Annotated in this window: 97 protein-coding genes and 7 pseudogenes (1 of these 104 running past the window's edge); 43 read left to right on the top strand and 61 right to left on the bottom strand. The window is 63.4% G+C overall.

Annotation, left to right across the window (positions count from 1 at the left end):
- Both M3I56_RS20090 and M3I56_RS20085 read right to left on the bottom strand, forming a co-directional pair.
- Nucleotides 1–2,031 carry the 5' portion of a glucosidase gene (locus M3I56_RS20090; protein ID WP_254355492.1) on the bottom strand. It extends 699 nt beyond the left edge of the window, so the window shows 2,031 of its 2,730 coding nt (coding positions 1–2,031); it begins with the start codon at nucleotides 2,029–2,031; its stop codon lies off the left edge, out of view.
- Between the two features lie 91 nt (nucleotides 2,032–2,122).
- Entirely contained in the window at nucleotides 2,123–4,084 is a 1,962-nt protein-coding gene (locus tag M3I56_RS20085; RefSeq protein WP_254355491.1) for an amylo-alpha-1,6-glucosidase, read from the bottom strand.
- A 309-nt stretch (nucleotides 4,085–4,393) separates the two neighbouring features.
- Here M3I56_RS20085 and M3I56_RS20080 point away from each other — a divergent pair, with 309 nt between their 5' ends.
- Nucleotides 4,394–6,157, top strand: coding sequence for a tannase/feruloyl esterase family alpha/beta hydrolase (locus M3I56_RS20080; protein WP_254355490.1), 1,764 nt, complete (start codon nucleotides 4,394–4,396; stop codon nucleotides 6,155–6,157).
- Here the strand turns inward: M3I56_RS20080 and M3I56_RS20075 are convergent.
- From M3I56_RS20075 to rbsK, 6 genes are all read right to left on the bottom strand, one after another.
- Nucleotides 6,154–7,185, bottom strand: coding sequence for a substrate-binding domain-containing protein (locus tag M3I56_RS20075; protein WP_254355489.1), 1,032 nt, complete (start codon nucleotides 7,183–7,185; stop codon nucleotides 6,154–6,156). The two genes, M3I56_RS20080 and M3I56_RS20075, sit on opposite strands and share 4 nt — an antisense overlap.
- A 197-nt stretch (nucleotides 7,186–7,382) precedes the next feature.
- On the bottom strand, nucleotides 7,383–8,348 hold the full coding sequence (gene rbsB / locus M3I56_RS20070; RefSeq protein WP_254355488.1) for a ribose ABC transporter substrate-binding protein RbsB: 966 nt from the start codon (nucleotides 8,346–8,348) through the stop codon (nucleotides 7,383–7,385).
- Between the two features lie 107 nt (nucleotides 8,349–8,455).
- Entirely contained in the window at nucleotides 8,456–9,415 is a 960-nt protein-coding gene (locus tag M3I56_RS20065; protein ID WP_254355487.1) for an ABC transporter permease, read from the bottom strand.
- Nucleotides 9,416–9,458: 43 nt separating this feature from the next.
- A complete protein-coding gene (locus M3I56_RS20060) occupies nucleotides 9,459–10,973 on the bottom strand; it encodes a sugar ABC transporter ATP-binding protein (protein WP_254355486.1) in 1,515 nt (504 codons plus the stop codon).
- A 10-nt stretch (nucleotides 10,974–10,983) separates the two neighbouring features.
- Complete coding sequence (rbsD, locus tag M3I56_RS20055; RefSeq protein ID WP_254355485.1) at nucleotides 10,984–11,382, bottom strand: D-ribose pyranase; 399 nt, start codon at nucleotides 11,380–11,382, stop codon at nucleotides 10,984–10,986.
- Nucleotides 11,383–11,390: 8 nt separating this feature from the next.
- The gene (gene rbsK / locus M3I56_RS20050) at nucleotides 11,391–12,290 is read right to left on the bottom strand and encodes a ribokinase (protein WP_254355484.1); all 900 of its coding nucleotides are present in this window, start codon (nucleotides 12,288–12,290) and stop codon (nucleotides 11,391–11,393) included.
- Nucleotides 12,291–12,525: 235 nt separating this feature from the next.
- On the opposite strand from rbsK, the pseudogene M3I56_RS20045 reads away from it, so the two are divergent.
- Nucleotides 12,526–12,666, top strand: a pseudogene (locus M3I56_RS20045) (3-hydroxyacyl-CoA dehydrogenase family protein); the annotation flags it as partial.
- A gap of 18 nt (nucleotides 12,667–12,684) precedes the next feature.
- On the opposite strand, the gene M3I56_RS20040 reads toward M3I56_RS20045, so the two are convergent.
- A complete protein-coding gene (locus tag M3I56_RS20040) occupies nucleotides 12,685–14,142 on the bottom strand; it encodes a sigma-54-dependent Fis family transcriptional regulator (protein WP_254355483.1) in 1,458 nt (485 codons plus the stop codon).
- A gap of 356 nt (nucleotides 14,143–14,498) precedes the next feature.
- Between M3I56_RS20040 and M3I56_RS20035 the strand changes: the two genes are divergently transcribed.
- Together M3I56_RS20035 and M3I56_RS20030 are read left to right on the top strand one after the other, a co-directional pair.
- The gene (locus M3I56_RS20035; protein ID WP_254355482.1) at nucleotides 14,499–15,899 is read left to right on the top strand and encodes a GntP family permease; all 1,401 of its coding nucleotides are present in this window, start codon (nucleotides 14,499–14,501) and stop codon (nucleotides 15,897–15,899) included.
- Nucleotides 15,900–15,923: 24 nt separating this feature from the next.
- A complete protein-coding gene (locus M3I56_RS20030; protein ID WP_254355481.1) occupies nucleotides 15,924–16,715 on the top strand; it encodes a 3-hydroxybutyrate dehydrogenase in 792 nt (263 codons plus the stop codon).
- Between the two features lie 49 nt (nucleotides 16,716–16,764).
- On the opposite strand, the gene M3I56_RS20025 is transcribed toward M3I56_RS20030, so the two are convergent.
- From M3I56_RS20025 to M3I56_RS20000, 6 genes are all read right to left on the bottom strand, one after another.
- Complete coding sequence (locus M3I56_RS20025; protein WP_254335088.1) at nucleotides 16,765–17,544, bottom strand: hypothetical protein; 780 nt, start codon at nucleotides 17,542–17,544, stop codon at nucleotides 16,765–16,767.
- A 187-nt stretch (nucleotides 17,545–17,731) separates the two neighbouring features.
- Nucleotides 17,732–20,692 carry an EAL domain-containing protein gene (locus M3I56_RS20020; RefSeq protein WP_254355480.1) on the bottom strand — a complete coding sequence of 987 codons (2,961 nt, stop codon included), beginning with the start codon at nucleotides 20,690–20,692 and terminating at the stop codon, nucleotides 17,732–17,734.
- A complete protein-coding gene (locus M3I56_RS20015) occupies nucleotides 20,689–21,933 on the bottom strand; it encodes an ABC transporter substrate-binding protein (protein WP_254355508.1) in 1,245 nt (414 codons plus the stop codon). The genes M3I56_RS20020 and M3I56_RS20015 overlap by 4 nt, the downstream gene beginning before the upstream one ends.
- Nucleotides 21,934–22,278: 345 nt before the next feature.
- The gene (locus tag M3I56_RS20010; RefSeq protein WP_254355479.1) at nucleotides 22,279–23,514 is read right to left on the bottom strand and encodes an MFS transporter; all 1,236 of its coding nucleotides are present in this window, start codon (nucleotides 23,512–23,514) and stop codon (nucleotides 22,279–22,281) included.
- A 403-nt stretch (nucleotides 23,515–23,917) separates the two neighbouring features.
- Entirely contained in the window at nucleotides 23,918–25,030 is a 1,113-nt protein-coding gene (locus M3I56_RS20005) for a porin (RefSeq protein ID WP_254355478.1), read from the bottom strand.
- 118 nt (nucleotides 25,031–25,148) lie between these two features.
- Nucleotides 25,149–26,426 carry an MFS transporter gene (locus M3I56_RS20000; protein ID WP_254355477.1) on the bottom strand — a complete coding sequence of 426 codons (1,278 nt, stop codon included), beginning with the start codon at nucleotides 26,424–26,426 and terminating at the stop codon, nucleotides 25,149–25,151.
- A 285-nt stretch (nucleotides 26,427–26,711) separates the two neighbouring features.
- Between M3I56_RS20000 and M3I56_RS19995 the strand changes: the two genes are divergently transcribed.
- The 3 genes from M3I56_RS19995 to M3I56_RS19985 all read left to right on the top strand — a co-directional run bounded on the left by M3I56_RS19995 (nucleotide 26,712) and on the right by M3I56_RS19985 (nucleotide 29,655).
- The gene (locus tag M3I56_RS19995) at nucleotides 26,712–27,482 is read left to right on the top strand and encodes a GntR family transcriptional regulator (RefSeq protein WP_254355476.1); all 771 of its coding nucleotides are present in this window, start codon (nucleotides 26,712–26,714) and stop codon (nucleotides 27,480–27,482) included.
- A gap of 105 nt (nucleotides 27,483–27,587) precedes the next feature.
- Nucleotides 27,588–28,640 (top strand): aromatic ring-hydroxylating dioxygenase subunit alpha, encoded by a 1,053-nt coding sequence (locus M3I56_RS19990; RefSeq protein WP_254355475.1) that lies wholly within the window; start codon nucleotides 27,588–27,590, stop codon nucleotides 28,638–28,640.
- 64 nt (nucleotides 28,641–28,704) lie between these two features.
- Nucleotides 28,705–29,655 (top strand): PDR/VanB family oxidoreductase, encoded by a 951-nt coding sequence (locus M3I56_RS19985; RefSeq protein ID WP_254355474.1) that lies wholly within the window; start codon nucleotides 28,705–28,707, stop codon nucleotides 29,653–29,655.
- A gap of 22 nt (nucleotides 29,656–29,677) precedes the next feature.
- On the opposite strand, the gene mhpT is transcribed toward M3I56_RS19985, so the two are convergent.
- The 5 genes from mhpT to M3I56_RS19960 form a co-directional block, all read right to left on the bottom strand.
- Entirely contained in the window at nucleotides 29,678–30,907 is a 1,230-nt protein-coding gene (gene mhpT / locus M3I56_RS19980) for a 3-(3-hydroxy-phenyl)propionate transporter MhpT (RefSeq protein WP_254355473.1), read from the bottom strand.
- 87 nt (nucleotides 30,908–30,994) lie between these two features.
- Nucleotides 30,995–32,782: an acyl-CoA dehydrogenase family protein gene (locus M3I56_RS19975; protein ID WP_254355472.1), complete on the bottom strand. Its 1,788-nt coding sequence runs from the start codon at nucleotides 32,780–32,782 to the stop codon at nucleotides 30,995–30,997.
- Nucleotides 32,783–32,794: 12 nt separating this feature from the next.
- Nucleotides 32,795–34,699 carry a feruloyl-CoA synthase gene (locus M3I56_RS19970; protein ID WP_254355471.1) on the bottom strand — a complete coding sequence of 635 codons (1,905 nt, stop codon included), beginning with the start codon at nucleotides 34,697–34,699 and terminating at the stop codon, nucleotides 32,795–32,797.
- Nucleotides 34,700–34,784: 85 nt separating this feature from the next.
- Nucleotides 34,785–36,236 carry an aldehyde dehydrogenase gene (locus M3I56_RS19965; RefSeq protein ID WP_254355470.1) on the bottom strand — a complete coding sequence of 484 codons (1,452 nt, stop codon included), beginning with the start codon at nucleotides 36,234–36,236 and terminating at the stop codon, nucleotides 34,785–34,787.
- Nucleotides 36,237–36,271: 35 nt separating this feature from the next.
- Entirely contained in the window at nucleotides 36,272–37,099 is an 828-nt protein-coding gene (locus M3I56_RS19960) for a p-hydroxycinnamoyl CoA hydratase/lyase (RefSeq protein ID WP_254355469.1), read from the bottom strand.
- 111 nt (nucleotides 37,100–37,210) lie between these two features.
- Between M3I56_RS19960 and M3I56_RS19955 the strand changes: the two genes are divergently transcribed.
- Both M3I56_RS19955 and M3I56_RS19950 read left to right on the top strand, forming a co-directional pair.
- A complete protein-coding gene (locus M3I56_RS19955; RefSeq protein ID WP_254355468.1) occupies nucleotides 37,211–37,708 on the top strand; it encodes a MarR family winged helix-turn-helix transcriptional regulator in 498 nt (165 codons plus the stop codon).
- 38 nt (nucleotides 37,709–37,746) lie between these two features.
- Nucleotides 37,747–38,631, top strand: a complete 885-nt coding sequence (locus M3I56_RS19950; RefSeq protein ID WP_254355467.1) for an amidohydrolase family protein — start codon at nucleotides 37,747–37,749, stop codon at nucleotides 38,629–38,631.
- 30 nt (nucleotides 38,632–38,661) lie between these two features.
- On the opposite strand, the gene M3I56_RS19945 is transcribed toward M3I56_RS19950, so the two are convergent.
- The 10 genes from M3I56_RS19945 to M3I56_RS19900 form a co-directional block, all read right to left on the bottom strand.
- The gene (locus M3I56_RS19945; RefSeq protein ID WP_254355466.1) at nucleotides 38,662–38,940 is read right to left on the bottom strand and encodes a hypothetical protein; all 279 of its coding nucleotides are present in this window, start codon (nucleotides 38,938–38,940) and stop codon (nucleotides 38,662–38,664) included.
- Between the two features lie 8 nt (nucleotides 38,941–38,948).
- Nucleotides 38,949–39,152: an SDR family NAD(P)-dependent oxidoreductase gene (locus tag M3I56_RS19940; RefSeq protein ID WP_254355465.1), complete on the bottom strand. Its 204-nt coding sequence runs from the start codon at nucleotides 39,150–39,152 to the stop codon at nucleotides 38,949–38,951.
- A 158-nt stretch (nucleotides 39,153–39,310) separates the two neighbouring features.
- Nucleotides 39,311–39,937 carry a hypothetical protein gene (locus tag M3I56_RS19935; RefSeq protein ID WP_254355464.1) on the bottom strand — a complete coding sequence of 209 codons (627 nt, stop codon included), beginning with the start codon at nucleotides 39,935–39,937 and terminating at the stop codon, nucleotides 39,311–39,313.
- Nucleotides 39,938–40,090: 153 nt separating this feature from the next.
- Entirely contained in the window at nucleotides 40,091–40,975 is an 885-nt protein-coding gene (locus M3I56_RS19930; RefSeq protein WP_254355463.1) for an SMP-30/gluconolactonase/LRE family protein, read from the bottom strand.
- Nucleotides 40,972–41,739, bottom strand: coding sequence for an SDR family NAD(P)-dependent oxidoreductase (locus M3I56_RS19925; protein ID WP_254355462.1), 768 nt, complete (start codon nucleotides 41,737–41,739; stop codon nucleotides 40,972–40,974). Before M3I56_RS19925 ends, M3I56_RS19930 begins: the two co-directional genes overlap by 4 nt.
- 87 nt (nucleotides 41,740–41,826) lie before the next feature.
- Nucleotides 41,827–44,235, bottom strand: a complete 2,409-nt coding sequence (locus M3I56_RS19920; RefSeq protein ID WP_254355461.1) for a glycoside hydrolase family 3 N-terminal domain-containing protein — start codon at nucleotides 44,233–44,235, stop codon at nucleotides 41,827–41,829.
- Between the two features lie 108 nt (nucleotides 44,236–44,343).
- Entirely contained in the window at nucleotides 44,344–45,474 is a 1,131-nt protein-coding gene (locus tag M3I56_RS19915; RefSeq protein WP_254355460.1) for an ABC transporter ATP-binding protein, read from the bottom strand.
- Between the two features lie 45 nt (nucleotides 45,475–45,519).
- Nucleotides 45,520–46,350 carry a carbohydrate ABC transporter permease gene (locus M3I56_RS19910; protein WP_254355459.1) on the bottom strand — a complete coding sequence of 277 codons (831 nt, stop codon included), beginning with the start codon at nucleotides 46,348–46,350 and terminating at the stop codon, nucleotides 45,520–45,522.
- Nucleotides 46,351–46,353: 3 nt separating this feature from the next.
- Nucleotides 46,354–47,271, bottom strand: a complete 918-nt coding sequence (locus tag M3I56_RS19905) for a carbohydrate ABC transporter permease (protein ID WP_254355458.1) — start codon at nucleotides 47,269–47,271, stop codon at nucleotides 46,354–46,356.
- A 60-nt stretch (nucleotides 47,272–47,331) separates the two neighbouring features.
- Nucleotides 47,332–48,627: an extracellular solute-binding protein gene (locus tag M3I56_RS19900; RefSeq protein WP_254355457.1), complete on the bottom strand. Its 1,296-nt coding sequence runs from the start codon at nucleotides 48,625–48,627 to the stop codon at nucleotides 47,332–47,334.
- Nucleotides 48,628–48,940: 313 nt separating this feature from the next.
- Between M3I56_RS19900 and M3I56_RS19895 the strand changes: the two genes are divergently transcribed.
- The gene (locus tag M3I56_RS19895) at nucleotides 48,941–49,990 is read left to right on the top strand and encodes a LacI family DNA-binding transcriptional regulator (protein WP_254355456.1); all 1,050 of its coding nucleotides are present in this window, start codon (nucleotides 48,941–48,943) and stop codon (nucleotides 49,988–49,990) included.
- Here M3I56_RS19895 and M3I56_RS19890 read toward each other — a convergent pair.
- The 10 genes from M3I56_RS19890 to M3I56_RS19845 all read right to left on the bottom strand — a co-directional run bounded on the left by M3I56_RS19890 (nucleotide 49,969) and on the right by M3I56_RS19845 (nucleotide 60,011).
- Nucleotides 49,969–50,358, bottom strand: a complete 390-nt coding sequence (locus M3I56_RS19890; RefSeq protein ID WP_028204693.1) for a type II toxin-antitoxin system VapC family toxin — start codon at nucleotides 50,356–50,358, stop codon at nucleotides 49,969–49,971. The two genes, M3I56_RS19895 and M3I56_RS19890, sit on opposite strands and share 22 nt — an antisense overlap.
- The gene (locus M3I56_RS19885; protein ID WP_069262207.1) at nucleotides 50,358–50,588 is read right to left on the bottom strand and encodes a type II toxin-antitoxin system Phd/YefM family antitoxin; all 231 of its coding nucleotides are present in this window, start codon (nucleotides 50,586–50,588) and stop codon (nucleotides 50,358–50,360) included. Before M3I56_RS19885 ends, M3I56_RS19890 begins: the two co-directional genes overlap by 1 nt.
- A gap of 709 nt (nucleotides 50,589–51,297) precedes the next feature.
- Complete coding sequence (locus M3I56_RS19880) at nucleotides 51,298–51,507, bottom strand: hypothetical protein (protein ID WP_254355455.1); 210 nt, start codon at nucleotides 51,505–51,507, stop codon at nucleotides 51,298–51,300.
- Nucleotides 51,508–51,537: 30 nt separating this feature from the next.
- On the bottom strand, nucleotides 51,538–52,668 hold the full coding sequence (locus tag M3I56_RS19875; RefSeq protein ID WP_254355454.1) for an ABC transporter ATP-binding protein: 1,131 nt from the start codon (nucleotides 52,666–52,668) through the stop codon (nucleotides 51,538–51,540).
- 96 nt (nucleotides 52,669–52,764) lie between these two features.
- Nucleotides 52,765–54,102, bottom strand: a complete 1,338-nt coding sequence (locus M3I56_RS19870; protein WP_254355453.1) for a GH1 family beta-glucosidase — start codon at nucleotides 54,100–54,102, stop codon at nucleotides 52,765–52,767.
- 68 nt (nucleotides 54,103–54,170) lie between these two features.
- On the bottom strand, nucleotides 54,171–55,001 hold the full coding sequence (locus tag M3I56_RS19865) for a carbohydrate ABC transporter permease (protein WP_254355452.1): 831 nt from the start codon (nucleotides 54,999–55,001) through the stop codon (nucleotides 54,171–54,173).
- Nucleotides 54,998–56,023 (bottom strand): carbohydrate ABC transporter permease, encoded by a 1,026-nt coding sequence (locus M3I56_RS19860; protein WP_254355451.1) that lies wholly within the window; start codon nucleotides 56,021–56,023, stop codon nucleotides 54,998–55,000. The genes M3I56_RS19865 and M3I56_RS19860 overlap by 4 nt, the downstream gene beginning before the upstream one ends.
- A gap of 106 nt (nucleotides 56,024–56,129) precedes the next feature.
- Entirely contained in the window at nucleotides 56,130–57,377 is a 1,248-nt protein-coding gene (locus M3I56_RS19855) for an ABC transporter substrate-binding protein (RefSeq protein WP_254355450.1), read from the bottom strand.
- Nucleotides 57,378–57,552: 175 nt separating this feature from the next.
- Nucleotides 57,553–58,644 (bottom strand): LacI family DNA-binding transcriptional regulator, encoded by a 1,092-nt coding sequence (locus tag M3I56_RS19850; protein ID WP_254355449.1) that lies wholly within the window; start codon nucleotides 58,642–58,644, stop codon nucleotides 57,553–57,555.
- A gap of 212 nt (nucleotides 58,645–58,856) precedes the next feature.
- Nucleotides 58,857–60,011, bottom strand: a complete 1,155-nt coding sequence (locus tag M3I56_RS19845) for a porin (protein ID WP_254355448.1) — start codon at nucleotides 60,009–60,011, stop codon at nucleotides 58,857–58,859.
- 857 nt (nucleotides 60,012–60,868) lie between these two features.
- On the opposite strand from M3I56_RS19845, the gene M3I56_RS19840 reads away from it, so the two are divergent.
- Nucleotides 60,869–61,159: a BON domain-containing protein gene (locus M3I56_RS19840; protein ID WP_254355447.1), complete on the top strand. Its 291-nt coding sequence runs from the start codon at nucleotides 60,869–60,871 to the stop codon at nucleotides 61,157–61,159.
- A 76-nt stretch (nucleotides 61,160–61,235) separates the two neighbouring features.
- Here the strand turns inward: M3I56_RS19840 and M3I56_RS19835 are convergent, their stop codons facing one another.
- From M3I56_RS19835 to M3I56_RS19815, 5 genes are all read right to left on the bottom strand, one after another.
- The gene (locus M3I56_RS19835; protein WP_254355446.1) at nucleotides 61,236–62,501 is read right to left on the bottom strand and encodes an ABC transporter permease; all 1,266 of its coding nucleotides are present in this window, start codon (nucleotides 62,499–62,501) and stop codon (nucleotides 61,236–61,238) included.
- 24 nt (nucleotides 62,502–62,525) lie between these two features.
- Complete coding sequence (locus M3I56_RS19830) at nucleotides 62,526–64,046, bottom strand: sugar ABC transporter ATP-binding protein (protein ID WP_254355445.1); 1,521 nt, start codon at nucleotides 64,044–64,046, stop codon at nucleotides 62,526–62,528.
- Nucleotides 64,047–65,021, bottom strand: a complete 975-nt coding sequence (locus M3I56_RS19825; protein WP_254355444.1) for a substrate-binding domain-containing protein — start codon at nucleotides 65,019–65,021, stop codon at nucleotides 64,047–64,049.
- Between the two features lie 72 nt (nucleotides 65,022–65,093).
- The gene (locus tag M3I56_RS19820; RefSeq protein WP_254355443.1) at nucleotides 65,094–66,161 is read right to left on the bottom strand and encodes a LacI family DNA-binding transcriptional regulator; all 1,068 of its coding nucleotides are present in this window, start codon (nucleotides 66,159–66,161) and stop codon (nucleotides 65,094–65,096) included.
- Between the two features lie 128 nt (nucleotides 66,162–66,289).
- Nucleotides 66,290–66,526, bottom strand: coding sequence for a hypothetical protein (locus M3I56_RS19815; RefSeq protein WP_254355442.1), 237 nt, complete (start codon nucleotides 66,524–66,526; stop codon nucleotides 66,290–66,292).
- 340 nt (nucleotides 66,527–66,866) lie between these two features.
- Between M3I56_RS19815 and M3I56_RS19810 the strand changes: the two genes are divergently transcribed.
- Nucleotides 66,867–67,340 (top strand): YMGG-like glycine zipper-containing protein, encoded by a 474-nt coding sequence (locus M3I56_RS19810; RefSeq protein WP_254355507.1) that lies wholly within the window; start codon nucleotides 66,867–66,869, stop codon nucleotides 67,338–67,340.
- 114 nt (nucleotides 67,341–67,454) lie between these two features.
- Here the strand turns inward: M3I56_RS19810 and M3I56_RS19805 are convergent, their stop codons facing one another.
- The 4 genes from M3I56_RS19805 to M3I56_RS19790 all read right to left on the bottom strand — a co-directional run bounded on the left by M3I56_RS19805 (nucleotide 67,455) and on the right by M3I56_RS19790 (nucleotide 71,192).
- A complete protein-coding gene (locus M3I56_RS19805; protein ID WP_254355441.1) occupies nucleotides 67,455–68,027 on the bottom strand; it encodes a hypothetical protein in 573 nt (190 codons plus the stop codon).
- 206 nt (nucleotides 68,028–68,233) lie between these two features.
- Nucleotides 68,234–68,893 carry a hypothetical protein gene (locus M3I56_RS19800; RefSeq protein WP_254355440.1) on the bottom strand — a complete coding sequence of 220 codons (660 nt, stop codon included), beginning with the start codon at nucleotides 68,891–68,893 and terminating at the stop codon, nucleotides 68,234–68,236.
- On the bottom strand, nucleotides 68,890–69,249 hold the full coding sequence (locus M3I56_RS19795; RefSeq protein WP_375541759.1) for a 2-oxoglutarate dehydrogenase: 360 nt from the start codon (nucleotides 69,247–69,249) through the stop codon (nucleotides 68,890–68,892). Before M3I56_RS19795 ends, M3I56_RS19800 begins: the two co-directional genes overlap by 4 nt.
- A 122-nt stretch (nucleotides 69,250–69,371) precedes the next feature.
- Nucleotides 69,372–71,192: a peptidase S10 gene (locus tag M3I56_RS19790; RefSeq protein ID WP_375541755.1), complete on the bottom strand. Its 1,821-nt coding sequence runs from the start codon at nucleotides 71,190–71,192 to the stop codon at nucleotides 69,372–69,374.
- Nucleotides 71,193–72,025: 833 nt separating this feature from the next.
- Here M3I56_RS19790 and M3I56_RS19785 point away from each other — a divergent pair.
- From M3I56_RS19785 to M3I56_RS19775, 3 genes are all read left to right on the top strand, one after another.
- Entirely contained in the window at nucleotides 72,026–73,180 is a 1,155-nt protein-coding gene (locus tag M3I56_RS19785; protein ID WP_254355438.1) for a zinc ribbon domain-containing protein, read from the top strand.
- Nucleotides 73,181–73,240: 60 nt separating this feature from the next.
- Nucleotides 73,241–74,341 carry a TAXI family TRAP transporter solute-binding subunit gene (locus M3I56_RS19780; RefSeq protein ID WP_254355437.1) on the top strand — a complete coding sequence of 367 codons (1,101 nt, stop codon included), beginning with the start codon at nucleotides 73,241–73,243 and terminating at the stop codon, nucleotides 74,339–74,341.
- A gap of 234 nt (nucleotides 74,342–74,575) precedes the next feature.
- Nucleotides 74,576–76,702: a D-(-)-3-hydroxybutyrate oligomer hydrolase gene (locus M3I56_RS19775; RefSeq protein WP_254355436.1), complete on the top strand. Its 2,127-nt coding sequence runs from the start codon at nucleotides 74,576–74,578 to the stop codon at nucleotides 76,700–76,702.
- Between the two features lie 30 nt (nucleotides 76,703–76,732).
- On the opposite strand, the gene M3I56_RS19770 is transcribed toward M3I56_RS19775, so the two are convergent.
- Nucleotides 76,733–77,611, bottom strand: coding sequence for a LysR family transcriptional regulator (locus M3I56_RS19770; RefSeq protein ID WP_254355435.1), 879 nt, complete (start codon nucleotides 77,609–77,611; stop codon nucleotides 76,733–76,735).
- 160 nt (nucleotides 77,612–77,771) lie between these two features.
- On the opposite strand from M3I56_RS19770, the gene M3I56_RS19765 reads away from it, so the two are divergent.
- Entirely contained in the window at nucleotides 77,772–79,241 is a 1,470-nt protein-coding gene (locus tag M3I56_RS19765; protein ID WP_254355434.1) for an MFS transporter, read from the top strand.
- A gap of 509 nt (nucleotides 79,242–79,750) precedes the next feature.
- Here M3I56_RS19765 and M3I56_RS19760 read toward each other — a convergent pair.
- Nucleotides 79,751–79,972: a hypothetical protein gene (locus M3I56_RS19760; RefSeq protein WP_028204722.1), complete on the bottom strand. Its 222-nt coding sequence runs from the start codon at nucleotides 79,970–79,972 to the stop codon at nucleotides 79,751–79,753.
- 510 nt (nucleotides 79,973–80,482) lie between these two features.
- The gene (locus tag M3I56_RS19755; protein ID WP_254355433.1) at nucleotides 80,483–81,757 is read right to left on the bottom strand and encodes an NRAMP family divalent metal transporter; all 1,275 of its coding nucleotides are present in this window, start codon (nucleotides 81,755–81,757) and stop codon (nucleotides 80,483–80,485) included.
- Nucleotides 81,758–82,102: 345 nt separating this feature from the next.
- Between M3I56_RS19755 and M3I56_RS19750 the strand changes: the two genes are divergently transcribed.
- The 4 genes from M3I56_RS19750 (at nucleotide 82,103) to M3I56_RS19735 (ending at nucleotide 86,981) form a co-directional block, all read left to right on the top strand.
- Nucleotides 82,103–84,001, top strand: a complete 1,899-nt coding sequence (locus M3I56_RS19750) for a potassium transporter Kup (protein ID WP_254355432.1) — start codon at nucleotides 82,103–82,105, stop codon at nucleotides 83,999–84,001.
- Nucleotides 84,002–84,037: 36 nt separating this feature from the next.
- Nucleotides 84,038–84,595 (top strand): sugar O-acetyltransferase, encoded by a 558-nt coding sequence (locus M3I56_RS19745; protein ID WP_254355431.1) that lies wholly within the window; start codon nucleotides 84,038–84,040, stop codon nucleotides 84,593–84,595.
- Between the two features lie 148 nt (nucleotides 84,596–84,743).
- Nucleotides 84,744–85,556: a class I SAM-dependent methyltransferase gene (locus tag M3I56_RS19740; RefSeq protein ID WP_254355430.1), complete on the top strand. Its 813-nt coding sequence runs from the start codon at nucleotides 84,744–84,746 to the stop codon at nucleotides 85,554–85,556.
- A 51-nt stretch (nucleotides 85,557–85,607) separates the two neighbouring features.
- Nucleotides 85,608–86,981, top strand: a complete 1,374-nt coding sequence (locus M3I56_RS19735) for an LLM class flavin-dependent oxidoreductase (RefSeq protein ID WP_254355429.1) — start codon at nucleotides 85,608–85,610, stop codon at nucleotides 86,979–86,981.
- Between the two features lie 93 nt (nucleotides 86,982–87,074).
- Here the strand turns inward: M3I56_RS19735 and M3I56_RS19730 are convergent.
- A pseudogene (locus M3I56_RS19730) lies at nucleotides 87,075–87,764 on the bottom strand (alpha/beta fold hydrolase); the annotation flags it as partial.
- 95 nt (nucleotides 87,765–87,859) lie between these two features.
- Here M3I56_RS19730 and M3I56_RS19725 point away from each other — a divergent pair.
- Together M3I56_RS19725 and M3I56_RS19720 are read left to right on the top strand one after the other, a co-directional pair.
- Nucleotides 87,860–88,780 (top strand): LysR substrate-binding domain-containing protein, encoded by a 921-nt coding sequence (locus M3I56_RS19725; protein ID WP_254355428.1) that lies wholly within the window; start codon nucleotides 87,860–87,862, stop codon nucleotides 88,778–88,780.
- Nucleotides 88,781–88,892: 112 nt separating this feature from the next.
- On the top strand, nucleotides 88,893–90,122 hold the full coding sequence (locus M3I56_RS19720) for an MFS transporter (protein WP_254355427.1): 1,230 nt from the start codon (nucleotides 88,893–88,895) through the stop codon (nucleotides 90,120–90,122).
- Nucleotides 90,123–90,289: 167 nt separating this feature from the next.
- Here the strand turns inward: M3I56_RS19720 and M3I56_RS19715 are convergent, their stop codons facing one another.
- A complete protein-coding gene (locus M3I56_RS19715; RefSeq protein ID WP_254355426.1) occupies nucleotides 90,290–90,820 on the bottom strand; it encodes an isochorismatase family protein in 531 nt (176 codons plus the stop codon).
- 122 nt (nucleotides 90,821–90,942) lie between these two features.
- Between M3I56_RS19715 and M3I56_RS19710 the strand changes: the two genes are divergently transcribed.
- A complete protein-coding gene (locus M3I56_RS19710) occupies nucleotides 90,943–91,209 on the top strand; it encodes a hypothetical protein (RefSeq protein WP_254335190.1) in 267 nt (88 codons plus the stop codon).
- Nucleotides 91,210–91,309: 100 nt separating this feature from the next.
- Here M3I56_RS19710 and M3I56_RS41105 read toward each other — a convergent pair.
- Together M3I56_RS41105 and M3I56_RS19705 are read right to left on the bottom strand one after the other, a co-directional pair.
- Nucleotides 91,310–91,399: pseudogene (locus M3I56_RS41105) on the bottom strand (potassium-transporting ATPase subunit C); the annotation flags it as partial.
- Between the two features lie 93 nt (nucleotides 91,400–91,492).
- Nucleotides 91,493–91,768, bottom strand: a complete 276-nt coding sequence (locus tag M3I56_RS19705; RefSeq protein WP_375541758.1) for a potassium-transporting ATPase subunit KdpA — start codon at nucleotides 91,766–91,768, stop codon at nucleotides 91,493–91,495.
- A gap of 38 nt (nucleotides 91,769–91,806) precedes the next feature.
- On the opposite strand from M3I56_RS19705, the pseudogene M3I56_RS19700 reads away from it, so the two are divergent.
- Nucleotides 91,807–92,073 (top strand): annotated as a pseudogene (locus tag M3I56_RS19700) (potassium-transporting ATPase subunit KdpA); the annotation flags it as partial.
- 6 nt (nucleotides 92,074–92,079) lie between these two features.
- On the opposite strand, the pseudogene M3I56_RS19695 reads toward M3I56_RS19700, so the two are convergent.
- A pseudogene (locus tag M3I56_RS19695) lies at nucleotides 92,080–92,535 on the bottom strand (potassium-transporting ATPase subunit KdpA); the annotation flags it as partial.
- 153 nt (nucleotides 92,536–92,688) lie between these two features.
- Here M3I56_RS19695 and M3I56_RS19690 point away from each other — a divergent pair.
- Nucleotides 92,689–92,862 carry a hypothetical protein gene (locus M3I56_RS19690; RefSeq protein ID WP_169739108.1) on the top strand — a complete coding sequence of 58 codons (174 nt, stop codon included), beginning with the start codon at nucleotides 92,689–92,691 and terminating at the stop codon, nucleotides 92,860–92,862.
- Here M3I56_RS19690 and M3I56_RS19685 read toward each other — a convergent pair.
- Entirely contained in the window at nucleotides 92,819–93,685 is an 867-nt protein-coding gene (locus tag M3I56_RS19685) for an ABC transporter ATP-binding protein (RefSeq protein WP_309249173.1), read from the bottom strand. The two genes, M3I56_RS19690 and M3I56_RS19685, sit on opposite strands and share 44 nt — an antisense overlap.
- A 258-nt stretch (nucleotides 93,686–93,943) precedes the next feature.
- Here M3I56_RS19685 and M3I56_RS19680 point away from each other — a divergent pair, with 258 nt between their 5' ends.
- The 11 genes and pseudogenes from M3I56_RS19680 (at nucleotide 93,944) to M3I56_RS19630 (ending at nucleotide 104,516) form a co-directional block, all read left to right on the top strand.
- Nucleotides 93,944–96,295, top strand: coding sequence for a TonB-dependent receptor (locus M3I56_RS19680; protein WP_254355425.1), 2,352 nt, complete (start codon nucleotides 93,944–93,946; stop codon nucleotides 96,293–96,295).
- 25 nt (nucleotides 96,296–96,320) lie between these two features.
- Nucleotides 96,321–96,959: a MotA/TolQ/ExbB proton channel family protein gene (locus M3I56_RS19675; protein WP_254355424.1), complete on the top strand. Its 639-nt coding sequence runs from the start codon at nucleotides 96,321–96,323 to the stop codon at nucleotides 96,957–96,959.
- Nucleotides 96,956–97,360: a biopolymer transporter ExbD gene (locus M3I56_RS19670; RefSeq protein ID WP_254355423.1), complete on the top strand. Its 405-nt coding sequence runs from the start codon at nucleotides 96,956–96,958 to the stop codon at nucleotides 97,358–97,360. Before M3I56_RS19675 ends, M3I56_RS19670 begins: the two co-directional genes overlap by 4 nt.
- A gap of 61 nt (nucleotides 97,361–97,421) precedes the next feature.
- On the top strand, nucleotides 97,422–98,054 hold the full coding sequence (locus tag M3I56_RS19665) for an energy transducer TonB (protein WP_254355422.1): 633 nt from the start codon (nucleotides 97,422–97,424) through the stop codon (nucleotides 98,052–98,054).
- Nucleotides 98,055–98,178: 124 nt separating this feature from the next.
- Complete coding sequence (locus M3I56_RS19660; RefSeq protein WP_254355421.1) at nucleotides 98,179–98,994, top strand: AraC family transcriptional regulator; 816 nt, start codon at nucleotides 98,179–98,181, stop codon at nucleotides 98,992–98,994.
- Nucleotides 98,995–99,116: 122 nt separating this feature from the next.
- A complete protein-coding gene (locus tag M3I56_RS19655) occupies nucleotides 99,117–100,043 on the top strand; it encodes a pyridoxal-phosphate dependent enzyme (protein WP_254355420.1) in 927 nt (308 codons plus the stop codon).
- Between the two features lie 112 nt (nucleotides 100,044–100,155).
- Nucleotides 100,156–100,563 (top strand): pentapeptide repeat-containing protein, encoded by a 408-nt coding sequence (locus M3I56_RS19650; RefSeq protein WP_254355419.1) that lies wholly within the window; start codon nucleotides 100,156–100,158, stop codon nucleotides 100,561–100,563.
- Nucleotides 100,564–100,669: 106 nt separating this feature from the next.
- Nucleotides 100,670–101,994, top strand: a pseudogene (locus M3I56_RS19645) (phospholipase C); the annotation flags it as partial.
- Nucleotides 101,995–102,514: 520 nt separating this feature from the next.
- The gene (locus tag M3I56_RS19640; RefSeq protein WP_254355418.1) at nucleotides 102,515–103,012 is read left to right on the top strand and encodes a hypothetical protein; all 498 of its coding nucleotides are present in this window, start codon (nucleotides 102,515–102,517) and stop codon (nucleotides 103,010–103,012) included.
- A 149-nt stretch (nucleotides 103,013–103,161) separates the two neighbouring features.
- Nucleotides 103,162–103,563 carry a DUF1488 domain-containing protein gene (locus M3I56_RS19635; protein ID WP_254355417.1) on the top strand — a complete coding sequence of 134 codons (402 nt, stop codon included), beginning with the start codon at nucleotides 103,162–103,164 and terminating at the stop codon, nucleotides 103,561–103,563.
- Between the two features lie 257 nt (nucleotides 103,564–103,820).
- A complete protein-coding gene (locus M3I56_RS19630; protein ID WP_254355416.1) occupies nucleotides 103,821–104,516 on the top strand; it encodes a phosphatase PAP2 family protein in 696 nt (231 codons plus the stop codon).
- Nucleotides 104,517–104,556: 40 nt separating this feature from the next.
- On the opposite strand, the gene M3I56_RS19625 is transcribed toward M3I56_RS19630, so the two are convergent.
- Nucleotides 104,557–106,656 (bottom strand): serine/threonine protein kinase, encoded by a 2,100-nt coding sequence (locus tag M3I56_RS19625; RefSeq protein WP_254355415.1) that lies wholly within the window; start codon nucleotides 106,654–106,656, stop codon nucleotides 104,557–104,559.
- Nucleotides 106,657–107,186: 530 nt separating this feature from the next.
- Here M3I56_RS19625 and M3I56_RS19620 point away from each other — a divergent pair.
- The 3 genes from M3I56_RS19620 (at nucleotide 107,187) to M3I56_RS19610 (ending at nucleotide 108,171) form a co-directional block, all read left to right on the top strand.
- A complete protein-coding gene (locus M3I56_RS19620) occupies nucleotides 107,187–107,459 on the top strand; it encodes a hypothetical protein (RefSeq protein WP_028204749.1) in 273 nt (90 codons plus the stop codon).
- Between the two features lie 96 nt (nucleotides 107,460–107,555).
- On the top strand, nucleotides 107,556–107,828 hold the full coding sequence (locus M3I56_RS19615) for a hypothetical protein (protein WP_254355414.1): 273 nt from the start codon (nucleotides 107,556–107,558) through the stop codon (nucleotides 107,826–107,828).
- A 127-nt stretch (nucleotides 107,829–107,955) separates the two neighbouring features.
- Nucleotides 107,956–108,171, top strand: a complete 216-nt coding sequence (locus tag M3I56_RS19610) for a hypothetical protein (RefSeq protein ID WP_051481539.1) — start codon at nucleotides 107,956–107,958, stop codon at nucleotides 108,169–108,171.
- 2 nt (nucleotides 108,172–108,173) lie between these two features.
- Here the strand turns inward: M3I56_RS19610 and M3I56_RS19605 are convergent, their stop codons facing one another.
- Together M3I56_RS19605 and M3I56_RS19600 are read right to left on the bottom strand one after the other, a co-directional pair.
- Nucleotides 108,174–108,416, bottom strand: coding sequence for a hypothetical protein (locus M3I56_RS19605; RefSeq protein WP_254355413.1), 243 nt, complete (start codon nucleotides 108,414–108,416; stop codon nucleotides 108,174–108,176).
- A 58-nt stretch (nucleotides 108,417–108,474) separates the two neighbouring features.
- Complete coding sequence (locus M3I56_RS19600) at nucleotides 108,475–108,942, bottom strand: lecithin retinol acyltransferase family protein (protein WP_254355412.1); 468 nt, start codon at nucleotides 108,940–108,942, stop codon at nucleotides 108,475–108,477.
- A 477-nt stretch (nucleotides 108,943–109,419) separates the two neighbouring features.
- On the opposite strand from M3I56_RS19600, the gene M3I56_RS19595 reads away from it, so the two are divergent.
- The 4 genes and pseudogenes from M3I56_RS19595 to M3I56_RS19575 form a co-directional block, all read left to right on the top strand.
- Nucleotides 109,420–109,713 carry a hypothetical protein gene (locus tag M3I56_RS19595; protein ID WP_028204753.1) on the top strand — a complete coding sequence of 98 codons (294 nt, stop codon included), beginning with the start codon at nucleotides 109,420–109,422 and terminating at the stop codon, nucleotides 109,711–109,713.
- Nucleotides 109,714–109,727: 14 nt separating this feature from the next.
- Entirely contained in the window at nucleotides 109,728–110,501 is a 774-nt protein-coding gene (locus M3I56_RS19590) for a PP2C family protein-serine/threonine phosphatase (protein ID WP_375541757.1), read from the top strand.
- Between the two features lie 963 nt (nucleotides 110,502–111,464).
- Nucleotides 111,465–113,942 (top strand): type VI secretion system Vgr family protein, encoded by a 2,478-nt coding sequence (locus M3I56_RS19580; RefSeq protein WP_254355410.1) that lies wholly within the window; start codon nucleotides 111,465–111,467, stop codon nucleotides 113,940–113,942.
- 60 nt (nucleotides 113,943–114,002) lie between these two features.
- A pseudogene (locus tag M3I56_RS19575) lies at nucleotides 114,003–114,518 on the top strand (hypothetical protein); the annotation flags it as partial.

The raw sequence follows: 114,518 nt of genomic DNA, 5'->3' as shown, positions 1-114,518 counted from the left end.
GACCAGCCGCTCGCGCAGCCCCGGCAGGCCGCCGTGCACCCGCTCCTCCAGCACGCGCACCGCGAAGAAGGGAATCAGCCCGACGATCGAACGCATGCGCAGCGGCACGCTGCTGCCGTCCGGCAGCCTCAGCTTGTCGTAGAAGAACTCGTCCACGCTGTCCCACAGGCCTGTCTCGCAGCCGTCGTCGCAGCTCACGGCACCTGCGATATACAGGAAGTGCTCGAAGAACTTCACGCCGATATCGACGAACACATGGTTCGCGAACGCGAGTTCGAGTGCGATGCGCATCAGGTCGAGCGCGTAAGCCGCCATCCACGCAGTGCCGTCCGCCTGGTCGAGGTGTCCGCCTGTCGGCAGCGGCGACGAACGGTCGAAGATGCCGACGTTGTCGAGCCCCAGAAAGCCGCCCTGGAAAATGTTGTGGCCGTCGGCATCCTTGCGGTTCACCCACCACGAAAAATTCAGCAGCAGCTTGTGGAAGATGAGTTCGAGAAAATCCCGGTCCGCCTTGCCGGTGATCGCGCGATCGATTTCATACACGCGCCACGCCGCCCATGCGTGCACGGGCGGATTCGCGTCGCCGAACGCCCATTCGTAGGCAGGCAACTGGCCGTTCGGATGCTGATAGCGGTCCTTCACGAGCAGCAGCATCTGCTTCTTTGCAAACATCGGATCGACCAGCGCGAACGCGACCGCCTGAAACGCGAGGTCCCACGATGCGTACCACGGGTACTCCCATTTGTCCGGCATCGAGAGGATGTCCGCGTTGCACAGATGCCGCCAGTCCGCGTTGCGCCCGCGCTGGCGCGCGGCGGGCGGTGTCGGCTGCAGCGGATCGCCTGCCATCCAGCGGTTCACGTCGTACTGGTAGTACTGCTTCGACCACAGCATGCCCGCCAGCGCCTGGCGCTGCACGAGCCTCGCGTCGGCGCTCTCGATGTCGCGCTGCAGCGCGTCGTAGAACGCGTCTGCTTCGGCAATGCGCTGCGCGAACAGGCCGTCGATGTCGAGCGCCCCTTCCTCCTTCGGCGCGGACAGCGGACGCCAGCGGAACGTGACGACCGCGCGGCCGTGCGCGGCGATCTCGAGATGCACGCGCGCGGCAGCCTTCGTGCCCGCGTCGCGCCGGATCGCGTCGTTCTCGCCATGCACGACATAGTCGTCGAAACCGTCCTTGAATGGGCCCGCGCCATCCATGCCGAAGAGACGCTTCACGTTGGTGTCATTCTCGCAAAACAGCCACTCGACGCGCTCGCCTCCCTGCGCGGCCGCCGTCACGACGAGCGGCTCGTGCGTGCCACAGTGCGCGACGACGTGCTCGCCGCCGGCCGACGAGACGAGCGTGAGCGAAGGCTTGCTGCCCGCGGCCTTCCACGACCACGTGTTGCGCGCCCAGATCTGCGGCAACACGTCGATCGAAGCGTGCTGCCCGGCGCGGTTCTCGACTGTCACGCGCATGACGATGTCTTCCGGCGTGTGCTTTGCATATTCGATCTGCACATCGAAGTAACATTGATCGTCGAATGCGCCCGTATCGAGAATTTCGTATTCGGGCAAACTGGCGCCGCGCCGCGCGTTTTCGTCGACCAGGTCCTGGTAGGGAAACGCCGCTTGCGGGTACTTGTAGAGCATGCGCATATACGAATGCGTCGGCGTGCTGTCGAGGTAGAAGTACAGCTCCTTCACGTCCTCGCCATGATTGCCTTCCTGATTCGTAAGACCGAACAGACGCTCCTTCAAAATCGGGTCGAGGCCGTTCCACAGCGCGAGCGAACAACACCAGTCCAGCCGCTCGTCGGCGAAACCGGCCAGGCCGTCCTCGCCCCAGCGATAGGCGCGCATGCGCGCGTGGTCGTGCGGGAAGTAATCCCACGCGGTGCCGTGCTCGCTGTAATCCTCGCGCACCGTGCCCCATTGGCGCTCACTGAGGTACGGTCCCCAGCGCTGCCAGCGAGCGTAGTCGGCCGAGTACAGGCGTTGGCCTTCAACCGTGTGGATGAGGCCGGCGGCGCGCTGCAGCATGGGCATCTCCTTGAATTGGGGCGCGGCGCGCGCGCCGCGAGTCTCCCATGCTAGCGCGGTTGCCCGCCGGGCGTGCGCGCGGCGCTACGGATGCGGGCTAGCCGGCGTCGCCGAGCCGTTTGAGAACACGCAGCAATTCGCCGAGCGACCATGCCTGGAACGGCGCGCCGCCGCTCTGGTGCGGCGCATCGCCATCGGCAACCTCGGAAACATGGTCGAGCCCGGCGCGGTCGAGATGCGCGAGCAGCGGCACGACGAACCGCTCGCGCGCGAGCGCGCGCTGCGCCGCAGTATCGCCGTTCACATGCAGCCAGGCATCCACGAAGGGGCCGAGCAACCAGGGCCAGACGGTGCCCTGATGATAGGCGCCGTCGCGCTCCAGCACGCCGCCACGGTACTGCCCGCGATACGCGCGGTCCGACGGCGCGAGCGTGCGCAGCCCCATGGGCGTAAGCAGATCGGCTTCGACCTGCGCGACGACCGGGCGCGCCGCATCGCCTTCGAGCAGCGCAAACGGCAGACCGCCTGCCGCGAAGATCTGGTTCGGCCGAATCGAGCGATCGGCCGTGCCATCCACGTGATCGACATCGACCACGTCGAACAGCGCGCCCGTCGACGGATCGACAAAGCGCCCGGCAAACGAGGCGCTGGCGCGCACTTCGAGCTCGCGCCAACGCGTATCCCATGCCGCAGCGACGCGCAGCGCGTTGATCCACAGCGCCTGAATTTCGACCGGCTTGCCGATGCGCGGCGTGACGACCCAGTCGCCCGCCTTCGCATCCATCCAGGTGAGCTGCACGCCCGGCACGCCGGCTCGCAGCAGGCCATCACGCGGATCGGCTGCGATCCGGTAGCGCGTGCCGCGCGCATAGCCTTCGAGGATGGCGTCGACGGCGCCTTGCAGCGCATGCCGCGCTTCGTGCGGCACGTTCCCGGCCGCGAAGTAGTCGTGCACCGCCACGATGAACCACAGCGAGGCGTCGACGGAGTTGTACTCGGGCGCGCCACCCGCATCGGCAAAGCGGTTCGGCAGCATGCCCTCTGAGACGGTCGCCGCCCATTCGAGCAGGATCGCGCCCGCCTCCTCGTAGCGCTCGTTCGCGAGCAACAAACCACGCATGGCGATGAACGTGTCGCGGCCCCAGTCGGTGAACCACGGATAGCCCGCGACGATCGTGCGGCCGTCGCCGCGCGCGACGACATAGGCGTTGGCCGAACGCTGCAGGCGCGAGCCGAGCGACACCCGGCGCACTTCCTCGAAGCCGGCGAGCAGTCGCGCGCGGCTCGCCGCGCTTTCATTGCTGTCGAGCGAGGTATCCAGCGCGCCAGACGATGATTGCGCGCGCAACAGTATCACGGCATCGCCCTTGTCGAGAGCGAACGTGAAGACGCCTGGCGTCGCGAGATCCTCGATGCAGTCGAGACCGCGTTCGCGTTCGCGCGTGTAGCAGAAGTTGCGGTACCAATCCGGCGCATGCGTATAGGCGCCGTTCGAGCGCGCGACGACGGCGGGCAGATCGCCGTACGGTTGCCAGCGCACGTATTCGCCGTCGATCTGGGCGTGGAAGTCGAACGCGGGGTTCTCGTGGTGCAGCCCGTGATAGTCGCGACCCGAGATCAGCGGGCGGACTTTCAGCACGGCGCCGCCAGCCCCGGACGATGCTTCGAGCCGCCAGCGCAGCACGGTCTCGCGGCTCGCCTTCGCCACGAACACTTCTGCCGTGAGCACGGCGCCGCCGTCCAGCCGGTAGCGCCACGTGGGCCACGGCGACGTGTTGAAGCTAGCGATGCGCTCCGAGGTATCGGGATAGAGCAGATCGGGCGCATAGCGCTGCATCGTGAGCGCGGTCTTGCGCTCCCCGTCCTCGAGCCAGGCTTCGATGCCGCCCACGAGCACCACGCGGCTCGTGGGCGGCTGCGTAGCCGTGAGCAGCAGCGCGTGATAGCGGCGCGTACGCGCGGTGCCGACTGTGCCGGACGCGAATCCGCCGGCGCCGTCCGCTTCGAGCCATTCGTCGTCGAGGCGCTGCGCATCGATGGGGCTGTCAAGACGCGTCATCGGTTGTCCTACCCTCGTGGGTCACCTGCGCAACGATACTCCCGCCGGCTCGGCGCAGCCAGAAAGCGGGTCGAAAGCACGAAACGTCATCATCCGCCAGCAGCGGGCAAACGAATCGTGCGCAATTTTGCGGGTGCCGCACGTACCAGCGACTATTATGGATTCACCCATCAAGCGCCGGGCGCGAGCGCGAATGCAGTGGCCGCGCCATTGCCTAATGAAATACGGGGTATGAGTGCGTGGCGGCATAGGGGCCGATGCCGCGGCTTGCAGCGCCGTCTCGAGGCCTCACTGGAAGGAGACAACGCAATGAACTCGAACAGCGGGCTGTGGCGCGCTTGCAGGCTTGTGCCTTCGCGAGCCGGTGCGTTCTGTGTGTTGGTGCTGTGCGCCATCTGGAGCGGCGGCACGTATGCGCAACCGGTGGCGGACTCATGCCGCGACGGGGCGTGCGGACCGCACGGGACGCCGCCGCCGTCGAAAACGAGTTGCCCGCAATTGACCGGGCTGACCATTGCGGCCCGCAAGATCGACCTGCCGACCACAGGCGCCGTCGTCACGTCCACGACACAGATGGCGGCAAGCAGCAGCGGTGCGACCGCCACCGGCTCGTACTGTCTCGTCGCGGGCGCGATCCATCCGGTCGATCCGTCCGCGCCGGACATTCTCTTCAACATCGCGTTGCCGGACCAATGGAACGGCAAGATCCTGATGCTCGGCGGCGGCGGTTTCGACGGCTCGATTCCCGCCGTGACCGGCAACGTGCCGAGCGCGCCGGCCAATCTGCCGGGACCGCTGTCGCGCGGTTACGCGGTGTTCGCGAGCGATTCCGGGCATGAAGCGACCAACGGCGCGGTGAACGGCGCGTTCTCCGTCAACGCCGAGGCCTACGACAACTTCATGGGCGCTGCGCTCAAGAAAACGCATGACGCCGCGCTCGTGGTCATCAAGGCGCATTACGGCGCGCATCCATTCAAGGCGTATTTCGCGGGCGGCTCGACTGGCGGGCGCGAGGCGCTGACCGTCGCGCAGCGCTGGCCGCAGGACTGGGACGGCGTGATCGCGTTCTATCCCGCCTACGACTTCACGACGCTGAGCCTGCAACAGTTGCGCGTGACCGAAGGCTTCGCGGCGCCAGGCGCGTATCTCGACACCGCGCAGCGCGCGCTGCTGCTCAAGGCGGTCATGCAGGCGTGCGACGGGCTCGACGGTGTCGTCGACGGCCTGATCAGCAACGTGCAGGCGTGCAACGCGACGTTCAACCCGGCAACGGCCAGTGTCGACGGCGCTCCCCTGCGCTGCGCAGGCGGTGTGGCGCACGGCGATACGTGTCTTTCAGACCCGCAGATCGCGGCGCTCAACACCATGAACACGCCGCTCGTGTTTGCGTACCCGCTCGAAAGCGGCGAAACGCAGTATCCGGGCTACAACGTGTATGGCGCGGATCTCGGCGTGGGCAGTAGTTCGCCACTCGAGCCGATCGTCACGACGCTCGCATTGGGCACGACACAGCCCTCGTATCCGCTGCAAGGCACCGCGATGTTCGACGGGCAGATCGCCGACGAGTTCGTCCGCTACACGGTCATGAACAACCCGAACTTCGACTCGCTGACGTTCAATCCCGCGCTCGCCGGTCAATGGTCCGGGCGAATCAGCATGCTCTCGGGACTCGACGCGACCGACGCGAACCTCGCGCGCTTCATGCGGCGCGGCGGCAAGCTGCTGATGGCGCACGGCACCGTGGACCAGACCGTCAGCACGCGGGCAACCGAGATCTACTTCGAGCGCATGCAGCTGACGATGGGTTTTGGCGCCGTGGCGTCATTCGTGCGCTTCTATGAGATTCCGGGGCTGCAGCACGCGGTCGGCACTGAGTTCAACGCGTCGTGGGATTCGCTCACGACACTGGAAAACTGGGTCGAGCACGGCACGCCGCCGGTGCACCAGGTGGTCACCGACACCGCGGGCGTGCCGGGCCGCACGCGGCCGCTGTGCCAGTATCCGGCGTGGCCCAGCTATAACGGCGCAGGCGACGTGAACAGCGCCAAATCGTTTACGTGCGTGCAGGGTTAGCGCAAGTCAAGCGGCCCGCGCCGCTGCCGATAATGGATCTGCGCGGGCACCTGAATGGACTCGGGCGCGCCTTCGCCCTCGAGCAGCGAAAATACGCAGCGCAGGCTATGTTCCGCGAGTTGGCCGCTGTCCTGCACGATAGCGTCGATGCGAAGCGGCAGGCAGTCGAGCAGCTGATGATCGTCGAAGGTCATCACGCGGCCCGGCGCCTGAGCGAGCCGGTGCGCTTCGTTCACGAACTCCAGCAAGCCTTCGAGCAGCGTGATCGAACCGGCGAACAACGCCCCGGGATAGCGCCCATGCGCTTCGAACCAGGCCTTCATCAGCGCGTAGCCCGACTCTCGCTGGTAGTCGCGCTGAAACACCCAGTCGGGCTGCTCCGCAATGCCATGCCGCTCGAGCGCGAGCCGATAGCCCGCAAGACGGTCGCGGCTAGGTGACAGTTCTGGCTGGCCGCCGAAGAACACCACTTCCCGCACGCCTTGCTCGATCGTCTCGCCCACCAGTGCCGCCACCGTTTCGGCGGCGTCGGTAATCACATAGGGAATCGCGCTCGTCGCCACGCGGCGATCGGCGAACACGATCGGCAGACGCTTGACCCACTTGTCATAGCGCGGCGCTTCGGCCGTACACGGCACGACCACCACGCCATCCACCTGCTGAGCGACCAGATGCGCAATACCCTCGGTCTCGCGCACCGGATCTTCGTCGCTCGTCACGATCACGAGCTGATAACGGTAGCGCTCGCGGCATTGCCATTCCATGGCCTGGGCGAGCGCGGCGTGCGCCGAGTTGGTCAGATCGGGAATCACGAGGCCGATCGTGTTGCTGCGCCGCGAGCGCAGCGCGCGCGCCGACTGCGACGGCGTGAAATGATGGTCCCTCGCCACCTGCAGCACGCGCTCGACCGTCGCCGCCGAAATGCGGTAACGCTCGGCATTGCCGTTGAGCACCATGCTGGCCGTGGTGCGCGAAACCTCCGCGAGGCGGGCAATGTCGTCGATAGTCAGACGCTCGAACTGGGTCACGCGGCGTTCCTGCTGGGAGTAGGTTGGGGTCGGGTGAACGCGGGAGCGAAAAGCCCGCGACGCGGCTGTGAGCCAGGGCAAGCCCCAAAAACGAAGCGCCCCGTGTGACACGGGGCGCGCGGTAGCCCTCAAGCGCGCGCGTACGCGAAGATCTTCGCGTCCGATGGTACTACGCTCGCGCGCGCCTGAAAACGTGCTTACTGCTGGTACAGGTTCAGCGGCACCGGAATGAACTTGTCGACCGGCTGACCGTCGACCACCTTCTTCGCGGCCTGCACGCCATACTGGCCGATCAGTTCGGGCTGCTGCTGCACGGTCGCGGCCATCTGGCCAGCCTTGACCGCGGCGATCGCGTCGTCGGTGGCGTCGAAGCCGACCACGGCCACGTTCTTCAGGCCTGCAGCCTGCAGCGCCTTCACGGCGCCCAGCGCCATTTCGTCGTTCTGCGCGAACACGCCCTGAATGTCCTTGTTGCTCTGGATGATGTTTTCCATCACCAAAAGGCCCTTGGCGCGATCGAAGTCGGCCGGCTGCTTCGTGACGATCTTCACGCCACCCTTTGCCGCGATTTCGTCGTCGAAACCGGCGCCGCGTTCGTTGGCCGCCGACGAACCCGGAATGCCTTGCAGCTCGACGACGTTGCCCTTGCCGCCCAGCTTGTCGGCGAGGAAATCGGCAGCCATCTTGCCGCCCGCCTTGTTGTCCGAAGCGATATGCGAGCTGACTTCCGCGCCGTTCACGCTGCGGTCGAGCGAAATCACCTTGATGCCCTTGCTCGTCGCTTCCTTCACGACGTTGGCCACCGCCGAAGAATCGGTCGGGTTGATGAGGATGACGTTGACCTTCTTCTCGATCAGGTCTTCCACGCTCGCCTGCTGCTTGGCCGGATCGTTCTGCGCGTCGACGGTGATGAGCGTCACGCCGTCCTTCTTCGCTTCGTCTTCGGCGCCCTTCTTGAGCGAGACGAAGAACGGATTGTTGAGCGTCGAGATCGACAGGCCGACCGTGACCGCGCCGCCCGAAGCCGGCGCCGCAGCCGACGCGCCAGCATCGGCCGCGCTGCCCGGACCTTCCTTCGAGCAGGCCGCGAGGCCCAGCACGAGCGAACCGGCGGCGAGCGCCGCAAAGAGTTTCGAGATCGACGGCGAATTGTGCTTATGCATAGTCTTCCTCCTCGTTATATGTGGAGTGTGTGGAGATAAACAACTCAGGATAACTATTGATGCCAAACTGCCGCGCCACGCGAATGGAGCGTGGCGCGGCCTGGTTATTACGACGACTTCTTGTTGCCGCGATCGATCAGCACGGCAAGCAGGATCACGATGCCCTTGATGACCTGCTGATAGAACGACGACACGTCGAGCAGATTCAGGCCGTTGTTGAGCACGCCGATCAGGAGCGCGCCCACGAGCGTGCCGAAGATCCAGCCACGGCCGCCCGTGAGGCTCGTGCCGCCCAGCACGACCGCCGCGATGGCGTCGAGCTCGTAGCCCGTGCCCGCGGTCGGCTGCGCGGAGTTCAGGCGCGAGGTCAGCACCACGCCCGCGAGCGCCGACATGACGCCCGCGATCGTGTACACCCACAGTTGGATGCGATCGACCTTCACGCCGGAAAGCTTCGCCGATTCCACATTGCCGCCCGTTGCATAGATATGACGGCCGAACACGGTCTTGCGCAGCAGGACCCAGAACATGCCGAACATCACGAGCATGAGCACGACGGGAATCGGCACGAGGCGCGCGACATAGCCGCCGCCCAGCAGCGAGAAGAAGTCGCTGTTGAAGCTGCTGATCGGGCTGCCGTTCGACACGACGAGCGCGAGGCCGCGCAGCACCGTCATCGATCCGAGCGTGGCGATGAACGGCGCGACCTTGCCCTTGCTGATCACGAGACCGTTGGCGAAGCCCATCAGGCCGCCGGCCACGAGGCCGGCGAGCGTCGCGACGATGGCGGGCGTACCTGCGCTCAGCAGCGTCGCGATGATCACCGAGGAAAGCGCCAGCACGGAGCCCGCCGAGAGATCGATGCCGCCGAGCAGAATCACGAGCGTCATGCCGAACGCGATCAGCGCGTTGATCGACGCCTGCCGCATCACGTTGAGCAGATTGTCGACCGTGAGGAAGTCGCGGCTCACGATTGAGAGCGCCACGGAAATGATCAGCAGTGCTACGAAGGGTCCGAGCTTTTGCAGCGTCGCCCGGCTGCCGGGAGTGAGAGTCACTTGCGACATGTCATGTCTCGCTAGTTTTCAGTGAATGAGTCGGCGCCTTCGCTCAGGCCGCCACAGTTTGCGCAGCAGTCGCCGGGCCGTGGCCGCCGGCTGCGGCCGTCATGATCAGTTCCTGGGTGGCCGTGGCCGCTTCGAAGATGCCGTTCTGGCGTCCCTGATGCATGACGAGAATGCGGTCGCTCATGGCCAGCACTTCGGGCAGTTCGGACGACACCATCACGATGGCGACGCCCTGCTCCGCGAGCTGATTGATGATCGTGTAGATCTCCGCCTTGCCGCCCACGTCCACGCCGCGCGTGGGCTCGTCGAGCAGCAGCACCTTCGGCGGCTGCGCCAGCCACTTCGCGAACACGACCTTCTGCTGATTGCCGCCCGAGAGGGCCTTGACGTCCAGTTCGGCGTCGCGCGTGCGCACGCGCAACTGCTTGATGAGACCGTCGACGGCGCTGCGCTCCGCGCGCTCGTTGACGAAGCCGAGGGTGGCGTACTGGTCCAGATGCACGAGCGTCGCGTTTTCGCGCACCGACATGCCGAGCACGAGCCCCTGCCGCTTGCGGTCTTCCGTGACGAAGCCAATGCCCGCCGCAATCGCGCCAGACGCGTCGCGCACGTCGAGCGGCTTGCCGTCGAGCGTGACCGTGCCCGCGCTCTTGTGGTTCGCGCCGAACAGCGTGCGCAGAATCTCGCTGCGGCCAGCGCCCATGAGTCCGGCGATACCGAGCACCTCGCCCGCGCGCACGTCGAACGTAATGCCTTCGATATGGCCGTCGTCCGCGAGACCGGCCACGCTCATGCGCACGTCGCCGGGCGCATGGCTGCGTTTCGGGAAACGCTCGCCAATCTCGCGGCCCACCATCAGGCGCACGACCTCGTCGAAACCGGTCTCGCGAATCGCGCGCACACCGACGAAATGGCCGTCGCGCAGTACGCTGATTTTGTCGCACACACGAAAGATCTCTTCCATGCGGTGCGAAACGTAGACGATCGCCACGCCGCTCGCCTTGAGCGACTGCATGATCTCGAAGAGCGTTTCGATCTCGCGGTTCGTGAGCGCGGCGGTCGGCTCGTCCATTACAAGGACTTGCGCGTTCAGCGACAGCGCCTTGGCGATTTCCACGAGTTGCTGCTGACCGATGGAGAGCAGCCCCGCCTCGGTCTGCGGATCGATGCGCTGCGCGCCGACCTTGTCGAGCCACTTGCGCGCCTCTTTGCGCATCGTCGCGACATCGACCATGCCGAAGCGGTTCGGCTCGCGGCCAAGGAAGAGATTCTCCATCACCGTCAACTGCGGGATGAGGTTCAATTCCTGGTGAATGATGGCGATGCCCGCGCGTTCGGCCTCGACGGTGCTGCGGATCTGCACCGCGCGCCCATCGACGAGGATCTCGCCTGCATCGGCCTGATATACGCCGCTCAGGATCTTCATGAGCGTCGATTTGCCTGCGCCGTTCTCGCCCATCAGCGCGTGGATCTCGCCTGCCTCGATGCGGAAATCGACGCCTTCGAGCACCCGAACCGGACCGAACGCCTTGCCGATCCCCTGCATCATCACTTGCATCCTGGACCTCTCAGAAAATCACGCCCGAATGCAAAATCACATTCGCGTAGGGGCTGCATTCGCCGGTGCGGATCACCGCCTTCGCCTCGCGGCAGCGGCGTTTGAATTCTTCGTGCGGCACGTTTTCCACGGCGATGTGCGCGGCGGCCATCTCGCGGCTGCGCGCCACCACGGCCGCGTTGTGCGTCTGCGCCTCGCTCGCGAACACCGCGCGCTCGGCCTTGAAGTCGGCGAGCACGCTGTCGAGCACGGCGAAGAAGTCCGGCACGCCGGCCGCGAACGAGAGGTCGATGCATTCCACGCCGTCGGGAACCGGCAGCCCGCAGTCGGCGATCACGAGGCTGTCCGTGTGGCCCATGCGGGCCAGCACGCGTGCGATGTCGCGATTCAGATGTCCGTGTTTTTTCACTGCGAATCTCAGGCTTGCGTGTTCAGGAAGGCTTCGAGCTCGGCGAGCGAGGGCATGCCGCCCTGCGCACCGGCGCGCGTCACCGAGAGCGCGCCCGCCGCATTCGCGCGCCGCACGGCCTCGCCAATGCCGAGATGCCAGAACGCCGCGAGCGCTCCGTTGAAGGTGTCGCCGGCGCCAGTCGTATCGACGGCTTCGACGGTGAATCCCGGCTGATGCACGAGCGCGCCATCGGCGTCGGCGTAGTACGCGCCGTCTTTACCGTGCGTCATGGCAATACGTGGGCTATGCATGGGCGAGCGCGCGATGACCTCGGCCCACGCGCCTTCCGGCGTTTGCAGCGCGGTGGCGAGTTCGTGCTCGTTGGGCGTGAGCAGCGTGGTCAGTTCGAGCAGTTCGCCGCTCAGTTCGACTGCGGGCGCGGGATTGAGAAAGAATGGCTTGCCGTGTTCGCGGGCGCGCCGCGCGGCGTGCAGCACCGTTGCGTAGGGCACTTCGAGTTGGGCGAGCACGACGTCGGCCTGGGCGATCGCCGCGCTTGCACGGTCGATGTCTTCGGGCGAAAGCTCGTGGTTCGCGCCAGGCACGACGATGATCGCGTTATCGCCGCCCGAGAGCGTGATCGACGCGATGCCGGTCGCTTCGCGACCCGTGCTCACATGGGCGATATCGACGCCTTCGCGCGCGAGGGTCGCCTTCATTTCGCCGCCGAACGCATCGGCGCCGACGCAGCCGATCATCGTCACCTCGGCGCCAAGACGCGCCGCCGCGACCGCCTGGTTCGCGCCCTTGCCGCCCGGATGGGTCGAAAAATGCGTGCCGAACAGCGTCTCGCCGAGCCGGGGAAACGTGTCGGTCGTGACGACCATGTCCATGTTGATGCTGCCGACCACCACTACGCGCGCCATTGCACTCCCTTTCCACGGCTTCCCGCGCGCTTGCCGCGCCTGCGGTTTTTGCCGTGCTAAAACGTAATCAGCTTGGGAGCGCAGTTATACCAGAGTCCTCACGCGGGTGAAATAGACCCAGGGTATAACCGGATGCGAAGAAGAATATGTCCCCGATTGTTGACGGCCCGCAGAACCGATACGACGCCGTGCCAGGCTGTCGAACCCGAGTCAGAGGCGAACCCCGAGGTGGTAGGAAGACGTGATCGATTTGTTGCGCGCGCAAGTACAAGCGGACCGCGTGGGTGTGCGCAGCGGCGCGGGCTTTTACGACTGGGATGAAGCGCATGTGGCACGCGTGAAGGCCGCGCGTAAAAAGCTCATTGCGGGCGGGTGACTGCACGGACTCACGGCATCAAACGTCGATACCGAGGGCAACGATGCGCCGGTACAGCGTCGCGCGCGCCATGCCGATCTGTGCGGCGGCTTTCGTCACTTGACCGCCCGCCGCGCGTAACGCTTCGGTCAGGAAGCGGCGTTCGTAATCGCGCATCGCTTCGTCGTACTGCTGATGCTGCTGCACGCCGGTGTCGTCCTGCGTATCGTGCTGATCGCCCCGCTCTTCGTCCAGGCGCCGCCCGCGCCCATCGCCAATGAAGCGAGCGAGCGAGCGAGCATCGATGCGCTCGCTATCCGATAGCAGCACCGCGCGCTCGAGCATATTACGCAACTCGCGCACGTTGCCCGGCCAGCCATACGCACACAGCACGGCAAGCGCATCGTTGTCGAGTTCGAGATGCCCCGCACCGCTCTGCACCGCGAGCTTGTCGAGAATCGAATACGCCATCGCCTCGATGTCCGCCAGGCGTTCGCGTAGCGGCGGCACGCGAATCATCAGCACGTTGAGCCGATAGTAGAGGTCCGCGCGAAACCGGCCCTGCGCCACGAGCGCGGGCAGATCCGCCGAGGTCGCCGCAATGATGCGCACATCGGTGCGCACGATGCGATTCGAGCCGAGCGGCTCGAACTCCTGTTCCTGCAAAACGCGCAGCAATTTGCCCTGCAGCGCGAGCGGCATGTCGCCGATCTCGTCGAGAAAGAGCGTGCCGCCCTGGGCCAGCTCGAACTTGCCGATGCGCCCCTTGCGCTCCGCGCCCGTGTACGCGCCCGCCTCCGCGCCGAAGAACTCCAGTTCCAGCAGCGTGTCGGGAATCGCCGCGACGTTCACCGTCACGAGCGGACCGTCCGCGCGTCCGGACGCGCCGTGTATGGCGTGCGCAAGCAACTCCTTACCCGTGCCCGTTTCGCCAAGCAAAAGCACCGGCGACGCGAGACGCGCGGCTCGGCGCGCCTGGCGCTTCACTTCGAGGCTTGCCGCGCTCGTGCCGATCAGGCTTGAAAAGCTGTACTTCGCGCGACGCACCTGCGCGAGCGACTGGCGCGTGCTGATCAGTTCGGCTCGCAGCCGCGCGTACTGGCTGAAGAGCGGCGACAGTCCCTTGAGTTCGTTGAACAGCACGAAGCCGACTGCACCGATCGTTTCGCCGTTGTCATCCTTGATAGGCAAACGCGTAACGACGATCGGATCGCGATCGGTCTCGAGAATGTCGAGCAGGATGGGCTCGCCCCCCTTCACGACGTCGCGCATCATGCTGTTCGGAATGACGGTTTCGCAATCGAGACCGATCACCGCCGTGGGGTCGTCAAAGCCGAAGCGCGCCGCGTAGTGCTGGTTGATCCACACCACGCGCGCGTTGCGATCGACGATCACGGTGCCTTCGCTGAACTTGTCGAGCGATTGAAAGAGCGATTGCATCGCCAGCTTGCGCACGTGGTCGTAGTCGGCCAGCAGCGCGGTTGTTTCGATTTCCATTCGGTGCTTTTCTTCGGTCGCGGCCCTGACGCGGCCTGTCACGGCCAGCGGATTCTCATTTTCGGGACGCATTATCTCAGAAATGAGATTGCGCCATATCCCCTGAAATTTCCCGGCTTTACGTATGGGTCAGCTAGCGGCGGCGCGTTTGCTCGCCCAATCCGTCTCAGTTCTGAGACACGCTGCCGCCACAACCATCCCGGCACACCCCCGTGCCCTGCGCCGCCGGTTTCCGTGCCGCTTCGCGCAAGGCTGCCCGCCCGCTGGCACATATCGTGCTCTATTGCGCGGTCGCGCCGGCTTCGGCGCGCGCGAACAACAAACAGACCTGCACGAATAAACCAACTGGAGACAAGATGTCCTTTGTGATTGTGATCGCCGCTTTGGCGTTCCTGATGTTCGTGGCCTACCGCGGCTACAGCGTCATTCTCTTTGCGCCCATCGCCGCACTAGGCGCCGTGCTGCTGATCGATCCCTCCGCCGTCGCCCCCGTGTTTTCCGGCATCTTCATGGAAAAGATGGTCGGCTTCGTCAAGCTCTACTTCCCCGTGTTCCTGCTCGGCGCAGTGTTCGGTAAGGTCATCGAACTATCTGGCTTCTCCGAGGCAATCGTGGCCGCCGCGATCCGCTACATTGGCCGCTCGCGAGCCAACGCCGTGATCGTCGCGGTGTGCGCGCTGCTCACGTATGGCGGGGTCTCGCTCTTCGTCGTGGTGTTCGCGGTGTATCCGTTCGCCGCCGAACTCTATCGCCAGAGCAACATTCCCAAGCGCCTCATGCCCGGCGCGATCGCGCTCGGCGCGTTCACGTTCACGATGGATTCGCTGCCCGGTACGCCGCAGATCCAGAACATCATTCCCACCACGTTCTTCAAGACCACCGCGTGGGCCGCGCCCTGGCTCGGCGTGATCGGCTCGATCTTCATCATCGTGGTCGGTCTCACGTACCTCGAATGGCGCCGCCGCAGCGCCATGGCGAAGGGCGAAGGCTATGGCACTTCGCTCGTGAACGAACCGGAGCGCGTGGAAACGGGCAACCTGCCGCATCCGGCGCTGGCCATTGCGCCGCTCGTACTCGTTGGCGTTGCCAACTTCCTGCTGACGAAGTGGATTCCGCAGTGGTACGGCGAAAGCTTCACCGTCGCGCCCGACGTGCTGCCCGGCATGCATGCGCCCGTGACGGTGGCCGTGAAGAGCGTCGTCGCCATCTGGGCCGTGCAGGGCGCACTGCTGCTCGGCATTCTGCTCGTCATCGTGACGGCGTTCGGCCGTGTGAAGGAACGCTTCGCGACCGGCACGAAGACCGCAGTGAGCGGCGCGCTGCTCGCCACGCTCAATACGGCATCCGAGTACGGCTTCGGCGGCGTGATCTCGGCGCTGCCCGGCTTCCTCGTGGTCGGCAATGCGCTCAAGGCCATTCCGAATCCGCTCGTGAATGCGGCCGTTTCGGTTTCGGCGCTCGCGGGTATCACGGGTTCCGCGTCGGGCGGCATGAGCATCGCGCTCGCCGCCATGTCGGACACCTTCATCAAGACCGCGCAGACCATGCACATTCCGATGGAAGTGCTGCACCGCGTGGTGGCGATGGCGAGCGGCGGCATGGATACGCTGCCGCACAACGGCGCGGTCATCACGCTGCTCGCGGTCACGGGCCTCACGCACCGCGAGTCGTATCGCGACATTTTCGCGGTGACCATCATCAAAACACTCGCGGTCTTCTTCGTCATCGCCGTGTTCTATCTGACCGGTATCGTCTAACCGGCAACTACACCAGGCCCACCCATGCATCTCCCCAACACGCTCTCCCTCGCCGGAAAAACCGCCGTCGTGACCGGCTCGACCAGCGGCATCGGCCTCGGCATCGCGACGGCGCTGGCTCGCGCAGGCGCCAGTATCGTCCTGAACGGTTTCGGCGATCCGGCGGCCGCCCTCGCGCACATCGAAGCGACCGGCGTGCGCGCCGCGCATCACAACGCGGACATGAGCCGTCCTGCCGAAATCGAAGCCCTCGTGGCTTTCGCGGCGGGCACGTTCGGCGGGCTCGATATTCTCGTCAACAACGCGGGCATTCAGTATGTCGAAACAATCGAGAACTTCCCGGTTGAGCGCTGGGATCAGATTATCGCGATCAATCTGAGCGCGACGTTTCACGCGACGCGCGCGGCGCTTCCCATCATGCGCGCAGCGGGTTGGGGACGCGTGATCAATATCGCGTCGGTACACGGGATCGTGGGCTCGGTCGGCAAGTCGGCCTACGTCGCGGCCAAGCATGGCGTGATCGGGCTTACCAAGGTCGCCGCACTGGAAACAGCGCGCAGCGGCGTGACTGTCAATGCGATCTGTCCAGGCTGGGTGCTCACGCCGCTCGTCCAGAAGCAGATCGACGATCTGGCCCACCGCGAGGCAATGTCCGTCGAAGACGCTACGCTGAAACTGCTCGGCGAAAAGCAGCCGTCGGCAAGCTTTGCGACGGTCGAGCAAATTGGCGGCGTGGCGGCGTTCCTGTGCTCGGAGGCGGCGAACGAGATGCGCGGCGCTGAGCTCAAGGTGGACGGAGGTTGGCTCGCGCAGTAAAAGCGGCAGCGGCGCGCGATGTGTGTTGGCGTGTTGGCAATACAACGCGTCAATCGCGCGCCATGTGCCGCAGCTTCATGTCGTGCAGCCGCTGGCTGAGCCCTTTGAATACACTGCTTTCGTGCGGGTCGCCGAAGTGAAACAGCACTGTGCACCGAACGCTGGAAGGCGCGCAGGCCTGATTCGCATGCAGCGAGCGCAAGCCCCAAATGAAGTAAAGATTACCCGGCTTCAACGTCACAACCTTCGCAGAAAACCATTTCTGCACACGCGCTGAGCGCCAAATCCTTCCGAGCATCTTTTCCATTATCGCCTTCTCGACGATATTAACGATCGCCAACCGCCGCGCATTGCGTAGATTCGGAAACATCACGAGATGGCCTGCCAGTTCGCCCGGGTCATTGGGAATCAGAACGGGCAGCAAGATCGATATGGCATACGAGTCGTAGTGGAAAATGTTCGAGTGACGGATTCCCTGTTTTCCCGAAAGCACGCGCATGACCGGGTAAATCCGGTCGCTGGGCGGCGGCGTCCCCATCTTGCGCACATACAACTGGCGCAATAACGCGTGCAGCCCCGGGTCTTCGAAAAGCGGGGCGAGACAGGTGCCGGTTATCCATTGCGCCCCGCTAAAGCCAAAGTATCGGGTGCCGTGCTGCCCGACCAGTTCGGCTACCCCGCTGCGGAGCTTCGTGAGAATTGCGGCTGGCACGATGTCGTCAAGCACGCCCACTCCGTCGTCGTCCATCGACTGAGCGAGCGCCTGCGCACTCTCCACATCTACCCGCGCGATTTCATCGAGCGGCCGTTCATCGTTCAACACGTTCATTGCGGTCCCTCGCGCAGCCTGATCGGCGAATACAGGCACACGGTCAATGCAGACCGTAGACTGAGGGAAAAAGCTTTCGTGTTCCGTACGTCTTCGTACAGAACGCCTGAACGCGTCGATTGATATGCTGGCTGATTATTTCGGGTCGTTTCGCAGTGAGTCGATACGATGCTACCGCATACATTCGTTAGCTATCGCCTCGCTCCTGCTCGCCCGCCGCGCCTTCTGCGATCAACGGCCAGACCACCTGTTCGAACTGCTCGGGCTCGATCGGCCTGGAGTACAAATAGCCCTGCGCGAAATCACAGCCCATCGACTTGAGAAAATCCCGTTGCTCGACGGTTTCCACGCCTTCGGCGATGACCTGGATTCCCAGCTTGTGCGCAAGCACCACCATCGCCTCGCAGAGCACCTGATTGTTTTCGTCCACGCTCAGGTTCTGGACAAACGAACGATCGATTTTCAGGTAATCGATGTCGAAGCGTTTGAGATAGGCCAGCGAGGAATAGCCGGTGCCGAAGTCGTCGATCGAAATGCCAATGCCCGCAAGACGGAAATCGAGCAGCCTCTCGTCGATATTCGATTCGGCCTGCAGCAGCAGCCCCTCAGTGATTTCCACCACCACGCTTTGCCCCGGCATGCCCTCGCGATCGAGATAGTCGTGCCACCGCACGCCAACCGTGCTGTCCTGGCGGACCTGCACCGGCGACATGTTCACACTGATCTGGAACGACGCATCGTATTGCTCACGCCATACGCGCGCTTGTTGCACGGCTTGCCTGAACACCCAGTCGCCGATGGGAATGATCAGCCCCGTATCTTCGGCCAGCGGAATGAATTCCAGCGGACTGATCATGCCGCGCTCGGGATGCAGCCAGCGTAACAGGGCTTCCGCTTTGCAGACCCGGCCCGTTGCGAGGTCCACGACCGGCTGATAAAGCAGCCGAAGCTGATTGCGCGGCAGCGCCGAACGCAGGTCGCTGGTCAGGCGCAGGCGCGTTTCCGCCTCCAGCTGCATGTCGGGCGTGAAGTAACTGAAGCGGTTGCGTCCGGCATTCTTGGCCGCGTACATGGCCTGGTCGGCGTTCTTGAACAACGCGTCGAGTTCAACCGTGTCGTCGGGGAAAACGGTGACGCCGATACTCGCCGAAATGTAGACCTCGTCCGCGCCGAGTTTGAACGGTTCAGTCAGTCTGCGATTGATATTGCGCACGGTCTGCTCGACCGTTTCCATGTCTTCGAGATCGGGCAAGATCACCGTGAACTCGTCGCCGCCCAGTCGCGCGACGGTATCCAGATTGCGCACGCACGCGCTGATGCGGCGCCCAGCCTCGATCAGCAGCACGTCGCCGCGGTCGTGCCCCAGCGAGTCGTTGACCTCCTTGAAGCGATCGAGGTCGATCAACATCAGGGCCACGCGCCTTTGCGAACGGCGCGCGAGCGCGGCCTCCTCAGTGAGACGATCGTGAAAGAGCTGCCGGTTCGGCAGACCCGTCAGCGCGTCGAAATTGGCCTGCTTCCAGATGGTCGCCTCGAACGCCATCCGGTCGGAGAGGTCGCGACCGACTGCCAGCACCGAAGTGATATGGCCGGAGCGATCGATCTCAGGCGTGATGCGAATGTGAGTGCATTGTTCCTGCCCGTCCTTTCCCGCCCACCGCAATTCGAACTGCGCGCTTTTTCCCGTCGCGATGACTTCGCCGATCTTCCTTTCGTAGACCAGCGCATTGGCCCCGCCAGGAAGCTCCGAAGGCCGCTTGCCGAGGACGGTGGCGAGATCGCATCCCGCCGACGTGCAAAAGGCCGGATTGGCGAAGATGCGGCGCAGCTCGCGGTCATATCGCGTGATCGTATCGGGCGAATTCTCGATCAGCGTGCGCGACTCCCGTTCGCGGGCGACGAGTTCCGCCGTTCGGTCGACGACAGTCTGTTCGAGCGACGCATTGATTTCGTTGATCTTGTGAATCTTCTGCCTGATCGCCGTGCGCATACGCTCAAAACGCTGCGCCAGCCGCGCCAGTTCGTCTGGTCCACCAGGCGCGCCTTCCCCGTCCTCGCCATCGTCCTCGACGGCGCCGGCATCCTCGCCGGTGTCGTGCATCCGGCGCACCAGATCCTGGAGCGGTGCCGAAATGCTGTACGAAATAAAGTAGGCAAGAAATATCGAAAGCAGAAACCCGGAGATGCCGACCACCACGATCTGGTTGCGTACGGCCTGTGCCTCCGCGGTGAGATTCTGTTCAGCGATCGTGCTGACCACGAACCAGCTCGTGCCGGGAATGCGCGCGTAGGCGGCAAGATAATGGCCGCCGCGCCCGGCTGCGAAATTGACGAACCGGCTCGACTCGCCCGATACGCGGTGGCGCGCGATATCCTCGATCAGGCCGGGCTCGGGCGCGGCGCCTGGGTTGGGTGACGACGCATGATTCGGGACTACGATGATCTTGTTGTCGCTCGCATCGAATACGTAAATCTCCGTTCCGCTGCCCGTCGCGACGTCGTTGAAAATCGTCGAGAAGTATTCCGGGCGAACGACCAGAACCAGACTGCCGATCTTCGCGTTGTCGCTCTTGTTGTAGATGGCGCGCACCATCCCCAGGTTCTGCTGGCCGACGCCGTCGTCGTAGCTGCCCCAGTAGGTGCGTTCATGCGACTCTTCCGCGATGCCGACGAGCGCCGTCACACCCGAAGTCAACTGCGCAAATGCCTGCGTATCCAGAATCCGGTCTTTCTGGTCGAGCAAATATTTCTGGTTGATGAAATCGACCGATCCATAATGCTCGAGCAGCAAACGCGTCATGTCCTCGCGCGCCTCGCTCTGCTCCCTGGCGCTGCCGCTCGCCGCTCTCGACAATGCACCCTGGACCCGGTCCGAAAGTACGAGAAGATTACTTTCCGTTTCGATCTGATGCATGCGCAGCTCGACATTTCTCGAAACCTGCCTTACCACTTCTTTCGAAAATATCTCCGCATTTTCCTTGATCGCCGCAACCGACTTTACATAGGAAATGCAGCCCGAAATGATAATGGGCAACAGCGCCAACAGAATGAATGCGGCAATCAGTCGATAGCGAATCTCGACGCGTCGAAGCAAATCCTGGCAGAGGTAGTCGAAAGCGCGTCGCAGCAGTGCGGAGATTGCATTCATTTGTAGTGCATCTTCGCTTCAGTCTTGACCGAGATGTCCAGGCGCTGCGCAGCCTGCCTGGGTGTAATTTTCCTGAGCAGCACATCCTGCATCAATTTATGCACCAGCTCAATCGTGTTGGAAGGAAGCGACGAATAATAGGGGCTTGCCGTGACCGGATAACGGCTGACCGCGTTCGTGTAGTCGACGATCTCCACGTCGCTCACCACGGTGCCCATGCCTTGCTGAAGGGGCGAAATGTTGTGGCGCTTCCTCTGAAGAATCGGGAATCCCTTGCCGGCGATGAATTCCAGAAAACGCATGGCGGCGGCCTTGTTGGGTGTTTCGCAAACGGCGAAGCCCGTTTCGCTGCCGAGCACCGGCACGACGCGTTCGCCGCGCGCGTTCCACGGCGGCACGAACACGCCCACCGAGAAATCGTTTCCATGCAGCATGAGCCCGGCGGCCCAACTGCCCTGGAACGCCATCGCCACCTTGCCTTCCTTGAAAAGGCGAATGCCCTCGTCGTAGCCCGTCGTCATGAACGACGGCTGCGCGTAACCGCGCTCGGGTATCAACGCGATCCTGGCGAAGATCTCGGCCACCTCTGGCGTATCGAGGTTCAGCGTGCCGTCCGCCATTTTTTCTTTCCAGTAAGGCTCGCGCGCGACTACATTGTTGGCAAAGCCCGAAGCGAATGGCCCGTTGCCGAGCATGTTCGGAAAGCCGCCGCTCCACATCACCGGAATCATGCCCGCCTGCTTGAGCCTGGCGCACACCGCCAGAAACTCATCGAAATTCGTCGGCAGCGTGTCGATGCCGGCCTTGGCGAACATGGCGCGGTTGTAATAGATCATCGTCGTCGCCACGCCGCCCGAAACGCCGAAGCCCCTGCCGTCGCGACTGGTCCAGTCGGCCTTGAGCGGATCGAGCATGTTCTTCCATGCGGCGCTTTGGCGGACATCGGCGAGCACGCCCTGGTCGGCCAGCTCGGCAGCATAGGCGTTCGGATTGATGCTGACGAGGTCCGGCAGCGTGCCCGCCGCCACGCGCGGCTTGATGTTCCCCTCGACCGAGTTGCCGACCATGAACTGCACGTTCACGTGCACGTCGGGATTGAGCTTGTCGAACTCGGCGGCGATCTGGAGCATTTCCTCCGGCCAGTCCGGCGCCCAGATCAGCGCGGTGATGGTGGTCCGTACCGGCGCGGCCTTGCTGCTCTGGGCGCCGTTCTGCTGATCGCAACCCAGGAGCAAGAGCATGCCGATCAGACCAGACAGCAGCCAGGCAAACTTGATTCCGTGCACGTAACGCTCGCTTTCAGTTCGGGAATGGCGGACCCTGCGGAACGCAGGGGAACCACCTTGCATATCGGCCGAAACCGGGCGTCACTTGAGGGGGTTACGCGTGAGCGTGGCACGCGATAATGGGCAAGCCTTGCGGACGAACGATCATGCCCGTTCGCAAACGTTAGCGCGGCGCGATGCGCTAACGTGGTGCAATGACATCGGGTCTCTTTGCGCAGACCCAGAGCGCGACGCGGCGAGGTCGATGGCTCGCCGCCTTGCGTCGCTCCCGTTTCAATCGTTTCAGTCGTTTCAATCGTTTCAATCGAGCGACGGGCTGCATTCGCATTCGAGCGCCGCGACCCGCGCCGGCCGCTCCATTGCCGCCAGCCGCTGCAATGTCACGAGTCCGAACACCGCGAGCGCGCAGCCGAGCACCAGATCGGCACGTATGCCCGCACGGTCCACGATCGTGCCGCCCACCAACGAGCCAAGCGCAATCGCCACCTGGATCACGCTCACGAACATCGCCGAGCCCGCTTCGGCGAGATCGGCCGTACCGCGCTGAATCCACACGGAGAAGCACAGCGGAATCGCGCCGAACGCCACGCCCCACATCAGCATCGCCGCGATCTCGCCAATTCGCACGTGGTCGAGCAGAATCATCGCCGAGAGCGCGCACAACAGCAGCGCCGTCATCGTCGCCACGGCGAACTTCAGGCGCGTGGCCACGACCGCCGAAGTCAGCGCGTTCGAGAAAAAGCCGATCACGCCGAATGCGAGCAGCAGCAGCGTGATCGCGCTCATCGAGAAGTCCTGCTGAAGCAGCGGGGCAATGAACGTGTACGTCGAGAAATGCGCGCCGAACACGAGCGCCACCATCAGCATGCTCAGGCGCACATGTGGGCGGCGCAGCAGCGTGGCGAAATCGGCGAGACGCAATGCGGCGGCGGAAGGCAGCGACGGCACCAGCAACGCCTGCGCAACGAGCGCGAGCGCGACAAGGCCGCCCGTCACGAAAAACGACATGCGCCACGACGCGAAACCGGCGATAAAGGTGCCGAGCGGCACGCCGATCACCGTCGCGAAGGTCACGCCGGTCAGGATAATGGCCGTTGCGCGCGCGGCGTCGCTCGTATGCACGAGGCGGCCCGCCGCCGCGGTTGCGAGGGTCCAGAAGCCGCCGAGCGCCGCGCCGAGCATCGCGCGGCCAACCAGCATGAGCGCGAAATTCGTCGCCAGCGCGGAAACGATATTCGACGCGAGCAGCATGGCCGTGAGCAGGAGAAATACCTGCCGCCGGTCCATGCGGCCGGCAAACATCATCAGGCCCGGCGCGAAGATCGCCGCCATCACGCCCGGCGTGGTCACCATGAGGCCGGCCGTGCCCGGCGTCACGCCGAGGTCGCGGGCGATCTCGGTGAGCAAACCGACCGGCAGGAATTCAGACGTCACGAACGCGAATGCGCTGATCGCCACGGCAAAGACAGACAACCACTGGCGCAGTGTCGTCTCTTCGAGCGGCGCGGGCGCGAGATTGGGAGAACGGTCGTTCATGTTTCTATGACTGTTTTGTGTGTGGCGAATAATAAAAGCCATTGTTCGGCAATTTCGCACCAAAAAATGGGGAAAATCGCCGTTTAAATGGCCAATCGGGAATGACGTTTAAACTAACATCAAATAAAGAATTGCGTGCGGCCCTGCGATTAGCGGGGTCGTCAAAAGGGTTATGAATGGCGTGTGACCCGGCCTGCCGCGCGCCGCGTCGGCGGGGCGGTAATTATGTCATTTCGTCCCCGGAAAAATAAACGATATTTTTCCGGGGACATATTGGGCATCGAATCGATGCTGATGCCTGTCGCTAGCCAGGAGGAGCTAAGGGCGCCGGGAAAGCGCCCTGTGAGGATTTGCCGGAAAACCGGTCAGTCAAGCCAAGCGCGGCCCTTGCAAGCCACGCATTTCAGAACCGCGTCTGCACGCCCACGCGCGCGATGAACTGGTTAGGACCACTCGACGTACCATTGGGGTCGAGCACGCCGTTGATCAGTGCCTGAGCCCCGGCGTTGGTACGCTGATACACGGTCTCCGCATACACGACCGTCCGCTTGGACAGGAAGTGATCGACGATGGCCGTGATCTGGTGCGCGTGATTGTTGTCGAGATACGCATTGCCCTTCATGTACATGTAGTCGGCGGCAATCGCCCAGTCTGGCGCGAGCAGCCAGTTCGCACCGGCTTCGGCCTGGGCAATGGCGCCGCCGTTGAAGGTGTTGCGCACGGTCGTCACCAGCAGCGTCGCCATGACCTTGCCGAAATCGTAGTGCGCGCCCACGCCCCAGTTGCGAATGCCGACATCGGGTTCGCCGGCCTCTACATATTTGGCTTCCGTGTAGGCCGCCGCCATGCCGAACGCGCCGTTGGCGTAATTCGCGCCGGCGCTGACCGTGTTGCCGCGTCCGAACGCGCCCGGAATGCCACCAAAGCCGTACAGGCCGCCGAAGCTGAATCCGGCAAACTTCGGCGATTGATACTTGACCGAGTTCTCGACCGTGGCGCCGGCCATGCGGTCCCAGTCGAACTGCTGCGCAAAGGGCGGATTGCCCGGAATCGCGATCTTCGCAAACGGGCCCGCGCGGAAATTGTAGAGGCCCCCGACTTCCATCGCTGCGTCGTCGTGCCCGAAAAACAGCGCATCGGTCATGAAGTCGTATTGATTGCCCATCGTCAGCCTGCCGTACTGGTCGCTGTCGAGGCCAACGTACGCGTTGCGCCCGAAGATCCCTTGACCCGAGATGATCGAACCGGTCCCCATCGAAAATTGATCGACGAGATCGAACACCGCATGCAAGCCGCCGCCCAGATCTTCGCGGCCGCGTATTCCGAGCAGGTTCGGCGTGAAAATGCCGTCGTCGAACTTCAACACCGAGTGGCCGCCCTGGTTGCTGACCCACGACACGCCCGCGTCCACCATGCCGTAGAGCAACACGCTGTCGCCCGCCGGGGCGCCTTCCGCATGTGCCTGCGCGCAAGCCATCACCGATACCGCCGTGCACCACACTGCGAGGCTCTTCATTGACGTCTCCTTTAACTCGATCTCTTTGTTGGCACCTTTATTACGGATGCCTTAATAATTAAAATAATCGCCGCACTTCGAGAAACCATAACGGCAGCGGGGTGCCGTTACCGCAACATCAGTCGGATTGCAGTGCGACCGTAGCCGAACGGCGTGCCAGGGCGCGCGGTGCGGTTTCGATCAGGAACATCGAAACGAAAATGCCGCAAATGAGGCCGCCGAGCGCGAACTGCAGCGTGAACTGAATGCCGTCGTGCTGCGCGACATACCCGGCAATCGCCGGGGCGATGCCGCCGCCAAATATCTCGCCGGCGCCTGAAGTAATGCCGATGGCCGAGGCGACTAGACCCGCCGGCGCGGCTTCAGTCGCGATCGGACCAGTGAGGACGCCCAGCATGCCAAGCGCGAAGAACGAAACGACGAACAAGACGGCAAAGAGCATCCACGGGTTCGCGCCGATGCGGGCGAACACATAGAGCGAAATCGCCGCGCCCGCGAACGACACGATCGAGGTCAGCCGCCGGCCCGCAACGTCGGAGAGACTGGCGAGGCCGAACTCGCCGAGAAAGCCGCCGAAGCCGATCGCCGACACGACGAAGCCCATCTGCGCGGTGTCGAGATGCAGGTAGTCCACGAGATAGTTGGGCACCATCGCGCCGATCACGAAGATACCCGCCATCGCGCAAAGCGTGGCCAGCATGGCGAGCACGACGTTGCGGCTGCCGAAGAGCGCGCTCCAGCGCGGGCCGCCCGTTGCGCGCGCAACCGCCGCGTGCGCCGGCTTGATTGGCGGCGCGTCGCGCAACATCGTCGCGATCAGCACGGCCACGATGAGGCCCGGGACGGCGGAAACCGCGAACACCCAGTGCCACGACGGCACGACGCGCAGCAACTGCGTCGCGATGATCGGCGCGAGGCCGAGGCCCATCAGCGCGAACATGCTGAGCTGCAGCCCCTGGTTGCGCCCGCGGCGCGACGGATGCGAGGCCTCGCCCACGGAGGCCACGCTGGTGGGCGTGAATGCGCCCTCTGCGACGCCCATCAGCGCGCGAATCAGCAGCAGGCTCGCGAAGCCGGCGGCGAATCCCGAGAAGCTCGAGAGCAGCGAGAACATCACCATCGCCGCGATCATGATCTTGCGCCGGCCAATGCGGTCGGACAGGCGGCCCATGAGGATCGAGAACACGCCCCACGCAATACTGAGAATGCCGATCAACTGGCCGAGCTGCTGGTAGCTCAGGTTGAGGTCTTTCATCATGTGGGGAAAGAGCGGCGCGATCATCCAGCGATCGAGCCCGACCAGACCGAAGCCGATGGCGAGCAGGACCAGCGTCCTGCGTTCGTTTTTCAGATCGTATGGTTCATGCGGATGGTGTGATTGGACATGCCTCGTCACATTTGTCTCCTTGGTTGTCTTGCGTGTTCGTATTACGAACTACGCTTCGTTTATCGAACTTCGAGCAAGATCGTAGGAAACCTCACCTAATGATGTCAATCAAAAAAGATCCTCGTTGTACACAATTTCTCTTTACTTTCTACTTACTTTTCCACGTTTACCCTAAATTTCGCGTCACTTCGATTGAATTGATCGAATCGATGTATACAATCTGTACACATCGCGGGCAGAACCCTGGCTGTCTCTGGCCGCCTCCCCATTCGCTTTTCACCACTTCCTCTACGCATGAACGGCATCGACGACACCCCCGCCAGCACGCGCGCCGGCTCCGCCGCTTCGCAGACCGTCAAAGCCCAGCTCGGGCTGAGAGAACTGATACTCGGCGGCGAACTCGCACCCGGCGAGCGCATTTCCGAACTGGCCGTGGTCGAGCGCCTTGGCGTCTCGCGCACGCCGGTGCGCGCGGCGCTCATGCGCCTGCAGGAGGAAGGGCTGCTCGAACCGATTCCGAGCGGCGGCTATGCCGTACGCTCGTTTTCGGAAAACGAAATACGCGACTCGATCGAATTGCGCGGCACCCTCGAAGGGCTGGCTGCGCGCCTTGCCGCCGAGCGCGGCATCACCCATTCGATGTTCCGCGACCTGCACGACTGCATCGACGAGATCGACGAACTGCTCGTGGGCGAACTGAGCGAGGAAACCTTTTCCCGCTATGTCGAAGCGAATGGCCGCTTTCACCGGCTGCTGGCCGCGGCCTCCGATAGCGAAGTGGTTGCGCGGCAGATCGAAAAAGTCGCCACCTTGCCGTTTGCATCGGCCAGCGCATTCGTGGTCGTGCAGTCGCTCGACCCGCGTGCGCGCGAAACGCTGATCGTTGCGCAGGCCCAGCATCGCGCGGTGCTCGAAGCGATCGAAAGCCGCGAAGGTGCGCGCGCCGAAGCGCTGATGCGCGAGCACTCGCATATCGCCCATCAGAACCTCAAGCGCGTGCTCGACAACCAGCGCGCCATGACGAGGCTGATTGGCGGCAATCTCATTCGCCGCAATCCGCGCTAGTGGCGAGCGGTATACAGGCTCGCCAAAAGTCTTGATTCGAACGGCGGCACGCGTGCCGCCCCTTACCTTGAACGAAGGCACAACCAAACGCCCTGGAGGAGACATATGTTCCTGAAAAACGCATGGTATGTCGCGTGCACCCCCGATGAAATCGACGGCAAGCCGCTTGGGCGGCAAGTCTGCGGCGAGCGCATGGTGTTCTGGCGCACGGCCGAAGGCGGCGTCGCCGCACTCGAAGACTTCTGCCCGCATCGCGGCGCGCCGCTCTCGCTCGGCAGCGTGCGCGAGGGGCATCTGGTGTGCGGCTATCACGGCCTCACCGTGGGCGCCAGCGGCAAATGCGTGAGCATGCCGTGCCAGCGCGTGGGCGGCATTCCTTCCGTGCGCAGCTATCCCGTGGTCGAGCGCTACGGCTTCATCTGGGTATGGCCTGGCGACGCGGCTCAAGCCGACCCGGCGAAGATCCATCACCTCGAATGGGCCGACAATCCCGCGTGGGCGTATGGCGGCGGCCTGTATCACATCCAGTGCGACTATCGCCTGATGGTCGACAACCTCATGGACCTCACGCACGAGACCTACGTGCACGCCTCGAGCATCGGCCAGCCCGAGATCGAGGAAGCACCGCCCAAGACCACGGTCAACGGCGACGTGGTCAGCACCAGCCGCTTCATGCACAACATCATGCCGCCGCCGTTCTGGGCCGCGGCGCTGCGCGGCAACGGCCTCGCCGACAACGTGCCCTGCGACCGCTGGCAGATCTGCCATTTCTCGCCGCCCAGCCACGTGATGATCGAAGTGGGCGTGGCGCACGCGGGCAAGGGAGGATACGACGCCGATGCGCGCGACAAGGCGTCGAGCATCGTCGTCGACTTCATTACGCCGGAAACCGAAACGTCGATCTGGTATTTCTGGGGCATGGCGCGCAGCTTCGCCGTGCACGACCACGCGCTGACCGAATCGATTCGCGCGGGACAGGGCAAGATCTTCTCGGAGGACCTCGAGATGCTCGAATCGCAGCAGCGCAATCTGCTCACATGGCCCGAACGCCGCATTCTGAGCCTCAACATCGATGCCGGCGGCGTGCAGTCGCGCCGCGTGCTCGACCGGCTGATCGCCGCCGAGCGCAACGCAACGGCCACCGCCGCGGCGGTCTGATTCGACCAAAGCCACGGTCGCGCGGGTACGCGCGGCCGCTCCCCTTCTATTGCCCCAACGCATCATGAAAGTCACCCTTCTGCGCAAGATCCCCGTTGCCACCGACATCTGCGTTTTTGAACTGGCGAGCGTCGACGGCGCGCCGCTCCCGGCGTTCGCGGCGGGCGCGCACATCGACGTCCATGTGGATGGATTCGTGCGCCAGTACTCACTTTGCAACCGTCCCTCCGATAACGGCGCCTACCGCATCGGCGTGTTGCGCGATGCGGCTTCGCGCGGCGGCTCCGTTGCGATGCACGCGCTCGATGCGGGCACGAGCCTGGAAATCAGCAGCCCGAAAAATCATTTCCCGCTAGACGAACAGGCCACGCATACCATCCTGCTCGCGGGCGGCATCGGCATCACGCCGCTCATCGCCATGGCCGAGCAGTTGCGCGAGCAAGGACGCCCGTTCGAACTGCACTACTGCACTCGCGACCCACAGCGCGTCGCCTTTCGCGAGCGTCTTGCCGAAGCGGGTTTTGCGGAGCGCACCCACTTCTATTTCGACAGCGAAGGCGCCGATGCACGCATCGACCTCGCGCGCGTGCTTCGCGCCCCGCAGGAAGGTAAGCATGCCTACGTTTGCGGCCCCGCGGGCTTCATCGATGCCGTGCTCGCAGCCGCGGCCGGCGCGGGGTGGCCCGCGCAGAACGTGCACCGCGAGTACTTCGGCGCGGCCCAACCAGGCGCGAACGCCGACGCCAACGGCGCCTTCCAGGTCACGCTCGCGAGCTGCCAGCGCGTGATCGACGTCCCGGCCGGGACGACCATCGTCGAAGCACTGCGCGCGGGCGGCGTCGAGGTGCCGGTCTCATGCGAGCAAGGCGTATGCGGCACCTGCATCACGCGCGTGCTCTCCGGCGAGCCGGACCATCGCGACCTCTACCTGACCGACGAGGAGCGCGCCGCCAACGACCAGCTGCTGCCGTGCTGCTCGCGCTCGCGCTCGCCCATGCTCGTGCTCGACCTCTGATACGGCGCGCCGCCACCGCATATCAGGACTCGCGCGCTCGCCTCACCGCGAGCAGCGCGGCGAGCGCCGCCACCAACGTGACCGGCACGCTCGCGCCTATCACCGTCGTGGCGCTCGCGCCGCCTGCCAGCAACTGCCCTGCCGCGAGCGGACCGACGATCGACCCCACGCGTCCCACCGCGACTGCCGCGCCCACGCCGGTGCCGCGCATGACGGTGGCGTAGCTCGCAGCGGAAAGCGCGTAGAGCATCGACTGTGCGCCGACCACGCCCATGCCCGCGAGCAGCACCGAAACCGAGATCCAGAACAGGTTGCCCGCGCCCGCGAGCATGAACAGCGAGATCGCGATGCCAGCATAGACAGCCGCGACGACCCGCCCTGGCTTTACGCGGTCCATCAGCATGCCGATGCCGAGCACGCCGATCACGCTGCCCACGTTGAAGAAGATCTGCGTGACGCCGGCCTCGCTGCGCGAAAGGCCCCGGCTCACGATCAGCGAGGGCAGCCAGTTGAGCAGGAAGTACAACACGATCAGCGTGCAGAAAAAGCTGATCCAGATCTGCGCGGTCACCGCGGCGCGGCCGTCGCCGAACAGCACGCGCCACGTGGGCGGCGGGCCGCCCTGCGTGGACTGCGCGCGGCTCGCGGCCGCTTCATAGGCCGCGGATTCGGGCAGGCAGGCGAGGATCAGCGGCGCTACCACGAGCGGTCCGACGCCGCCCGCATAAAAGATATGCCGCCATTCGGTGTCGCCCGCGCTAAGCACGCCGATGAGCGCCGCAAGCGCACCGCCGAGCGGCATGCCGCAGTACATGATGCTGACCGCCGTATTGCGCAGCCGCGGCGCCACGGCTTCGGCCGAGAGCGCGATCAGGTTCGGCATGGCGCCGCCGAGGCCGATACCGGTCAGGACGCGCGCCACCAGCAGGGTGGGGAAGCTCCACACATGGGCGGTGAAGATCGAGAACACGCCGAACGCCACCATCGAGAGCAGCAGCACGCGCTTGCGCCCGATGCGGTCGGCGAGGCGTCCGCCGATCATCGCGCCGGGCAGGAGACCGAGCATGCCCGCGCTGAACGCGAGCCCCATCTGGCTCACCGAAAGACCGAACTCGCGCGCCATGCGCGGCGCGGCCACACCCGTCGACTGGAGATCGACGCCCTCCAGCACCGCCACGATCAGACACAAACCCAACACCCATGCGGTTCCCGCCGCCGTGCGCGCGCTCACCTGCGTAGTTGATGACGACACGTTGCCTCCTCGTTTTGTAATGGAATATCGCGGCCTCTCACCGCGCCGTTACTACTTAGTTACCCTAATCTACGTGTTGAAAAATTTTCAGGCGTACGGCAGCGGAGCGCGGCAACCCGCTTCGATGAGCCGCAGCCGGTGATCGAACGCCGCGAGCGGGTAAGCGAAGAAGTAATGCGCCGTGCTGCGCTTTTCGGCATAGAACGGATCGTCGGCAGGGGCATCCATCGCGATGCGCAGCGTGCGCGCCCAGCCGAACGCGAGCAGCAGCCAGCCGATGAGCGCGAGATAGTCGTCGGCCACGCGGTAGGGCAACTCGCGGTCGTCCGCGCTGCCCTGCCCGATTTCAGCCGTAATGCGCTGCACGTCCGCCACCAGCGCATCGAGCCGTGCACCCGCGCTGTGAAGTGCGTGATCCTGGGAAGCGATACAGCGTGCGGCCTGCGCTGTGACATGCGCGAGCAACGCGCGCAACGTCTCGCCGCCGTCGCCGAGCACCTTGCGCACGAGCAGATCGATTGCCTGGATTTCGTTCGTGCCTTCGTAAAGCATGGCGACGCGGCTGTCGCGCACGGTCTGCTCCACGCCGTATTCGTGGATATAGCCGTAGCCTCCGAACACCTGCAGCGCGCTCGATGCCGCCGCAAAGCCATTGGCGGTGAAGAACGCCTTGGCGACAGGCGTGAGCAGCGAGGCAAGTTGCCCCGCTGCCTGGCGTTCATGCGCATCGGGATGGCGCGCGGCCACATCGAGCCAGTAACCGATCCAGTAGCCGATGGCGCGCTCGCCCTCCACCGTCGCGCGCAAATCGAGCAGGACGCGCCGCATGGCCGGATGAAACGCAATCGGCGCGGCCTGTGCCGGCTCGCCCTCGTAATGCGCAGGCGCGCTCACGGCGCGCATCTGCGCGCGTTCGTGCGCGTAGGCATACGCGCGCTGCCAGGCAAGCTGCGCATGGCCCACGCCCTGCATCGCCACCTGCAGGCGCGCCGCGTTCATCATGACGAACATCGAAGCGAGGCCGCGATGCGGCTCGCCCACCAGCCAGCCCAGCGCGTGTTCGAAACGCATCGAGCACGTCGGGCTGGCCTTGAGGCCCATCTTCTTCTCGATGCCTTCGCAATGCACGCCGTTGCGCACGCGCTCGCCGGTCTCGCCGAAGGTCCATTTCGGCACCACGAAGAGCGAGAGGCCCTTCGTGCCCGCCGGCGCATCGGGCAGACGCGCGAGCACGAGGTGCACGATGTTTTCGGTCAGATCGTGCTCGCCGCCCGTGATGAAGATCTTGCTGCCGTCGATGCGCCAGGCGCCGTGCGCCGAGTCGGGCGTCGCTCGCGCGCGCAGCAACGCGAGATCGCTGCCCGCCTGCGGCTCGGTCAGGCACATGGTGGCAAGCCACTCGCCGCTTGCGATCTTCGGCAGCCAGTCCCGCTTCAGTGCGTCGCAGCCGTGCGCCATCAGACACGCCGTCGCGCCGTGCGTGAGGCCGGGCGACATGAGCCATGCGTGGTTGGCCGCCGCGAGCATTTCCTGCAGCGCGACTTCGAGCAGTTGCGGCAAGCCCTGGCCGCCGGCGTCGGCCTCGAGCACGAGTGTGGGCCAGCCCGCCGCGACGAAATCCGCATACGCCTCGCGAAAGCCCGTTGGCATCGAGACCTCGCCGCCCTCGAAGCGGCAACCTTCAAGGTCGCCCGCCGAGTTCAGCGACGCAATGCGTTCCATCACGAAACGAGCGGCTTCTTCGAGCACCTGCTGTGCCGTCGCGCTGTCAAGGTCCTCCCATGCGGGAACGCTGCGCCACCATGCGGGTGCTTCGATCCATTCGTCGATCACGAAGCGCATGTCGCGCAGCGGAACCTGGTAGTCAAGACTCATCGTGACCGTTCCTCAAACGTGCTGCCGATGACGGGCGAAGATCACGCGCGTTTCGGTGCCCCGCGCGGCGTATAACGCATCCACGAGCACCGCGCGCTGGCTCAGCACGACGCGCTGATTGATCGACCCTTTGTCCGTGATCTCGCCGAGATCGAGCGACGGCGGCGCGTCCATCACGTGCAGTCGCGTGATGAGGGTCGCGCTGCCCGTCGCCTCGCGGTTCAGCCGCTCCAACAGGTCGGCAAAGAAGTCGCGCACGGCGCTCGCGTCCAGAACGTCGCGCGCGGCAGCGCTCGCGTCGAGCCCCGCGAGCCGACGGCATTCGTCGAGGCGCGGGAAGATCAGCACGCCGACGTCGTCGCGGTCCATGCCTGCGATCACCGCGTCCTGCACGTACGGCGCACCGCCCGAAACGATGCGCGCGCGCATGGGCCCCACGCTCACGAACGTGCCGGAGCTGAGCTTGAAATCTTCGGCAATGCGGCCGTCGAACAGCAGGCCCAGTTCGGGCCGCCCGGTATCGACGAAGCGCACGGCGTCGCCGGTGCGGTAGTAGCCCTCTTCGTCGAACACGTCATGACGGTCCGCCTCGTTCACGCGCCAGTAGCCGCCCATCACGTTCGGGCCGCGAAAGCGCGCTTCGAGCTTGCCGTCCACGGGCACGAGACGCGTCTCGCAGCCCGGCGCGGGCAGGCCGACATAGCCCGCGCCCATCACCGGGCCGGTCGTGAAGAGGCACGACGGCGCGGTCTCGGTCATGCCGAGGCCCGCCATGATGCGGATGCGCTCGCCGCAATGGGCCTGCGTCACGCGTTCTAGCCGGTCCCACGCCGCCTGCGAGAGCCCCGCGCCCGCGAAGAAATACATCTTCACGCGCGAGAAAAACGTCTCGCGCAACTGCGCGTCGGTTTCGAGCGCGGCGGTCAGTTCTTCCCAACCCTTCGGAACGTTGAAGTAGAGCGTGGGCGCGATTTCGCGCAAATTGCGCAGCGTCTCTTCGAAGCGGCCGGCCACGGGTTTGCCGTCGTCGATATAGAGCGTGCCGCCGTTGTAGAGCGCGATACCCACGTTGTGGCTGCCGCCGAAGGTGTGATTCCACGGCAGCCAGTCCACCAGCACCGGCGGCTCGATGCCGAACTGCGGGAAAGTCTGCAGCAGCATCTGCTGGTTGCTGCACAGCATGCGATGCGTGGTGGGCACGGCCTTCGGCAGGCGCGTCGATCCGGAGGTGAAGAGGAACTTCGCGATCGTGTCGCCGCTCACGCGCGCCTGCGCGTCTTCGAAGCTGCCCGCCTGCGTCTCGAGCAGCGTCGAAAACGGCGTCTCGCGGCGGCCGCCGCCAGCCGGCGTCACGACCACGCGCTCGATATCGGCGGGCACCGCGGCGTCGAGCGCCGCGGCAAAAGCGGGGCCGTCTGCCGCGAATACGAGGCCCGGATTGAGCAGGCCGAGCGCGTGCCGCAGCTTGTTGTAATCGCTGGAGACGAGCGAATACGCGGGAGATATGGGCGCATAGGGCACGCCGGCCCATAGCGCGCCGAACGCCATCTGCAGATGTTCGAGATCGTTGCCCGAGAGCAGCGCGATCGGACGTTCGGCCGACAAGCCGCGTTCGATCAAGGCCTGCCCGATCGCACGGGCGCGTTCGAGCATCTGCGCGTAGCTGATGCCCTGCCATTGCCCGTCGGCGCCGCGGCGCGCCACGAGCCAGCGCTCCGGATGTGCGCGCGCGCCGCTCACGAGCCGGTCGGTCACGCGCTCGGGGAAGTCGTCGAGCGCCTCGCTCGAGCGCAAATACCAGCAGTCGCCGCGCCGTTCGATCCGCGGCGCGGCCGAGCCGATCGCGACGGCGCGGTAACCGGCGAAGTCCGGTTGCACGACGGCGCGAGCATGCGTTTGGGTCGGCTCCGAATCCAAAGCCTGTCTCCTTTGCTTGACCGGTGCCGGGCTGCGCGGTGGATCGGCGCAGACGGCCCGGTGGTTCATGTCGTGATGGGCGCGTTCAGATCGGATAGTGGCGCGGGCCGGTCTGCACGGTGATCCAGCGCAGGTCCGTGAATTCGGCGATCGACGCCTTGCTGCCGAAGCGGCCATAGCCGCTCGCCTTCACGCCGCCGAACGGCATTTGCGCTTCGTCGTGCACCGTCGGCCCGTTGATATGGCAGATGCCCGATTCGATGCGCTTCGCCACGTTCATCGCGCGCGCGATATCGCGGCTGAATACCGCCGCCGAAAGACCGTACTCGCTGTCGTTGGCAACTTTCACCGCTTCTTCGTCGCCGTCCACGCGCTGCACCGTCACTACCGGGCCGAACGATTCGTCGGCGTAAAGCTTCATCTCACGCGTGACGTTTTCGACGATCACGGGCTGCATGATCGCGCCGTTTACCTCGCAGCCCAGCGGCAGGTTCGCGCCCTTCTCGCGCGCGTCTTCCACGAGCGCGCGTATGCGCCGCGCCGATGCTTCGCTCTCCAGAGTACCTAGCACCGAGCCCGGCTGCGTGGGGTCGCCGGCCTTCAGCGTGCGAGCCTTCGCAACGAGCTTTTCGACGAATGCATCGGCAATCTTGTGATCGACGATCACGCGTTCGGTCGACATGCAGATTTGCCCCTGGTTGAAGAATGCGCCGAATGCGATGCCTTCCACCGCTGCGTCGAGATCGGCGTCGTCGAGCACGAGCACGGGAGCCTTGCCGCCCAGTTCCAGCAATGCCGGCATCAGACGCCGTGCACAATGCTCCGCGACGACGCGGCCCACGCGCGTCGAGCCCGTGAAGTTCACGCGCTTGACGGCGGGGTTGGCGATCAGGCGCTCGACAATGGCCGGCGCATCATCCGGCGCATGCGTGAGCACGTTGACGACGCCCTCGCCCAGACCCGCCTCGTTGAGCACTTCGCCGATCAGCGCATGCACGCCGGGACACCCTTCGGATGCTTTCAGGACCACCGTATTGCCACACGCGAGCGGCATGGCGAGCGCACGCGTGGCAAGAATCACCGGTGCGTTCCATGGCGCCATGCCGAGCACGACGCCGCACGGCTGGCGCACGGCCATCGCGAGGCTGCCGGGCACGTCGGAAGGGATCACCGCGCCGTCGATCTGCGTGGTCATGGCAGCCGCTTCGCGCAGCATGTTGGCGGCGAGCATCACATTGAAGCCGTACCAGTTCGCCATCGCGCCCGTTTCCGCCGCGCCGATGGCGATGAAGTCCGCTGTGCGCGCATCCATACGCTCGGCGGCCGCCAGCAGGCGCTTGCGGCGCTCCGTGGGTGTGAGCGCGGCCCACGCCGGGAAGGCGTGCGCGGCCGCGGCAACGGCCGCGTCCGCATCTTCAACCGTGGCGGCGGCGGCGCGCGTGGCCACCGCGCGTGTGGCCGGATTGATGCGCTCGAAGGTCTTGCCGTTCGACGCAGCGCGCTTCTCGCCGCCGATCAGAAGCCGGGTTTCATGCATGTCGTTGTCTCCTCTGTCTGGTGCGCCGCTATCGATTAGCGCTTGTATGCCTGCAGGCCCGGCTTGATGCTCTTGTCGTCGAGGAACTGCTTGAGGCCCTGCTCGCGGCCGCCTTCCTTGTCGCGATGGTTGGCCTGGTCGAGCTTCGCGTAGAGATAGTCCTCGTTCTGCTCCCACGTCAGTTCGCGCGAACGCTTGAAGCCATGCTTCGCGTTGCGCAGCACGACCGGGTTCTTGTCGAGCAGTTTCGCGGCGAGCGCGAGCACTTCCTCGCGCAGTTGCGCGAGCGGCACGCTCTTGTTGACCAGGCCCATTTTCGCGGCCTGCTGGCCCGTGAAAGTATCGCCCGTCATGATGTAGTAAAGCGCCTCGCGATGGCCCACCGTATCCGCCATCGCCTTGCTCACGAGGTTGCCCGGCGGTATGCCCCAGTTGATTTCCGAAAGACCGAACGTGGCTTCGTCCGCGGCAATCGCGAGGTCGCACGCCACGAGCGGCGAGAAGCCGCCGCCGAAACACCAGCCGTTCACCATCGCGATGGTCGGCTTCGAATACATGCGCAGCAGTTGCCATTGCCAGCGGCTCGCGTCGCGGCGAATGCGCTCCTGCAGCACGTCGGGGCCCGCATCGACTTCGCGGAAGTATTCCTTCAGGTCCATGCCGGCCGTCCACGCCGAGCCTTCGCCGGTCAGCACGAGCACTTGAGCCTCGGCGTCGAGCTCGAGCGTTTCGAGCACGTCGATCATCTCCTTGTTGAGCGTCGGGCTCATGGCGTTGCGCTTTTCCGGCCGGTTCAACGTCACCCAGCCGATGCCGCCCTCGACCGCTACCTTGACCGTTTTCCAGCGACCTTCGTAACTCATTCTCTCTCTCCGTAGACACTGCCGCACTCGCGGCTTGAAATCAATTTACTATCAGGCTGCCTGATATGTAAAGTAGAATATGATCTCGTCGGTACAAACCCGTAAAACGCGATGAACCAGAAAACTTCCCCGACCGCGCCGCGCGCCCGAGCCGCGCAGCCGCCCGCCGAGGGCGGCCCGCACGCCGTGCCGCCCATGCGCCTGAGCTATCTGATCGGCCAACTCGACCGCGTCGTGTCCCGCCGCCTGACCGAAGCGCTCGCTCGCCACGGGCTCACGCTGCCGCAGTACACCGCGCTTTCCGTGCTGCGCGCGCGCGGCCGCTCCTCCAATGCGCAACTCGCCGAGCGCTCGTTCATCACGCCGCAGGCCGCCAACGAAGTCGTGAAGACGATGGAGGCGAACGGCTGGGTCATGCGCGAAGCCGACCCGATGAACCGCCGCGTGGTGCTGCTATCGCTCACCAAAGCCGGCAACGCACTGCTGGGCGAATGCGACGCCGCGGCCGATCACGTGGAAGGCGCGATGCTCGACGATATGGACACCGAAACAGCGGAAAAGCTACACGCGCTGCTGCATGCGTGCGTGCGCAATCTGCGCGCCGCGTAAGCGCTCGCTCGGCGAGTGACAGGAAGGAGGAGACACCCTTGAACATCGACCAGCTCGTTGCGATCGACACGCACGTCCACGCCGAAGTGTCGTGCTGCCAGCCGCCCGATCTCTTCGCGAAGGAATTCGACGAAGCCGCCGACAAGTATTTCGGCACCGTGCTAAAGCTTGGCCGCCGCCCGACGATTCCGGAAACGATCGAGCACTACCGCGAGCGCAAGATCGGCTTCGTGATGTTCACGGTGGATTGCGAGGCGAATATCGGGCGGCGCCGCATCGGCAACGAAGAGATCGCCGACTTCGCGCAGCAGCACGCCGACATCATGATCGCGTTCGCCAGCATCGACCCGCACAAGGGCAAGTTCGGCGCGCGCGAGGCCCGGCGGCTGATCGAGGCGCATGGCGTGTGCGGCTTCAAGTTTCACCCCACCATGCAAGGCTTTTTCGCCAACGACCGGCTGGCATACCCGCTATACGAAGTGATTGCCGAATATGGCCTGCCCGCGGTGTTTCATAGCGGCCACTCGGGCATGGGTTCGGGCATGCGCGGCGGCGGCGGGTTGCGGCTGAAGTATTCGGAGCCGATCTATCTCGACGATGTGGCCGCCGATTTCCCCGACATGAAGATCGTGATCGCGCATCCCTCCTGGCCGTGGCAGGAGCAGGCGCTTTCCATCGCGCTGCACAAGCCCAACGTGTATATCGACCTGTCGGGCTGGTCGCCGAAATACTTCTCGCCGGAACTGGTGAAGTACGCGAATACGCTCTTGCGCGAGCGGGTGCTGTTCGCTTCCGACTTTCCCTTGATCCGTCCGGATCGCTGGCTCGCGGATTTCGATACGCTCGACATCAAGCCGGAAGTGCGCCCGTTGATCCTCAAGGAGAATGCGGTACGGCTACTCGATCTCGACGCGAAAACCTGAAGAAAGCGGCGCGCCTGGCGCAAGCGCGATTTACATCAGGCGAAGCACCTCCCGCCCAGCATACGCCGCCGCAACCGCGCGCCCGAGGCCGGTTACGCCCACGAGTTGAAGCGGCAACAATACCTGGAAATGCAGGCCGAGTTCGCGTGTGCGCGCAACGCTATTCGCGTTGTGCGCCATCAGCCAGATCATGCGCTTGGCGCCCATGTAGCCGCCCGAAAGGCGCATCGCCTCAGCTCGGATGGCCGGCAACGTAAGCACCAGCGCCGCGCCGCTCGAAGCGAGCAGCACGCGCCCGCCTTTGGGCATCGGCGCCTTCAATGCGGCTTGGACACCGTGGAGCGTGGCTTTGACGTCGTTACGACTTTCGCGCCCAACTGCTCGACAGCGGCGAGGCCCTCGCTATCTCGCGCCAGAACGGTCACTTTCGCTTGCCTTCGAAGCAACGCCTCCACCATGGCAAGCCCCAATCGCCGGCTTCCCCCGGTAATCAGCACCGTTTGATCTTGAATCGTCTCCATCCTGCCCTCCTGTCTGGTCGAAGCCGTCGCGCTCTGCGACCGGCATGCTAAAGACGGATGGGGATGTGAAAACGGATCGGTACGCCCAAAAAATCTTCGAGTCCGGGGAACGATCGATACCGGAAACGCGCGAAAGCGGACGTCCCGCAGCGAAGCCGCTAACGGGCGACGATGACCGTCATCTCGGATTCGTACTTGATCCGCACGTGGCTATGGTGCTTGAGGGACTGCATCACCTCGATCAGGTCCGGGCGGCTAACCCGAATGGAACGGGCAGTGCCGGACTTGTCCACGACGGTCAAGAGGTTGAGCTTGCGGTCGACGCCAGTGACTTGCGCCACGCCGCTGAAGACCCGGAGCACCTGGAAGTTTTCCTGGTCGGCGCCGGAGGAATGCTGGGTCATCTTTGCCGTGTGGGTCAGGCGCGTGACCGCCGCGCCCTCGGCAGGCGTCAATCCGGTGACGTACGGCTCCATGTAGCGGGTCGTCAGCTTGTCGCCGACCCGGATGACCTTGAGCACGTCGCGATGATCTTTCACATCGAAGCTCAGGTCGTCGTGACCCGGCACGGTTACGACGACGAGTGCATTCTTCTGATCGATCAAACTGATGGTGCCGCTTTCCGTGTCGACGGATGCCCCGGCCGGCACGGCCTCCGAGGCGGCGGAGGCGTCCTCGCCAGCCGCGCGGCACAGCGGCGCCGAGGCGGCAAAGAGGCCGCAGACCACGGCGGACAGCGTCAGGCAGCGCGCGAACGCAATGCGCGTATTCGATCGGTAGAGCATGGTAGTCCCCTTGAAACGATCAGGTGACACGCTTGCTGCGCCGGTCAGGGACCATGGCGTGTGCTCTTGGAGCCTAACACTGCAGGGCGCCCCGGGCATCGGACTTTGGTCCTATAGGGTCAAGGCCGGGGCCGAGGCTGGGTCCGAGGCTGCTCAACGCGCGAAGGCCGCCGCACAGTTCGCCGGCGCCTGCCCCGGCACCGGCGAGTGGAACGTGAACAAGCCGCCCGCCAGCGGCTGCTTCTCGCGCTCGGCTGCCGTGAGCCCCTTCCACGCGGTGGAAACGTACACGGTCTTCAGATCGTCCCCGCCGAACGCGAGCTTCGTGATGTTCGCGCACGGAAACGCGATCTGACCGGCCAGTTCGCCCTCGGGAGAATAACGGTCGATGCGCCAGCCGCCGAATAGCGCGACCCACACGTAGCCCTGGGCGTCCACCGCCATACCGTCCGGGTGCCCGTCGCCGGCAATTGGGGTGAAGACTCGCTTGCCCGACAGCGTACCGTCAATCGCGACGTCGAACGCATACACGACGCGACGCATCGTGTCGTTGTGATAGAGCGTGCGGCCGTCCGGACTCATGGCCGGGCCGTTGGTGATCACGTAGCCGCTGTCCTGTGCGCTCAACACCGCACCTGCGTCCACGCGATACAGCGTGCCGCTCGGCGCTGCCTCTGCGTCGTCCATCGAGCCGAACCACAGGCGGCCGCGCGCATCGGCGAACCCGTCGTTGAGGCGATTGCCCGGCAACTGTGGTTCGACATCCATCAGTTTGTCGAATTCGCCGCTCACGGCGTCGAAGCGATACAGGCCGTCAGGCAGCCCACACACGAAAACTCTGTCCCCCAGCGGCGCGATGAAGCCGACCTGGTCGGGCGCGTACCACGTCGTGCGCTCCCCGCTCGTGACCACGAAGCGATGAATCCGGCGGCCCTTGATATCGACGAAATAGACCGCGTTTTCCGCGGCCTGCCAGAGCGGCCCTTCGGCCAGCTCTGCGCCGACCGGCCATACGCACACGGGATGCGGCATCGTCATTCTCCGTACCATCCCGCGTCGACGAAGTAATCGCGCCCGGAGCAGCGCGAGGCGTCGTCGGATGCGAGGAACAAGGCCATGCGGGCGACGTGCTCGGGCTCGATGCGCAGTGGCAGACACTGACCCGCGACGACCTTCGCCTCGCTCTCCGCCGTTTGCCATAGGTTCATCTGCCGCGGCGTTTTCACGGCGCCCGGGATGATGCAGTTCACGCGAATGCCCGCGCCGCCCAAATCGCGCGCGAGGCCACGCGTAAGACCTTCAATGCCGGCCTTCGCGGTCAGGTAGATCGGCAGGTTCGGCAAGGCGACGTGCCACGACACCGAACCGAAGTTCAGGATCACGCCGCGTCCCGCCTGGCGCATGCCTCGCGCGGCGGCTTGCGCGCAGAAGAACTGGTGGCGCAGGTTGACGGCGATACGCTGGTCCCAGTAGCTCGCGGTCAGCTCGCCGATATCATGGCGGTCGTCGTTGCCCGCGTTGTTCACGAGCACGTCGATCGGGCCGGCGGCATCGACGATCGACGCGAACACGCTTTCGATCGCGTCCACGCTGCACAGGTCGCAGCGCTTGAACAGCGGCGGATGCTTCGCATGACGAAGCTTTTCTTGAAGAGCGAGCGAATCGTGTTCGGCCACGTCGAGGAAGAATACGCGCGCGCCCTGCTGTGCGAATGCCTCCACGACCGCAGCGCCGATCCCGCTGCCGCCGCCGGTGATAACGACGGTTTTGTCCGCCAGGCTCGGATAGATTGCGTACGACATCAGATATTCCAGTGTTGACTTGTCAGAACCCAAACGGGCGGCGAGCCGCAGATGGCTCGCCGCCCTGACCTGCCGCTTTGCTTCCCGTTACGAGACGACCTCGACCGCGCTCAGCATGCGCCAGTTGCGCGGGAGCGTTCGCGTGGCATTGCCTGCAACCGTGACCGTGCCGCTCAGATGGATGTCGCGGCTCGAACTGCCCACCATCAGATCGAACTTGCCCGGCTCGACGATGCGCTCGCCGCGTGCGTCGGTGAAATTGAACATATCGACGGGCAGCTTCACGTTCACGCGAGTCCGCGCGCCTGCCGCGAGTGGCACGCGTGCAAACGCCTTGAGTTCGCGTACCGGCCGCGCCGTCGACGCGTGCTGATCGCGCACGTAAATCTGCACGACCTCCGTGCCGTCGCGCGAGCCGATGTTCTCAACCGTGAAGCTCAGTTCGACCGTGCCGTCTTCGAGCGGCACTTCGCGTTGCGCCACCGCGAGATCGCCGTAACGGAACTGGGTGTAGCCGAGGCCGAAACCAAACGGATAACGGCTTCCAAAGTGGTAGGCGATCGGTGTGCCCGCGCTCTTGAGGCGATGGTTGTACACATACGGCACGGCCCCTGCGCTCTTCGGCACGGAGAGCGGCAAACGGCCGCTGAAACCGGCGCTGCCCACCAGCAGATCGGCAAGCGCCTCGGCGCCGCGCTCGCCCGGTGCAAACGCCATGATCTGCGCGGCAATGCGATCTTCGAGGCCGCCCAGGTTGTACGGGCGGCCGCCCGTCATCACGACGACCGTAGGCGTGCCGCTCTCGACCACGGCCGTGAGCATTTGCAGTTGCACGCCGGGGAGTTCCAGGCTGTCCGTATCGGAGCCCTCGCCCACCGTACCGGACTGGAACAGGCCCGCCAGATCGCCGACGAACACGACGGCCACGTCCGCTTTACGCGCGGCTTCGACCGCAGCGGGAATGGCATCGGTTTCCTTGCTGATCAGCTCGTCCCGGTTGGTGTTGCCGCTCAGGTCGAGCGACACGTCGCCTGGGAAAACCGGCGCGCCCGCACGGCGTGCCTTGATGATGTCGCAACCCTTGGCATGCAGCACGCGCGCCTCGCCCAGTACCGCGCGCAGTGCGCCCAGCGGCGTGGCGATCGAAGCGACCGACTGCTCGCCCGAGTTGATGAGGTGCACCGGGAAGCTGTAGCCGGCGAGCAGCGCGAGCGGGTCATCGGCGGTCGGGCCGATCACCGCGATTTTCTCCGCGCCATTGGCGTTCAACGGCAGCACGCCGCCTTCATTGCGCAGCAGAACAGCCGATTCGAGCGCGACCTGATACGCCGTATCGGCCGCCGCCGTGCCCTTCACATCCACGCGCTCGGGGTCCACATAGGGATTCTCGAACAGGCCAAGGCGGAACTTCGTGCTCAACACACGAGACACCGCGGTGTCGATCGTCGCTTCGGCGATCTCGCCGCGATCGAGCGCTTCTTTCAGATGGACCGCGCACTCGTGACCCGGCAACTCCACGTCGAGTCCCGAATTGAACGCGAGCGCCGCCGCCGACGCGCTGTCGTGCGCCACCGCATGATGGCTGTAGAGTAGGTCGACGGCAGCATAGTCCGCAACGACGAGCCCCTCGAAGCCCCACTTCTCGCGCAGCGTATCGTGCAACAGCGTGCGGTCCGCATGGCAGGGCACGCCGTCGATATCGTGGTACGCCGGCATGATCGAGCCCGCGTGCGCGAGCTTGACCGCCATTTCGAACGGCAGCAGAAACACGTCGTTCAACTCGCGCGGCCCGACATGCACGGGCGCATGATTGCGGGCGCCTTCGCTCGCCGAGTGGCCGACGAAGTGCTTGAGCGTGGCGAGCACGTCGCGCCGCTCGCCTTGCAGACCGTTCACGTAGTGGCACGCGAGCACGCCCACCAGATACGGATCTTCGCCGAGCGTTTCCTCGGTGCGGCCCCAGCGCGGATCGCGCGACACATCGAGCACGGGAGCGAGGCCCTGGTGGCAGCCGATCGAGCGCGCCTGCTCGCCGATGATGCGCCCCACTTCGCCCACGAGATTCGGGTTCCACGTCGCCGCGTAGTTCAGCGGCGAGGGAAACAGCGTGGCGTCCTTGATCATCAGGCCCACGAGGCATTCCTCGTGCGACATGACGGGAATGCCCAGGCGCGTGTCTTCGACCATCTTGCGCTGCAGCTCGTTGAGCGCGCGCACGCCCTCTTTGGGATCGACCGTGTGGGTGCCGAGCGGACGCGTGATCTGTCCAAGACCGTGTTCGAGAATCTGGTCCACCGTGAAGCTGTTGGCGCTTTGCGCGAAATCGATACTGCGCGCCTTGTGATCGCCGTCGGCCGAGAGCTTGAGCCACGCGGCGTGAAGCTGGGCAATCTTTTCATCGAGCGTCATGCGCGCGAGCAGGTCGGCCACGCGCTGCGCCGTCGGTGCGTCGGAGCGGCGATAAAGCGGAACCTCGGTGGTGTGTTCAAGCGACATTGCTTCACTCCCTGGTATTGCACGAGACGGCGTTTTTTTCTTGCCGTCTGCTTAGTTGTGCTTTTGAAAATGGCGTTGCGCGGGCGCGCGGCGAGAGCCGCGCTCCGCTTAAATGAGACGACGCAGCGCCATATCGTGATCGTCGAACACGTGGCATGCCTCGGCCGGCAGCGCAAGCTTGACCACTTCATCGTGCGTCAACGCGCTGTCGCCGGGCACCTTTGCGATCAATGTCGCCGCGCCCGCGCCCGTCTGCGTCGCATGGATATAGCTGTGCTCGCCCATGTGCTCGATGAGCTTCACGCGACTCGCGAGCGTCTGTTCGTTGCGCGCATCGCCGGCCACCCGCAGATGCTCCGGACGCACACCGAGCGTCACCTTCATGCCGGCGCGCGCACGCGAGCCGTCCACGCGTGCGCGCACGCGCTCGCCGCTTTGCAGGTCGATGTCCACGCCGCCATCGTCGCCGCCCACCACTGTGCCCGCGAAGAAGTTCATTTTCGGCGAGCCGATGAAGCCCGCGACAAAGCGGCTCTTCGGATGGTGATACAGATCGAGCGGCGCCCCCACCTGCGCGACGCTGCCGTGCCGCTCCATGTGATCGCCCGCCTGCAGGAGCACGATGCGATCGGCCAGCGCCATGGCTTCGACCTGATCGTGCGTCACATACACGGCGCTCGCCTCGCTGAACTCGCGATGCAGACGCGCGATTTCGGTGCGCGTCTGCACGCGCAGCGCCGCGTCGAGATTCGACAGCGGCTCGTCGAACAGGAACACGCCCGGCTCGCGCACGATCGCGCGACCGATCGCCACGCGCTGGCGCTGGCCGCCGGAAAGCGCTGCGGGGCGGCGTTCGAGATAGGTATCGAGTTGCAGTGCGGCAGCCGCGCTGCGCACCTTCTTGTCGATGATGGCCTTGTCGATTTTCGCCTGTCGCAGACCGAATGCCATGTTCTCGTACACGCTCATATGCGGATAGAGCGCGTAGTTCTGGAACACCATCGCGACCTTGCGCTTCGCGGGTTCGACCTCGTTCATCCGTTCACCGTCGATGCGCAGTTCGCCGTCGGTAATCGATTCGAGTCCGGCGATCATGCGCAGCAGCGTGGACTTGCCGCAGCCCGACGGGCCGAGGAACACGCAGAATTCGTTCTTGCCGACTTCGAGGTTGGCGTCGCGGATCACCGCGTTGCCGCTCGCGTAGGCCTTCTGTACGTTATTGAGGGAAATGCTTGCCATATCGTTTTATGCGAAGTTCGGTTAGCGGTGCGGATCGGCCCTGAATCAGCCCTTGAGCGACCCGGCCATCATCCCCTTGATCACGCGCTCCTGACCGAACGCGTAGGCAACGATCAACGGCAGCGACGTGAGCACGAGAACAGACAGCATCGAGGGTATGTTCGACGCGTATTGCCCCATGAAGTCCCAGATTGCGAGGGGCAGCGTACGGTGCTCGGACGTCGACGTGAGCATGTACGCGAAGATGAACTCGTTCCAGAGACCAATGCCGTTGAAGATCGCCACCGTGGCGAGCCCCGGTCCCGAAAGCGGGAAGAAAATACGCCAGAAAATGCGGAACGGACTGCAGCCGTCGAGCTGCGCGGCTTCTTCGAGTTCGCGCGGAACCTGCCGCATGAACTCGGTCAGGATGAAGATCGACACCGGCAGGCTGAGTGCCACGTACGGGCCGAGCAGCGCGAACTGCGTATCGTAAAGGCCGAGATTGCGCGTGAGCAGATAGATCGGCACCAGCGTGGCATGCAGCGGCACGATCATGCCCGCGACCACGAGACCGAAGAGCAGCTTGTTCAGCCGGAAGCGCATGCGTGCAAACACATAGGCCGCCATCGCGCTGATGACGACGATCAGCGCGACCGACACGCCCACCGTGAACAGGCTGTTACGGAAATACGTGAAGAACGGCCCCTTCAGTACGGCCGCGTAATTGCCCCAGAACAGGTGGCTCGGCGGCGCCCACACGGAAGTCGTGAAGGTCTCCTCCTGGCTCTTGAAGCTCGACACCACCATGAAGATGAACGGGACCGTCGTGACAGCCAGCCAGATCAGCGCGAGGATCGGAATCGTCACGCGGGGGAAGCGGAATTTCTTGTTCATGGATCAGACCTCGGTTGCAAAGCGGCGCGTGAAGTACATCGACACCGCCGCCACTGCGATAACGATCAGGAACATCGCCGAGCCGATGGTGCTGCCGTAGCCGAGCTGGAACGAACTGAACACCGTGCGATACATGTAGGTGGCCATCACCTCGGACGAGCCCTCGGGGCCGCCGCCGGTCATGACGAAGACGAGATCGAAGTAACGCAGCGAGCCGAGCACGGAAAGGATCACGGCCGTGCGCACCGTGCCTTGCAGGTGCGGCAGCTTGATGCGCCAGAAGATGGTCCACTCGGAGGCGCCGTCGAGCAGCGCCGCCTCGTTCACTTCGGCCGGCATCGACGAGAGGCCGGCGAGGAACAGAATCATGTAGAAAGGCGCGTTCTGCCAGATGATCACGGCGATGGTCGCGCCCAGCGAGAAATGCGGGTCGCCCAGCCAATCCTTTGCGAGACCATCGAGCCCGAATGCCTGCAGCGCCACGTTCAGGGGTCCGAAATTCGGATCGTAGATCTGCTTGAACAGCACGCCGATCGCCACACTCGACATGAGCAGCGGCAGAAAATAGAGCACCTTCAGCACGCGCGAGCCGCGGCCGGCCTTTTCCAGCAGCACGGCGAGCGCGAGCGCGACAGGAAGCTGAATGACGATCGAGGCGAGCGCGAGAATCACGTTGTTCTTGAGCGATTGCCAGAACACCGTGTCATGGGCGAGCCGCGCCCAGTTTGCGAGCCCCGTATAGCGGGCCGTATTGCCGAGGCCATTCCAGTCGAGCAGCGACAGCCGCAAGCTGGAAACGAGCGGATAAAGCAGGAACACGGCCAGCAGCAGCAGCGCCGGCGCAAGAAACACGACCGTGACGAGCGTTTGCGAGGAGAGCTTCAGCCGGCGTTCGGGTGTAGCGGAAAGTGCAATATTCACGAGCTTGTCTGCCGGCCGGCGCCTTGCGGCGCCAGCCGGACTTTTCCTGAGTGCTGGAGATCAACCGCCCTTCTTCGAAGCGGCTTCCATTTGCTGCGCGGCCGCCTCAGGCGTCACCGACAGACCGAACAGCGCCTGCGTCGTGTCCTTGTGCAGTTCGCCCAAGGCCGGCGGCAGGGCCTGGTCGTACCAGAGCTGCACGCTCGGCGCCGCGGCGAGCAGCTGCTGCAGACGCTGCGTGAACGGATCGTCGATCTTGACGTTGTTGACCGGCGGGAGCTTGTGGTCATCCGACGCGCGTGCCTGCATCGCCTGGTCGTCGGTCAGCGCCTGGATCAGCTTGAATGCGGCGTCGGGCGTCTTGCACTCGGTCGAGATGCTCAGGAAGCCATCGCCCACCGTGCCGATCAGGTCGCGCGGGTCGCCCTTGCCGCCCGGCACGCTCGGGAACGGGAAGAAGTCGAGATCCTTCGAGAACGCCGGATCTTCGTTCGCGATCGTCGAAGCTTCCCAGGCGCCCATCAGTTCCATTGCGGCCTTGCCCGAATACAGCAGACGGCGCGAAGCCCCCGAGTCGTAATCGAGGCCGTTGATGCCCGGCGCGAACGCGCCAGCCTTCACGAGTTCCTGGATACGCTTGCCGGCTTCGACGAATGCCGGATCTTCGAAGCCCTTGCCCTTGCCTGCGATCGCGTCGCTCACGACTTGCGGACCACCGATACGGTCGACGAGGTACATGTAGTACATCGACCCCGTCCACTTGTTCTTGTTCGCGAGCGAGAACGCTGCCACGCCGTGCGACTTCAGCACGTCCACGACGTGCATCAGTTCATCCCACGTCCTGGGCGGCGTGATGCCGTACTTCTTGAACAATTCCTTGTTGTAGAAAATCACCGCGGCCGCCGCGTTTTCGGCCGCCACACCGTAGGTCTTGCCGCCGTACGTCGTGACGCTCCACGACGACTGCATGAAGCGGTTGCGATACGCCGGGTCCTTGTTCAGGTACGGCGTGAGGTCGACGATCTGACCGGATTTCACATACTCCTGCAGGCCGCCGCCGCCCCAGTTCTCGAACACGCACGGCGGCTGGTTCGCACCGAACGCCACCTTCAGCTTCGTCTTGTAGGCCTCGTTCAGGACGTGCGAATTCTCGACCTTGTAGCCCGGGTCCGCCTTCTCGAAGCGGTCCGAGGCGTCGCGGATGATCTTGCTCGACGACGCATTGGTCTGCTGATCCCATTCCGTGATCGTTTTCGATTCCGCTGCAAGGGCGTTCGATACGACTGCAGACAGTGAAAACAGCAGTGCCGTGGCGCCGACAATCGCCCGCGCCTTGGAGAAACCTGGGTACGCCATGTTTGTGTCCCCTCTTATGGAATTTTGAGAGCTATCTGAGCTATCTGCGGGTTTAACGTTAGCCTTAACGTTAATGGATGTTAATCCGAGACCTGAACTACGGCTATGCGGGATTTTCCTGGTGAGCCCCCCGCCCGAGCTTGCGCCCTGCGCAAGGTTGGTGCGCGTGGGAACGGTTGAACAGCGGCGCATCTGCTAGAATAGCCAGCACATAAACGGTATCGCTAACGTGACGAGCGACCCATCCGCGGAGTAACCAGCGAGTCACGAGCGAGTCTTCGCAGACATGACCTCTCGTAAGCCCACACCACGCATGGCAAGGCAAACTCCCACGCTTGAGCACGTCGCCAAGCTTGCCGGGGTGTCGCAGATGACCGCCTCGCGCGCGCTCAACGGACGCCCGGGCGTGTCGCGCGAAACGCGCGACGAAGTGCTGAGAATCGCTTCGGACATCGGCTATGTCGTGAACCGCACCGCGCAGAAACTCTCGGGCGGCCGCAACGGCATCATCGGCATCATCACGCCCACGCTCGACACGCAGTTCTCGAGCGAACTGGTGCTCGGCGCGGGCCGCGCGGCACGCGGCGCGGGCATGGAAATGCTCGTGTACACCGTGTTCGACGAAGACCGCCATACGCATCACGACCTGCTCGGGTTGATCCAGCAATTTTCCGACGGCATTCTCGCCATCCTGCCGCGCGAGTCGCTCTGCCTCGAAGCACTCGCCACGGCCAAAGTGCCCGTGGTGGTGGTCGATCAGCGCGGCACGCTCACTGGCTTTCCTTCGGTATCCGTCGACAATTACGGCGGCGCCTGCCTCGCGGTCGAGCATCTCGCGGAGCTCGGCCACAAGCGCATTGCGTTTCTCGCCGGCGACGAAACCATCGAAGGCGTGCGCGACCGCCAGCGCGGCTATCGCGACACGCTCGCCAAACTCGGCCTGCCGCGCGAAGACGCGCTGATCGCCGCCGGCGATCTCTCGCAAATGATGGCGTTCGACGTCACGTTCGACCTGCTCAATCTCTCCGATCCGCCCACCGCGATCTTCACGGCCAACGACCAGAGCGCGTTCGGCGTGATCGCCGCCGTCAGGGAAGCGGGCCTGCGCGTGCCCGACGACATTTCCGTGATCGGATTCGACGACATTCCCATGTCCGAGCAGTTTCATCCTGCCCTCACTACGATTCGCCAGCCGTTCCAGCAAATGGCGCGTTCGGCCGTCAATACGCTGCTCGCGCAGATCGCCGGCATCGACGCCGCTTCGCAGCGCATCACGCTGCCTGCCGAGCTGGTGGTGCGCGACTCGACCGGACCGATGCGAGCGCGGCACCGCCGCTCGCGTCACCAGATCGTTTCGACGTAAGTCGAGGCGCGCACCTTCGCATCGGAGGTCACGAGCGCGCCGCCGTGCGTGCGGGCGGTCGCGACGATCAGCCTCTGATGCGAAGTGAGCGCGGGCGGCAGCGTCGCCGCCCGGAACGCAATTTCGGAATCGACCGGAATCAGGCGCACGCCATCCAGCTTCAGAAACGTGGAGAGCCAGCTACGGGCGTCCATGGTGAGCCCGAGGCTGCCGGCCTTCACGAACTCCGCGATTTCGAGCGCGCTGATGGCCGAAATGAGGATCTCGCCGCCGTCGAGTTCACGGTCGATCGCATCGTGCGCGGCCTGACTCAGCGCTTTCTGCCTGCCGAGCCAGCACACGAGCGCAAGCGTGTCGAGCGTGATCATTACTCTTCCTGCTCGGCGGGAACCGGTGCAAGCGCGTGCTTGAGGTTGAAATGCGTGATCGACGCACGCAGCAGCTCGAGCGGATTCTCCGTCTTGCTGCGATACGGCCGGATTTCAATGGTGGGTTGTCCCCGGTCCGTCACGACGACGGTTTCGCCCAGCGTTTCGACCTGGCGGAACAGCTCGCAGGCGCGGGACTTGAAAATGGCTTTGGATACTCGCTTTTCCATGACGCTCTCCACCCATCAAAATTCTATCGGATTTTTATCGCATCGGGTCGTTGCGCATGCAACGAAATTCCTGCGCTTCGCGCCCCAATGACTCTTTATCGGCGTTGCCCAACGGTTTGCTACCTGAACTACGCTCCGGCAGCGGGGTATCCGGCACTCCCGCAAGAACGGACTGCGGGTTTTTACCGGTAACATGTTTCGCCCGAATCCGCCCCGCGGCCCTTGCGCTTTCATATAATCGATCTGTCTGGCGAATACCCGTCAAGCAGCCCGAGTTGCGATCGAGCGACCCGCGTGGCACGACAACAGGGTGTGTTGCTTGCTGGCGGATATGCGCGAGTAGCGGTGTACGCTTCGCTTGCCGATACGGACGCTGCCGCAGGAAAGCGGAGCGTTGGGGGAGATGATTGCCCTTGCTGCAGACCGTCGATTAAGCAGAAACATAATAACGTTATCCTTAACGTTAATTCATGTTAAATGCCTCGTTCGCGCGCCGCCATGCGTGGTTTACCTGGGCTTGGGGATTTGACGCAGAGTCCGCGTAAACCCAGCCGGAGCCCGGTCTAGCAAGGAAAGAGCGCCTGGCAAGCTGGCAACAGGGTACTGCAAAAAAGTACCGTTCTGGCTAACGTTAAATGTGCGGTAAGAAAAGTCGTAACGCCCATTCGCGACACTCGTAATCATCCCTGCCCCCATATCGTCACATTCGCTAGTCCGGATCATCCGGCGGCTTCGACGAAGGCTCCGCATCGAAATGGACGATGAACGCATGCAGCGGCTCGCGCCGTTTCTCCTGGCGGTTGCATTGCGGCTCGCGTTCCCTGTCCGTCACATCGCGCGTTTCAGCTGACATCGGGGCCTGCCCGGTCAGCGCATTGGCAGCGGACGCGAAATCGGCCTTCGCCCCTTTGTTCGCCATGGCACTCTTCCCCCAACGCAAACCGGCACGTCAAACGACGGCTCGAGCGTTTTCTCCCACTTCGGGGCGCTCGAACGCCACCGCCGCGCCCTTCGCATCGAACAGCGTGAGCGCGGACGAGGCCACCTTGATGCCGACGCGCGCGCCCGGCTCGTATTGCGCGTCCTTCTTGTCGAGCTTGAGCGCAATGGCATGCGCCACGCCGTCGAGGCGCGCGTGCAGGATCGACACGTCGCCCAGATGTTCGACCAGCTCCACGCGCGCTGCGATGCCTTCGTCCGCAAGGCCGATGCTCAGGTGTTCGGCGCGCACGCCCAGGGTCAATTCGCCGTTGAGTGCACGATCCGGGCGGCCCGACAACGCGATACGGTGGCTCGCACCCGCAAGCGCGAGGACGGTTTGCAGGCCGTTTTGCGACACGACCGTGGCGCCGAGCATGTTCATTTGCGGCGAGCCGATAAATCCGCCGACAAAGCGGTTCGCGGGCCGGTCGTACAGATCGAGCGGCGCACCCGTCTGCTCGATGTTTCCCTTGTTGAACACCACGATCTGCTCGCCGAGCGTCATCGCCTCGACCTGATCGTGCGTGACGTAAATCATCGTCGTGCCGAGTTCGCGGTGCAGCTTCGCAAGCTCGATACGCATCTGCACGCGCAGCGCCGCATCGAGATTCGACAGCGGCTCGTCGAACAGAAACACACGCGGCTTGCGCACGATCGCGCGGCCAATCGCAACGCGCTGCCGCTGGCCGCCCGAGAGCGCCTTGGGCTTGCGCTCGAGCAGGTGCGTGATTTGCAGGATTTCGGCAGTGCGGCCCACGACCTCGCGCACTTCGCGCTTCGATTTGCCCGAGAGCTTCAGCGAAAAGCCCATGTTCTCCGCAACCGTCATATGCGGGTAGAGCGCGTAGCTCTGGAACACCATCGACACGCCGCGATCCACTGGCTGCAGATCGTTCACGCGTATGCCGTCGATCAGAATGTCGCCGCCGCTCACTTCCTCGAGCCCGGCGATCATGCGCAGCATGGTCGACTTGCCGCAACCCGACGGCCCGACGAATACCGTGAACTGTCCGTCGGGAATATGAAGATCGATGCCCTGAATGATCTGCGGACCTTCGCCATACGTCTTCACGACGTTGCGCAATACGAGTTCGCCCATTGTTACGTCCTCCTTGGTGCTCTTGCTTGTCGTCCCGCGCGAGGTTGGCGTGTCTGCCCTCTTCGCGCGGGTTACGGTGCGGTCTGTGTGCCCGCGTTAGCGCGCGGCCTCGGCGGCGGCATGCTCCGCGATGACCTCGCTATACCAGTGTGCGCTGTCCTTCAGCGTGCGCTTCTGGGTCTCGTAGTCGACGTACACCATGCCGAAACGCTTGTCGTAGCCGGACGCCCATTCGAAATTGTCCAGCATGCTCCATGCGAAATAGCCGGCTACGTCCACACCCTGTCGCGCGGCCTCGGACAGTGCGGCCAGGTGCAGATCGAGGAAGTGGATGCGGTCGGTGTCCTGCACACGGCCGTTTTCGAGCACGTCTTTCGACGCGCAGCCGTTCTCGGTGATGAAAATCGGCGGCAGCTTGTACTCGGCATTGAGCTTCGTGAGCAGCTCAGTCAGGCCTTCCGGATAGACTTCCCAGTCCATGTCCGTAAAGCCGTGCACGCCCGGCGGACGCTTGTTGCCCGAAGCGCTCGCGAAAATTCGCGTGTAGTAGTTGATGCCGAGGAAGTCGAGCGGCGCGCCGATGATGCCGAAGTCGCCCTCGAGAATCACCTCTTGCGGACCGTTCGCGCCATACCATTGCAGCGCTTCGGCCGGATACTCGCCCTTGAAGATCGGGTCCATGTACCAGCGCACGAACTTCGCGTATTCGAGCGATGCGGCAACAAGATCCTCGGGCGCGTCGGTCGCCCCGTGTGCCGGCGACTGGTTGAGCACGATGCCGAGCGGCGCCTTCACGCCATCGGCGCGCATGGCCTGGACGGCAAGGCCATGCGAAAGCAGCAGATGATGCGCCACGTGTGCCGCCTTCTTCAGGTCGGCGTTGCCCGGTGCGAAGTAGCCCGTTGCGTTGCCGAGCCATGCGGTACACCAGGGCTCGTTGTGCGTCGCGATCGAAGCCACGCGGTCGCCCAGCACGCTGCCGATCTTGCGGGCGTAGTCGGCGAAACGATACGCCGTATCGCGGCTTTCCCAGCCGTTCTGCTCCGTTTGCAACGCTTGCGGCAAGTCCCAGTGATACAGCGTCGCGAACGGCTGGATGCCGCGCTCGAGCAAGCCGTCGACCAGACGCTCGTAGAACGCGAGGCCCTTTTCGTTGTACGCGCCGCGACCATCCGGCTGCACGCGCGGCCACGCAATCGAAAAGCGATAGGCATTGACGCCCATTTGCGCCATCAGATCGAGATCTTCCTCGAAGCGATGGTAGTGATCGCAGGCCACGTCGCCGCTCTCGCCTTTCACGACCTTGCCGGGCACGCGGCAGAACGTATCCCAGATCGACTCGCCACGACCGTCTTCACGGGCTGCGCCTTCGATCTGATACGAACTGGTGGCCACGCCCCAGACGAAGTCTTCCTTGAATCGAAACGTCGACATAACGATAGGTATCCTTATTAGTCGTACCCGCTTTTGCGTGAGTGGACACGAAATGAATGTAGAGAAACTCAGGCCTTGACGGCGCCGGTCGTCAAACCGTCGATCAAGCGCCGCGAGGTGAAAGCGAACAGCACCAGCAACGGCACCACGGCGACCGCGGAGCCGGCCATCACCGCGCCCCAGTCCGAATTAGTGGGGCTTTGCAAAATGCGCAGCGCGAGGGGCAGCGTATACATCGAAGGCGAACGCAGCACCACGAGCGCAGAGAGAAAGTTATTCCAGGCCTGAATGAAGCTGATGAGCCCAAGCGTGCCCAGTGCCGGCCCGAGCAGCGGCAGCACGATGCTCCAGTAGATGCGGAACTCGCCGCAGCCGTCGATGCGCGCCGCCTCGATCAGGTCAGACGGAATGGCTGACGCGATGTACTGGCGCATGAGGAACACGCCGAGCGCGGCAGCCGCGCCGGGCACATACAGCGCGCGTGGCTGATTGATCCAGCCGAGCAGGTTCATCGTCATGAAGGTCGGGATCATGCTGAGGAACGGAGGCACCAGCATGGCCGTGAGCGCAACGGCAAAGAGCGTTTTCTTGAAGCGGAACTCATACATCGCAAACGCGTAGCCGGCCATCGAGGTGACGAGCAGCGTCAGCACGGTCTGGATCGTGGCCGTGTAGAAACTCCAGCCGAGGTTGCGCCAGAACGGAATGTGATGCATGAGCGACGCCATGTTGTCGAGAAACGCGTTGCCGAACCACAGCGGCGGCGGCATCGAGAAAATCTCGGAACTCGTATGCGTGGCGAAGACGAACATGAACCAGAACGGAGAGAACATCAGCACCGCGCCCGCCAGCACGACGGCGTAACCCGTATAACGCGCCTTGTTTTTCGACAGTTTCATCGCTGTGCCTCTTCTTTCATGCCGCTGCGGTGGAAAATGCGCGTGTTGAGCCACATCAGCGCGGAAATCGTGATAAAGAGCAACCACGCAATCGAACTGGCCGTGCCGAAGTCGCCGTCATGGAATGCCGTGCGATACATGTAGACAGCCGTGGTCAGGCCGGACTGGCTCGTCCCCATGCCTTCGTTCGGGAGCAGGATGAACGGCTCTTCGAACAGTTGCAGCCCACCGATGATCGAAAGCGTGACCGCGAAGAAAATCATCGGCTTGAGAAGCGGAATCGTGATGCGCGTGAACTGTTGCCAGCCATTGGCGCCGTCAATGCGCGCCGCTTCGTAAATGTCCTTCGGAATGGTTTGCAGCGCGGACAGATAGAGCACCGTATTCCAGCCCACGTAGCGCCAGAACACGACGACGGAAACCGCCGGCTTCACGTTCGCCGGGTTATACAGCCACTCGATCGGTTTCGAAGGCACGATCCAGTGCAGCCCCGGAATCTTGCCGATCTCGACAATGGCGAGATTGATCATTCCGAAGTCGGTCGAATACAGCGACGAAAAAATCAGCGCGATTGCCACGCTCGACGTGATGAAGGGCAGAAAATACAGCCCGACCACAAAATTGCGCCAGCGGCGAAATGCGGTTTGCAGAAAGAACGCCAGCGGCAGCGCAATGAGGTGCTGCGGCACGCCGGACATGACCGCCATCGAAGCCGTGTTGTAGAGCGATTTCCAGTACCACGGGTCAGTCAGCGTGAACGTAAAGTTCGACAGGCCCACCCACTTCATGCTCGCCAGTCCCGCTGTCGCGTCCCAGCTCTGGAACGAGAGATACAGCGAAAACAGCAGCGGAAAGGCCAGGAACACCGCGAACAGCAGGAAAAACGGTGCGAGAAACAGGTACGGCGCAATCTTGACCGGATTGAGCCGCGGTTTGCCACGAGCGTGGGCGAGCGGCGCGAGCGTATCGCGCACGAGCCCTTCCCGGGAGACCTGTTCAGTTGTGGGCAGAGGAGAGTTCATCGATAGTTCCGTCCATTCGGGCGTGGCCGGCCGGGGCGACCGGCCACGCTGTTGCAGCGGGCTTCAAAGCGCGGCGATGCGTGCCGCGCCGTTTCATCAGAACCGCTTAACGGCGGATACGATGCGTGATCTCAGCCTGGGCTTCCTGCAGCGCCTGGTGGATGTCCTCGTTACTGTCGACCACCTTGTCGAGCGCCGAGTGGACCGCCTCTTCGGCAACCTGGTCATACTTGCTGCGCTGGATCGCCGGGATGTGCGAGGCCGCATCGCGCCAGATCAGGCGAGCCTTCTCGTTGCCGAGGAACGCCACGGGCTGCGCGAAGAAGTCGTCGTGCTGCGCGGAAAGCAGCGCCGGGAAGGCGTCGATCGAGCGGAACGAAGCGAGTTGCTCGTCCGGACGCGTCGTCAGGAACTTGATGAATTCCCACGACAGCTGCTTTTGCGTAGCCTTCACCGGAATCGACCAGAACGTGCCGCCGAACGACGCATAAGCGCCGTCGGGCAGATTCGTTGCGCGCCACAGGCCCTTCGTATCCGGTGCGATCCACGACGAGAGGTGGCCGCCGAGCCATGCGCCCATCATTTGCGTGGCGACCGTGCCGCGCTTGAAGCTTTCGGCCCACTCGTTCGACCACGGCGTGATCTTCGCGTCGAGACCGAGATCGCGCGCTTTCTTCGCCAGCTCGAATGCCTTAACGAAACGCGGCGACGTCACGACCGGATTGCCGGCCTTGTCGAAGTACACGCCGTCGCCTTCCTTCAGGTCGGCGCGAATATAGATGTCTTCGATATCGCGCGACGACGCCATCAGATACGCGCCCGTCGCCTTCTTGATCTTCTGCCCGGCCGCGAGATACGACTCCCACGACTTGGTCAGGTCGGCTTCGGTCACGCCCGCCTTGTCGAGAATGTCCTTGCGGTAGAACAGCGTGCCCGGGCCGATATCGCCCGGCATGCCCACAATCTGGCCGTCCTGCGTGGTCGCCTGCGCGAACGTGTAGTTGATGAACTGGCTCTTGTACTGGCCGGCGCTATAGGGCGGCTTGGCCAGGTTTTCGAGACCACCGCCCGCTGCAAAGCGGCCAATGAAGCCGACTTCGACGGCCATCACGTCGGGCAGGTCCGAGCTCGTTGCGAGCGCGGTGGTCATGGCGTTGTGGTGATCGGCGATCGCAAGCGACGACACCTTGATGTCGACGTCCGGATGCAGCTTCTTCCAAGCGGGAATCGCGTCCTTGATTTCCTGGTCGAGCTTCGGAAACACCGCGACATTCAGCGTGGTGTTGGCATGCGCAGCCACGGTAGCCAGGCTGAGCAAAACTGCAGCGGCAGTGCCTGAAAAACGGAAATTCATTACATGTCTCCTGGTGAAACGTTTGTGAGTGACGTTCAATTGCTCCCCTGCTGCTACGAACTACTTCCCCTGTTGTATTGATTCGCAGTGCTTGACGCCCTGCTTTCCGCGCTTCCGGTGTTTGAAAGCGCTTTCACCGCAAAACTAAAAAAACGGCCCGATCTGGACGCGAACCTTATGCACCCTTGTCGCCCGGGCTCAACGACGGCCCGATGCGACGCGTCGTCTCGCGCGTCACCAGCGTGAGCGGAATGGGGCTCAGCGCGATGGGCTGCTTACGGATCATCTGCACGATGCCTTGCGCGGCGAGGCGGCCGATTTCATAGGTCGGCTGGCGCACCGTCGTGAGAGGCGGCGTCATGTACGAAGAAGTCGGCAGATCGTCGAAGCCGACCAGCGACACGTCTTCGGGCACGCGCACGCCGCGGCGGAACATCGCGAGACGCGCGCCGTACGCGGTCTGGTCGTTCGCGCAGAACACCGCGCTCAACGACGGCCGGCGCACCAACAGCCGCTCCATGGCCGCGAGCCCGCCTGTTTCAAGGTAATCGCCCTGCTCGACCAGATCGGCGTCGAAGCCGATGCCCGCCTCTTCCAGCGCGATACGGTAACCGTCGAGACGCTCGATTGCGTCCTCATGACTGCTCGGGCCGGCAATGAACGCGATCTCGCGGTGGCCCTGCTCGATCAGATGACGGGTCGCGTCGCGCGCGCCCTGCAGGTTGTCGATCGGCAGGCCCGCCAGCGCCGTGCCGTTTTGCACCGAACGTCCAAGCACCAGCATGGGCGCGTAGCGCGAGTATTCAGTGAGCGTCGGCTCGTCGAGTTGAGCGTGCAACAGAATGATGCCGTCCACGCGGCGCGCGATGAATTCTTCGAGGCGCGCTTTTTCGTCGACCACATTCCAGCGGCTGCTCACGAAAATCGGCGTGAAGCCTGGCTCGGAAAGCGCCTCTTCGATACCGCGCAGCCACTCGGCGTAAAACGGACTCGACACGGCCTGCGTCAGTACGCCGATGGTTTCGGTCCGGCCGCTCGCAAGACTGCGCGCCAGCACGTTGGGCCGATAGTTGAACCGCGCGATCGCCTCTTCCACCGCGCGCTGCTTTTCGGGGAGAACACGCGCGGTGCCGTTCAGGATGCGCGACACCGTGCTCGGAGACACGCCGGCAGCGCGCGCAATTTCTTCCAGCGTCACGTTGGGACCCGGAGTGGGTCCGCTCTGGACACCGGGCGTGCCGGGTGCTTCCTTGGTGCCATCGGTCATGAGTTCCGCCTGAACATTTTCATGAAAGCGCTTTCAAACACTGAAAAAAGCGCTTCCAGATACGAATTCGAAGTGACTAACAGAAAAACCGCAGAAAAAGCAGCCGGTGCGACCAGGGTGGAGGAGAGATCGCACCAGCCTCTCTATGAAAGAGAATTAAGCAGTACCTAACACAAAGAGATCACAACAACTACAGGTCACACGAAGTCAAATCAGAACATGTGCATGATGCCCGCGAACACGCCGGTCTGGCTGTGACCGTAGTTCGGGTTGTCGTTCGACGACGTGCCCGTCGTCGCGTCGAAGTTGTTGTTGCCGTACGAACCATTGCCGAGGTTGATGTTCGACGTCGAGCTGTTGTGTACGTAGCCCGCTTCCGCGTACAGGAACGTGCGCTTCGAGAGGTTGTACGTCGTGCCGAGCGTGAACAGCGTGGCGTTGCCATTACCGTTGTTCGCGTTCGCGTGGAACACAGCAGCCGTGATTGCCGAAGCGTCGTTCACCTGCCAGCCAGCGCCGATCCATTCGTGGTCCACCGCCGTCGGTGCGCGCACGCCAGCCGGCTGCGACGCATCGGTCACGCCCACGCTTGCGTTGGTGGCGCTCGGTGCGCTCAGGTGCTGGTAGCCGGCATAAATCTTCACCGGACCGATCACGTACGTGCCGCCGGCGAGAATCGAGCGCGAAGCCGAATACACGTTGTTGAACGAACCATCTGCGCCGCGAACTTCGTCATAGATCACGCGGAAGTCGCCGCTGCCCCACGTATAGATGCCTTCGATCGCGTTTGTGCGGCCCTGGCCCGTCGGCACGCCCTGCGCGTTGACCGGCGCCGAGTTCCAGCTCGTGTTGTTGGTCAGCGAATACTGGCCCTTGAACACGAGGCCGCCGAACAGCGTGGGCGAATCATACTCGGCGCCGTTGGTCGTGCTGGCCCAGTTGCGGCCGCGCACCAGCGTCGAGATGGCGTAACGCTGCATCAGCTGCGGGTCCGCGCCCCAGCTGTCCTGCGAAAGTTCGCCGGCGCCGAGATTACCCATCTTGAACAGACCGAAACGGTCGTTGCTGAAACCCACCGTGGCGTGACGACCGAACAGGTTGCCCGCCGAAGCCCCCGTCATCGTATTGAGCTGGCCTTCCAGCTGGAACACCGCCTTCGTGCCACCGCCGAGATCTTCCGAACCCAGCAGGCCGAACCAGGAGCAACCCCAGTCGCCGCTCTGTGCCGAGAACTTGTTGCCACCCGGCAGGCCGGTTTCGTACTGCACGCCGTTGTCGATACGGCCATACAGTGTGACGCTGCTTTGCGCGTGCGCCATCGTCGTCGCAGCTGCCATCACCGACAATGCAATAAGCTTCTTTTTCATTAGCTATCCTATATATATTTTGGTGTCTCCAAACCGCGCAGGTCGCGTGCGCTCTACACGTTCCCTACCAGGCTGCCTCACTGAAATGTTCCGAATCACATTTCGAGGCGATTATAGGGACGCCCCTGCCCCGTGTATCGAACCGGCAGTCCAGGGAAAACTCTGTTACCGATAACAGTTGCGCGCCGCGCGGGCCCGGGGTAGGCCCCCGCTTTGTGACCATTCCGTTATGGTCACAAAGCTCGCAACTCCGTTTGCGGTCGTGAGGGAAAATATGCGCAGCGAGGGAAATGTACCGAACACCCGTGCTACCTCGGCCAAATTGCGCTTGACAGCGCTTTCAAAAGCGATGCCCTGACGTTGTGAAGTTGCAACGACGACACGAGAATTTTTTGTCCGTTGTGTCCGCAGCGTTGCCGATCTGCTGACAGCGCTGTCACCAGCAGGCCTCAGCAATAGCGACTATGATCAAGGTATACCCTGCCGGGCAACGAGTTGAGATTCTCCGGTAAGCGCATTCAGCGCGGGACGTCGAATCGGTCCCGCGGGCTTTCCGGCTTCAGACCATCGCGCCACGCAAAACCCCGCGCCTCGACTCCCGCTGTTCCCCGCCACGTCGCGCGGCGACGTCCCGTCCGAACGCAATGCACCAGCACGCACCAGCGCAACTTTCGCCGGGCGACGGCACCGCCGTTCCCTACCCGGCTGGCAAAACCCTCGACGCGCCATCGCGGTGACTACGCCGCGCACAGCGCGGGCTGGTTTGCCCTCTGACTTCCGCGGCCCTGCGTTGAAGAGGACCGGAAGACTTGCTGCCGGAGTTGACCGGCACTTCTGCCACACTGCAAGGAGGTATCGTGAAAGCCATCATCACTTCCACGCTCGCACTACTGATTTCCAGCACCATGGTGCCGGCCGTTCAGGCTCAGGACTCGGGGGCAAACGACTCGCAACTCGCGCACGACGTCCGGGTCGCTTTCGCGCGCAATGGCGTCAACACTTCTCATGTATTTGTCTTTGCTCGAGGAGGCACCGTCACGCTGCTCGGATGGGTAGACGCGCACGAGCAGGTCGCGCTGGCCGAGCGCAGCGCGGCTTCGGTCGAAGGCGTGCAATCGGTGGACAGTTGGCTTGCGCGTGGACGCTGAAATGCGCGAGTTTGAATGAAACGGCGCGCGCACGACGTTTATTTCGTACGCGCGCCGTACGCTATTCGTTTTTTGTTTATTGATCGCGCCGCGTAATCATTCGTTTGATCCAGCCGCCGCGCCCATAGTCGGTCTGCTGCAGAAACACGGCAATCACGATGATCAGGCCTTTGAGGACCAGCTGGGTATTGCTGTCGATATCGTTGAGCAACAGGATGTTGCCGAGAAAGCCGAATATGAGCACGCCCGCCACCGTGCCCGATATGCGCCCAACCCCGCCGGCCAGACTCGTCCCGCCAATCACAACGGCCGCAATCGCGTCGAGTTCCCAGCCGGTCCCGGCATCGGCCTTCCCCTGGCGGTACTGCGCCGCATAGAGCACGCCAACCAGCGCCGAGAGCAGGCCTGAAATGGCGTAGGCCATCAGCTTGTAGCGATTGACGTCGAGCCCGGAAACCACGGCGCATTTCTCGTTGCCGCCTATCGCATACAGATATTTACCGAACACCGTGCGATTCATCACGAAGCTGAATACGAGCGCGATCACGAGAAAGAAAAGCGCGGGAACCGGAATCAGATTGAACAGCAGCGTGCGCAGATTCTCGATATCGGCGGTCGCGTTCGTGCCGCTGTAAATCGAATAGACAGCGGTGTCCTGCCCGGCGATCAGCCGCGCGGCGCCGAGCACGCCGACCATCGCCGCGAGCGTGACGATGAACGGCTGCATGCGCCCGCGCGTGATGATCCATCCGTTGATGCTGCCCACCGTGAAGCCCGCGAGCGGCACGATCCAGAGCACGCCTGCAAGCGGCATGCGGTGCGCCGCGTGCAACGCGATATACAGGCACGCCAGCGCCGCGCACAGCAGCGCAATGGCGCCGCGCACCGCGCGCGCGGCGCCCGCATGCGCGCCATGCGAACGTTGCGGCTTGCGCCATGCACCGAGCACGATGTACACGCTCGAGAACACGGCAATCGCGTTGAGCACGAGCGAGGCATCGGTCGCCCGGTTCCACCCCTCCGTGGTCAGCAGCATGGCGGTCAGCACGCTGCCCAGCCCCATGATCGCCCCGACGGAAAGATCGATGCCCGCGGTGATGATCACGAGCGTCATGCCGATCGACATCACGCCAACGTTGGCGACCTCGCGAAACACATCGGAGATATTGGCGCTGGAGAGAAAGATGTTGCTGCCATCGGTCGAGTGAGGCGAGGTGAACGCGCCCACCACGAGCAGCAGGATCAGCCCCAGGTAGTACTTCAGGTGCGTCATGAGCGTGCTGAGTTGACGCCTGCGCGTTGGCGCATCCGGCTCGGCGACATGGTCCTGCACATGCAGCATGGTCAGTCTCCAGTCAGTATTGATTCAAGGCGAAGCGAGATTGATCAGCAGGTCGCCGGAAAAATCGCTGCGAGGCACGACCTGTTTGGCGCGCCCTTCGCACAGCACGAGAATGCGGTCGCACAGCAAGGTCAATTCGTCGATTTCCGAACTGGCGATCAGCACAGTCACGCCCGAGCGCGCCGCGTCGAGTATCTGGCGGTATATCTCCGCCTTGGCGGCGACGTCCACACCGCGCGTGGGTTCGTCGAGCAGCAGGATGCGCGGCTTCGTCATCAACCATTTGCCGATGATGAGCTTTTGCTGATTGCCGCCCGACAGGCTATTGGCGCTTTGCGCGAGGCTGCGATGCTTGACCCGCGAGGCCCGCGCCTGTTCGGCGGCCCAGCCGCACAGCCGGCGCCGCTGGTAGAACGGAAAGCCGGGCACGCGCGGCAACGACGGCAGCACGAAATTCGCTTCGAGCGACTGATCGAGCACAAGACCATCCTTCTTGCGGTCTTCGGTCACGAAAGCGAGGCCCGATTCCGCAGCTTCGTTTGGCGATTTGAATGACCGGTGCTGCCCCGCAATGGCAATCGCACCCTCCTGCCGGTAGGCCGAAATCCCGTAGATGGCTTCGAGCACTTCGGTCTTGCCCGCGCCGAGCAGACCCGAGAGGCCGAACACTTCGCCCTCGCGCACCGCAAACGACACGTCGCGCACCATCGCGCGAGACGGTCCCCACAGCGAGAGATTGCGCACCTCCACACTCGTGCTGCGAGCGCGCGGCGCTTCGTCCGCGCCGCGCTCGGGCGGCGCGAAGTCCTTGCCGATCATCATCGAGACGAGCGCCGTTGAGGACTCCACCTGCGCGACCGGCAGCGTCGAGATGCGCCGGCCGTCGCGCAACACGGTCACGCGGTCGGCCACGGCGAAGACTTCCCCCAGCCGATGGCTGATCAACACGATGCCCATGCCGCGTTCGCGCAGTTGCCGCGTGAGCGTGAGGAGCGCGTGGGTCTCCGCGTCGGAGAGCGCCGAGGTCGGCTCGTCCATGATCAGGACCCGAGCTTCAGCCACCAGCGACTTGGCAATTTCCACCAGTTGCTTTTCGCCCACCCGCAGCGCGCCGACCAGCGTATCGGGACTCGCACGAAAACCCAATTGGCCAAGTACGTTGCGCGCAGCCGTGCGCATGGCGCGCCGGTCGGGAAAGCCCCAGCGTGTGCGCGGTTCCTTGCCGAGGAATATGTTGTCGACCGCGGAAAGCGTATCGACGAGGTTCAGTTCCTGATGAATGACCGCGATCCCTGCATCGATCGCGTCGTTGACGCTCGCGAGGCGCGTGGGCACGCCCCGCACGCGTATCGTGCCGCTGTCCGGCGTATAGAGGCCGACCAGCATCTTCATCAGGCTCGATTTGCCCGCGCCGTTCTCGCCGACAAGCGCATGCACCTCCCCCGCCACGACATCGAAGTCGACGCTCGACAACACGGCGCTGCCGTTGAACGAAATCGACAGGCCTGCCGCCTCGATGAGCGGCGCGGTGGCAGTGGCATTCATTCAGGAGTGGCTAGCAATATACGCCTTGGCGTTGTCGGCAAAAATGCCCTGGGTCGGCAACGTGACCTTCTTCGGGATCTTTTCGCCGTGCAGCAGCTTGAGCGCCTGGCGTATGCCTTCGGCGCCGGGCGTGGGGTACATGAACGTGCCGGCAAGCAGGCCTTGCGAGACCCAGGTCGCGCCCTCCTGTGGCAAGCCGTCGATGCCCACGAACTTGATGCTCTTGTCGCGCCCCGCATCCTTGGCCGCGAGATAAGCGCCGTAGGCCATGGGATCGTTGTGCCCGTAGACCACATCGATTTTCGGATTCACGCGCAACACCGTCTTCATGTACTCGTAGGCCTTGTCCTGCTTCCAGTCGCAGTCCACGCGTTCGCCTATGAGCTTGATGCCCGACTCCTTGCCGATCACGCTCGCCGCACCATCGTGGCGGTCGTGAGCCGGTTGCGCACCGAAGCCGCCCCAGACCTCGACGAGATTGCCCTGCGCATGACCCGGGCCACCCATCAGCTTGACGATGAAGGTTCCGGCTTCGCTGCCGATCTGCACGTTGTCGCCGCCGATGAACTGCGTATAGGATTCGCCGTTCACCTCGCGGTCGAGCACGAACACGGGAATACCCGCCTTATAGGCCTTTTCCACCACGCCAGTGAGCCCCGCCGACTCCTTCGGCGAAATGAAGATCGCATCCATCTTCTGGGCAATGAAATTCTCCATGTCGGCATTCTGCTTGTCGGTGCGGTCGCCGGCGTCGGCAATGATCAGATCGACCTCGGGATGCTTGCCTGCCTCGGCTTTCATGTCCTTGTTGAACTGTACGCGCCAGGGCTCGACCGTAGTCACCTGCGAGAAGCCAAAGCGGTATTTCTTTTGCTGCCCGAACGCGGGCGCGCTGAGCGTCCCGAGAAGACCCGCTGCGCCGGCGAGCGGCACGGCGACCAGACCCGCAATGAGAATGCGTCGTTGACTGTCCATTGCCCTGTCTCCTTTGTTGTCTGAACCGGGCGGCGCGTGTGGCCGGCCTCGGGTGCTGCAAAAAATAAAACGTTATAGCGGCGGCGCGGCGGCGGCACGCGCCGCTTCGCCCCATTCGTCATACCGGACCGGGCCCGTGCTGTCGCGCACACGCAGGTCGGCACGCATGCGCAGGTGCACGATCTCCGGGTTTTCGCCCAGCAACTGCTTGTGCAGGAGATGCCAGATACCGCGGGCTATCGCCTCGGCGGGTTGACGAATCGAACTGATGCCGGGACGCAGCACCGACATCCACGGCGCGTCGTCAAAGGAAAGCAGCGAGATGTCGTCCGGCAACTGCAGGCCCGCGTCGCGGATCGCCCGCAGCGCGCCGAGCGTCGCGACGTTCGCGCCCGTGAAGAGCGCCGTGGGGCGCTCGCGCGCGGCGAGCACGCCAAGCGTCGTCGCGTGGCTTTCGGTATCGCTCATGCCGCACACCACGACGTTGGCGTGCTGCGCCAGCCCGGCGCGCTGCATCGCGTCCTGGTAGCCCTGGGCCCGCTCGCGGCTGTTTACGAGGTCGAGCGCATTGACGATGAACGTGATGCGGCGGTGACCAAGCGCGATCAGATGCGCGGTGCCGTCCATCGCCGCGCGATGACTGTCGGTCGTGACCGTGTTGGCGGGAAAACTGCTGTCCACGCGATCGGCCATGACGAGCGGCACGTCGCATTCGCGCAGTTCGCTGATCGCGTGCTCGTAGCCGTGGCATGGAATGATGATCATGCCCGCCACCTGGCGCGAGAGGACGAAGCGGATGCGTTCCGCTTCGCGCTCCGGGTCCTCCTGGGCATGCGCGAGGATGAGCCGGTAACCGGATTCGAGGGCATGGTCTTCGAGCGCGCAGACCAGTTCGATGAAGAACGAATTGGTCAGGTCGGGCACGACAAAGCCGATCGACGTGGAGCGGCAACTGCGCAATTCGGCGGCCAGACTGTTGCGCCGGTATCCGAGCTTGCGGGCCGCTTCCCAGACCTGGCGCTGGCGCGCTTCGCTCACGTTTGCGGCGCCCGCGAGCACCTTCGACGCCGTGCCCAGCGAGACTCCCGCCGCATTCGCGACGTCCTTGAGTGTACTGGCACTTTTCTTGCGGTCGTCCATGCTGGTCTGTCCGCCCGACGAGATACGCTGAGGTTACCCGCCCGAACTGAAACGTTTCATAGAGTAGGAAATGGTTTTTCAGGCTTCAAGGGAGGGTTTTTCCGGGTCGCTGGGAGAGAGAGTGCGGACTAGCGGTAATTCACGAAGTTGATGATGTCGTTGAGGAACCACGGAAGAATCAGTTGCGTGTCGGGATCGCTAACGCCCACGGTGAGCCTCGGCGGCTTCGAGGTGGGGGAACCGGGCTTCGCGCCATCGGGGGTGTGCAGCATGTAGCTGTTAGTGTCGGCAGCGGGCGGTGGCGACGGCGAAGCACAACCGGCAACGAGCAAGGCGAGGAACGCTGCGCAGCACAAGCGCTTCATGATAGGCAATCTCCAGCCACGTGATCTCGAGAAGCCCAAGCGTACCATTGGCCCCGCCGCAATCGCACGGAGCTGTGCACACACCTTGCTTGCCTGACAGGCTATCAATAGCCGAATTGAGTTCGTTAAGAACCAGAATATTTGTCGCATGCCATCTCCCTGTTTTATGCAAAAGCGAATAAATCAAATGCGGCCGCGACCCGCGATTTTCGGCTTCGTTTTGACCTCCATTGACACGTATCAACGGGAACAACGCTTATTGACCCATGCATCTACGCGATCGAATGAGCACGAGATATTCTCTGCCGACTTATCCAGGCCACTATGGGAAGAGTCTTCCATGAGAATCAATCGCTTCGTTTTTATTCCCACCGCAATAGTGATCGCGGGAACGGCACCTCCGGTGCTTGCGCAGCAAATCGTCGTGTACCCGTCGAAAGGCCAAAGCGCCCAGCAGCAAAGTTCCGATGAAGGCGCCTGCTATGCGTGGGCAAAACAGAAAACAGGAATTGACCCAGCGGTCGTGGCAAACGCTACGCCGCAAGCTCAAGCGCCGAATGGCCAACGCGTCCGGGGCGCCGCCGGAGGCGCGGCCATTGGTGCCGCCGCTGGTGCAATCGGGGGCGACGCCGGCCACGGCGCGGCTATCGGCGCCGTGGCCGGCACGGTTGCCGGGGGCGTAGCGCACCGGCGTCAGGGGCGTGCCGCGGCGGCGCAGAACGCACAGATGGAATCGGCGCAACAACAGGCGCTCGCCAACTATCGCCAGGCGTGGGAGGCTTGCATGCAGGGCCGGGGCTACTCGCTGCGTTAAGCGCCGACGATATCGAAGAGAAGCGAAGAGAAGAGAAGAATCGCGACGATGGAACGGCCACGTTGCACGAAATGAATACGTGCAACGCGGCCCTCCCGAAAGCAAGAGGTGCGCTTAGCGGAAGCCGTAAACGAGAACCTTCTTCCCTTCGAATTGTTCCTGCACACCTTGATCGCAATTCGGCGGACACGTCGTGCCGTCGGCGGTAGGACCGGACGCGGGCGAATACGCCTTGTAGACAACGGATTCGATGAGCGTCCCGTCGTCGGAAACCACGATTTGCAGGTCGGTCTCGACGCCGGCCAGCACCGGTCCGCCGCTGCCATAAACCAGTTTCATGATCCCCGTGCAATCGGAGTTCACGGTGTACGTCCCGCTCTGGTACGGGTTGAAGGCAGTCTGCCCGCCTTTCGGCAAGCCATTTATCATGCCGAAGTCGGTGCGAGTGAATTTACCTGAGCCGTCGAACGTCACGATGGCCACGTCATCGAGTGTCAATGGCGAGGCAAACAGGTGCAGCTTGTTGTTGCTGTCCAGCAGGCCAAGAATTTCTCCATGACCGTGAAATCCGTAAGCTCCCCTTAACGTTGCGTTCGAGCAACGGCCGCCGTCGGCCTGCGCGACGCCACTGAGCGAGAGAAGTGCAAAGGCTGTTGCCGACAAAATTCTTGAATGCTTGATCTTCATGGTCATCTCCTTGTCACCATAGCAGGCGTCTGGCTTCATAACGCGCAGCGGGCCGAAAGCAGTCGTCGACGCAGGCCCCGGCTCGTGCCGACTAGCGCTCCGCTCCCTAAGCCTACGGAACCGCGCACGCTTGCGCCTCCATCATTTGATGGAGAGAGCGAGGCAGTGGGAGATTTCGTGTGCAAACAAATTCGATGAGAACGGCGTTACGGCTTCACTGCGTAACGCACCAGTTCGATTGCGTTCGTCGCGGGCGCACCCCTTCCGGCCAGACGGCCCTGAAACTCTTCGCGCACCACGCGCTTGACGCTCGGGGCATACCAGAGCGTCTCCTCCATCGGTCCGCCGCCCGGGCCATACTGCGGCTGCCAGACACCGCTCATCGTGATCTTGATCGCGGAGAAAGTGCCCGCCTTCGTGTTGACCGTCTCCACGCCGGCCACTTCACATTGGGCCCGGCGCTGCACCCTCATGCCCGAAGGGGCAGTGGCCATGCAGTCCGCCTCATAGCGCGCGCCGGCTCGCAGCGGAAAATGCAGCGCGATCCCGCAGGCACGCGCGCCGGCGCCATTGGGAATCACATTGGCTTCGGAGGTGAGTTCCACGCGCGTGCCGCCGGGGCCGATCAGAAGCGATGCGCTGCCATCGGCGTGGACGGACGTCACGGTTTGCGTGAAGGTTCGCCCCTTACCGGACAACGGGTCGGACCGCTCGAAGGTCCAGTTGTCGCCCACCTTGTAGTGCGGCGCATCCTGAGGCAGCACGACGGCAGCGGCGTCGAGCGCGAAACTGGTCGGGGCGCCTGCCCCCGCCGCCAGCACGCCCACGACGCCGACCACTGCAGCGCGACAGATTCGCGGCCTCATTGGCCCTGTTTCTGCAGATATTGCCGCACGTCGCTCATCGACACCCTGCCCGTATGCGCCGTGTCGATCTGATCGAAATGCTGCGCGATAAACCCGAGCCCGCTGCTTTGCGCCTGCGCTTTCGTGATCGAAGCGCCGTTGCTCAATGCGGAATTCGCGCCGAGGCGTGCCTCCACCCGCTGTTGCGCCTGTTGCTGCAATTGTGTACCGGTGGAGGGTGTGAGCGGCGCTGGCCGGCTCGACGGGAAGAATGGGCCATCGACACCGTGGCCGCCCTTCGGAAGCTGAACGGGCGCCACCGCTTGCGTTGTCGCCTGGGCATGGCCTATTGTGACCGCCGCCATCGCGCAAAGCATGAGCGGAGCAACGCACCACAGCTTTTTGAATGTAGACATGATCGCTCGCCTTCAATGAGTGAGGAGCGGGCCTCAATCGACTATCGATAATCGATGCTCGACGAAGCCCCCGGCCTGTGACGTTATTGACCCGCTGCCGCGACTGCCGTGGAAGTCGGCGTACCCGCGGGACTCTCGTCGGGCCACGGCTGCGGAAGCGTCCAGAGCGAAAGCGCCAATGGTATGGGTTGACCACCATAGTAGCTCACGAGATCGGCCTTCATCTTCGGGCGCGCTACGTCGTCCAGATAAATCATGTGTCCGCCCTGGAAGAAGTTGACCTGCAGATTCGGGCTCAAACCGGCCACCGTTTGCAGACGGGCAAGCTGCTTCTCCGTATTGAAGAACGGCGTAGCGAGATCGTGAAAGCCGTTCTCCGCAAGCACCTTCAGCTGCGGATTGAGCTGGATCGCGCCGAGCAGGTCGGGCAGCGTATCGGGCAACGCCTGACCGTCGTGCGAGAAGTCCCAGACTCCGATGATGTTGTCGTTCAGCGGCATATACGTCGCATTCGGCGCCGTGTAGCCGAGATAATCGGGCATCTGCGTGGCGAGTGCGGCCGTGAACGGCTGCGAGATGAGGATGTCCGACGGGTCGCCGTCGCTCTGCAAACGCGGATCCGTATTCGGCAGCGACACGCGCCCGTCGTAACGGCCGATCGTCGTGCCCGGGATCAGTTCGTTATTGAACGGGTTCACGTTGAAGTAGCCATTGAGCGCCTGCAATGTGAGGCTCGAAGGCCAGCGCCACGAATCCAGCGTCTTCTGGGGCGGAAAGACCGGCTTGCCCAGCGCGCCGGGAATACCGAGTTGACTCAGCACCCACGATTGCGCGTATTTGCGGAAATGCTGGTACTGGCCCGTCGCGAAGATCTCCGACTGCAACGCGAAAAGGCCTTGATCGATCAAGGGCGGCGAAACCAGATTGAAGTAGGCGGCCACCTCAGCGTAGCCGGGGTAATAGCCCGCGAGTGTATCGGTATCGAGCACCAGGCCGGCCGTCGAATCCGTGATGGCCGTCGCTTCGATCGCATCGGCAAAGTAGTTCAGGATAGACGACTGAAGCACGATGCCGGTCAATTGCACGCCCGCCGCCTCGAGCGCGAGCGCAAGCATGTCGGTGCGCGGCGTGCCATACGATTCGCCGTAGAGATAGATCGGCGAACTACTGCGGTTATTCACGGCCAGATAGCGCTTGATGAAATCGCGCATTACGTTGACATCCGGATCACAGCCCCAGAACTTCTGGTTGGTGTTCGGCAGAATCGCCTCCGAGAGCCCCGTGCCCGGCGGGTCGATGAACACCATGTCCGTCGTATCGATCAGGCTCTCAGCATTGTTGACGAGCGGAAAGTTCGGCCAGTTGGTGAGCAGCGGATCGGGGGTCGCGACACGCGTTGGCGCAAACGAGCCGAGACGCAGCCAGATCGACGACGAACCGGGTCCGCCGTTATAGATGAACGTCACTGGCCGCGGCGAACCGTTCGTGGCCGGCGCGGTATAGGCGACATAGGACATCGTCGCCTCCGGATTGCCGCTAGCGTCCGAAGCGGTCAGATGGCCGGTTGTCGTCGTGTAGTTGAGCGTCGTTTTGCCTGAGGTCCACTGGTAATGCATGATCGCGGCTTTTTCGGCGACCTGCGACGCGGCAAGGCCATCGTTGGCGTTCGGCGAGTAGGCGATCGGGTCCGTATAGGGCTGGTTGGCGTCTGGCGAGTTCGGCGTTTGCGCGGCGGCTTTCGCGCTCGCCGACACCTGGTTCATTGCGCTCGCGGCAGACGATGACGGGCTATCGCCACCGCCGCAACCCGCGAGCATCAACACGCCAATGGCAATTGCGCCTGCATGGCGCAGCTGGCACCGGCTGCGGATCAAGCCCATGCTGGGTTTACTGTCCGGATGCATTGTTATACCCCTTCGAATGATGACGTCACACTACGCGGGGACCGCGTTCGCCGGTAATAACGCCTTGAAAAAGGCATTGAAATTCAAATGCAATTACCGGCAGGAAGCGGCTGACATTTAACTTTCCATTCCTGACAAAGTCGATTCATTTCAAGCGTCATTTATTTACTATGGATACCTAAATAACCCATAGAGCATGGGGCGAAACCGTTGAGTTTCACCGACGATATTGCGCTGGAAATATTTTGTAATGAAAGATGGCAGAGGAAAAATAGGAGGCGCAGCAGTACTTTGTCAAGGGATAGTTTCTGAACCTATGCGCGATGATTCGTTGCGCACGCAGCAATTGTTTCGCGCATGAAACGGTCGCGTGCACGCGGGTCGGCGATGCGAGATCTCGCTGCAACGCGACCGCGAGCGCAGGAAGAACGGGATGCCCGGCAATGCTCTACAGGTTGTCCGGATGATTGCAATCCGTGGCTTGCGCGCGTCGGCCGACGCACCCAATTGGGGACATACTTCTCGTGCGGTGCGTGACGGTTGAAAAGCACGTCCGCACATTTAGCTACTCTTATAAATAAAACCTGCACGGTAAAAAATTCCGCAACTCGATCTTCGCCAGAACACAGCCAACACGCATATGTGCGCCAGGCAACAACGGAGATTGACGCGCTGTGCGAAATCAACCATATTTTGACCAGACGGCTGCGCTCGGTCCGGCCCCGTCGCTTTCCTTCGCATGCAGATCGTGAGTTCCGCGAGGCCTTGCCCATCGCTTCAACGACGATTCTGAGCATGCCGAAATGGCATCGCCATAACGGTGGGACGACATCATGTCCGCTCAGATTGGTCGCGACCATAATTTCCCCGCGGCGTGCAAGCGTTGCGGCGGACTGCTGTACGAAAACTTCGAGTTCTGCCCTTACTGCGGCACGGATTGTCCACTCGACAAAGTCGCGCTGGGCACCCATCCGAAAGCCACGTTGACACCCCTCGGCGCCACGGCGGCGGCGCCCCCCGCGCCCGCGGCCGCGAAACTCATGCAGGCGGGCGTACCCGCGACTGACGGGCCGTCGCTGAACACCGACTCCCAGCCCGGCGCGCAGCACGCCTTAGCGCTTACACACGGGTTGCGGTTTTCGCACATGGGGCAATGGATCTTTCCGAGGGGCCTGTTCGTTTTCGCTCTCATACTTGCGTTCGCGTACGGCACGTATCTGCTGTTCGGTACCAACCGCCAGCGGGAAGGCACAGCCAGCGAAGAGACCCTGCACTCTTCGGGCGGATCGGTTTCGACCGATGCGTCTGCGCAACAGTCCGATGAGACGCCCCCTGCCGCCGGCAGGCAGAGCCGCGAGCAGCCGCAATCGCCCCCGCGCAATGCGCACCCCGCGCCGCAATTCGCGGACGTGGCCGACGGTCTGCGTGTCGCGCGGACCAGCCTTGCGGAAAACAACCTGTTCGACGCGAAAGCCGCGGCCAATGCCGTGCTCGCGCGCGACGGGGGCAACGAGGAGGCGCGCGCGCTACAAAGCGAGATCGCGGCGCACGAGCAGCGGCGGGATAGCGCCTTGCAAAACGCGGACCGCTGCGTCGCGCAGCGTGCCTGGGCCTGCGTGCAGCAGCAGGCTTCGGAAGCGCTCGCGATCGATTCGAGCAGTCAAGCCGCGCAATCGTTGATGGAGCGCGCCATCGTATCGACGGCGTGGAAGCCGCTCAGCCCGCCCAACGGCGCCCCGCAAGTGAACGCGGCAGCGGCGTTGCCGCGCGGCGCGAACACCGTGCGGCTGCCGTCGTCGCAGGACTGGAATACGAGCGCATCGCCGCCCCCACTGCCCGGCGCGATGAACACAGCGAATGCCACGAATGCGGCGAACGTCGCGACGGCCGCCAGTCCCGCCGGCGGCGACAACAGCGTCGACGCCCAGGAGCGCGCGATCGTGCAAAACGGCTGGAAGCGCGCCGCGCCGCCGGGCGCCACGCATTGAACAGGATTCCATAACATATCGAAGTCTGCCGTACATCGCAATCAAGGCGGGAGAGAGACCATGCTGAAAACGACTCTAGCGGGAGTGGCGGCGCTGATCGCCCTGCTTTTCTCAGTGCTCGCCGTCGCCGCCGAGGTCGACGCGCACTACCGCATCGTGACCGGCCCGGAGCGCGGGACGTACATTCAGATCGGCCAGGACCTGGCGAAATGGGTCGCGCAGCCGGCGGGCATCGACCTCGAAGTGATCCCATCGAAAGGCTCGGCCGAAAACGTGCAGCGCATGCGTTTCGAGCCCGGCGTGAAGCTCGCGCTCGTGCAGTCCGACGTCTACCAGGCTTACGTCGACATGGCCAATTCCGGCAACGAAGAGGCCGGCACGCTGATACGGCCACTGCGGCTCATCATGCCGCTCTACGACGAAGAGATTTACTTCGTGGTACGTAGCGACTCGCCGATGAAGACGATCAACGAGATCAAGGACAAGGTGATCAGCGTCGGCCTGATCGGCAGCGGCACCGCGCAGTCGGCGACCACGCTGTACCGCCTCATGTTCGGCCAGCCGATTCCCGAGCAGAACGCGCAGCACCTGAGCAACGAAGACGCGCTGGCCGCACTCATCGTCAAGAAGATCGATGTGGCGATCATCGTCGCGGGGCAGCCCGCCAAGCTCTTTACCGACATGAACCCCGAACTGCTGCAGCAGATCCGCTTCCTGCGCGTCGATCCGAACGCGCCGGAAACGGCGCGCGCAAAGCAAACCTACTATCCTGCGACGATTCACGTGTCGAGCTACCCGAACTGGCTCAAGGAAGACGTGCCGACGTGGACGGTCAAGGCCTTTCTCGTCACCTATGACTACAACCTGCGCGATACGGTCGGCAACCTGAAGCGCTTTGCCGATTCGCTCTGCGAGAACTTCGACAACCTGCAGGAGCACGGCCATCCGAAGTGGAAGCAGGTGAAGCTCGAGCTGCCGGGGCTCGGCAAAGGCTGGCAATACTATCCGCCCGTCGAGCGGCGCCTGAAGGCGTGTTTCGCGCATCGGGCCGCGATGAAGGCCCCCACGGGTTCGACCGCGGCGCAAGGCTCCCCCGCCGCGCAACGAGCCGATGGGCGGCCATGCTCGGATCAGGAGCGCCTGCTCCTGCTCTGCAAATAATCCCGCAAGGAATCCGCCAGCCGAACGCGGTCCCCACCGCGCGTGAACAGCCAGCAAGTGGGCCCTTCCATCGCCAGTACGAGGTGGAAGGCGATCCCCTTGTGGCCGCATGCAATCTCTCCTGGTATCTGCTTTCAGGATGTCCTAATGTCCATGGGTGCCGAGTTGCCGGCACGTCGAAACGGTCTTCCCGATGCAGTGCGTCCTACCCTAACAACAAACAAGGAAACACCCATGAGAGATACCCCGTTCGCAGTCCGGCGTAAAACGGCACGCCTGCATGCCGCAATCGCCATCGCAGCCGCGGCGCTCGTGCCCGGCGCACACGCTGCCGAAAGTAACGCCCGTCACCCGGCATTCAACCGGCTGCCGTCGTTCGTGGTCGCGAGCAGTCTGCAAACCACCAGCTACGATGGCGTCAGCGACGATCTGTTGACCGCCGGGCTCGGCAAAACCGGGCTTGCCGGGGCGCAGCCGGCCATCGCGAACCCCGCGGCCCCGACGGCCGCGGAACTGCGCCGGCTCGCGATCTGGTCGAACTATCGTGCGCTCGTCGATATCAGCGCGAACGGCGGTTATGGCCGCTTCTGGGGGCCCAACGTCGATCTTTACGGCAACGACACGCTGGGTGAAGGCAAAATTGCCGGCACCGAATATCTCGCGTTTGCCGACGACGGCAGCGGCCGCCAGAATGTCAGCCTGCTCGTGCAGGTGCCAACCAGCTTCAATCCGGCGAACCCGTGCATCGTGACAGCCACGTCGTCGGGTTCGCGCGGCGTGTACGGCGCGATCTCGGCGGCCGGCGAGTGGGGACTCAAGCGCGGCTGCGCGGTCGCCTATACCGACAAGGGCACAGGCAACGGCGCAGAAGAACTGATGAGCGGCCTCGTCACATTGATCGATGGCGTCACGGCCAACGCCGCAACGGCGGGACGCACGAGCATTTTCACCGCGAACGTGCCGGCGGGCGCGCTCGCCGCCTACAACCAGAAGTTTCCGAACCGTTATGCGTTCAAGCACGCGCATTCGCAGCTGAACCCCGAAGCCGACTGGGGCAAGGACACACTCGAAGCGGTCCAGTTCGCGTACTGGGTGCTCAACCAGCAGTTCGCGCCGCGCGTCGACGCATCGAATCGCGGCGTACGCTACGCGCCCGGCGACATCACGACGATCGCGGCTTCCGTGAGCAACGGCGGCGGCGCATCGCTCGCCGCAGCCGAAGAGGACACGGGCAAGTGGATCACGGCGGTGGTGGTCGGCGAACCGCAGATCAACGTGCGCATGCCCGGTGACGCGCAAGTCAGGGAAGGCGGTCAGCGCATTGCCGCGGCCGGCAAACCGCTGGCCGACTACATGACGCTCGCGAACCTGCTGCAACCCTGCGCCGCGCTCGCGGACGCCGCCGCCGGCGCGCCCTATCTCACGGCGCTGCCCGTGGCGACCACGACCGCGATTCGCCAGGCGCGCTGCACCTCGCTCGCGGCGGCAGGCTACATCCACGGCGGCGACACGCAGGCGCAGGCGAACGACGCGCTCGCGCGCCTGCATGAGGCCGGCTATGAAGCGGACTCCGATCTGCTGCACGCGCCGATGTGGGATTCACAGGCCGTGCCGGCTGTTGCGGTGACCTACGCCGATGCCTACACGCGGTCGAGCGTGCTCGACAACCTGTGCGGATTCAGCTTCGGCACGACGAACGCTTCGACGGGCGCCGCGGGCGCTGCGCCGGCCGTCTCGCCCATGCTGACCATCTTTGGCGTGGGCAACGGCGTGCCGCCGACCAATGGCGTCAATCTCGTCTACAACGTCACGCCGCCAGGCGGCGCCGACCATCGGCTCGCCACGCCCGATGCCAGCTTCGCGGGCGCGGCATGTCTGCGCGCGTTGTGGACGAAGGGCGATCCGCGCATGCGCCAGAGCGTCCAGGCGATCAGCGTGAACGCGAACCTGCACGGCAAGCCCGCGATCATCGTGCAAGGCCGCAGCGACGCGCTCGTGCCGATCAATCATGCTTCGCGCGCGTATCTTGCGGCAAACAGCGAGCGGGAAGGTTCGCGCAGCCACGTGTCGCTGTACGAGGTGATCAACGGACAACACTTCGATGCGTTCCTCGCCGTGCCGGGCTTCGATACGCACTTCGTGCCGGTGCACTACTACAACATCGCGGCGCTCAATCTGATGTGGAGTCATCTGAAGAATGGCACGCCGCTGCCGCCTTCCCAGGTCATCCGCACGATCCCGCGCGGCGGCAGCCCGGGCGCCGCGCCGCCGCTGGGGCTCGCGAACCTGCCGGCCATCGTGGAGAACCCGGGCAGCAATGCGATTCGCGCGAACGACGGCGTCGTGAACGTGCCGCATTGAGGCGCGCAGCACGCCGGCGCGGCCGCCGCATCACACCAGCAGTTGCCGCGCCAGCACTTCCCTCGCTTGTGCCACGGTGTCCCGTTCGCCGGGGTGCGGCGGCACGAGCGAGAACACCGCGTCGGGCAGGACCGGCAGCCGGTGCTTCGGGCCGAGCCGCACGAGGCCCTCGCCGATTGCCGATGCGCACAGGCATCCCACGCCCAGACCGGCTGCGAGCATGGACTGCAGCCCGGCTACGCCCGACGCGCTGTGAACGAGCACGTAGGGTATGGCGCTTTCTTCGAGCGAGCGCACCGCGACCTGGTGCATCATGCAGTCGCCCGGCAGCAGCACGAGCGGCAACGCTTGCGGCAACTGCTCGGCGAGCGTCGGCGACGCGACCCAGTAGAGCGGTTCGCGCAGCAACTCCCAGCGCGCGTCCGCGTCGGTGGCCGCAGGCCGGAACGGGCCGCTCGACAGGTGCATGACCACGCCGAGATCGACCTGCCGCTTCGCATACGCGACCTCGATATCGGCGCTCTTCATCGCGCTCACATGCAAGCTCAGCTGCGGATAGCAGTCGCGCAGCCGCACGAGCAAACCGGCCACCTCGTTGGTGCGGAAGTACTCGGTGATCGCCACGCGCAGCTCGCCCTTGATGGCCTGGCCGCGCACGTCGTCGAAGGCGGCTTCGTTGAGCGCCACGAGGCGCCGCGCATGTTCGAGCAGACGTGTGCCCGCAGGCGTAAGCTCCACGCCACGCTTGCTGCGCACGAAAAGCGGCATGCCCGCGCGCGCCTCGAGCTTGCGCACCTGCTCGCTGATCGTGGATTGCGAAAGATGCAGCAGCGGCGCCGCCGCTGAAAGGCTGCCCACGTTCGCCACCGCCGCGAACGTCTTCAACTGGTCGAATTCGAAGCCACGCATGACATTCCACTATCCATCGAGTAAGTCGATGGATAGTACCATCAATTCCCGCTTTTCCGTCAGATCGAGGTGGATCACAATGTCGAGTGGACGCTCACGCTGCGTGTCCATTGGATAGCGCAGCCTGACGAAATCCGGCCCTTTATCGCTGAGCACACCCATGTCTGACAATACGTACGCCGCCTGCGCCGTCACGCCCCGCGCCGCCGCCGATGCCAGCCACGGCCATCACGGCTGGGCGCTGGTCGTCTTGCTGGTGGGCGCGATTCTGCCGCCGCTCGACTACTTCATCGTGAACCTCGCGCTGCCCGCCATCCGCGACGGACTCGGCGCGAACGCGTCCGAACTCCAGCTGGTCGTCTCGGCCTACGCGTGCGCGAATGCCGTCATGCTGATCACGGGCGGGCGCCTCGGCGACCTGTACGGCCGCAAGCGCATCTTCATGGTGGGCATGGCGGGGTTCGTCGTCGCCTCCACGTTCTGCGGCCTCGCCACCAGCGGCACGGCGCTCGTCGCCGGACGCATCCTGCAAGGCCTGTTCGCCGCGACCCTCGCGCCGCAGGTGCTGGCCACGATCCGCAGCGTATTCACGCCGCACGAGCAGGTGCGCGTGATGGGGCTTTACGCCTTCGTTTTCGGCGTGGCCGCCGTGATCGGCCAGCTGGGCGGCGGCGCGCTCATCAGCCTGCACCCGTTCGGTCTGGGCTGGCGCGCGATCTTTCTCGTCAACCTGCCCATCGGCGTGTTCGCGCTCATCGGCAGCTGGCGCTTCATCCCGGAAAGCCGCCCGCCGCGCGGCAAGCGCATCGACGTGCCGGGCACCCTGCTGCTGTCGCTGTTTCTGCTGATGCTCGTTTATCCGCTCACGCGCGGACGCGAGTCGGGCTGGCCGCTGTGGATGCTCGCCTGCCTCGCCGGCTCGCTGCCCATGCTCGGCCTGCTGCTGCGCGTGGAGTGGCGCAGCCTCGTCAATGGCAGGGATCCGCTGCTCGACGTGCGCCTCTTCCGCAATCCGGTCATTGCGGTTGGTCTCGTGCTGGCGTTCCTCTTCTATACGATGAGTGCGTTCTTCCTGACCTACGGCATTTATCTGCAAGGCGGCCTGCATTGGACGCCGCTCGCTTCGGGACTCGCGATCCTGCCGTTCGGCATCGGCTTTCTTTCCAGCCCGCTGTTGATGCCGCGCCTCGTGCACCGGTTCGGCGGCTACCGCGTGCTGACGCTGGGCTTCGTGATGCTCGCGGGTGGGCTCGCGATTGCGGCTGCGCTCGCGGGCGTGGCGCAGCCCGGCGCCGGGTTCTACCTCGGACTCGCGGCGATCGGCATCGGCCAGGGGCTCGTTTTGCCTTCCGTCGTGCGCATCGTGCTGGCCGAAGTGGAGCCCGAGCGCGCGGGCATCGCCTCGGGCATGGTCACGGCGACGCTGCAGATCGGCGCCGCCGTCGGCGCGGCGACGCTAGGCGGCCTGTTCTTCTCGACGCTCGGCGCGGCGCCCGGCGTCATCGACTACGCCCATGCGTTCAGGACGACGATGTTCGCACTCGTCGCGATCCTGCTGCCCTGCGCGCTGCTCTCCACCGCGCTGGGACCGCTGCATCGGCGCACGCATGCGAACGGTCCCGGCACGTAAGCCAATGCGAGGAAGCGGCGGGCTGCGCCTGCACGTTGAGCGCAGCCAACGCCGCGGCAGCGCCGACAATAACGGCGAGCTTTTGAATACCCATGGTGGTCATGTTGCTTCGTTTTAGTTGTCGGGCGCACGTGTTGTTGACGAGGCCGACCTGCGCATACAGCGCCGTGCGCTTCGAGAGGAAGAACTGAGAGCCGATCGCGCCCATCACCGAGTGCCCCCCGGAGTTCACGCGGTCCTGCTGGTAGTACACGCCGGCATTCAGATCGAGGTACGACAGCGGGAAATAATCGAAGCCGCCGCTATAGATGTTCCAGCTCGAGATGAAGCGCCGCAGGATCCGTGAGTTGAAGCTCCACGAGTCATTTCCCGACATGGACGTCTACGTCGTGCAAAGGCGCGAACGCCCGCTCACCTCGGCGGCCTCGCGCTTTCTCTCCTGCATCGAGGAAGCGGCGATGCAGTGAAGCGCTTTCGTTTATATTGGATGCCTAACTAAATTTTCCGCCTCACTGCCCCTGGTCACCCACGGGAGGAAATACATTCCAGTAACCGTCGTCGTGCTGAAAGAAGAACAGCGCGTGAAATCCCGTTGTCTGGCGCGTCTCTACGCACACGTAGCGCGCCCTGCCCGAAGGGGTATGGCCAAACGCGGTGACATGCACCGGCGAGGTCGGTGCGAGCCATTTTTCGACCTGATAACGCAATGACTGCGTCTTCGTGCGTCTCATCTGGTCCTCCCAGAGATCGGTTAGTTTTGCAGCCTTTTCGCCGGAAACCGCGAAAACACCCTGCATAAACCGAACGTTCTTGATGCAGGGCGCAATTCTTACCGCGTCGCATCAAGTGTTTGAGAAAGCACTTTAACTATAGCCAGAAAAGCCTTTCGCAACATCGATTTCAGCAAGATAGCAACAAAACAACAGAAACAGGGAAACGCGCGTCCGGCCGCATCGGGCGACCCTGGCTGATGCGCCGCACCAGGCTGTGAAATGAATGGAAACGTAGGCGACGTGTGAGGCGCGTGGTCCCGGCGTATCCTGATTCCATGGCAGTTCGCAACCGGGATCTTTTGACTGGCGATCGAAATGATGAGACACGTGTACGTTGCGATTTACATCTTGTTGTTGATAGCCGTTGTCGTCGGCGTGGATATTATTTTCCTCAAAAATCTGTTCTGGCTACGACTGGCCGTGAACATCGGCATTGTCGTGGTGTTTGCCGCCGTCTACTTCGCACTATTAAAGAATCTGTAAGCCAGCGATCATGGGTAAAGGGCGCAGACCCTGCACCGCGCCCCAGACACCCGCGGCACACACGACCGCCCCCACGAAGACCACGAGCCACAAATAAAGCCCGCGGGGCCGATACCGTTGCGGGAGCGCGGTGAGGCTCAGGGCGACGAGCAACCCCAACACGAGCGGCAACATCAGCGTATTGACCACCTGCGCCGCAACGTTCAGGGAAACGAGGTCGGGCGCGAGCCAGACAGCCCAGGCACTGCCTGCAACGGCCAGCGCATACGCGCCGTAGAACCAGGGCGCGCGGTCGGGACGGTCCTCGAGCGAGGCACGGTACCCGAACACATCGCCGAGCCCCCATGCCAGCGCGAGAGAACTCACGATGGCTGCCACCAGCGCCGCACCGAGCACGCCCGCGCCAAATAGCAGACGGCCTGCAAACGGGCCCGTTACGGCAACGAGCGCATTGCTGATTTCGCCGATGCTGTCGAGGGAGCGCGGCTCGCCATGCGCCGACAACGTCGCCGCAGCAGCGACGAGCACCGCTGCCGTCAGCAATTGCGTGAGGACCGCACCGACCGCCGTCTCGACTCTGGCCGACGTGAAGTCCTTCGCCGTGAGGCTGTCCGCGACCGCCGCCTGCTGATAGAACACCATCCACGGATTGAACGTCGCGCCAATGAGCGCCGCCGCCAGATAGCCGGCCTCACGGCCGCCCGCCGCCAGGTGAGTCATCTGCGGGACCATGACCTGGAGTTTGTGGCGCGCACTCCATGCGACGGCGAAGAACGTCAGGTCGAATGCGCCGATGGCAATGGCGATCCGGTCCACGCGCTTGTGCGAGCCCGTGAGCACGATTCCGGTCAACAGGATGACGGCGAGCGGCAGCGTGACGGCACGCGACACGCCATACATTTCCCCCACGCCCGCAACGCCCGTGAACTCCGTCACGAGCGACCCCAGCACGGCCACGACCAGCCCCGACGCGGCCAGCGCCGCCCAAACCGGTCCGAAGCGCGAGCGGATGAGTTCGCCATAACCGCGCCCGGTAAATATGCCGAGGCGAACGGTCAGTTCCTGAACCATGTAGAGCAGCGGGACCAGCGCAAGCAGCACGGGCAAGAGCCGCAGCCCCGTTTGCGCGCCGGCCTGCGCGGCCGCCACGACGTTGCCTGCGTCGCAGTCGGCCAGCATCACGAGCAGCCCCGGGCCCCACAGGGCGAGCCGCCGCAGCCCTCGCGAAACGGTTTCCTTGAGCGTCGGGAGACGGGTCATGCGTTCTGAAAGGATGCGCCTGTAGTATCTGTCGCGCGATTGTAGCGTGCGAGTCGGGACCCGCTGTTCCTGCGCGCAATCGACCACACTTTGGGGATACGACATGACGACGACCTGGCTCCTTCTGGATTGCGGCTTTGATGGGGGCCTTCTGATTGCAATCTGGGGGATCCGGAGCCTCAGGCAACCGGACGCCCATCACAATCGCGCGGACATTGCAGACGTGGCGCCTGCCTGCCGATCGCAGCCTTGAGGCCGCGTCACCCCCATCAGCCGCAAGACCAGGCCTGACGTTTGTGCTCCGCAGCCCGTCCCGCGGGACGTTGAATTTCATTTTCCTTACCCATGGCCTCCATATCCGCGCGTTCATCCAGTCAAACTACAGACGTCCCTCCCGCCCTGATTCTGGGTGCCATAGGCGTGGTTTTCGGCGACATCGGAACCAGCCCGCTCTACACCTTGCGCGAATGCCTGAAAGCCGCCGGCGGAATTAGCCAGACCAACGTATTCGGGATCGTGTCGCTGATCCTCTGGTCGATCATCATTGTCGTGACGCTCAAGTATGTGAGCTTCGTCATGCGTGCGGACAACGACGGCGAAGGCGGCATTCTCGCGCTCACGGCACTGGCCGCTCGCGTGGCGCCCGTGCGTCTGCGCACCGTGCTTCTGACGCTCGGCGTATTCGGCGCCGCGATGTTTTATGGCGACTCGATGATCACGCCAGCGATTTCGGTCATCTCGGCAGTGGAAGGCGTCGAACTCGTGGATCCTCATCTGGCCACGTGGGTCGTGCCTATCTCACTCGTTATCCTGACCGGCCTGTTCAAGCTTCAAAAACACGGCACGGCCACGGTCGGAAAAGTCTTTGGACCGGTCATGATCGTCTGGTTCCTGACGCTCGCCGTGCTTGGCGTCGCTCATATCGCGCACAACCCCGGCATATTGCGCGGCGCATTGCCGTCTTACGCATTGAGCTTCGTGGCGCACGCACCCGGTACGGCGTTCGTCGTCCTCGGTTCCGTGTTCCTTGCCTTGACGGGCGGCGAAGCGCTCTATGCGGACATGGGGCACTTCGGCAAGACGCCGATCCGGCTCGCGTGGCTGCTGCTCGTGCTGCCAAGCCTCGTTCTCAACTACTTTGGCCAGGCCGCGCTCGTGCTGTCGACGCCTTCGGCGCTCACGCAGCCATTCTTCTCCCAGGCGCCGGGTTGGGCACTGCTTCCGTTGGTGCTGCTGGCAACAGCCGCGACGATCATCGCGTCGCAAGCCGTCATTTCCGGCGCGTTTTCCATGACGAAGCAGGCTGTCCAGCTTGGGTTGCTGCCGCGCATCCCCGTCATCCACACTTCGACGCACGAAGTCGGTCAGGTCTACGTACCGTTCATCAACATCTCGCTCTATGCGGCGGTCGTATTCCTCGTCGTGTTCTTCCGCTCTTCCGATAACCTCGCGGCCGCCTATGGCATTGCCGTCGCCTCGACGATGCTGCTCACGACGCTGCTCATGTACTTCGTCACCCACTGCCTGTGGAACTGGAAACCGGTCGCAACGCTGGCGGTGATCGGGCCGCTGGCCGTCGTGGATGCGATATTCGTCGCGAGTAATGCGAGCAAGGTCCTCGACGGCGGATGGTTTCCGCTGCTGGCAGGCGGCGTGCTGTTCACCATCATGACGACATGGCATCGCGGGCGGGAAATGGTCGTCGAGCGTGTGAAAAGCGACAACCTGCCGCTTCCGGCATTCATTCACTCGCTGTGCGACGGATCGCACCCGCCTCCCCGCGTGGGCGGAACGGCGGTGTTTCCGGGCGGCGTACCCGGCATGACGCCGAGCGCGTTCATGCACAATCTCAAGCATAACGGCGTGATGCACGAGACCAATATCTTTCTGGCCGGTACGACCGAGAACGTTCCACACGTACCCGAAAGCGAGAAAGTCTCGGTTAGCGATCTTGGGCATGGTTGCTACGCGGTCGCGGCGCGTCACGGCTTCATGGAAATGCCCAACGTGCCGGCAGTGCTCCTGCTCGTGCAGAAGCAGATACCCACATGGCAGTACGAGCCCGCAGCCACGTCGTTCTTCCTGGCCCGCGACACGATCCTCGCAACGGCAGAGAGCAAAGGCATGTCGCTATGGCGCGAGAAGCTGTTCGCGTTCATGGCGCGCAACGCAGCGCAGGCGGCCGAGTACTACAGCCTGCCCGCGAACCGGGTTGTCGAGATGGGTGGACAGATCAACCTCTGAGGCACAATCCGGCGGATCACTGGAGAAAAACGACGCATGGCGAATGACGACCGTACCACGATAGTTGCCAGACGAACGCCGGAATCCGCGGCCATGACCGCCAACCTCAAGCGGGCGATGGCGATTACCGCCAGGATCAACCGGTTGACCTTCGACGATGCCGATGAAGTCCGAGCCTTGTTCAGTGAACTCGTCGGCAAGAAGGTCGACGACAGCTTCCTGTTGATCCCGCCGTTCTACACGAGCGGCGGGGTCGAGATCCGCGTCGGGCGCAACGTCTTCGTCAACCAGAATTGCACTTTCTATGACCTGGGCGGCCTCGACATTGCCGACGACGTGATGATCGGCCCGAACGTGAGCCTCATCACGTCCGGCCATCCCGTCGAACCTTCCCGGCGGCGCGAGGGCGTCATCGCAAAGCCCATCGTGATCGAGAGGAACGTCTGGATCGCCGCCGGCGCGACCATCATCGGCGGCGTAACCGTCGGCGAGAACTCGGTGGTGGCGGCAGGGTCCGTGGTCACGAAAGACGTTCCCCCGAATACGCTCGTCGGTGGAAATCCGGCGCGCGTCATTCGTTCGATTGCGGAGTAAGAACTGCCCCCGCATTTTTGAAAATCCGCTGTAACGGCGGAATCGCCGCGCTCGCACTCGCGCAACTATGAATAGCTCAATTGCTTGTTTGTAGTGAGATAAGCGATCGGCAAGAATGGCCCTGGCAAACTTTGGTCAGGACCACGATATGTCGAGCGCGCCCAGCCTTCAACTCGATTCCGCCACGCTCGTCGAAGAATACGACCGGCTTGGCATTCGCCAGTTTCATCACGGTCTGCAACTGCTCGACGTGCTCGGCTTGCGCGAAGGCGAACGCGTGCTCGACGTGGGTTGCGGTACGGGCCGTCTCACCGGATCGGCGGCGCAGCGCGTGGGCGCACACGGCGAGGTGCTCGGCCTCGATCCGTTGCCGCTGCGCGTGCAACGCGCGCTCGAACGCGCGCAGGGCCGATTCGCCGCGCGCGTCGGCCGCGCCGAAGCGCTGGAAACGGTGCCCGCTGCGCACTACGACGTGGTGTATTTCAACAGTGTGATTCACTGGATCCCCGATCAGGCGCAGGCGCTACGCGAAGCGTGGCGTGTGCTCAAGCCAGGCGGCCGGATCGGCTTCACGACCATGCCCGAAGAAGCCCCACACGATCTGCATGTCGTGCTGCATGCACTATTTGCAAGCGAGCCCGAATGGCAGCGCGCCGGAATCGGCGCGCCGAACAAGCTCACGCGCGAGCGCTCGGCAGCCCTGCTCCGGGGCGCCGGCTTCGAGGTGACGCACAACGAGATTCGCACCTTCGGCGACACCTTCGACAACGTCGACGATGTGCTCGCCTTCAGCCGGTCCAGTTCGTTTGGCAATTTCCTCTCCTCGCTCACGCCTGAAGACATCGCTCACGTGCGCGCAGGGCTCGCGAGTGCGCTCGAAGCGCATCGCAGCGCACGCGGCGGCTATGCACTCGCGCGGCGCATGATCATTGCGACGGCGCACAAGCCGCTCTCGCATTGAATCCTTGCCTTCCGTTCCGTAGCGAACGCCAACCCCAATCGAGGAGCACACATGAGCGCAGCACCGCGACGCCAGGGACAATTGAGCCTCGGCGCCTTCCTGATGGAGACGGGCCACCATATCGCCGCGTGGCGTCATCCGGATGCGCACGCCGCCGGCGGCCTCGATTTCGCGCACTACGCCGAACTGGCGCAAACGGCCGAGCGCGCTAAATTCGACGCCGTCTTTTTCGCCGATAGCGTGGGCGTGCGCGACACGCATGTGCCTTCGCTCTCGCGCACCGCACGCGCCGATCATTTCGAGCCGATCACGCTGCTCTCGGCGCTCTCGGTGGTCACGAAACACATCGGGCTCATCGCCACGGTGTCGACCTCGTTCAACGAGCCCTATAACGTGGCCCGCAAGTTCGCCTCGCTCGACTATCTGAGCGGCGGCCGCTCGGGCTGGAATCTCGTGACGTCGAGCACCGAAACCGAAGCGCACAACTTCAGCCTCGACAAGCATCTCGATCACGCCGTGCGCTACGAGCGCGCGAAAGAGTTCTACGACGTGGTCTCCGGGCTTTGGGACAGTTGGGAAGACGACGCCTTCATTCGCGAGAAGGCGAGCGGCATCTACTTCGATCCGCAGAAGCTTCACACGCTGGACTATCGCGGCAAGCACTTCAAGGTACGCGGCCCGCTCAACGTCGCACGTTCGCCGCAAGGCTGGCCGGTCGTCGTACAGGCGGGCGCCTCGGAGGCCGGCAGGGAACTCGCGGCGCAAACTGCCGAAGTCATTTTCGTCGCGCATCAAACACTCGATGAAGCGAAGGAGTTCTATCGCGACGTGAAGGGGCGGCTCGCGCGTTACGGCCGCCGCCCCGAGCATCTCAGGATCATGCCGGGCATTTTCCCCGTGATCGGACGCACGCAGGAAGAAGCGCAGGAGAAGTTCGACGCGCTGCAGGCGCTGATCCATCCGAGCGTGGGATTGCAACTGCTCGCGAACATGTCAGGCGGCCTCGACCTCTCGCAGTATCCCGTGGACGGCCCCGTGCCCGACCTGCCGGAAACCAACGGCGGCAAGAGCCGGCAACGCCTGCTGCTCGATCTCGCGCGGCGCGACAACCTCACGATACGCGATCTTTATCTGCGCATTGCGGGCGCGCGCGGGCATCAACAGGTGATCGGCACGCCGCAAAGCATTGCCGACCAGCTTCAGCAATGGTACGAGGAAGAAGGTGCCGACGGCTTCAATATCATGTCGCCGTGGCTGCCCGGCGGCCTCACCGAATTCGTGCAGTACGTGGTGCCCGAATTGCAGCGTCGCGGACTCTTTCGCACGGAATATACGGGGCGCACGCTGCGCGAGCATCTTGGCTTGCCTCGTCCCGCGAACCGCTTCGCCACGCAGCGGGAAGACGCATTGCGCGTCGCGTCCTGATTCTGTCCGTCGCCGATCCACATTTCATTCCACGCCGAAATATTCGCACCGAAGATGCCCGCATACTGTCGATACACGCGCTATCCATGGGCCAAAACGAGCGACGATGCCGGCGCGCTGTTCGGGCGTGCGCGCAAGCGACCCTTTGCTGAGCGTGTCTTCAAAGCGGGCGCGGCCCCGGCTCCAGATCTTCGCGACGCCGCGCGGCGTGTCCTCCATCCATCCGAACCATGATGCGGGGAAATAACCCATCAGGCCGGTCAAAACCGGCATCACGACATGCCATTTCCAGAGCATGAGCGGCATGCTGCGCGGCGCGTAATCGCGCCAATACGCGTACTGCGTGCCGACGGTGAAGACGCGGCGAATGAGACGATTCGACGGCGCGAGCCCGATCAGGAAGCCGCCGATGCTATGCCCGACGACGTCGATCGGTTGCCCCGGGAACATGCTTCGCGCGTAGCGCAGCACCGCTTCGAAATCGCGTTCGCCCCATTCCAGCCAGCTCGCGTCGAGCGTTGCGAGCGCAACGGGCTGCGAGCCGCCAATGCCACGGTAGTCGTAGACCAGCACGTCGAAACCCTGCTGGTGCAGCCATGCGGCAAAGCGGAAATAGTAGTGGCAGCGCACCGACGTGGCCGAATTGACGATGACCACCGGACGCGACGCGTCCGCGTTCAGCCGGGCATGACGACGCCACACATAAGCGCGAAGCGTAAAGCCATCGGCGGCGGTGATGCCGACGGCGAGAGGACGCGCCCCGCCCGGATCGCCTGAATCCATGAACGTGCTCCATGAAGAAACCTGAGTGTCGATTTCACTTGACCTTGGCCGCCCGTTCAATCAATCTTTGCGCTGCTTTCGCATGAGGAAAACGCATGTCAGTGCCGCTCGTGAAACTCCCTCCTCTCGACCTCATTCGCGGTTTCGTCGCGGTGGGCCGGCGCATGAGCATCACGCTCGCCGCCGACGACTTGTGCGTGACCCAATCCGCCGTGAGCCGCCAGATCGCTGCGCTCGAAGAGGCGCTCGGCATGCGCCTTTTCAACCGCGGCTATCGTTCGATCTCGCTCACAGCGGAGGGCGAGCGCCTGCTGCGCGTTGCGGACAGCGCGGTGCAGCAGATGCAGGAAATCGTCGGCGCGCTGGCCGCGCGAGAGACGCGCCAGCCCGTGACGATTACCGCCAGCATCGGCATTGCCGGCCTGTGGCTGCTGCCGCGTATCGGCGAGCTGCAACGCCTGCTTCCCGATATCGATCTGCGCCTTGCGACCTCCGAGAAAGTGCTTGATCTGCGCGCCGAAGGCATCGACCTCGCTCTGCGTTACGCGCCGGCCCGCATTGCGCCGGAGGCGGCGAATCGCGCGGTACATCTGTACGACGAATATGTATTGCCGGTCGCGCATCCTTCGTTGAATGTGAAGAAGCTCGACGCGGCCACGCTCGCGCGCCACGTGCTGCTCGAATTCGAGGGCGTGCGCCGCCCGATGCTGCGCTGGGCAGATCATCTGGGCGCACGCGGCCTCGCCAGCGCGCCGCTTCGCGGCGTGCTGCGTTTCAACCAGTACGACCAGGTCATTCAGGCCGCCATTGCCGGCCGCGGTATCGCACTCGGGCGCCTCGCCCTCGTGCAGCCGCTGCTTGCCGACGGCCGGCTCGCCGCGATCGGCAATGCGCCCGCCGAGGGCCCGACTGGCTATGCCTACTGGCTGCATCAGGCCGACGAAGCACCGCGCGACGACGTGCGCGCCGTCATCGGCTGGATCGTCGACCAGGCTCGCCAAAGCCAAATCGCATGAGCAAAGCGCATGCGAAGCGTGCCAAAAACTCGCTTGAGCCAACTCGCCGTCCTGCGCTCTACTAGACGCAATACGGCGCAACTGCGAAGCGCCCAGTGCGAGGAGGCGAACGATGAGCGGGATCGACGATGCATGGCGCCGCCGCTGGCTGCTCGTGATCGCAGGTGGCGTAGTGATGGGCGCGGCGCTCGGCGTGCGCAACGTGCAAGGGCTTTTCCTGTTGCCCGTCACGCTCGAGCGCGGCTGGTCGCGCGAGACCTTCGGCCTCGCGCTCGCGCTGCAAAACCTGCTGTGGGGCGTTGCGCAACCGCTCACGGGCATGATCTCCGACCGCTTCGGCTCCGCGCGCGTGATCTTCGCGGGCGCCCTGCTCTACGCGCTTGGACTCGCGATGATGGCACTGAGCGCGACGCCAGGCATCTACACGTTTGGCGTGGGCGTGGTGCTCGGCGTTGCACTGTCCGGAACCGCGTTCGGCGCCGTCTATGGCGCGCTCTCGCGGCTCTTCGCAGCCGAACAGCGTAGCTGGGCGCTGAGCGTGGCGGGCATGTTCGGCGGCCTGGGCCAATTCTGCGTCGTGCCGCTCACGCAAGGGATGATCGGCAGATTCGGCTGGGTCACCGCCATTCTCGTGCTCGCCGCCGTCATGCTCGCCAGCGCGCCGCTCGCGGCATGGCTGCGCGATCGTCCGGCGGAGCGCAGCGGCGCGATCGATACGCACGAGACCCTGCGCCGTGCGATTGGCAAAGCGTTCGCGCATCGCGGGTTCTGGCTGCTCAATCTGGGCTTTTTGTCGTGCGGCTTCCAGCTTGCGTTCATCGGCGCGCACCTGCCGGCATATTTGCTCGACAAAGGCATGAGCGCGCGCGAAGCGAGTCTGGCGCTCGCGCTGATCGCGCTGGCCAACACCGCGGGCACGTTTTTATGCGGTTACGCGGGCGGATTTTTGCGCCGCAAGTATCTGCTCTCGGCAATCTACTTCGCACGGACGGGCGTGATGGCGCTGTTCCTCGCCTTGCCGCTCTCGCCCCTCACGCTCTATGTATTCGCGTTCGCGATGGGGTTCATGTGGCTCGGCACCGTGCCGCTGACGAGCGGGATCGTTTCGCAGATGTTCGGCGTCCGCTATATCTCGACGCTCTTCGGCTTCGTGTTTCTCGGGCATCAGATCGGCAGTTTCTTCGGCGTCTGGCTGGGCGGCGTGGTGTTTGACGCGACGCATAGCTACAGCCTGCTCTGGCAGGGCTCGATTGCGCTCGGCATCATCGCTGGATTGATGCACTTGCCGATCGACGACGTGCGGGTCGTGCAGCGCGCCATGATCGCGGGCCAGCCTTCGTGAGCGAGGCGTTGGCCGTGCGCATCGTGCAGGTCATGCTGGCCGTTTCATTCGGAGCGCTTATTGTCTGGACGTTCGTCGAGTATCTCGTACCCTCGACGATAGTTGCCTTGCTCTCTGGCGCCGCGTTTTGCCGATGATCGAGCCGCTTTTGGCCTGCTGGTGGCCGCTTACTTGATCAACTGCAGTATGTCGCGGAATCGCGGGTGCTGGCTCGAGCGCAGCCATTCGAACGCGACCATCTCGACCGTCGCCACTTCGGCGCCCGCCTTGTTCAGCCGCGCAATGGCCGCCTCTTTGTCGACGGCTTTGCGCGAACCCATCGCATCGATAACGAGAGTGACCGATAGGCCGCGACGCAGCAAACCGATTGCCGTTTGCAATACGCAGACATGCGCCTCGCATCCCGCGACGATGGCTCGGGTTCGCCCTTCAGGCAGCGCTTCAAACAGACCATCGGCGGTAGCGTCGAAATGGTGCTTTGCAACAGTCATCAAGCACAGATCTTTTATTTCCTGCGCGTTTTCGCCGAGTGCGCCCGGATTCTGTTCTGTCCCGATGACCGGAACATCGAGACCTCGAGCAATCCGCCCGAGCCTGAGGGCTTGCGCGGTAACGGATGCGCCGTCGTGAATCGCAGGCATCAGTCTCGTTTGCAAGTCGATCAGAACTACGATCGATTCAGAAGGGCTATGCAGCATCACGAATCCTTTTCGCAGATTGCAGTGCGCAAAAGTGGCACCTGTCAGGGATATTACTAAGTATGCGACAAATGGTCGCCATGCGACTCTATGTCCCAATGCCATTCCCCATGGAGCCAGGCATGCAAGCAGAGACGCTAAAGAAAGCAAGAGCCGCCACTTTTCTCACGCGGTCGGCGCTGTGTCTGATGCTGTTGCCAGTTGCCTGTCTCGTCTGGGCGCTCCAGGCGTATCCGCCACAAGAAGCGATTTGGGTTTGCTTCTCGCTGGCAATCTATATCTGGCCATTCGCCGGAGTCCTGTTTGTGATCTCGGCGGGATTCCACGTCGGCACCCACGGTCGCCGGCTCGAAAAGGACGCCGGATTCCGCGAGGCGCATGGGCACTAACTAGCCCGCGCGCCGTTCTGCCAGACGATCTGCTGTCGTTGCCCGTATAGAAGCCTGCTGGAATCAGCAGGCTTCTGAAGCGCGGGATCTGCGAGGGCATTAGCACCTGAGCGATGCCCGTGGTCAGCAGTGGGTAGGCCAGCCCCGTCAACAGCATGAAAAACACTGCCGACACCAGCGCCGGTCGCATCAACGCCCGCAGCGACGGCGCGGGTGACGCGGCGCCTTGCGCGGGTTCAGCGACCGCGCGCGCACTCTGCACATTCGAATTCATTCGGCATCCTTAGAACAAATGTCCATTGGTCAGCATCAGATGCTCGACCACGGGGCCGAGCGCGAGCGCCGGGAAGAAGGTCAGACCACCTACGAGCACCACCACGAACACGAGCAGCGCCGTGAATAGCGGCGTCGCGGTCGGCAGCGTGCCGGGCCCTTCCGGCACGGTCTTCTTCATCGCGAGGGAGCCCGCCACCGCGAGCATGGGCAGCAGCGTGAAATAGCGGCCGAACAGCATCGCGAAGGCAATCGTCGTATTGAAGAACGGCGTGTTCGAATTCAGGCCCGCGAACGCGGAACCGTTGTTCGCCGTGCCCGAGGCTGATTCCCTCCGCGCTGGCCTACACGTTCGGCAGCATGCTGCTGCGCCGCCGCCAGGGTTGGGCGTTCTTTGCCGCGTTCAGCGCGATGTTCGTGGTTTGCGTGGCGCTGATCTATGGGGCGGAGCACGGCGGCAATCCGAACTTCGCACCGTTGCACGCGGACCAGCAGGCGAGTCAACGGCAGGCCGGTGGCAACATGGAAGGCAAGGAGCTGCGTTTTGGCATCGCCCAGACGAGCATGTTCGTCGGCGGGACGCAGCATGCAGAGCATGTGCAGTGTGTTGGTGAGCGGCGTCGGGTTTTCGAACGGATGCGCCGCGTTCATGCCGAAGAAGCCGCCGCCGTAGGTGCCGATATGCTTGATCGACTCGAGGCTGGCGACCGGCCCCAGCACGATGTGCTGCTGCGCGCCTTCGAGCGTCGTCGCGACCGTCTCGCTCGCGAGGGTCTGCGGCATGCCCTGCCAGACATAGACCAGCGCCATGAGCAGGGAAAGCGGCAGCAGCACGCGATAGAGCACGCGCGTGAAGTCGACCCAGTAGTTGCCGATCTCCGCGACGCTGCGGCGACCAAGGCCGCGTATGAAACCCGCGGCGGCGGCCACACCGGCTGTGGCGCTGACCATCATCAGAAACGTGATGACAGCCATCTGCGAAAAGTTCGAGAGACTGCTTTCACCGGAATACGACTGCCAGTTCGTGTTGGTGATAAACGACGCCGCCGTATTGCGTTAAGAGCCCAACATCGGCCGCGCGCGATGGCAACGTCAGGCGCGCAATGTGCTTCGACCTATTGCGCCTGGTGAAAGGCGGGTTGATCGCACTTTCGCCAATGGCGTTGTTTGCACTGCACCCAGGCCGAAATCACAAGGAGAGGAACGATGACCCTGCTCATCTATCTGATCGGATGGATCATTTTTATCGGCGGCGTGGCGTGGGCATTGATGGCGCTGCATGTTGCGCTGCACATCATCGAGATCGTGGCGGTGATACTGCTCGGCGTCGCGGTGATCACGGGCGCCACGCGCGCGCGCAATCGCGACCGGTCGACGTAGCCATAGAGGGTCGAGTCACGGGACTGCGCAGCCCGACTACGCCACACACGGCCATGCCAAGATCGGCAAAACTCGTGACTTTCGCCTCGCAAGCGCGCGCAAGCTGCAAATCGTGGCTCGAAAAGAAGACCGCGCTGTCTTTGGCCAGATTCCTGAACAGATCGATGAGAACCGCGCGCGCGGCGGCGTCGAGTCCGTTGCCCGGCTCGTCAGCAATGACGACGGCGGGCTCGCCCAGCATCGTCGCCGTCAGGAATATTTTCTTGCGGGTGCCGAGCGACATCTGCTCGAAGCGCTTCTCGAGGTGCGGAGCGAGGCCGAAGCGGTGCGCAAAATCGAGCGTGCGGGCGTCGACGACTGTCTTCTTTGTCGACGCCACGAGTTCGAGAAACGCCCGGCCCGTCTGGAACGGATACGCCATGCAGTCGTCGGGCACATAGGCCAGCGCGGATTTCGCCTTGAGCGCATCGGTACGCAGCGAATGACCGTCGAGCCAGACCTCCCCCTCGTCGGCGTCGATCGCGCCGGCAAGGATGCCGAGCAGCGTGGACTTGCCGCTGCCGTTTTCATCGCAGAGGGCCACGCATCCAGCGCCGCTGGCGTGATGCAGTCCCTGAAAGATAACGCGCTCGCCAAAGCGTTTGCTGAGGTTTTCGAATCGAAGCATGGTGGAATCAATCAAGTGAACAATGGCCAGACGACAGCGACCAGACCGCGGCCGACATCGTACCGAGCAGGACGGATTGTCGGGGCGCGTACCGTTGCGGGAGATACAGCAAGGCGATAAGCGGGGTTCCCTTAACGCAGTCGCGAAATCGTGCACGAGGTGGTGGACTCGATATCGTGCCACGCCGGCTGCGGTGCAACAACCGCACTCCCCTTTCGTCCGCACGCCCGCATCGATTATTTAAAATAACCAACAAATAACTTTCATATCTATTTCTTTACCTTCTTTCGATTTTTTATCCAGTCAACTATGGCGGGATCTAAATGCAATGTTATATCATTTCATTTAGATCCCGCGACAAGGCGAAGCTTTGTGAGGTACGCGCGGAAAACAATAACGCTTCCAGACCGCATCATGATCCACCGCACACTCATCGCCCGCGCGGCGCTAGTCTCGTTCGCCATGATCACGGCCAGTCAGGCGCAGGCCGCAGACGCCGACACCACACTCAACGGCATAGTGAAGGACACGACCGGGAAGCCGGTGGATCATGCCGCTGTCGTGCTCCAGGATGCGAGCGGCACTCAGGCAGGACAGACCACGACCGATGCGACCGGACACTTCGAACTCCTTCACGTCGCCACGGGCACTTATGCCGTGACCGTAACGGCGCCCGGTTTCGCCGCCGCTTCGCAGATCTCGACCACGGCGCCGGCGAGTCCGGCCAGCGTGGCCGTGGTTCTGGGCAAGGGCGACATGCTCGACGTGCAGGTCAATGCGAAGCGGCTCAACGCGGCACGCAACGGCCTGCTGCCGGAGACGGGCAGCAGCATCTACCGGATCACCCAGGCCGACATCCAGGCCATGCCGCAGGGCGAAAACACGCCGCTGAACCAGGTGCTGCTGCAGGCCCCCGGCGTCGCGGACGACTCATACGGCCAACTGCATGTACGGGGCGACCACGCCGACCTGCAATACCGGATCAACGGCGTTCTGATTCCCGAGCCGATCAGCGGTTTCGGGCAATCGCTCGATACGCGCATCATCGACCAGGTCAATCTCCTGACCGGCGCGCTGCCGGCCGAATACGGCTACCGCACAGCCGGCATCGTGGATATCCGCACCAAATCGGGCGATCTCGGCAACGGCGGCTCGATCGATGTCTACGGCGGCAGCCACCAGACCATCCAGACGAGCGCCGATGTCTACGGCAGCAAGGGCGATTTCAGCTATTTCTTCAGCGGCTCGCTGGGCGAAAACAATCTCGGCATCGAGGCGCCCACCGCGTCGCCGAGCCCGATTCACGATCACACGCGCCAGGGCAATGCCTTCGGGTATATGTCGTACATCATCAACCCGCTCACGCGCGTGAGCGTGATGTTCGGCACGACAGCCAACCAGTTCGAGATCCCGAATACGCCCGGCCTCACGCCAAACTTCATGCTCGCCGGCGTGCCGACGTTCGATTCCGCCAACCTGAACGAAACCCAGTCGGAGCTGAACAACTTCGCGGTCGTCGCGCTGCAGGGGACCAACGGCGGCGCCCTCGACTATCAGGTTGCGCTTTTCACGCGCTATACGCGCACCCAGTTCAACCCGGACCCGGTCGGCGACCTGATCTTCAACGGCGTCGCCTCGCAGGACTTCCACAGCGATACCGCCAACGGCCTGCAGGCCGATACCACGTACCGGCTGAACGACCACCACACGCTGCGCGCCGGCGTGCTCTTTCAGCAGGAGCATGCGAACTTCTGGGACAACGTGACCGTTTTCCCCGCCGACGCCAATGGCAATCAGACCTCGGATGTGCCCTTTACGCTTTCCGATTCGAGCAGCAAGACGGGCTACCTGTACAGCGCGTATCTCCAGGACGAGTGGAAAATCAACGACAGGCTGACCCTGAACTACGGCCTGCGCTATGACGGCATGGACGAATACGTGCAGGCAAACCAGTTGAGTCCGCGCATTGGCGCTGTGTTCAAGCTGACGCCCACCACGACATTTCATGCCGGCTACGCGCGTTACTTCACGCCGCCTTCGTTCGAACTGGTTTCCAGCTCCACCATCAGCCGCTTCAATGGCACGACTAATCAAAGCGAGGTCACGCAGAACGATCCGGTGCAGCCCGAGCGCGCCGATTACTTCGATCTTGGCGTGACCCAGCAGATCGGCACGGATCTCACGCTGGGGCTGGACGCGTATTACAAGAAGGCGCACAACCTGCTCGACCTCGGCCAGTTTGGCGCGGCGCTCATCTATACGCCGTTCAACTACCAGTACGGGCGTGTTTACGGCGTCGAATTCACGGCCAACTACAAGCATGAAAACGTGTCGGCGTATCTGAACCTCGCCTACAGCCGCGCGATGGGCAAGAACATCACTTCCGGCCAGTTCAATTTCGGCGCGGACGAACTGGCCTATATCAGCAACAACTGGGTATTCCTCGATCACGACCAGCGCGTGACTGCGTCCTTCGGCGGCGCCTACAACTGGCATCGCACCACCTTCACGATGGACGGCACGGCAGGCAGCGGCCTGCGCAACGGCTTTGCCAATACCGGCAAGATGCCCTTCTATGCACAGATCAATCTGGCCGTCATCGAGCATTTCAACCTGCCCGTGGTCGGCAAGATGGATGGGCGTGTCGTGGTGATCAACGCTTTCGGCAGAACCTACGCGTTGCGCGACGGTTCCGGCATCGGCGTGTTCGCGCCTCAGTACGGTCCCTATCGCGCGTTCTATGCAGGCCTGACCAAATACTTTTGACAGAACCAGATAACCGGGTGCTTCCATGCAAGACTGGACAGGAATCGTGCAAGCCGCGCGGGTCGGCGGGTGGGTCGTTTATCCGCTCACGCTGCTCGCCATCGTTGCGCTCGTCATCACGCTCGATCGCGCTTGGGTGTTCTGGCGCTTCGCGGTCATTCCCGCCGCCCCGCAGGCGCAAGCCCACGCAGCCGACGAGCCCGATCGCCCCGCCGCGCTTCTGCGACTCCCCCCGCAGCACGCACTGCGCAGGCTGCTCGAACCGTTGATCGGTCACGCGGCAAAGCCCGCATGGTGGATCGAAGCCAGAGCGGGCGCGCTCGCACTCGACGTGCAGCGCGACATGTCGAGAGGGCTGTGGGTGCTCGAAACAATCGTGACAGCCGCACCGCTGCTCGGCCTGCTGGGGACGATCGTCGGCATGATGCATGCGTTCCGGCTGATCGGAAATAGCGGCCTCGTCAATCCCGGCGGGGTGACCGGCGGCGTGGCGCAGGCGCTGGTGGCGACCGCCATCGGCCTCGTGATCGCACTGGTCTCGCTGTTCGCCTTCAACTATTTTTCAAGGCGTATCGACCGGCTCATGGACGAACTCGAAGCGATCGTCAGCACGTGGCTCAGCAACGTGAGACTCGCCCAGGAACACGAGGCGCAAACGTCATGAAGCTGCGCCGTTCCAGGGCATCGAAGCGCGGTCGCATCGAGATCATTCCGATGATCGATGTGATGTTCTTCCTGCTCGCTACTTTCATGCTCGCGTCGCTCACGATGCAGCGGCTCGACGCAGTCAAACTCGATCTGCCGCGCGGCACGGCGCAACCGCTTGCCGCGCAGCAGCCCCTCACGCTCAGCGTAAGCCGCAGCGGACAGATCGCCGTGAACCGCCAGGACGTGCCGCTGAATGACGTAGCGGGAACGATAAAGCGCCTGCTCGCTGCCGATGGAAACGTCGTCGTCGCCGCGGATGCCGGGGCTCCGAACGGGCTGGTCGTGCAGGCCATGCTGCAGGCCCGTCTGGGCGGAGCCGGCCATTTCCTCATTGCGGTCCACCGTGACCAGCCGTAGCATCGCGCGCTTCGTCAGGCTGCTTGACGCGCGCGGCCCGCGAGCCGTGGCCGGATGCGTCGTGGCGCTCGCGGTGTGGACCGCATTCGTCAGTATCTTCGTGGCCGGTCTTGCGGAAAATCCGGAACCCGCCCGTCCGTTGACGCTCGATGCCCGCATAGTAGAGGTCATTACGCCGGCGCCGCCTCATCCGCCTACCACGGTCGCACGCCCTGCTCCGAACATCGCAACACCATCACGCCCTGTGCACGTGGTTCGGCCGATAAATCGGCCTGCGGCACCGGCTCCCACGCCGTTGCCTGCGCATACCGAATCTCCATTGCCTGCGGCTGCAGCTGCGCCGCCGGCCAGCACAACAGCCCATGCCAGCGCCGAAAGCGCATCGGCTAGCTCCGCCCTGTCCGGCACCCGCTCTGCAGCGTCCGGCGATACCACCGCACATCCGCTCATCCAGCCGCTGCCGGTGCTTCCCGATGACCTGCGCGAGTCTGCGTATCAGGCCATCGCGCTAGCTCGCTTCACTATTCATCCGGACGGTTCGGTCGACGTCGCGCTCGTCAGACCCACCCAGAACCCGCGCCTGAACCAGCTGCTGCTGGAGACGCTTCGAAACTGGCATTTTTTCCCTGCAATGAAGCAGGGGCATCCGGTCGAAAGCGAACAGGACATCCGCGTCCATTTCAATATCGAGTGAGTCCGGCAGCGCGGCTGCCGACATATACTCGTCGTGCCGCGCCGAAAAACGCCTCGAAAGCCTCGACGGCTCGAGTCTGGTGCGACCCCTTAAATCTGCCGCAATAGTGACTTCGTGATTTGAAATGAGCGATAGCGTGGAGTACAAACGGCTCGTCGACCTTCCTGGACTGGTTCTTGGCACCGGTCGTTTCAAGGCGTTCAATTTCAACCGGCACTACCATCTTGACTATCACGTCGGGCTCGTGACCGAAGGGATTCAGCGCCAATGCGTGAACGGAGAGGCCGTGTTGCTCGGGCCAGGTCGCATCTCCTTGATGCCGCCCGGCGAGATGCATGACGGCGCTGCAGAAAGCGGCCTTGCTTATACACTGAAGACCTTCAGGCTGTCCCAGGACCTGCTGCAAGACGCCATGACCGAGGTAACGGACCCGGATCGCGAGCCCGAGCCCGAGCTGAAAGCCATGATGATCGAGGATCCGACGCTGGCCGCGCGCTTGTTGCAGCTCCACGATGCGATGCGATCGTCGCCGGATGCTTCCTCGCTATCCGTGCAGTCGGAATGGCTTTCCCTGCTTTATGTCCTGTTTAACCGTTCGGGTGCCATCAAGCTGGTGGCCGTAAAAGGCACGCTCTCGCCAATGCATCGGCAACGGCTCAAAGACTATTGCCTGTTCCATCTAGCCGAAAAAATCACGCTCGACGAATTGGCCACCTTGTGCGATCTGGGGCGCTTTCATTTTTTGCGTCGATTCAAGCAGACGGTCGGCATGACGCCTCACGCCTGGCGGCTGCGTCTGCGACTGGAACACGCGTGCGCCTTGCTGGGACGCGGTAAGCCAACCATTGCCGAAGTCGCCCAGGGCGTCGGGTTCTACGATCAAAGCCATTTCAACAGGGCGTTCCGTCACGCGTTCGGCGTGGCCCCGTCCGCATACTGAGCCGATGGGCCTTCGATCGCCTCGCGCGTCAATTTTTTACAAGCCAGCCACCCCCTTCCTCTTTAGGATCAGCAGCAGTTCGGCAACGGTTGGTCCGATCGCAAACCTGGAAGCCCATCGCAATGAATCTGCACTTTGAAACCCCTTTGGTGGAGTCGCGCGCCTTGAGCGTCCCTGGTGAACAATCCGTGTGGCTCAAGCTCGACGCCTTGCAGCCATGTGGATCATTCAAGATCCGGGGCATCGGCCATGCTTGCGCTGTCCACCAAAGCCGTGGCGCGCAGCGTTTCGTTTCCTCGTCCGGGGGGAATGCGGGTCTTGCCGTGGCTTATGCGGGCCGGCGCCTGGGCATTCCAGTGCTTGTCGTGGTGCCGGAAACGACGACGGAGCGCGCCAAAGAGTTGCTCCGCCTCGAAGGTGCCGAGGTCGTGGTGCACGGCGGTTCCTGGCAAGAGGCAAACCAGTTCGCGCAGACTTTGCTGGGCGCGACGGACGCGTTTCTGCATCCCTTCGACGATCCACTGCTGTGGCACGGCCATGCCTCGATGATCGATGAAGTGGCCCAGGCTCGCTTCAAGCCGGACGCCGTCGTACTTTCCGTCGGCGGGGGCGGTCTGCTTGCTGGCGTGGTGGAAGGTCTGCAGCGCAATCGTTGGCACGACGTGCCGGTGTTGGCCGTCGAAACCGATGGCGCCGCTTCGCTCCATGCCGCTGTCGAGGCGGGTCACACGGTGGCGTTGGCCTGTATCTCCAGCGTCGCCACTTCGCTCGGCGCGAAGCGGGTGTGCGAGCAGGCGTTGCGCTGCGTGCGCGAGCACCCTGTCCACAGCCTCGTCGTGTCAGATTCCAGCGCACTCGCGGCCTGCGAGCGTTTTCTCGCGGATCACCGCATTCTGGTCGAACCGGCTTGCGGCGCAGCGCTGTCTGTCGCCTACGACAGGCATCCGGCATTGGCCAGATACAAGAAGATTCTGGTTATCGTATGCGGCGGCGCGACGGCCACCATCGATCAGATACGCGCGTGGGCTAGCGAGGCAGAAAGCCGATGACCTTGTGCCCGCAACGGCGGAAACGGTAGAATCTTCTCCGCCGAAAATAGAGTGGCAGGTTGGTATCTCCTGCGCCCAGTTGTTGGGTTCTAATTCCGCCGCGGCGTCAACCTTGAACAATACCGATTGGACAGGCTCGAAGCTCGCCTCAGCGGCGTTTGCCGAGGTGAAGCTCACGGGCGCGCGCTTTGTCGACGCCCGCCCGCCAGGGCTTGGCTTTCACGATTCGCTGCTCGTCGGCGCAGACCTGAAGGGGCTCTCCTTTCGGAAACAAACGCTCGAGGCGCTCAATTTCTCCGACGCAGACTTGTCCGACTGCGACTTTCGCGACGCCGTGTTCGAAGGCGGCAGCCTGAGCAACGCACAGTTACGCAACAGCCGCTTTGACGGCGCAGACCTACGCTCTGTAGACCTAAGCGGTTTTCGACTCTCCGATGTGCTGCAGCATCTCAAAGGCACGATACTCTCCGTCGATCAAGCCGTGATGCTGGTTGGAGACTGCGGCGTGCGCGTGTTGTAGTTCGGCGAGTGCCAGCACGCGCTGGCCTTCGCTTGCGATCGCCACGGCAACGCCAGCCGGGAACTCCCATTGCGCTACGAAGAAACGCAACTTACAGGAGCCCAACATGCACTGGCGTCATTTAGCGCCTGGTTCGCTCATAGCCACGGCATTCTCATTACCCATTGCGTGGGGTGCGAATGACGACCAGCACATGAATCGGCCGAACGACCTTCGTACTGCCACCCCGATCAAGCACCTGGTCGTGATCTATGGCGAGAATGTCTCGTTCGATCACTACTTTGCGACCTATCCGCATGCGGCGAATCCCTCCGACGAACCAGCGTTCAACGCACTGCCCGGTACGCCCAGGGTGAATGGCCTCTCAGGGTCCCTCCTCTCCAGAAATCCGAATGCCACGAATCCGGCCAACGGCGCGGGCGATGGAACTACGCGCAGCACTTCGCGATGAGCGACAACGCCTTGTCGTCGACCTATGGCCCCTCGACGCCGGGCGCCCTGGAGGTGGTCTCGGGTCAGACCAACGGCATGAGACCCGTGCTGACGACGAAAAAGCCTTCGGCTCCGGGCTCCTACTACGTGAACGACGGACAGGGCGGCTTCACGCTGATCGACGACGTCGATCCCGCCTTCGACAAAAGCGCGACACCGTCATGATGACGGGGAGGAATATCGGCGACCTCTTGAATGCGCGCAATATTTCGTGGGGCGGCTTCATGAGTGGCTTCAATCTCGAGACCGTGAACAGCAACGGCACGACCGCGTGCAGGCGCAGCACGCTATCGGAAGTCGTCGGTTCGGCCACTGTGGACTACGTGCCGCACCACAACTGGTTCCAGTACTACGCGTCGACGTCGAATCCAAAGCATTTGCGTCCGGGTTCTATCGAGGCGATCGGGCACACCCTGGAAAACGATGGACGGACCCCGCCAATCATCAGTACGATTCCGACGACTTCTTTGGCGCTGTGAGCGCCGGGAATTTTCCGGCCGTGAGCTTCCTCAAGGCCCCGTCGTTCCAGGACGGTCACGCTGGCTATTCAGATCCACTCGACGAGCAGGCTTTCGTCGCGAAGGGCCAACGAGCGCGTCATACGATTCGTTCGCCGACCACCTCAACGGCCAGGGAAAATGCGGTACCGGCTCCGCACAGGACGGCGTGAACGGCAAACCTGTGAACGGCCGCCGCGGCCCGGGTGCACGCATTCCGTTTCTCGTCATTTCGCCCTGGGCGAAGGAGAATTACGTCGACCATACGTTGATCGACCAGTCTTCGGTCGTTCGCTTCATCGAGGACAACTGGCTCGACGGAGAACGTATCGGCGGCGGATCGTTCGACAGCAAGGCAGGCAGCATCATGGGCATGTTCGATTTCAGCCGCCGTGGCGACGAACTCGCTCAGCGCAAGCTGTTTCTCGATCCGCCGACGGGGCTGCCAGTCGACCAGCCTGCGAAGGTCTGGCGCCAGGCAGCTCGGAATTCGGGACCTCCCACCGTTGCAGTTTTGATTTCGATTCAATGCAAGGGTAAACGATGCAGTGCGCGCCATTTCTACACTGGCTTCTTGTAGATATGTCAACGCGCCTCTGCCCTTCTTTTCTCTGATTTTTCGGCCTCTTGATAGTTCATATGGTTGATTTGGAATCCAAATCTGTCTTACCTTCATTTGCTCGCTGCTACGCGGTCGCCCCCGCGCGCCACCAGCGCTATGGTTGATTGTGGCTTCGGTCACAGCGTGAGTTAAAAACGTGGCGCTATGTGTCAAACGAATAACGCCTCGTCTCTACACAGACCCTTGCAAATTTTTCTGGCGCAGGAGAGGGAACGACGATTGCACCACAAGCAATGCGCGTTGCCGTGAACGCCAATTGCCAGATGACCCACAGAGACCCAGACGGCTTTTGGAGTTGCGCAACGCGATGCCGGACATTTGCATGAGCGGGGGCTCTTCTATGTCGAACCGACACGAGACCTCTCCTGCCGAGACGGGGGAGGTCCTGGTACTGGTGGGCGCCGCCTTCGCTGTGCTTGGCGGCTGGCTCGTCGCAATGGGTTCCACGCCCTACTACGTCGTCACCGGCCTCGCGCTGATCGGCTCGGGTACCCTCATGGTGCGAAGCCGCTCGGCAGGCGTCTGGAGCATCTTTTTCACGCTCGTCGCGGCACTCGTCTGGTCGATCTCCGAAGTCGGGCGCAACGGCTGGAAGCCCATGCCACGCCTGCTGTTGCTCGCTTTGCTCGGCATCTGGTTCTACCTCAACATCGTCGTCGGCAATTCGATGATCGCGCGTCCCGTACGCGTTGTGGCCAGCGTCGCGGCAGTCGTCTATGCGCTCACAATCGTCGGCATGTTCTCGCCCAAAGTGCCCGTGTCGGTGGCGCAACACCTTCGCTACGGACCACTATCGCCGCCCCACAACAACAGCGCGTCGTCCGATCAGGGCAACTAGCACCGCCCGACATTTTTGCCGGGACAATATAAGAATTGATTTCGGTTCAATCGGCGAGATCATGATGCGCGTTCTTTCAGGCTTCATTAGACAAGTGGGGAACACCAGTTGCTTGAAGGCAGCCCCGGAGATCACAGAGGTAAGCCATCGTGCTCATACAATTTCCAGATGAAGATGCCTTCTACCATTCGAGCGGCACAGTCCGGTATCGCGCCGTCGTCGACGGCACGCCGGTCATGTGCGAAATATCCCCGGAGGCCCTTGAAGACTATTTTCATGCGCGCAGCGGTCGCGCTGGCCTGTTAGCGGCCTTCGCCGTACATAGGAAGGATATCGAATCAATTACAAGACACATTCTTCCACACCGGATCTCTTCTGGACGCTGCCAGCTTTTTTTGCGTGACTGCCCGCGCAAGCCAGCTACGATCGAAGCAGACGTCACGCACAACAGGGGAATCGTGGAAGTTGCACGACGCGATGTAACGGTGATCGCGAGTGCATGCATAACCCCGGACATGAACGTACTCGAGGCCGGAAGTGCGTTGACGTGAGGGCGCGCTCTGCGATGCAAGGCCCTTGAATTCGAATGCCGCCAATGAGTCCTTGACGCACTGCAGTGTGATCGAAGGCACGCCATATGCGCACGTTCGAAGTTGCATCGCAGCAGCTCACCGCTGCGAACTGCTTTCACCGTGTGCGCTGGCTTGATAAGAAGATGAACAACGCCTTGCGTATGTGGCACGGAGGCGGTTGAGGATTCTGTTCGAGACCGCCCTTCTCACGAATTCATCAGCGGGATGCCACAACAATGAACAGCTTCGATACCGTCATTCTGGGAGCCCTCACTCAACTGCAGCTTCCTCCCCAGGTCAATTGCGCCATTGGGGTAATTGCCGACTTCTATACGTTCAAGGGCTATTTGTTGATCCCGCTGTTGTGGTGGATCTGGTTCCAGCCACACGAGCGGCGCGGCTGGCGCCGCGAGATCGTACTCGCCACGTTGGCAAGCGGCCTGATTGCGCTAGCGGTGGGACGCCTCCTTGCGCACGCTCTGCCGTACCGGGAACGGCCGCTATTCACACCGGGCTTGAATCTGCATTTCGCCTCGTCGCCCGTGCAGCTCGCCGGGCTGATGCACTGGAGTTCCTTTCCGAGCGATCACGCCATGCTGTGGACGGCGGTGGCGATGGGGATCTTCCTCGTCTGGCGAGGCATCGGCATACTCGCGTTCTTGTCTGTCGCGGCATTCGTCTGCTTTCCGCGGGCCTATCTGGGTTATCACTACCCGACGGATTTGCTCGTCGGTGCCTTGATCGGCATCGTGATTACCTGGATCATGACGCGCAGAGCCGTGAGAAGGCGCACTGTCAAACCCTTCATGCGCTATGTGATGCGCTACCCCGGGCCGATTGCGGCGCTCGGTTTTCTGCTCTGTTTCGAGCTGGTCACGCAGTTCGACGATCTTCTGCGGCTCGCCCATTCGGTACTGCACACGGTGACTTGAAGGATGCCGGTCGAGGGAAGATGATGAAACTGGCAGTCAACTACTGCGAATCACTGCGAGCATGTGTCGTGATCTGCACGAAATCGGCCACGATATGCCCTGCGCCATAATGCGCTTCCATCTGCTTCAACTGCTGCCCCACCGCCGCAAGGTAAGCCGAGCGAGCCTCCGAGGCCGGGCGCAGGCCATCGAACAACGGCGCCGGCGTGATCAGCAAAACGATCATCTCCGTGCCGAACGGCTTGTCCACTAACCAGTATCCCGATCCCCCGACCGTCGCCGAGAAGCCGGCCGGCGCCTGGTTGTCGCGCTCGACATTGCTGGGAACCAGATGCACGACACTGCCGTCGAGCGCGAAGTAATCCACGTTGACGTATGAGTCGTAATGCGGCGTGGTGATATCGACGATGAGCGGCATGCCCTGCGTCAGGCGCGCGTCGAGTGGCCGGGTATGGATCGTCGCGCCGCCGCCGGCCAGATGGTTGGCTCGCCAATACGGCGCGAACGCGCTCACGACTTCGCAGTTGTGGTTCTCCACCGCAGTCACTTCGAGTTTCGCGGCCTGCCCGCCGGGCGTTTGCGCGAGCGCGTCGTGAACGTGCGCCATGTTCTTGCCCGTATTGGCGAAGCCGCGCACCTGGACCACGTGCTCCGGCAGCGACGCAGCAAGCGCCGAGCACGGAATGCGTGCGAGGGTCGTGTTCAGCGCGGCGATCGACGCCGCGTCGGCCACGGGCGCGCTCGATGCCGGAGCCGCTGCAACCGCGCTCGCGGCAGGCACGCTCGCGACAACCGCCGCTGGCGCGGCGGCAAGCACCGGCGAGGCCGGCGCCTCCGAGGCCGCCTTCGTCGCGCTAGCGGGCGCCATGGCGGCCACGGAGGGCCTGGCGCCAGTTTGCCCGTGGCCGGAAAGCACGCGATACCCCACCCATAACCCCGCAGCGACGACGACCGCGCCCACGCCGATGGCGCCGACCCGCGCGCCCGGGAACGCCGGTGCATGCGTGAGCACGCCCATGCCCTCGAGAAACTGATTGACGCTCGCGGTGCGCGAGGCGCGGTCAAACGAAAGCGCCGCGCTCAAGGTGCGCCATTGGCCACGATCGAGCCCAGGCGGCCGCTCGGCGCGCATCTTGTCGCTGCGTGCCTGGGTGGCCGATTTGCGCTTGAACGGATGCTTGCCCGTGAGCAGTTCGTAGGTCACACAGGCGAGCGCGTAGACATCGTCGCGCGGGTCCGGCTCCCGATGCTCGAACATCTCCGGGCTCGCATAGGCCGGCGTGATGCCGCCGAGCGTCGCGGGATCGAACACGGTGACGTCGGGATCTTCTTCGGGCCGCTGGAACACGCGCGCAATGCCGAAGTCGATCACTTTCACATCTCCGCCGTCGGTAAGGAAAACGTTGGCGGGCTTGAAGTCGCAATGCACGAAGCCGCGCTCGTGCGCGTAGGCGAGCGCCTGCCCCATCCCGGCAATGATGGGCCGCGCCTTTTCGAACGGCATACCCGCGAAATCGGGCGCGCGCAGCAGTTTGCTGAGCGGCTTGCCCGACAGATACTCCATCGTGAGGTAGACGAGCGGCCCGTCGCGGTCGAAGTCGTACACCGTGACGATATTGCGGTGCGCGAGCGTCTGCGCCTTGCGGGCCTCGCGCTGCAGCGCGATCAGCGAAGTCGGCTGGCCGCGGAACTGCACGTTCAGCACCTTGATCGCGATATAAGGTTTGCGGTCCGAAGCTTCCAGCTTGCGCAAATCGAGCGCCTTGTAGACGGTGCCCATGCCGCCCACGCCCAGACACTCTTCGAGCACGAAGCGTCCGTTGAGCGTGTCGCCGATCCCCTTCAGGTGTTCCGCGTCGTCGCCCATGGTGGCAGATCGCGCAGCGGCAAGGGCTTCGTGAATGCGAGTGGAGTCGTCGACGGCCGCCGCGTTGTCCTGGCTGTGTTCGATGCGGCGCAGGACCTCGGCATACACGGCATCGGGCAGCGGATGGACGGTTTGCGTCGCGTCCACCGCTTCGCGCAGGCGAGCGCAATTGGCCGCGTCGACCGCGAGCACGTGGTCGATCTCTGCGAAGAACGCCTCGCGTGAGAGCGCCCCGCTCTGGAATGTCTGGATCAGCTGCGCAAGGCTCATCATTCGTACGCCTTCAACTCAGCTTCAGGATGGCCGAGGCGCTTCGGGTCACACGTTCCCGGCGCACGATCGCGCCGCGCGTGGCTGCTGCCGCGATCCCCGTCGAGTCCGCTGCAACGCGGTCCCGTCATCTTTAAAGCATACAGAGTCGCCGCCGGATCTGCGCGCACCGTGATCTCAGCCGGCGCACGCGCTTGCAACCATACAACAAGGTCTGATGAGAGATTAATCTGCGGCAACGCCCAGTGCAATCGGTGCCTGAGCCTGGCCTGTGGCTCGCACGTGTTGCCACGAATCCAACGGCCGCGCCGCGCGCTGTTGGGCTCGCCCCATCAGCGTTTTTGCGCGGCAGCACTGCCAGCTGTCCTGCCCCGCCCGGCGGCTTGCCGCAAAGCCCCGTCACACAAGGCGTCGAGCGGTTTGTAGCGTGCGCGCGAAGCCGCTGGCACACCCTGTGCGTTAAGAGAAGCGAGCCCGCAAGATACTGCAGCTCAATCGCCAACTACCCCGTACTGCCCTCCTGGAGAACTGTCATGAGCAAGCTGATGATCGCCGACCTGAGCGTCGCGCAAGAACTCGACCGCAAAGCAATGAGCGCCGTTCGCGGCGGCGGCGGCCTGAGCCTCTGGCCCGGCTACTACCCGGCGCCGTCGTTCAAGTACGACACGACGAACTTCAACGCCCAGCAGTTGATCGGCCAGACGAACACCATCGAGAACAACGTGGGCAACGACGTCGCCTTCGCGCAGAACATCCACGCGACGGTCAACCCGGTGCAGACGGCCCACAACACGATCAACTTCTGATCGTCCCGCCGGCGGCGCGGCCGCGCCCTGCTTTCATGCGCGTGCCGTGCCCGCCCGGGTTCATCCGCTCTATTCATCAGCAACTGGAGGCTCATCATGAGTTCCCTCGTTATCCGCGAGCTGGCTCCCGGAACGGCACTCGACCGCCGCGCCATGACAGCCGTACGCGGCGGCAACAGCAACTCCTACGGTGGCTACGGCCCGATTGCCAACATCACCGTCTCGCCGAACATCGTGCAGAACATCTCGCAGGTTCAGGTGGTCGACGTCGCCGCGCTCAACAACATCGGTTATATCGGCGCAGGCTTCGGGCCGCTGAATCTCAAGGTCAATCCCGCGCAATACGCGAACACCGGCGTGACGTTCTAGCCGCTGCCGCGAAGGGGAAATGCAGACGGCGCCGTGAGGCGCCGCCTGCTTGTTTACGTGCGCCGCGCGCCACCGCCTATACTCGAACGACACCCCTCTAGCCCAATCCGCTCTCGTGGAGCAGACCATGAGCATTATCGTCATCAAGGACCTTCCGGAAAGCGTGGAACTGGACAGGCAGGCAATGGCCGCGATCGTGGGCGGCGCCCGCGTCGCTTCGCAGCGCACGCTACTCGTGCCGCGGCCATTTATCGGCGTGCGTGTGGAGATCGAAGGCTCGCCCGCCCAGCGAGGGCCGGCAACCCTCCCCACGGCGCGGCCCCGCCCGACGCTGCTGCGCTGAACTCAAGCAGCGCGCGCGGTCATGGCCGCACGCGTGCTGGCAGGCGGAAATACGCACCACGTGCCGTCGTCGTGACGGAAGAAGAAGATTGCAATCGTGCGCGCGGGATGCACCGCTTCTACGCAGACATAGCGCAGCCGTTGCTCCTGCGTGCGGCTGAAACGCACCACGCGGGCCGGCACGCGCGCGTTGGGTGCTAGCCACTTGTCGACGAGGGCGCGCAGCGAGGTTTCGGCGGAATTCATGATGGTCTCCGATGCAAGTGGCGAGGCGTGTCGTATTGGTCTCGACCGGATACGGCGTTCACACCGCGTGCGCGGCGTACGCGTCGCGGAGGGCCTGCACGCGGCGCGCGTGAACCAGCGCGCGCACCACGCGCAAGCCGGCCAGCGGATGGGCGATGCAGGTGCGGACCTGGTCGCTGCGGCCCTTGCCGTCCACGCACCAGGTGCAGAAGTGTTCACAGTTGTTGCTGAGCAGGCGGTAGCGGTCTTCGCCGAGACGCGAGCGCGCACGCGCCACGGCTTCGCGGCCCACGAAGGCCGCGCACGGATGCGCGACGACGGCGACTTCGTAGCCGGCCGCGAAACGTTCGAGCGTGACCTCTTCGATCGGACCGCGATGCAGCGACACGCACAAACCGGCGTAGTGGACGACGCGCCCGCCACCGACATAGATACCGTGATGGCTGTAGCCCGCGCGACGCGACACGAGATGCGCGCCGAGCGGCGGTTCGTCTGCGTGCAACGTCGGTTGGAGGTCGGGGCTCATGGCTGCATCCGTCTGGCTGGTTGCCGGCTTCCGGTGCTGCTCGACGGTTTGCCGGTTGCCAACTACCCTGCATCAGATATGCCAGGCGCCCGATCACGGTTTTATAAGGCGTAGCGGGAGAACATGCGTGCCGGAGGCGCCCGTGTGTCGCCGGATCGCCAACTCGGGAGCTTCGATTGTGTCGGTGCCGAACCATCAGTTCGCCGCCAAACCGGCTCACGAAGCGCGATTGCATTTGTGTCGGAATCCTGATGACGACGGGGAACCAACGTGTTGGCGAGCGCACGACCATTGCACTGAGGACTTGTGAGACGCGGGCTGGCGCGGATCGCGCTGCGCAAGCGCTACGACATATGGGGCAAGCTTCACGGGGAGATGGCGCGCGAGCGCCACGTATCGCCGAAAAATGGCATGCTGCTTGCAAGGTATGGTCGGAACGCCGCGCGCCCGCGGCCATCATCTTGACGGAGACCTGTCATGACCTCGCTCGCCATCACCGACCTTCACCTGCAGTGCGATCTTGACCGCAAGGCCATGTCGTTTATCCGGGGCGCAGGCGCGCCGTGGGTATTCGGCTGGATACAGCCTTACGAGCCCGCGCAGCCTTCGCCGCTCGGATCGATCATCAACCTCTACCAGACCAACAACACGTTCTACGCGAATCAGGTCGTCAATCAGTACCAGACGCTCGACGTGACCAATTCGGCGTCGAACTCGAACGTTGCGGTAAACGTGGGCCAGAACGGCAGGAATAACGGACTCGTCGCGTAGCCTATGGAGGCTCGATCGTGACAGGCGGATTGTTATGGAGCTCGGCATCGCGCACGGACGTAGGCCGTGTGCGGGCGCTCAACGAGGATGCATGTCTCGATCAGCCCCAGCGGGGCTTGTGGGCAGTGGCCGACGGCATGGGCGGGCACACGGCGGGCGATCTGGCCAGTGGCATGATCGTGCGCGCGCTTGGGGCGCTTGTGGTGCCCAACGCGCTCACCAGTTTTTCGGCCACGGCGCGCGGCACGCTGCAGACGGTGAATCACCAGTTGCGCGAAGAAGCGGCGCGGCGCGGGGTTCGCATGATTGGCAGCACCGTTGCCGTGCTGATGGCGAAGGGGCGCGAGTTTGCATGGTTATGGGCGGGCGACAGCCGCATCTATCTCTACCGCGACGCGCAGCTCGAAGCGCTCACGACTGACCATAGTTACGTGGCGGAGCTACAGGCGCAGGGGCATTTGAGCGCCGAAGCGGCGCGCCACCATCCATCACAGCATTTGATAACTCGGGCCGTCGGCGCGGCAGACTGGCTTGATCTGGACGAAGGCCGCATCGTCGTGCGCGACGGAGACCTCTTTTTGCTGTGCAGCGACGGCCTGAGCAATGAAGTGCAGGCGCCCGAGATGGTACGGGCGCTTGAGGCTGGCGATTGCCAGCACGTGACTGATTTGCTCGTTGAGATGGCCTTGCAGGCCGGGGGGCGCGATAACATCACGGCTGTGGTCGTGAGGGTGGATGATCCGGTTGCGTCGGATCGGACGCTGGTTAATCCTGCTGTTGGGCGTTAGCTTTTGGTTTTTGGTTTTTGGTTTTTGGTTTTTTTGTTTTTTGCTTTTTTGTTTTTGGCTTTTGGCCTTGTTTCCGCGTGGGTACGCCAGCGTTGCCCCTGTGTGGGGCGGCACCTCCTTTCTTTGCCGCGGTCATGACGCCCAGAAGCTCTTTGCACTTTGCAGTTCGCACGCTGCCAGACGTCCGTCCGGCTCGCGCGGATGACGTGCGAACCGGCGCGAACACCGGCGAACGGTTCGCACAGAACCCGCCATGTGCGGCACGGCGCGAGCGGCGCGACGTTTCGGCGCAGGCGCGGTGGCGAATCGCTGGGCCGTAGCAAAAAAATCGAAGGCGCCGAACGACGCTCACGAGAAAAAGCCCGATGGCGCCCTCTGGCACCATCGGAGAGCAGCGGGCGGCCGGACGCACGAGAAGATCGCGAAGCGGCCGGGCGTCAGCCCGTGCAGATCGGCGCGAGCCCGTTGCGAGGCGCTTGACGCGCGCCTGTCCACGTCTGTCGCCCTGTGAGGTGGCGCTTCTGGGTAGAGCCGTCCGGGCAACAGATCCTGCTGCAGCGGTGGTCTTTTCGACCGGAATGACAGCGCCTTGTACCTGGCAATCCTTGACGATTTATCTGGCTGTTCATGCGAGCCCGCGCAAGGATCGGGCGATTGAGCATTGCTGGCCGGCTCCGTTCAGTGTAACTCTTGCATTCCAACGACTTCCTCACAACGAGAGCTAGAGAGAGCGCATGAATGCCGTGAAACGAACCATCGCGGAAGCACTTCTTCCGTATGAAGCTCTTCATCATCCCGCACTTCCAGGTGGAAGGCATGGACATCGGCCTGTCGCTGGTCTCGCAGATGCCGAAGGCCAAGGGGTGAACTCGGCGCTGATCTGACGTTTTCTGTGCAAGCCGCCGGGGTACCCGTGGGTGCCTCGGCGGTGCTTTTGCGCTTTGCGTATCCGGGAGGTTTTCGATGTCGTGGCTCATGCCGTTACAGGCTTATGAATTGAAGCTGGCGCCGCATCCGGCGCCGTTCTCGATAGTGAAATTTGCCGGCCATGACAGGATCAGCCAGCTCTACGAGTACGAGATTGAATTCACAAGCCCGATAGCGGGTATTCCCATGGATCAGGTGCTCGGGCGTCCAGCCCGGTTCATCATCGATCCGGTCGACCCGAACATGGGTCACCTGCAGCGTATGTTTGGCGAGAACGCTGCGAAGTTCAGCAAGAAGCCGCCCGCACAGACCGTCCACGGCATCATCACGAAGTTCGATGAGCACGAGACCTCCGCCGACGAGACGCGTTACCGCGTGAGGCTCGAGCCTGCGATCGCGGATCTCAACCGGGGCAGGACAAGCCGGCTGTTCCAGAAGCAGTCGGTCGAAGAGATCATTACCGACACGCTACGGCACGACGGTTACCGGGCCGGTGTCGACTTCAGGTTCAACCTGCGCGGCCAGTACAGGCGGCACGAATACATCACCCAGTACCACGAGACGACGTTCGCGTTTATCCAGCGCATCTGTGCGGAAGAAGGCATCTGGTTTCGCTGGGAGCAGAAAAAGGATTACGCGGTGATGGTGTTCGGCGACGATCTGGATGCGTACTCGCGCAAGCAGCGTACGGTGCCGTATCGTCGTGATTCTGGCCTGGAGAGCGTGGGTGCCGACTCGATCAAGTCGCTGCGGCGGCGCACCCGGCGCGTGCCGCAATCGGTGCGCCTGCATGACTACAACCATCGCCAGGCCGACGTCTCGCTGCTGGTCGAGGAGAACACGGCACGCGGCGACAAGACCACCAACGCTGTCGACTATCACTGGGGTGAGCACTACGAGACGCCGGAGGAAGGCCAGCGTATTGCCCGTCTGCGGCACGAGGCTCACCGCGCGAGTCAGGTGACGTTCATCGGCACCGGCAATCCGTTCTGGCTGGAAGCCGGGGAGGTCATGCTTGTCGACCCGGTTCAGGTCGATGCGAAACACGGGATCTTCATCACGTCGGTACGCTCGCACGGTGGGCGTAACAAGTCGTACCGCGTGACGTTCGAGGGGATTCCGTCGGATCGGGTCTGGCGAACATCCATGGACACGATCCCGAAACCGGAAATCAGGGGCGTCCTGCCGGCCCGGATTACATCACCCGGAAACTACAAATATGCCTATCTGACGGAAGAAGGCTGGTACGTCATCAAGCTGCCGTTCGATCTGGACGAGTGGAGTCCGGGTGGTACCAGCCGGCCGGTGCGGTTTGCCAAGCCCTACAGCGGCGACAACTACGGTCACCACTTCCCGTTGATCGATTCCGCCGAAGTCGCGCTCGAATTTACGGCAGCGGATCCAAACCGGCCCATCATGATCGGTGCGATGCATGACAGCCTGCATCCGGATCTCGTCAACAATCTTAACCATACGCGCAATCTCATTCGCACGGCCGCGCAGAATGAGATGCGCATGGAGGACAAGGAAGGCGTCGAGCATATTCACCTGACGACGCCGTTTCAGACCAGCGAGCTCAATCTCGGCCACATGGTCGATGACCAGCGCAAGGAGCGGGGTCGCGGGGCGGAGTTGCGCTCCGATGAGCACGTTGCCGTTCGCGGGGCGAAGGGCGTACTCATTTCCGCTGAGGCACAACCCGCCGCGAATGGGCAGCAGTTGAACATGCAAGGAGCCGTTGGCCTGCTAGAACAGGCGATGCAGCAGATGGAGGCACTCTCCGAAGCTGCCGTGGCGGCGCAGGCGGTTGCCGCTGACTATCAGCGTCAGCGAGAACTTCTTGACGGAACGCTGAAAGAACTGAAAAAGGCAGGTGTTCTGCTCAGCGCGCCAGATGGGATGGGTCTGGTGTCGGGTGCCAGCCTTCAGTTTAGCGCCCAGAAAAACCTGATCGCGACGGCCGGCGGCAATGCTGACATTGGCGTGCTTAAGCGGTTTACGGTTGCGGCAGGGGAACTGATCTCTCTTTTTGCCCAAAAATTCGGTTTGAAGCTCATTGCGGGTAAGGGGAAGGTGGAAATCCAGGCACAGAGCGACGACATGGACTTGATTTCCGACAAGAACATGCAAATCAGGAGTACCAATGGACGTGTCACCATCGAGGCAAAGGAAGAGTTGCTGCTCAAATGCGGTGGATCGTACGTCCGGATTTCATCGACCGGTATTGAAGATGGAACAAAGGGCAACCGCACTGTCAAATCGGCGGCCTTCAGCCGACAGGGGCCAAGTTCACTTGCGGAAACCGTCAACAACTGGAAGCACGCGCCTTTCGACGAGGAGTACACGCTAAGGTGGCCCTTCAGCGATGAACCCGTGCACAACCAGAAGTTCTCAATTATTCGCGACGACGGCAGTGTTATCCAGGGCAGCACAAATGCTTCGGGCACGACGAGCCTGCAGCGCGGGCTGGCTGCTGAGAACTTGCGCCTTCGGATTGACGGTGATTCAGCATGATCCTGACCGTGCGCGTAACGCCGTAACCCAAAATCTGCTTCGACAAGGGAACACCTGGATATGGCCACAACTGAACGTATCATCCCCGCGACCATAGCGGACGATGGATCTGTGCACTACACCTCCGTCATGTCGGCGCCGGACGACAGCACAGCCGTTTGTTATATGGTCCCGAATCGCGTCATTCCCGTGATCTTCGTTCCGGGGGTCATGGGAAGCAACCTTTTTAACCCAATAACGAAAAGACCTGTTTGGTTGGTTGATGGTGGGGCGGGCGCCGCGAAGGCGTGGTTATTGCGCGGCCCGGAGACCCGAAAGCAAAAGCTCGATCCGAATACAACGGACGTCTACAAAGATGGCGATATCCCGTCCGGGACCGCGCAGAGTGAGGTGGAACTGCGCCGTCGAGGCTGGGGGACGGTGGCGAAGATGAGTTATGGAACGTTCCTTCCCTTCCTGGAAAATGCACTGAACGATGCGCATGAGTGCAAGGCAGGTTTCCGGGCGAGCCTTATGAAAAAACTTGTGGCCGATGCACCGGGCGTGAGTGTGCTGTCATACGATGAAGTTGCGCTG

Origin of the sequence: Paraburkholderia sp. CNPSo 3281, assembly GCF_024206515.1 — a bacterium.
GTDB lineage: Bacteria > Pseudomonadota > Gammaproteobacteria > Burkholderiales > Burkholderiaceae > Paraburkholderia > Paraburkholderia nodosa.
The sequence above is the reverse complement of the archived record's forward strand: the minus strand, read 5'-3'. Positions and strand labels throughout refer to the sequence as shown.

What these genes read in the sequence shown, in the direction of transcription:
- M3I56_RS20085 (WP_254355491.1), bottom strand. Translation starts at nt 4,084, where the DNA reads ATGACGCGTCTTGACAGCCCCATCGATGCGCAGCGCCTCGACGACGAA.
- M3I56_RS20080 (WP_254355490.1), top strand. Translation starts at nt 4,394, where the DNA reads ATGAACTCGAACAGCGGGCTGTGGCGCGCTTGCAGGCTTGTGCCTTCG.
- rbsB (WP_254355488.1), bottom strand. Translation starts at nt 8,348, where the DNA reads ATGCATAAGCACAATTCGCCGTCGATCTCGAAACTCTTTGCGGCGCTC.
- M3I56_RS20065 (WP_254355487.1), bottom strand. Translation starts at nt 9,415, where the DNA reads ATGTCGCAAGTGACTCTCACTCCCGGCAGCCGGGCGACGCTGCAAAAG.
- M3I56_RS20060 (WP_254355486.1), bottom strand. Translation starts at nt 10,973, where the DNA reads ATGCAAGTGATGATGCAGGGGATCGGCAAGGCGTTCGGTCCGGTTCGG.
- rbsK (WP_254355484.1), bottom strand. Translation starts at nt 12,290, where the DNA reads ATGGCGCGCGTAGTGGTGGTCGGCAGCATCAACATGGACATGGTCGTC.
- M3I56_RS20040 (WP_254355483.1), bottom strand. Translation starts at nt 14,142, where the DNA reads ATGGAAATCGAAACAACCGCGCTGCTGGCCGACTACGACCACGTGCGC.
- M3I56_RS20035 (WP_254355482.1), top strand. Translation starts at nt 14,499, where the DNA reads ATGTCCTTTGTGATTGTGATCGCCGCTTTGGCGTTCCTGATGTTCGTG.
- M3I56_RS20030 (WP_254355481.1), top strand. Translation starts at nt 15,924, where the DNA reads ATGCATCTCCCCAACACGCTCTCCCTCGCCGGAAAAACCGCCGTCGTG.
- M3I56_RS20025 (WP_254335088.1), bottom strand. Translation starts at nt 17,544, where the DNA reads ATGAACGTGTTGAACGATGAACGGCCGCTCGATGAAATCGCGCGGGTA.
- M3I56_RS20020 (WP_254355480.1), bottom strand. Translation starts at nt 20,692, where the DNA reads ATGAATGCAATCTCCGCACTGCTGCGACGCGCTTTCGACTACCTCTGC.
- M3I56_RS20015 (WP_254355508.1), bottom strand. Translation starts at nt 21,933, where the DNA reads ATGCTCTTGCTCCTGGGTTGCGATCAGCAGAACGGCGCCCAGAGCAGC.
- M3I56_RS20010 (WP_254355479.1), bottom strand. Translation starts at nt 23,514, where the DNA reads ATGAACGACCGTTCTCCCAATCTCGCGCCCGCGCCGCTCGAAGAGACG.
- M3I56_RS20005 (WP_254355478.1), bottom strand. Translation starts at nt 25,030, where the DNA reads ATGAAGAGCCTCGCAGTGTGGTGCACGGCGGTATCGGTGATGGCTTGC.
- M3I56_RS19995 (WP_254355476.1), top strand. Translation starts at nt 26,712, where the DNA reads ATGAACGGCATCGACGACACCCCCGCCAGCACGCGCGCCGGCTCCGCC.
- M3I56_RS19990 (WP_254355475.1), top strand. Translation starts at nt 27,588, where the DNA reads ATGTTCCTGAAAAACGCATGGTATGTCGCGTGCACCCCCGATGAAATC.
- M3I56_RS19985 (WP_254355474.1), top strand. Translation starts at nt 28,705, where the DNA reads ATGAAAGTCACCCTTCTGCGCAAGATCCCCGTTGCCACCGACATCTGC.
- M3I56_RS19975 (WP_254355472.1), bottom strand. Translation starts at nt 32,782, where the DNA reads ATGAGTCTTGACTACCAGGTTCCGCTGCGCGACATGCGCTTCGTGATC.
- M3I56_RS19965 (WP_254355470.1), bottom strand. Translation starts at nt 36,236, where the DNA reads ATGCATGAAACCCGGCTTCTGATCGGCGGCGAGAAGCGCGCTGCGTCG.
- M3I56_RS19960 (WP_254355469.1), bottom strand. Translation starts at nt 37,099, where the DNA reads ATGAGTTACGAAGGTCGCTGGAAAACGGTCAAGGTAGCGGTCGAGGGC.
- M3I56_RS19955 (WP_254355468.1), top strand. Translation starts at nt 37,211, where the DNA reads ATGAACCAGAAAACTTCCCCGACCGCGCCGCGCGCCCGAGCCGCGCAG.
- M3I56_RS19945 (WP_254355466.1), bottom strand. Translation starts at nt 38,940, where the DNA reads ATGCCCAAAGGCGGGCGCGTGCTGCTCGCTTCGAGCGGCGCGGCGCTG.
- M3I56_RS19940 (WP_254355465.1), bottom strand. Translation starts at nt 39,152, where the DNA reads ATGGAGACGATTCAAGATCAAACGGTGCTGATTACCGGGGGAAGCCGG.
- M3I56_RS19935 (WP_254355464.1), bottom strand. Translation starts at nt 39,937, where the DNA reads ATGCTCTACCGATCGAATACGCGCATTGCGTTCGCGCGCTGCCTGACG.
- M3I56_RS19930 (WP_254355463.1), bottom strand. Translation starts at nt 40,975, where the DNA reads ATGACGATGCCGCATCCCGTGTGCGTATGGCCGGTCGGCGCAGAGCTG.
- M3I56_RS19925 (WP_254355462.1), bottom strand. Translation starts at nt 41,739, where the DNA reads ATGTCGTACGCAATCTATCCGAGCCTGGCGGACAAAACCGTCGTTATC.
- M3I56_RS19920 (WP_254355461.1), bottom strand. Translation starts at nt 44,235, where the DNA reads ATGTCGCTTGAACACACCACCGAGGTTCCGCTTTATCGCCGCTCCGAC.
- M3I56_RS19915 (WP_254355460.1), bottom strand. Translation starts at nt 45,474, where the DNA reads ATGGCAAGCATTTCCCTCAATAACGTACAGAAGGCCTACGCGAGCGGC.
- M3I56_RS19910 (WP_254355459.1), bottom strand. Translation starts at nt 46,350, where the DNA reads ATGAACAAGAAATTCCGCTTCCCCCGCGTGACGATTCCGATCCTCGCG.
- M3I56_RS19900 (WP_254355457.1), bottom strand. Translation starts at nt 48,627, where the DNA reads ATGGCGTACCCAGGTTTCTCCAAGGCGCGGGCGATTGTCGGCGCCACG.
- M3I56_RS19895 (WP_254355456.1), top strand. Translation starts at nt 48,941, where the DNA reads ATGGCAAGGCAAACTCCCACGCTTGAGCACGTCGCCAAGCTTGCCGGG.
- M3I56_RS19890 (WP_028204693.1), bottom strand. Translation starts at nt 50,358, where the DNA reads ATGATCACGCTCGACACGCTTGCGCTCGTGTGCTGGCTCGGCAGGCAG.
- M3I56_RS19885 (WP_069262207.1), bottom strand. Translation starts at nt 50,588, where the DNA reads ATGGAAAAGCGAGTATCCAAAGCCATTTTCAAGTCCCGCGCCTGCGAG.
- M3I56_RS19880 (WP_254355455.1), bottom strand. Translation starts at nt 51,507, where the DNA reads ATGGCGAACAAAGGGGCGAAGGCCGATTTCGCGTCCGCTGCCAATGCG.
- M3I56_RS19875 (WP_254355454.1), bottom strand. Translation starts at nt 52,668, where the DNA reads ATGGGCGAACTCGTATTGCGCAACGTCGTGAAGACGTATGGCGAAGGT.
- M3I56_RS19870 (WP_254355453.1), bottom strand. Translation starts at nt 54,102, where the DNA reads ATGTCGACGTTTCGATTCAAGGAAGACTTCGTCTGGGGCGTGGCCACC.
- M3I56_RS19865 (WP_254355452.1), bottom strand. Translation starts at nt 55,001, where the DNA reads ATGAAACTGTCGAAAAACAAGGCGCGTTATACGGGTTACGCCGTCGTG.
- M3I56_RS19860 (WP_254355451.1), bottom strand. Translation starts at nt 56,023, where the DNA reads ATGAACTCTCCTCTGCCCACAACTGAACAGGTCTCCCGGGAAGGGCTC.
- M3I56_RS19855 (WP_254355450.1), bottom strand. Translation starts at nt 57,377, where the DNA reads ATGAATTTCCGTTTTTCAGGCACTGCCGCTGCAGTTTTGCTCAGCCTG.
- M3I56_RS19850 (WP_254355449.1), bottom strand. Translation starts at nt 58,644, where the DNA reads ATGACCGATGGCACCAAGGAAGCACCCGGCACGCCCGGTGTCCAGAGC.
- M3I56_RS19845 (WP_254355448.1), bottom strand. Translation starts at nt 60,011, where the DNA reads ATGAAAAAGAAGCTTATTGCATTGTCGGTGATGGCAGCTGCGACGACG.
- M3I56_RS19835 (WP_254355446.1), bottom strand. Translation starts at nt 62,501, where the DNA reads ATGCTGCATGTGCAGGACCATGTCGCCGAGCCGGATGCGCCAACGCGC.
- M3I56_RS19830 (WP_254355445.1), bottom strand. Translation starts at nt 64,046, where the DNA reads ATGAATGCCACTGCCACCGCGCCGCTCATCGAGGCGGCAGGCCTGTCG.
- M3I56_RS19825 (WP_254355444.1), bottom strand. Translation starts at nt 65,021, where the DNA reads ATGGACAGTCAACGACGCATTCTCATTGCGGGTCTGGTCGCCGTGCCG.
- M3I56_RS19820 (WP_254355443.1), bottom strand. Translation starts at nt 66,161, where the DNA reads ATGGACGACCGCAAGAAAAGTGCCAGTACACTCAAGGACGTCGCGAAT.
- M3I56_RS19815 (WP_254355442.1), bottom strand. Translation starts at nt 66,526, where the DNA reads ATGAAGCGCTTGTGCTGCGCAGCGTTCCTCGCCTTGCTCGTTGCCGGT.
- M3I56_RS19810 (WP_254355507.1), top strand. Translation starts at nt 66,867, where the DNA reads ATGAGAATCAATCGCTTCGTTTTTATTCCCACCGCAATAGTGATCGCG.
- M3I56_RS19805 (WP_254355441.1), bottom strand. Translation starts at nt 68,027, where the DNA reads ATGAAGATCAAGCATTCAAGAATTTTGTCGGCAACAGCCTTTGCACTT.
- M3I56_RS19800 (WP_254355440.1), bottom strand. Translation starts at nt 68,893, where the DNA reads ATGAGGCCGCGAATCTGTCGCGCTGCAGTGGTCGGCGTCGTGGGCGTG.
- M3I56_RS19795 (WP_375541759.1), bottom strand. Translation starts at nt 69,249, where the DNA reads ATGCTTTGCGCGATGGCGGCGGTCACAATAGGCCATGCCCAGGCGACA.
- M3I56_RS19790 (WP_375541755.1), bottom strand. Translation starts at nt 71,192, where the DNA reads ATGCATCCGGACAGTAAACCCAGCATGGGCTTGATCCGCAGCCGGTGC.
- M3I56_RS19785 (WP_254355438.1), top strand. Translation starts at nt 72,026, where the DNA reads ATGTCCGCTCAGATTGGTCGCGACCATAATTTCCCCGCGGCGTGCAAG.
- M3I56_RS19780 (WP_254355437.1), top strand. Translation starts at nt 73,241, where the DNA reads ATGCTGAAAACGACTCTAGCGGGAGTGGCGGCGCTGATCGCCCTGCTT.
- M3I56_RS19775 (WP_254355436.1), top strand. Translation starts at nt 74,576, where the DNA reads ATGAGAGATACCCCGTTCGCAGTCCGGCGTAAAACGGCACGCCTGCAT.
- M3I56_RS19770 (WP_254355435.1), bottom strand. Translation starts at nt 77,611, where the DNA reads ATGCGTGGCTTCGAATTCGACCAGTTGAAGACGTTCGCGGCGGTGGCG.
- M3I56_RS19765 (WP_254355434.1), top strand. Translation starts at nt 77,772, where the DNA reads ATGTCTGACAATACGTACGCCGCCTGCGCCGTCACGCCCCGCGCCGCC.
- M3I56_RS19760 (WP_028204722.1), bottom strand. Translation starts at nt 79,972, where the DNA reads ATGAGACGCACGAAGACGCAGTCATTGCGTTATCAGGTCGAAAAATGG.
- M3I56_RS19755 (WP_254355433.1), bottom strand. Translation starts at nt 81,757, where the DNA reads ATGACCCGTCTCCCGACGCTCAAGGAAACCGTTTCGCGAGGGCTGCGG.
- M3I56_RS19750 (WP_254355432.1), top strand. Translation starts at nt 82,103, where the DNA reads ATGGCCTCCATATCCGCGCGTTCATCCAGTCAAACTACAGACGTCCCT.
- M3I56_RS19745 (WP_254355431.1), top strand. Translation starts at nt 84,038, where the DNA reads ATGGCGAATGACGACCGTACCACGATAGTTGCCAGACGAACGCCGGAA.
- M3I56_RS19740 (WP_254355430.1), top strand. Translation starts at nt 84,744, where the DNA reads ATGTCGAGCGCGCCCAGCCTTCAACTCGATTCCGCCACGCTCGTCGAA.
- M3I56_RS19735 (WP_254355429.1), top strand. Translation starts at nt 85,608, where the DNA reads ATGAGCGCAGCACCGCGACGCCAGGGACAATTGAGCCTCGGCGCCTTC.
- M3I56_RS19725 (WP_254355428.1), top strand. Translation starts at nt 87,860, where the DNA reads ATGTCAGTGCCGCTCGTGAAACTCCCTCCTCTCGACCTCATTCGCGGT.
- M3I56_RS19720 (WP_254355427.1), top strand. Translation starts at nt 88,893, where the DNA reads ATGAGCGGGATCGACGATGCATGGCGCCGCCGCTGGCTGCTCGTGATC.
- M3I56_RS19715 (WP_254355426.1), bottom strand. Translation starts at nt 90,820, where the DNA reads ATGCTGCATAGCCCTTCTGAATCGATCGTAGTTCTGATCGACTTGCAA.
- M3I56_RS19710 (WP_254335190.1), top strand. Translation starts at nt 90,943, where the DNA reads ATGCAAGCAGAGACGCTAAAGAAAGCAAGAGCCGCCACTTTTCTCACG.
- M3I56_RS19690 (WP_169739108.1), top strand. Translation starts at nt 92,689, where the DNA reads ATGACCCTGCTCATCTATCTGATCGGATGGATCATTTTTATCGGCGGC.
- M3I56_RS19680 (WP_254355425.1), top strand. Translation starts at nt 93,944, where the DNA reads ATGATCCACCGCACACTCATCGCCCGCGCGGCGCTAGTCTCGTTCGCC.
- M3I56_RS19675 (WP_254355424.1), top strand. Translation starts at nt 96,321, where the DNA reads ATGCAAGACTGGACAGGAATCGTGCAAGCCGCGCGGGTCGGCGGGTGG.
- M3I56_RS19670 (WP_254355423.1), top strand. Translation starts at nt 96,956, where the DNA reads ATGAAGCTGCGCCGTTCCAGGGCATCGAAGCGCGGTCGCATCGAGATC.
- M3I56_RS19660 (WP_254355421.1), top strand. Translation starts at nt 98,179, where the DNA reads ATGAGCGATAGCGTGGAGTACAAACGGCTCGTCGACCTTCCTGGACTG.
- M3I56_RS19655 (WP_254355420.1), top strand. Translation starts at nt 99,117, where the DNA reads ATGAATCTGCACTTTGAAACCCCTTTGGTGGAGTCGCGCGCCTTGAGC.
- M3I56_RS19640 (WP_254355418.1), top strand. Translation starts at nt 102,515, where the DNA reads ATGTCGAACCGACACGAGACCTCTCCTGCCGAGACGGGGGAGGTCCTG.
- M3I56_RS19630 (WP_254355416.1), top strand. Translation starts at nt 103,821, where the DNA reads ATGAACAGCTTCGATACCGTCATTCTGGGAGCCCTCACTCAACTGCAG.
- M3I56_RS19625 (WP_254355415.1), bottom strand. Translation starts at nt 106,656, where the DNA reads ATGATGAGCCTTGCGCAGCTGATCCAGACATTCCAGAGCGGGGCGCTC.
- M3I56_RS19620 (WP_028204749.1), top strand. Translation starts at nt 107,187, where the DNA reads ATGAGCAAGCTGATGATCGCCGACCTGAGCGTCGCGCAAGAACTCGAC.
- M3I56_RS19615 (WP_254355414.1), top strand. Translation starts at nt 107,556, where the DNA reads ATGAGTTCCCTCGTTATCCGCGAGCTGGCTCCCGGAACGGCACTCGAC.
- M3I56_RS19610 (WP_051481539.1), top strand. Translation starts at nt 107,956, where the DNA reads ATGAGCATTATCGTCATCAAGGACCTTCCGGAAAGCGTGGAACTGGAC.
- M3I56_RS19605 (WP_254355413.1), bottom strand. Translation starts at nt 108,416, where the DNA reads ATGAATTCCGCCGAAACCTCGCTGCGCGCCCTCGTCGACAAGTGGCTA.
- M3I56_RS19600 (WP_254355412.1), bottom strand. Translation starts at nt 108,942, where the DNA reads ATGAGCCCCGACCTCCAACCGACGTTGCACGCAGACGAACCGCCGCTC.
- M3I56_RS19595 (WP_028204753.1), top strand. Translation starts at nt 109,420, where the DNA reads ATGACCTCGCTCGCCATCACCGACCTTCACCTGCAGTGCGATCTTGAC.
- M3I56_RS19580 (WP_254355410.1), top strand. Translation starts at nt 111,465, where the DNA reads ATGTCGTGGCTCATGCCGTTACAGGCTTATGAATTGAAGCTGGCGCCG.